A 113,206-nucleotide genomic window follows, 5' to 3' on the forward strand; every position below is an offset into this window, starting at 1 on the left:
CTAAATAGGCCAAGGCCGATCGGGCGCGGCCAAGTCGGTAACCGGTTCGCGATGAGAGGTAAAGCCGTCGTTGCCTGCGACGCGGGAGTGGGGCAAAGCTGACGGCTGCAAAGGAATCTGGCGGGATTTCATCATGTTTCTGGTAACCGGGGGCGCCGGTTTTATCGGATCGAACGTCGTGGCCGCGTTGAACGACGCCGGGCGCAGCGATGTTGTGGTCTGCGATCTGCTTGGGCAGGACGGCAAGTGGCGGAACCTGGCCAAGCGCCAGCTTGCCGATGTCGTTCCGCCGGCCGAGCTTGGCGACTGGCTGAAGGGGCGGCGGCTCACCGCCGTGATCCATCTCGGCGCCATTTCCGAGACCACGGCAACCGACGGCGACCTGGTGATCGAGACCAATTTCCGTCTCTCGATGCGGCTGCTCGACTGGTGCACGGCGAATGCCACGCCGTTCATCTATGCCTCCTCGGCCGCGACCTATGGCGACGGCGAACAGGGGTTTGACGACGACGCGTCGGTCGAGGCGCTGAAGCGGTTGCGGCCGATGAACCTGTACGGCTGGAGCAAGAACCTGTTCGACCTTGCGGTCGCCGAGCGCGCTGCGAAGGGCGAGCCTCTGCCGCCGCAATGGGCCGGGCTGAAATTCTTCAACGTGTTCGGCCCCAATGAATATCACAAGGGCCCGATGATGAGCGTGCTCGCGCGCCGCTTCGACGACATCAAGGCGGGCCGTGTCGTGCAGCTGTTCAAGTCGCATCGCGAGGGCATCGCCGACGGCGATCAGCGCCGCGACTTCATCTATGTCGACGACGTCGTGCGGGTGATGATGTGGCTGATCGCGACGCCGCGGGTCTCCGGGCTGTTCAATGTCGGTACCGGCAAGGCGCGCAGCTTCAAGGACCTGATCGTCTCGGCCTATGGTGCGCTCGGGCTCGAACCGAACATCCAGTATGTCGACATGCCCGAGCAGATTCGCGGCAGTTACCAGTACTTCACCCAGAGCGTCGTCGATCGTCTCGGACGCGCCGGATACAATGGCGGCTTCACTCGCCTGGAAGACGCAGTCGGGGCCTATGTGAAGGGCTTTCTCGATCGCGCGGATCGCTATCGCTAGAGCGGATGACGGTGACTGATGTTCGATTTTGAAGCGATCTCGCGTGCCATGTCCGGCCAGACCGTGCTCTGCGTCGGCGACCTCATGCTCGACGAGTTCGTCTATGGCGAGGTGTCGCGGATCTCGCCGGAGGCGCCGGCCCCGGTGATCGCGGTCAGGCGCAGCGAGACCAATATCGGCGGCGCCGGCAACGTCGCGCGCAACATCGCCGCGCTTGGCGGGCGCTGCATCTTCGTCGGCCTGATCGGCGAGGACGCCGCCGGCGCGGTGCTGGCCGAGGCGCTGGCGAAGGAGGCGGCTATCGAGACCGTACTGGTGCGCGACGTCGCGCGTCCGACCACGCGCAAGGTGCGCTTCGTCTCCGAGCAATTCTCGACCCACATGCTGCGCTCCGACTGGGAGTTCGCCGCGCCGGCCGCGCCGGCCATCGAGCAGCAGCTGATCGATGCAATCCTGCCGCGTCTTGCGCAAGCCGGCATCGTGCTGCTGTCGGACTACGCCAAGGGCGTGCTCACCGCGCGCGTGATCCGCAACGTGATCGACGCGGCGCGACAGGCGCAAAAGCGCGTCATCGTCGACCCCAAGAGCGCCAATCTCGCGATCTATCGCGGCGCGACCGTGCTGACGCCGAACCGCAAGGAATTCGCCGAGGCGACCCGCAGCCGCGCCGACAGCCAGGACAGCATCGCGCAGGCCGCGCCCGATGCGATGTACCTCGCGGATTGCGAGGCGATGCTGGTGACGCAGGGCGAGCGCGGCATGACGCTGGTGACGCGCGGCGGCGAGTCGATCCATGTGCCGGCGCTGCCGGTCAAGGTGCGCGACGTCTCCGGCGCCGGCGATACCGTTGCCGCGGCGTTGGCGCTGGCGCTGGCGGGCGGCGCCGACTGGGAAGGCGCGCTGCGGATCGCGAGCGCGGCGGCGGCGGTTGCGGTCGGCAAGACCGGTACCGCGATCGTCAAGTCCGCCGAATTGCGCCGAAGGATCCTGCCGCACGCTTCGCTGGCGGCCGAGGAGAAGATCGTCCCGGCCGGCGGCGACATCGATGCATGCCTCGAGGAGTGGCGCAGGCAGGATCTGCGCATCGGCTTCACCAATGGCTGCTTCGACATCCTGCATCCCGGCCACGTCAAGGTGCTGACCGCCGCGCGCGGCGCCTGTGACCGCCTGGTCGTCGGGCTGAACAGCGACGCCTCGGTGAAGCGGCTGAAGGGCGAGGGACGTCCGGTGCAGGACGAGCGCGCCCGCGCCGAGGTGCTGGCGGCGCTGGAAGCCGTCGACCTCGTCGCGATCTTCGAGGAGGACACGCCGATCAATCTGATCACGCAGGTGCGGCCGAGCGTGCTGGTCAAGGGCGGCGACTATACCCGCGAGCAGGTGGTCGGCCACGAGATCGTCGAAGCCGCCGGCGGCGAGGTGGTGCTGGTCGAGATCCTGCCCGGCCACAGCACGACGTCGCTGGTTGCGCGGGCCCGTGAGGGCAAGGCGTGAGCGCAAGCATGGCATCCCCGGCAGGCGCCACGGCGTGTCCGGCCTGGCGCGATCCGGCGCGCTGGCAGACCGCGACCGATGTGGTCGCGGTCCTGATTGCGCTGTCGCTGCCGTGGTCGACCTCGCTGGTCGGCATCTTCGGCGTGGTGCTGCTGATCGCGATCGCGCCGACGGTCGATCTGAAGGCGTTCTGGGCGCTGCTGAAGCGGCCGATCTGCCTGGCACCGGTCGCGTTGTTTTGCCTCGCGCTTGTCGGCACGCTCTGGTCGGACGCGGCCTGGGGCTTGCGATTCTACGCGGTCGGGCCGACCGCAAAGCTCCTCGTGCTGCCGGTCCTGCTCTATCATTTTCAGCGCTCGACCCGCGGGACCTGGGTGTTCGTCGCTTTCCTGGTCTCCTGCACGCTGTTGATGCTGATGTCCTGGCTGGTGCTTTCCTATCCGCACCTCGCGCTGCGGGCGCCCGCTCCGGGCGAGCAGGGAGTCTTCGTCAAGAACTACATCGACCAGAGCCAGGAATTCACCTTATGCGCGGTCGCGCTGGCCTATTCTATTGTTATGCTATTGAGGGAAAGGCGTTTCGCACTGGCCACGCTGCTGATTGTAATCGTGCTAAGCTTCTTCGCCAATTTGGCGTTCGTAGTAGTATCGCGGACCGCACTAGCGACTGTTCCGATCATGTTCGCGGTTTTTGCGTTGGTTCATCTACGCGGACGCAGCATAGTTGCAATCCTGTGTGCTATCGCGGTGCTAGCCACAATGGCTTGGTATTCTTCTCCGCAACTACGACGAACAGCTGAAAGGTTCGGCAGCGAATACGAACTGTACAAGCAGCAGAATGCTCCGACCTCGATCGGGCTACGCCTCGAGTTCTGGCGCAAATCGCTCGGCTTCTTCGCCGAAGCTCCGGTGATCGGTCACGGCACCGGAGCAACGCGGGGCCTATTCGAGCGAGTGGCGACCGGCGGCGTGACCCAGGCTTCCGGCGAAGTGATTGGAAACCCCCACAATCAAACGTTGAACGTCGCCGTGCAATGGGGCATTCTGGGCGTGGCGATGCTGTACGCGATGTGGCTGTTGCATCTCTTGCTGTTCCGCGGCGACGACCTTGTCAGCTGGATCGGGCTTCTCGTCGTGGTACAGAATATTTCCAGTTCGTTGTTTAATTCACACATCTTCGACTTTCATGAGGGCTGGATGTATGTGCTCGGCGTCGGAGTTGCGGGCGGCATGGCTTTGAAGGGGCAATTGGGGGCCAATATGGAACCCAAACCTCCTGCTTGTCCGTGATCTCTGGCAAGGGCTCTGCAGATACGCTATCAGCCTGCCAATGTCTCATCGCGAACTTCCAGTTGCCGGCAACCCGTCCCTTAGATGACGCGCCTTTCACAATTCACCCTGCGCAATTTCCTGATTTTGCTGCATGACGCGCTCGCGACGACGTTCGCGTTGCTGGCGAGCTTCTATCTGCGTTTCGAGGGCAGCCTCCTTACCGATCGACTCCCGCATCTGCTGCTCATCCTGCCCTGGTTCGTGCTGTTCAGCATTTTCGTCAGCTATTTCTCCAATCTCACCACGGCGAAATGGCGCTTCACCTCGCTGCCCGATGCGCTGAATATCCTGCGGGTCGCAGCCGTGCTGACACTGGCGCTGGTCGTGCTGGACTACGTCTACTTCTTCACCGGAACGAATTTGCAGAGCCCGGTGTTCCTCGGCAGGGTCACGATCATCCTGTTCTTCTTCCTCGAGGTGTTCGCGCTGAGTGCGTTGCGCCTCGGCTACCGCTATTTCCGCTATTCGCGCACGCGGCTGCATGCTCGATCCGACAATGCCGCGCCGGCGCTGCTGGTTGGGCGTACGGCGGATGCAGAAGTCGTGCTGCGTGGCATCGAGAACGGTGCCATCAAGCGCCTCTGGCCGGTTGGCGTACTCTCGCCGTCGGATGCGGACCGCGGCCAGATGATCCGCAACGTTCCCGTAGTCGGCGGCGTTGACGACATTGAGGCCGTGATTCGGGATTTCGAGAGCCGTCAGCGGCCGATCAAGCGCGTCATCATGACACCCTCGGCCTTCGAGCCAGACGCGCATCCCGAGAGCGTGCTGATGCGGGCCAAGCGGCTCGGCCTAATCGTCAGTCGGCTGCCGTCGCTGGAGGGCGGCGACGCGCCGCGGCTCACCAAGGTCGCGGTCGAGGACCTGCTGCTGCGTCCGAGCCAGAAGATCGACTACGCGCGGCTCGAGACGCTGGTGAGGGGCAAGTCCGTCATCGTGACCGGCGGCGGCGGCTCAATCGGCGCGGAAATCTGCGATCGGATCGCGACCTTCGGCGCGGCACGTCTGCTAGTTGTGGAGAACTCGGAGCCGGCGCTCTATGCTGTCACCGAGGCGCTATCCGCGCGCGACACCGGCCCTGAGATCGAAGGCCGGATCGCCGATATCAGGGATCGCGAGCGCATCATGCGGCTGATGGGCGAGTTCAAGCCCGATATTGTGTTCCATGCCGCGGCGCTCAAGCATGTGCCGATCCTGGAGCGCGACTGGAGCGAAGGGGTCAAGACCAACATCTTCGGGTCGGTGAACGTGGCCGACGCCGCCCATGCCGCGGGCGCAAGCGCGATGGTCATGATCTCGACCGACAAGGCGATCGAGCCAGTGTCGATGCTGGGTCTGACCAAGCGGTTTGCCGAGATGTATTGTCAAGCGCTCGACCACGACCTGATGACCGAGGCAAAGGGCAAGCCGCACATGCGCCTGATCTCGGTGCGGTTCGGTAATGTGCTGGCTTCCAATGGATCGGTGGTGCCGAAATTCAAGGCGCAGATCGAGGCCGGCGGACCGATCACGGTGACCCATCCCGACATGGTTCGTTACTTCATGACGATCCGCGAAGCCTGCGATCTCGTGATCACTGCGGCGACGCACGCCATGACGTCGGCGCGGCCAGACGTCTCAGTTTATGTGCTGAACATGGGGCAACCGGTGAAGATCGTCGATCTCGCCGAGCGGATGGTCCGTCTGTCGGGCCTGCAACCCGGCGTCGATGTCGAGATCGTTTTCAGCGGCATCCGTCCCGGTGAGCGGCTGAACGAGATCCTGTTCGCAAGCCAGGAGCCGACGCTCGACATCGGCGTCGCTGGCGTCATGGCGGCGAAGCCGAACCAGCCTCCAATGCCCAGGCTGCTCAAGTGGCTTGCGGCGCTGGAGGATGCGATCGGGAGTGATGATCGCGTGACCATTCGCGCCGTATTGCAGGACGCTGTGCCCGAGTTCGGGTCGGATGCCGCCTGACCGCCGTTCGCTAAGACAGGACCGTTTCGAAAGCCGTTGATGCGTAGTTCTCGAAAAGTCGTGGTCGTCAGCCAGCACTATCCGCCGGACCACAGCACGACCGCCGCGATCATGTCCGCGATCGCCGAACGGATCGCGCAGGAGTCCGAGGTGATGGTGGTCTCCGGAATGCCGGGCTCGGCGCGGGCGCCGGCCCCCGGGCGGCCCACCGTCGTCGAGATCAGGAACTGGCTGCCTGGAAAGGCGGCGCTGATCAAGCGCGCGCTAGCCGAGGCACTGTTCACTGGCCGGATCTTTTTTGCGCTGTTGTCGCGCCTGAAGCAAGGCGACGTGGCGCTGACGGTGACCGCTCCCTTCGCGCTGCCCTATGCGGTTGCCGCCGCGGCAAAGTTGAAGGGGGCCAAGTCGGCGCTGATCCTGCACGACCTGTTTCCCGATGTGCTCGTGATGGCCGGGCTGCTGCGGCCGTCCTCGCTGGTCACGCGGACGATGCGCGCGATCAACGCGCTGATGTTCCGCGCCTTGAACGTCGTCATCGTGATCGGCCGCGACGCCGAGAGGCTGTTGCTGCGGTATGGCGGAATGACGCAGGACAAGATCAGGTTCATCCCGAACTGGGCCACGCTCGCGCCCGGCAACCGTCCCGTCAGCCCCGACAATCCGTTTCGCAAGGCCATCGCCGCCAGCTTCGTCGTTGGGCTGTCAGGCAATCTCGGCTTCACCCACGATCCGGACATCGTGTTCGAGGCCGCGCGGCTGCTGCGTGACGAAGGCGAGGTCCATTTCCTGCTCTCGGGATGGGGCATCGGCTTCGCGCGGCTCAAGGAGCTGCAGGCCACCGCGCGGCTTGCCAACGTCACGCTGGTCGACCGCGTCGCGGACAGCGAGCTCGATGCGCTGCTCTCCAGTGCAGACGTCTGGCTCATCCCCTATCGCAAGGACGTCGCCGGCGTGTCGGTCCCGAGCCGGTTCTATAATTTGCTTGCTGCCGGCCGGCCCGTTGTCCTTGTTTCCGAACCGGAGGCCGAGGCGGCGCTTACTGTTAGCGAAAACGGGCTGGGCTGGGTCGTCACGCCGGGAAGGCCTGATCAACTCGCCGATGCCATCAGCCTGGCGTCGCGATCGCAGGACGCCGCGATGGCCGAGCGTGCCGTCGCGACCGCCCGGACCTTCAGTCCCGAGCGGGCGCTCGCGAGCTACGCCGCGCTGGTTCGGGAGTTGCTATCCAATCGCGATGTGGAGCGGACAGCATGAACGATGGTCGCCGGGCGGTTTTGGTGACGGGGGCCAGCGGCTTTGTCGGCCGGCATCTGGTGCCTGTACTGGCGCGCAATGGCTGGCTGGTGCGCCGCGCGGTGCGAACGGCGCCGCAAGATGCAAATGACGTGACGATCGACTCGCTCAGTCCAGCCACCGATTGGCGCGCCGCACTCGAGGGTGTGGACGCCGTTGTTCATCTTGCGGCTCGCGTTCACCAGCACTCCGACGAACAGGCGATAGAGCTCTACCGCAGCGTCAATATCGAGGGCACGCTGCACCTGGCGCGTTCGGCGGCTACTGCAGGCGTTCGCGATTTCATTTTTGTCAGCACGATCCTGGTCCATGGGCGCAGCAATTACGGGCGTCCGCCGTTTCGCGAGGACGATGCTCTGACCCCCCGCGGCCTCTACGGAAATTCGAAGGCGGCTGCCGAGGTTGGCCTGAAGGAAATTATGCCGGGCAGCGATATGAAGGTGACGGTCGTCAGGCCACCGCTGATTTACGGCGCGGGTGCGAAAGGAAATTTCGCCTTGCTCAAGCGTGCAGTGATCAACCGCGTGCCGCTTCCGCTTGCCTACGCCGATAATCACCGCGCTTTCCTGTCGGTGGAAAACCTCGCGTCATTCATTTTGCACCGATTGTCGCACCCGGGAGATGATTTCGACGTGTTCCTGGTGGCTGACCGCGAGCAGGTCTCGACACGGGAGTTCGTCGAGCGCCTGGCCCGCGCGGCAGAAACCTCGCCGCGTTTGTTCTGGCTGCCGCTATCGCTCTTGAAGGTGTCGCTCACGATGGGCGGGCGCAAAGAAGCCTATGACAGCCTGTTCGCCCCACTCGAGCTTGATCTTTCCAAGATCGCGGGCACCGGATGGCAGCAGCCGATCAGCCTCGATGAGGGGCTGCGACGCGCGCTGCGCCAGGTGGATACCTGAGGCGATCAGAGCGGTCGCGAGAACCGCCGCAGCTGCCGGGCGACGGCGAGCGCGCCGGTCAGCAGCAGCGCGATGTCTGCGGTAAGCGAATTGAGGGCGACCGAGGCGAATGCGAGCAGCGCCAGCACCGCGTTGAGTGCGAACACCTCGCCGACGACGCGCCACACCGTGAATCCGTTGTCAGTCGCGCGCTGATAGAAGTGCGAGCGATGCGCGGCCCAGAAGGGCTCGCGCCGCGCCATGCGGCGAAACAGCGTGACCGTTGCATCCGTCAAATAATACAGCGGCAGCAGCATCGCGGCGGCGAACCGCCGATGCAGGGCGAGCTCGAGCAGGCACCATCCGAGCAGCAATCCGATCGGCAGGCTGCCGACATCGCCGAGGAATATCCTTGCGACCGGTCGATTGAACGGCGCGAAGCCGAGCAGCGCGCCGCACAGCGCTGCCGCGACCAGCGCGGGAGCTGCGGGGAGATAGCCGAAGCTGCCGAGCAGGGCGATCGCCACGGTGATCGGCACGGCCTCCGCCGCGGTCATCAGGTCGAGCCCGTCCATGAAGTTGACGAGGTTCACGAACCAGAGGCCGGCGATCAGCAGCAGGCCGCGTTCGAGCCAAACCGAGCCGGCCGGAACCAGCCTGAGACCATCAGGCGCGGAAAACACCACGGCCGCGACTGCGGTTGCCTGCAGTAACAGCCGCGGGACGACAGGCAGGGATCGAATGTCGTCGGCAAAGCCTACCACCGCGATGAACAGGCAGGCCGCGAAGACGATGAAGGGAGTTGTCAGGTCCTGAGATCCCGCCAGGACGATGACGATCCCGCTCGCTAGCAGCGTCGCCGCCGTGACCGCGATGCCGGCACCCTGCGGCGTCGGAATACGGTGCGACGAGCGCGCGTTCGGCTTCGCCAGTGCCACACGCAGCAGCAGCGGCCGCGTCGCCTGGATCAGGACAGCCGAGATCGACGCAGCCAGGACCGCCGCGATCAATGACAGGAGGATTTCGAAAGCGCTCATTCTGGTCCGGCTATTGCGATCCCGGGATTCGCGATTGCGATCCCGGGACTTCGATCGGTTCTGTGCCCTTGGCGGCCTTTTCCGGGCTCAGGATCCACACTAGGCCGCCAAACACGCCAACCGCGAACGATACCGCGCCGAACAACAGCGAGATGTTGACCCCCTCATTGGCGATCAATCCGGCGTAGCCGAAGGCCAGCGCCATTGTGGCCTCGCGAACGCCCCAGCCCGCGATCGAGATCGGCATCATCGTGATCAGCATCACCGGCGGCAACAACTGGAAGATCTGGCCGAAGGTGACGGGGGCGGTGATCGACTTCACCACGCACCAGGCGATCACGACGGTCACGACGTGAATGGCGATCGAGAGAATTGCGACCCTCAATCCGCGCTTGCGGCTGAACAACACCCGGTTCGCGATGACCGCGCAGGCGTGGACGTGATGCGTCGCCCACCATTGCTTCAGCCAGACCCAAGGCAACACGCCGATCAGCAGGAAGCCAAATCCGGCCGCGAGCGCGGCGAGGTCGAGAAGCAGCAACGCCATCCAGCCGTGGGAATCAGAAATCAGCCGATAGCTCCAGGGCAGGGTGGCGGCGATGACGACAGCGAGGGCAATCAGTCCGATCGCGCGGTCGACGAAAATCGAATAGGTGGCTGCGCGCCAACCCGCACCGGCGCGCGCGACGAGCCAAAGCCGGACCGCGTCGCCGCCGATCGAGGAGGGCAGTGTCTGGTTGAAGAAGGTGCCGATCACGTTGAAGCGCATGGCCTGACCGGTCTCCAGCGGGGCGCCGCACTCCACGCTGACCTCCCGCCAGCGCAACACCCCGAGGAAGATTTGCAGGAACGTGACCGCGATCGCGAGGCCGAGCCAGCCCAGGCTCTCGACCTGGATACGGGAAGCTAGGTCGTACAGATTGACCTTGCGCAGCGAGAAATAGAGCAGCGCAGCCGAAATAAGGATCTTGACGGTCGAAAGCAGGATTCGGCGCATGGTCCGTTCGCGCTGCCGGGGTTCGGAATGTGTCAAAAACAGCGCAAAACGCTTTCGCGCGCCCAAATTCGCCGTCTTGGTATGGTTTCCGCGTCGATCTGGCAATACCCGTAGTGGTCCCTATTGCGGCAGGCGCAAAGGGGCGGCTAAAGAGGCCGGAACGGGGATGGCCGGTATAATGCCGGTAAAATCCGACCCGGTGCGTGGGGGCACGTGATACCACTTGCTTCGCTGCCTGCCGCGCCGACCTGGCGAATTTATTGTGTTATCTGCGGACACGACAGGACTTGAGGCATTAATGACTCGACGAATTATCCCACTGATCATGTGTGGCGGAGCCGGCACACGGCTATGGCCGGCCTCGCGCGAGGTGCATCCGAAGCAGTTCCTGTCGCTGTTCGGGGCCCGCTCGACGTTCCAGGAGACGCTGCTGCGGGTCTCCGACGCCGGCCTATTCGAGCGGCCGATCGTGATTACCAGCGAGACCTATCGCTTCATGGTGCTGGAGCAGCTAGCCGAGGTCGACCGCGAGGCCGATGTGCTGCTGGAGCCGATGCGCCGCGACTCGGGGCCCGCGATCGCGGCTGGTGCGGCGTTCGCGCAGAGCCGCGATAGCGAAGCGATCGTGCTGGCGCTCGCTGCCGACCATATGGTGCGGGACACGCAGGCTTTCGTCGCCGCATGCCGCGCCGGGTTGGTGGCTGCGGAAGCCGGCCGCATCGTGACGTTCGGTGTCAAGCCGGAGCGGCCGGCCACCGAATACGGCTACATCAATCCGGGTGAGGTGGCCGCTGGCGAGGTGCGCGTAGTGGCGAAATTCGTCGAGAAGCCGGATGCCTCGACGGCGGCAGGCTATATTGATGCGGGCTATCTCTGGAATAGCGGCAACTTCATGTTCCGCGCCGGCGTGTTGCTCGACGAGTACCGCAATGTCGATGCGGAGAGTGTCGCCTCAGTGGAGCAGTCTGTTGCCATGGCGGCGCGCGACCTCGGCTTCGTCAAGCTCGACGCTGCGGCTTTCGAAGCGGCGAAGGCGATCTCGATCGATTACGCTGTCATGGAGAAGACATCTCATGCTGCGGTGGTGCCGGTGGCGTGCGGGTGGTCCGACATCGGGTCGTGGCGTCAAGTCTGGGAGCTCTCCGACAAGGACAGCCTCGGCAACGCGGCCCGCGGCGCGGCGGTGTTTGAGGATTCCCGCAATTGCAACGTCTCGACCGACCGGGCGCTGGTTGCGCTTGAAGGCGTCGATGATCTCGTCGTGGTCGCGACCCAGGACGCCGTGCTGGTGTCACGCCAAAAGGACGCCAACGGGCTGAAGCGGCTGGTCGCAAAACTGAAAGTGGCGGCGCCGGAGGTGACCGAGAGCCACATCAAGGTGCATCGCCCCTGGGGCTCCTATCAGTCGGTCGATAATGGCGACCGCCATCAGGTCAAGCGCATTATCGTCAAGCCTGGCGGACGGCTCTCGTTGCAAAAACACCATCACCGTTCCGAACACTGGATCGTGGTGCGCGGGACCGCGCTGGTCACCGTCAACGAGCTGATCAAGACGGTGCACGAGAACGAATCGATCTACATCCCGATCGGCGCGGTGCACCGGCTGGAGAATCCCGGCAAGATCCAGCTCGAGTTGATTGAGGTGCAGACTGGTAGCTATTTCGGCGAGGATGACATCGTCCGCATCGAGGACGACTATCAGCGCACCTGAGGCATGCTTAATTCCCAACCTCAAACATGCGCGCGGGGGCGATGTAACTCTTTGAATCAAAACGTGTCCGGATTTCGTCATTGGCATTCGCCACATTTGTGACGTCGTGCTATAGCGGCTGTAACGAAGCGGGGTGATTTGCGCCAAAGGCGAAGAGCGGCCTTGGTGCTGATTCCTTGGAGCCGAGTGGCTCCCTCGAGCGGAGCAACCGCCGGAGCGCTACTTGGGGTCTACGATATGAATGCAAAACTGTCCGCAGCTGGCGCGAAGACCGATATCGGCCGCGCATTGCGGGTCGGCGTGATCGGCGCCGGCGTGATGGGCAGCAACCACGCCCGCGTGCTGGCCGGACTGCCTGGCGTCTTGTTGATCGGCATCGTCGATCCGCTCCCGGAACACCGCGCGCGAGCCATCGACCTGGTCGGCTGCCGCGCCTTCGAAAGCCTCGATCAGCTGTTCGCCGAGGGCATTGATGCGGTGACGATCGCAGCTCCCACCCATCTGCATCACGAGATCGCGCTCGCCTGCATCGCGCGCAACATTCACATCCTGGTCGAGAAGCCGGTCGCATCCACGGTCGAAGAGGGCCGCGAGATCGTCGCGGCCGCCGAACGAGCTGGCGTCACGTTGATGGTCGGCCATGTCGAGCGTTTCAATCCGGCGGTCGCTGCAATCAAGCAAGCAATCTCGGCCGAAGACATCCTGTCGATCGGCATCACCCGGGTCGGCCCGTTTCCGCCGCGAATGTCCAATGTTGGCGTCGTGATCGACCTTGCCGTGCACGACATCGACCTGATCCGCTGGTTCACGGAATCCGATATCGTCGAGGTGCAGCCGCAGCTCTCGAGCGCCGTCGCCGAGCGCGAGGACATCGCGCTGCTGCAGTTCCGCACCGCTTCCGGCGTGCTCGCCCACATCAACACCAACTGGCTGACGCCGTTCAAGGCGCGCAACGTGACGGTTGCAACCCGCGGCAAATATGTGATGGGCGATCTGCTTACGCGTCAGGTCACCGAATGCTTTGGCTTCAAACCGGATGGCAGTTATTCGATGCGCCATCTGCCGGTCGGTCACGACGAGCCGCTTCGGGCCGAGCTGATCGCCTTCCTTGATGCCGTGCGGGGCGGCAAGCTGCCGGCAGTGTCTGGCGACGAGGGCGTGGCGAGCCTCGAGATCGCGATCCGCTGCCTGGAATCACGCGCCAGGCCCGCCGCCTCGACGGTCCGCAAAGGGCCGCGCCGCGTTGCCAGCTAATGCAACTTGAAAACACGCGCGAAAGCTTCATGAACCAGCACATGCGTCCAGAGCCTGTTCCCTTCATAGACATTGCCGCGCAGCGCCAGCGGCTCGGCAAATCGGTCGATGATGCAGTCGCCCGCGTGCTCAACCATTGCCAATTCGTCAATGGCCCGGAAGTGACCGCGCTGGAGAAGGCGCTGGCGGACTATAGCGGCGCAAAGCATGTGGTGAGCTGTTCCAGCGGCACTGACGCGCTCTTGATGGTCCTGATGGCGAAGAATGTCGGGCCGGGTGACGCCGTGCTGTGCCCGTCTTTCACGTTCTGCGCGACCGGCGAAGCGGTGGCGCTCACCGGCGCGACACCCCTCTTCGTCGATGTGGACGAGACGACATTCAATATCGATATCAATTCGCTCAAGCGCGGGATCGCCACCGCGATGTCGCGTGGCCTAAAGCCGGTTGGTGTCATTCCAGTGGATTTGTTCGGCCAGAGCGCCGATCATGACGCGGTGGCTGCGGTTGCCGAAGCCGAAGGCCTGTTCGTGCTCGACGACGCCGCCCAGGGCTTTGGCGCGAGTTACAAGGGCCGCAAGCTCGGCACCTTCGGGCTCGCGACCGCGACCAGTTTCTTCCCGGCAAAGCCGCTCGGCTGTTTCGGCGATGGCGGCGCGATCTTTACCAATGACGACGAACTTGCGAACGCGCTACGCAGCATCCGTGTGCACGGGCAAGGCTCGGACAAATATGACAATATCCGCCTCGGCCTCACCGGGCGGCTCGATACCATGCAGGCCGCGATCCTGCTCGAGAAGCTGAAGATTTTTGACGACGAGATCGTGGCACGCAACCAAGTGGCGGAGCGCTACGCGCGCGGACTCGGCAGTATCGTGACCGTGCCTCGCCTTGCGCCAGGTTGCACCTCGGTGTGGGCGCAATACACAATCCGCCTGCCGAAAGGGGCCGACCGCGATGCCTTTGCCTTGACGCTGAAGACCCAAGGCATTCCGACGGCGATCTACTACACGAAGTCGATGCACCAGCAGACCGCTTACCGTGATTTCCCGGTCGCCGACGGCGGCCTAGCGATCAGCGAAAGCCTCTCCGACGACGTCATCAGCCTGCCGATGCACGCCTATCTCGACGAGGCGGCCCAGGACCGCGTCATCGCGGCTGTGCGCAGCGCGCTTTCAGCCTGATAGGAAACTTTTTCAGACCGCAATCATGCGCTAGAAGCAGCGCATGCTTGGACGCATCTTCACCGTCGGCGGCTATACCCTGCTATCGCGGGTCACCGGGTTCGCGCGCGACATCATGCTCGCGGCGATCCTCGGTGCCGGGCCGATTGCCGACGCCTTCTTCGTGGCGCTGCGGCTGCCCAATCATTTCCGCGCGATCTTCGCCGAAGGCGCCTTCAACGCCGCCTTCGTGCCGGCCTATGCCCATGTCCATGGCGAGAAGGGCGAAGCGTCGGCGCGGCTGTTCGCCGACCGCATCTTCACGCTGCTGTTCGCCTCGCAGGTGATCCTGCTGGCGGTGGCGATGGCGTTCATGCCGCAGGCGATGAGCATCCTCGCGCCGGGCTTCACCGAGGACGCGGCGCAGCGCAAGCTCGCGATCGAGCTGACGCGGATCACGTTTCCCTATCTGCTGCTGATCACGCTGGTGACGCTTTATGGCGGCATGCTCAACGTGATGCATCGCTTCGCCAGCGCCGCCGCGGCGCCGATCTTCCTCAACCTCGCCATGATGATGACGCTGGCGCTCGCGGCGTTCTTCCCGAGCGTGGGCCACGCCGCGGCCTGGGGCGTCCTGATCTCGGGCTTCCTGCAATTCTTCCTGCTTGCCGGCGACTTGGCGCGCCATGGCGGCCTGCCACGGTTCGCGCCGTTGAAGCTCGACGAGGACGTTCGCGGCTTCTTCCGCGCGCTGGGACCGGCGACGCTGGGCTCGATGGGCACCCAGGTGGCGCTGTTCGCCGACACCATCATCGCGACCTTCCTGCCCGCCGGCGCGCTGTCGGCGCTGTATTATGCCGACCGCCTCAATCAATTGCCGATCGGCGTGATCGGGATCGCGATCGGCACCGTGCTGCTGCCGGAGATGTCGCGGCGCCTGAGCGCCGACGATCACGCCGGCGCGATGGCCGCGCAGCGCCGCGCCTTCGATTTCACGCTGCTGTTCTCGGTGCCGTTCGTGGCGGCGTTCCTGACGGTCGCCGATCCGATCATGCGCGCGATGTTCGCCCGCGGGGCGTTCTCCAAGGCCGATGCGGCAAGCGCCGGGGCCACGCTCGCGGCCTATGCGGTGGGGCTCATTCCCTTCGTGATGATCCGCAGCGCGGTCGCGACCTTCTACGCTCGCAAGGACACCGCAACCCCGGTGAAAGCGGCGCTGACCGGGGTCGCGGTCAACGTCGCGCTGAAGATCGCGCTGGTCGGCACGCTGGCGCAGGTCGGCCTCGCGCTCGCGACCGCGGTCGGGGCCTGGGTCAATCTGCTGCTGGTGCTGATGTTTGCCGTGCGCCGCGGCTACCTCGCGCTCGATCGCGCGCTGATCCGCTCGTTCGGCACCTTCGCGCTGTGCGGCGTGCTGCTCGCGGTCGCACTGTGGCTGACCTCGCATTTCGCTTATGTGTGGTTCGCGCCGATGCAGATCTTTCGCGACGAACTGATCCTGCTGCTGCTGATTGCGGTCGGCGTCTTCGTCTACGCCCTCCTGATCCTCATGCTGTTCGGCCGCGGCTGGCTGTTCGCGCTCCGCCGCGTATAGTTTTACCTGTCAAATCAAATGCATACGAGGCCGCTGTGTGATAGCGCCGCGCGCGGCGGAAAGCGGTTTGCGCTTCGGCGACAACCACGCCAATATGCGCAAAACACACCAAGGCAATTGGAGAGACGATGGCAGCTCCCATCAAATTCGGCGTCGGACAAAGTGTGCGGCGCAAGGAGGACGACGCTCTGATTCGCGGCAGGGGCCGCTACACCGACGACGTTGCACCGTCTCCCGCATTGCACGCGCTGATGCTGCGCTCGCCGCACGCGCACGCGACCTACACGATCGATGCCGGCAAGGCCCGCGGCATGCCCGGCGTGGCGCTGATCCTGACCGCCGCCGATGTCGCCGAACTCGGCGGCCTGCCGTGCCTGTTCAATCTCGAGACCGATCCGTTCACCGCACCGCCTTATCCGATCCTCGCCAAGGACGAGGTGCGCCATGTCGGCGACGCGGTGGCCTTTGTGGTCGCCGACACCGTCGATCATGCCCGTGACGCGATCGAGGCGATCGACGTCAAATGGACGCCGCTGCCGGCGGCGGTCGGCCTCGTCAATGCGGTGAAGAAGGACGCGCCGCAGGTCTGGCCGGACAAGCCCGGCAATGTGCTGTTCGACGTCTCGATCGGCGACAAGAAGGCCGCCGAGGACGCGTTCGCCAAGGCGCATGCGGTGGCCGAGATCACCATCGTCAATCCGCGCGTCATCACAAATTTTATGGAGACGCGCGCCGCGGTCGCCGAATACGACGCCAAGAAGGATCATCTGACGCTGACGATCGGCAGCCAGGGCAGCCACCGCCTGCGCGAGATCCTCTGCGACATGGTCCTGAAGATGCCGAAGGAGAACATGCGGGTGATCTGCCCGGATGTCGGCGGCGGCTTCGGCACCAAGCTGTTTCCCTATCGCGAATATGCGCTGATCTCGGTCGCCGCGCGCAAGCTAAAGAAAAGCATCAAATGGACGGCCGAGCGCTCCGACCATTTCATGGGCGACGCGCAGGGCCGCGACAATCTCACCACCGCGAAGATGGCGCTCGCCGAGGACGGCAAATTCCTCGGCATGGATGTCGACCTGATGGGCGACATGGGCGCCTATCTCTCGACCTTCGCGCCCTACATCCCGCATGGCGGCGCCGGCATGCTGCCTGGCCTCTACGACATCCAGGCCTTCCACTGCCGGGTCCGCACCGTGTTCACCAACACGGTGCCGGTCGATGCCTATCGTGGCGCCGGCCGCCCGGAGGCCGCCTATGTCATCGAGCGCCTGGTCGACGCCGCCGCGCGCAAGCTCGGCATGACGCCGGACGCCATCCGGCGGAAGAATTTCATTCCGCCGAAGTCGCTGCCCTACACGACCGCGACCGGCAAGGTCTACGACTCCGGCGACTTCGTCGCGCATATGAAGCGCGCGATGGAGATTGCCAACTGGAAGGAGTTTCCGAAGCGTGCCAAGGCCGCCAGGAAAGAGGGCCTGGTGCGGGGCATCGGCATGGCGAGCTATGTCGAGGTCTGCGGCACGATGGGCGAGGAGACCGCCAATGTGGCGCTCGATCCCAATGGCGATATCTCGGTCCTGATCGGCACGCAGTCGAGCGGACAGGGCCACCAAACCGCCTATGCGCAGATCGTCGCCGAGCAGTTCGGCGTGCCGCCCGAGCGCGTCCATGTGCTGCAGGGCGATACCGACAAGATCGCGACCGGCCTCGGCACCGGCGGCTCGGCATCGATTCCGTCCGGCGGCGTCAGCGTGCAGCGGGCGACGCATGATCTCGGCAACAAGCTGAAGGAGCTTGCGGCGCAGGCGCTGGAAGCCGGCGCCGGCGACCTCGAAATCGCCGACGGCCGCATCCGCATCGCCGGCACCGACCGCTCGATCAGCTTTGCCGATCTCGCCAAACGTCCCGGCGGCGATACGTCGAAGATGAATGCCAGCGCGACCTTCGCCAGCGCCGACGGCACCTATCCGAACGGCACCCATCTCGCCGAGGTCGAGATCGATCCCTCAACCGGCATCATCAAGATCGTCAGCTACGTCATCGTCGACGATTTCGGCGTCACGCTCAATCCGCTGATGCTCGCCGGCCAGGTTCACGGCGGCGCGATGCAGGGCATCGGGCAGGCGCTGATGGAGCAGGCGGTGTACAGCCCGACGGACGGTCAGCTCGTCACCGGCACGTTCATGGACTATGCGCTGCCGCGCGCCTCCGACGGGCCGTCCTTCGTGTTCGAGACCCATAACGTGCCCTGCACGACCAACCCAATGGGCGTGAAGGGCGCGGGCGAGGCCGGCGCGATCGGCTCGTGCCCGGCGGTCGTCAACGCGATCGTCGAGGGTCTGCATCGTGAGTACAAGATCGACCACATCGACATGCCCGCCACGCCGGAACGGGTCTGGATCGCGATCCGCGAGGCGCAGCGCCGCCATAATCTCTGATAAATTGTCGCAGGCGGAATGAAGATTCCGCCTGCGGTGTTTTGCAAACCAGGCCGCCCGCAGATCGCGGACCGGGACAAACGGAATTGAGGGTTAGCCGATGAAGCGGATTGTCGTCGTTGTCGCGATGCTGGCGTTCGGTGCCGGTGCAGTCGTCGCACAGCAGGATCAAGTCAAGAAGACCCAGGCCATGATGAAGGACAATGGCAAGAATGCGGGTGCGCTGTCGGCGATCATCAAGGGCGAAAAGCCCTACGACCAGGCGACCGTCAATGCCGCGCTGGCCCAGTTCGAGGATACCGCCAAGCAGCTTCCGACGCTGTTTCCCGAGAGCATGAAAGGCGTCAAGCTGGAAGGCGATTACGCCCCTTCGCCGAAAATCTGGGAAGACAGGGCGGGCTTCGCGCAGCAGTCCGCGAGCTTCGCGAAGGTCGTCACCGATGCCAAGGGCAAGATCAAGGACGTCGATACGCTGAAGGCCGAGCTGGGCGTGATCGGCAAGCAGTGCGGCGGCTGCCACGAGACCTATCGCGTCAAGAAGGGCTGATCGCCATTCCATCAACGAAAAGGGCGGACGCTTTAGGGCGTCCGCCCTTTTTTGTGTCGGCCGTTTCTTGTTGGCGTTGCGTCGCGAACGATTACTTCGTCACTTGTTATTTGGTCACTTGGCCGCGGATCTCACCGCCCGGATTGGCCGCAGTGTGAACGTTGACATAGTACTTGCCGGCGAGCAGATCGGCGGCTTGCGCGTCGGTCAGCGTGGCGCTGCCTTCGACCGGGCTCGACGTCGCGTTCGGGATCGCGACTGCGACACCGGAATTCTTGCCGGCCTCGGCGGGGCCGTGGAAATGCGCGGCGGTGGCCGGACCCGAGAGGCCGGAATAGGTCAGCTTCCAGCTCAGCTTCTTGCTGGCGGCATCGTAGTCGATGTCGGCGGTGCCGGTGGCGGTGCTGGTATTCGGCGGCACTTCGCTCTTGCTGTCCAGCTTCGCCGTGAACTTCTCGGCAAAGGCAGGACCGGCGAAGGCGATGGCGGCGCCGAGCGTCAGCGTGGCAAGCAAGGTCTTGTTCGACATGGTTCTCTCCCCTTTGACGTCACAGGATGGTTGCAATCTTCAAACAGCAGTTTTTCGGATTTATTCCCCAAATGGATCGTGGGTGCGGCAAATTTGATGCGAGCTTGTCCGGCTGGTTGCCATCATACTGGTCCATGAATTGACGCGACCAATGACGGATCGGTGAATGCTGCGACGAATTTTCCTCCTGGCGATTCTGGCCGGCGCAATCGGCTTTGGCGTGTTCTGGTGGCTGACGATCCCCACGACCGTTGCCGCCGACGCGCTGCCTGCCTATCAGCCTGACCTGGCCAACGGCCTCACAACGTTCAATGCCGGGGGATGTTCCTCCTGCCATGCCGTGCCGAAGCAGGACGACCGCACGAAGCTCGGCGGCGGGCTCGCGATCCCCTCGCCATTTGGCACCTTCTACGCGCCGAACATCTCGTCCGACCCGAACGACGGCATCGGCCGCTGGAGCGAGGCCGATTTCGTCACCGCGGTCATGAAGGGCACCTCGCCATCGGGCGCGCACTATTTCCCGGCGTTTCCGTATCCGTCCTATCAGCACGCCAGGGTCAGCGATGTGCGCGACCTGTTCGCCTATCTGAAGACCTTGCCGCCGGTCGCCGGCAAGGTGCGCGACCATGATTTGCCGTTTCCCTTCAACATCAGGCGCAACGTCGGGGTCTGGAAACTCCTGTTCATGAACGGCAAGCCGTTCATCGCGGATGCAAGCCGCTCGGCGCATTGGTACCGCGGCGCCTATCTCGTCAACAGCTTCGGCCATTGCGCCGAGTGCCACAGCCCGCGCAATGTCCTCGGCGGCATCGTCACCGCGCAGCGCTTCGCCGGTGGTCCGAATCCGGAGGGCGAAGGCTGGGTGCCCAACATCACGCCGAGGGGGATCTCGGACTGGAGTGTGAAGGATATCGCCTATTTCCTCGAGAGCGGCCAGACGCCGGACGGCGATAGCGCGGGCGGATCCATGGTGCGCGTGATCCGCAACACCTCGCGACTGTCGTCGTCCGACCGCGACGCGATCGCCGAGTACATCAAGTCGCTGCCGCCGGTCGAGGGACCGCCGAAGCCGGTGAAGAAGGAGAAGGAGAAGGAGTTGTAAAGCGGGATGGGTTTGGTTGAATCGGCTCGCCGCGATTTCGGTTCACCTCTCCCAAGGAAGAGGTGAACTTTCGACCGTTCAAGCTCGACCTCATCTCATCATGCTCTCGCGGGCGCGTCCTACTTCGCGCCGAACGCCTTGAAGGTGATGATCGTGAGGGTGTCCTGGATGCCCGGGATCACCTGAACCTTCTCGTTGATGAAATGGCCGATGTCGGTGTCGTGGTCGACGTAGAACTTGACCAGGAGGTCGTAGTTGCCCGCGGTGGAATAGATCTCGGACGCAATCTCGGCCTCCGCCAGTGCGTTGGCGACGGTGTAGGACTGGCCGAGCTTGCATTTGATCTGGACGAAGAAAGGAACCATCAAAGTCGTCTCCGGGGATTTCCGCGACTATAGGCCCAAAACGGGCGGCCAAGGCAAGGGGCGAGGCAGGGGGGCAAGGTGAGGCCAACTTGCGGTAAAGTCAGGCTAACTTGCTGCCGATCGGCGGCCGGGCTAGGACAGGCCATGGTCTTGTTCGTGATGGTCTCACTCGTATCAACCACTGGCGCTGCAAGATGACGCCGGTCGCGCTCACCATTGCCGGCTCGGACTCCTCGGGCGGGGCGGGCATCCAGGCCGACCTCAAGAGCTTTGCCGCGCTCGGGGTCTATGGCGCCTCCGCGATCACGGCGCTGACCGCGCAGAACACCATGGGGGTCAGCGGCATCCATCCGGTGCCCGCGTCATTCGTCGCCGCCCAGATCGATGCAGTGTTCTCCGACCTCGAGGTCGGCGCGGTCAAGATCGGCATGGTGGCGCAGGCCGACACGATCGCTGCGATCGCCGATGGGCTGAGGCGCTGGGCGCCGCGCCATGTCGTGCTCGATCCGGTGATGGTCGCAACCTCCGGTGATCGGCTGCTTGCCGCCGAGGCGGTCGATGCGCTGAAGGTCCTGCTGTTTCCGCTGGCCTCGCTGATCACGCCGAACCTGCCGGAAGTGGCGGCGCTCTTGAACGAGCCGGTTGCCTCAAGCGAGGCCGACGTCGAGCGACAAGGCAAGCGATTGCTGGCGATGGGATGTCGCGCGGTGCTGGTCAAGGGCGGCCATGGGCACGGCGCCGAGAGCATCGACTATCTGATCGACGCCGAGCACAGCATCGCGCTGGCTGCGCCGCGGATTGCGACCGCCAATACGCATGGCACCGGCTGCTCGCTGTCCTCGGCAATCGCAGCAGGGCTCGCGAAGGGCGAGAGCATGGAGACCTCCGTGCGCAACGCCAAGGCCTGGATCACGCAGGCGATCGCCGAAGCCGATCGCTTCGCCGTCGGCCACGGCCATGGGCCGGTGCATCACTTCCACAAGTATTATTGAAGCGTCGTTCAATCGTAGCTTTGTAGCCCGGATGGAGCGCAGCGTAATCCGGGATCGGTCGATCCGCACAGAGAGTGGTCCCGGATTGCGCTGCGCTTCATCCGGGCTTCTGTAACGGGCCTTGGTTAGTCAATCCCTTTTCGCGTCATCCACTCGCCGGGCACTTGCTTCTGTACGGGATCGGCGCGAAGGCCGTCGCCTGATGGGGTGCATTGAGGAGCCGGCCGGCCAATCTACGGATTGCGTGGTCGTGAGCCACTTCCCGGATGGCGGCCTGACCGGATCCATCGTCCCAGCGGAGGGACTTCGCTCGGGGAGAGCCTGGTGTCGTGGCCCGCCCGGAACCGATTGCTGCTCCTGGCTAGATGGCCTTGGTCATCGGGTTGAACGGTTTGGTGTCGGCGAGCATGCGATGCAGGATCACGGCGAGCTTGCGAGCCAGCGCTACCTTGGCCTTGCGCATGCCTGCGCGCCGGGCGATCCGCATCGCCCAGCTCTTCAATGCCGAGCAATTCTTGACCGGCTTGGTCAGCATGACGTGAGCTGCCTGGTAGAGTGCCTCGCGCACGGAGGCATCCCCGATCTTGCTGATGCGGCCGGTGTAGTCGGTCTCACCGGACTGGTACTTCTTCGGGGTGAGCCCAAAGTGGGCTCCCGTGGCCTTCGAGGAGCGGAAGCGCTTCGGGTCGTCGATCGCCGCGGCATAGGTGAGCGCCACGATCGGACCAACGGACGGCGTTGTCATCAGGAGCTTGGCGGATGGATGCGTCCTGGCGAGCTTCTGGGTGTGCTTGTCCAGGCTCTTGAACTCCCGCAGCAGCACCGCATGGGCTTGGAGCAGCGCCGCCGCGACCAACTCCAGTCCGGGATGGCCGGTCACGAACTCGCGGATGCGTCCGGCGAACGTGCGCTCGGTGGTCGCACCGACCTTCAGGCCAAAACCGCGAAGTATGCCGCGCAGGCTGTTCTCGACATCGCGAAGCTTGGATTGCAGCAGCTTGCGCGCCGTCAGGATGGCGCGGGTCTCCTGCGCCGCGACCGACTTGCAGTGCACCGGCCGGAACCAGCCGAGCCGCATCAACTGCGCGATCCGGCGGGCATCGTTGCGGTCCGTCTTCACCGGCATCGACTTGAAGGCTTCGCGAACGTGCCGCGTTTCCAGCAGCTCGACCGCAAGCCCTGCGTCTCGCAGACCCGCATACAGCCATTGCGACAAGGGGCCTGCCTCCAGCCCGATCCGTTCCAGTACCAGACCCAGCGACCGGAACCAGGCGATCAGCGCCGCCGGCTCGCTCGCAACCTTCGTCTCGCGCAAAATCTTGCCTGTCCCATCGACAAGGCAAACGCTCGAGCATTCCAAAGACACGTCAATTCCTGCATAGTGGTACATGGTCGTCCCTTAATGATGCTTGGAGCGGGCTTGCCCGACTCCGTTGAACACCATCAGTTTGAGGGACGACCGCCTTCCAACCAACAGGCCGCTCGCGAGCGCGCTTCCAAATTGCGCCGTAGCGAGCGGGCGGCCGGCCCGTTACCCCATCTACGCACCGCGCGTTGTTCCATCGCGCTGTGCAGGCAACACAACGCCTCTTCCCCACAGCCGCGACCGCCGATGTCGCCAGATTGTCGCACGCTGCTGTTATCCGCAGAGAAGCGGCGTACTGCTGATTCTCGTTAACTGTTTGTGGGGCCTTGGGTCGCGGGGATCGTCATCGCCTTGTCACAGGAATCTGTTAGGTGCACAGGCATGGGAAGTGACTCCTTGAGTGAAGAAAGTCCCGAGCGGCACTTTCGCACTTTGTTTATCTCCGATGTCCATCTCGGAGCCCGCGGTTCGCAAGCCGACCGCCTGCTCGACTTCCTCCGTTCTCACGATGCCGACACGATCTACCTCGTTGGTGATATCGTCGACGGCTGGGCGCTGAAGTCGAACTGGTACTGGCCGCAGACCCACAACGATTTCGTGCAGAAGATGCTGCGCAAGGCGCGCAAGGGCGCCAAGGTGATCTACGTCCCGGGCAACCACGACGAGTTCCTGCGCAAATATTACGGCACGCATTTCGGCGGCATCGACGTGGTGGAGAACACCGTTCACACCGGCGCTGACGGCAAGCGCTACCTCGTGATCCACGGCGACATTTTCGATCTCGTGGTGCAGAACGCGCGCTGGCTCGCCCATCTCGGCGACAAGGCCTACGATTTCGCGATCCAGATGAATCGCTTCGTCAACTTCTTCCGCAAGATGTTCGGCGTGCCGTACTGGTCGCTGTCGCAATGGGCCAAGCTGAAGGTCAAGAAGGCGGTGAACTATATCGGCGCGTTCGAGGCGACGCTCGCCGGCGAGGCGCGGCGCCACGGCTGCGACGGCGTGATCTGCGGCCACATCCACTACGCGACGATTCATGACGAGCACGGCATCCGCTACATGAATTGCGGCGACTGGGTGGAGAGCTGCACCGCGCTCGCCGAGCATGAGGACGGCCATTTCGAGATCATCACCTGGACCGACCCGGTGCGCCGGATCGCGCCGGTTCCGCGAGTGACGGCACGCGCTGCATGACGCATATCCTGGTCGCGACCGATGCGTGGCATCCCCAGGTCAACGGGGTTGTCCGCACGCTGACCATGATGGCACAGGCGGCGAAATCGCTCGGCGTCGAGGTGAGCTTCCTGACGCCGGACGAGTTCCGCACCATCGCGATGCCGAGCTATCGCGATCTCCGGCTGGCGCTGCCCTACCGGGCCAAGGTCGCAAGTCTGATCGAGGCGGCGAGGCCCGACAGCATCCATATCGCGACCGAGGGCCCGATCGGGCTTGCGGTGCGCCGCTATTGCCGCAAGCGCGGCCTGCCGTTCACGACGAGCTTCCATACCCGCTTCCCCGAATACGTCTCGGCGCGGACGCCTGTCCCGGAAGCCTGGGTGTGGCGCGCATTGCGCTGGTTCCACCGGCCGAGCCGGGCGGTGATGGCGGCGACCCCGGCGCTGGCGGCCGAGTTGCGTCAGCGCGGCTTCCGCAACGTGGTGCTGTGGTCGCGCGGCGTCGATACCTCACTGTTCCATCCGCGCGACGTCGATCTCTGCCTGCCGCAGCCGGTCCATCTCAGCGTCGGCCGGGTGGCGGTGGAGAAGAATCTCGCGGCCTTCCTCGATCTCGATCTGCCGGGAACCAAGGTCGTGGTCGGCGACGGCCCGGCGCGGGCGGCGCTGGAGCGGAAATATCCGGACGCCGTGTTCCTCGGTGCTCGTCATGGGGAAGAATTGGCTGAGATCTACGCCGCGGCCGATGTGTTCGTTTTCCCGAGCCGTACCGATACGTTCGGTCTAGTCTTGCTCGAGGCATTGGCGAGCGGTCTGCCGGTTGCCGCTTTTCCGGTCACCGGTCCCCGCGACGTGATCGGCGCGGCGCCGGTCGGCGTGCTCGACGAAGATCTGCGCCATGCCTGCCTGCAGGCGCTCAGCATCCCGCGGCAGGCCTGCGTCGACTTTGCCGCGCTCCACACCTGGCAGGCGTCGGCCCGGGTGTTCATCGATCGCTGCATGAACGTCCGCCCCGCGCCGCCGGACGGCGAGGGGGAGGCGTTCGAATTTGGTGCCGAAGAGCACCATTTCGCCGTCCTGCCGACACCTCAGCCAAACTCGCACTAGTTGGGTCACGCTAAAGCGTCTTGCCCGCCAGCCCGGCGCCGCGATACAAATCGCGAATGACGGACACCGTTCTCAATCCACCCGTCGCTGCCGCGGACATCGATGCCGCCGCGAGGGTGGTCGCGCCGTTCGCGGTGCGCACGCCGCTCCTGACCTTCCCCGTTCTCAACGAACGCGTCGGCAGCCAGGTCTTCCTCAAGCCCGAAATGCTGCAGCGGACCGGATCGTTCAAGTTTCGCGGCGCCTTCAACAAGCTCGCCTCGATCCCGCAGGACAAGCGGAGCGGCGGCGTCGTCGCGTTCTCCTCGGGCAACCACGCCCAGGGCGTCGCTGCGGCCGCCAAGATCCTCAACATGCAGGCGACCATCGTGATGCCTGCGGACTCGCCGATCACCAAGCGCGAGCGCACCAAATCCTATGGCGCCGAAGTCGTGCTCTACGACCGCGATCGCGACGACCGCGAGGCGATCGCCAACGGCATTGCCGGCAAGCGCGGCGCGACCTTGGTGCGCCCCTACGACGATCCCTTCGTGATCGCGGGCCAGGGCACCGCCGGCCGCGAGATCGCCGAGGACATGGCTGCGCTCGGACTTACGCCCGACATCGTGGTCGCGCCGGCTTCGGGTGGCGGATTGATCGCGGGTGTTGCGACCGCGGTGAAGGCGAAATATCCGCAGGCCCAGGTGATCGTCGCCGAGCCCGCGGGCTATGACGATCACGCCCTTTCGCTCAAGGTCGGCCATCGCGAGGCGCATGCGGTTGCGCCGCGCACCATCTGCGATGCGCTGATGGCGATGATGCCGGGCGAGCTGACCTTCGCCATCAACAGCAAGCTGCTCGCGAATGGCGTCAGCGCCTCCGACGACGAGGTCGGCGCCGCCGTCGCCTTTGCCTACCGCGAGCTCAAGCTCGTGGTCGAGCCCGGCGGCGCGGTCGGACTCGCGGCGCTGCTCGCCGGGCGGATCGATGCCAAGGGCAAGAACGTCGTCATCGTGCTGTCGGGCGGCAATGTCGACGCCGACCTGTTCGCGAAACTGGTTGCCTGACACCGGGTTAGGCACAGATGCTGCCGCGGTACATGAGCTGGCTCACGTTGCGCGTGCGGTCCATGGGACATGAATGCTTCGCGCCAGTCGTCGTGCGCGGGTCAAGCCCGGCAATGACAGGATATGAACAGTCGAGGCTACGAGAAGAACGCGATCTTCTCGGCCTGGCTCATGCGACGGATTGGCGCGAGCGGGTCGTTGGCCGCAACAGTCGGCCTTTTCAGCAGGCCGCTGGCGATGATGGTCGAGCCAAGTGAGATCTCCGCTGCGGGAGCAGGGGCAGGCTCAACGGCGGGCCGGAGAGGCGGCGGCATCACCAGAGTTTCGGCAATCGGCGCCACAGCCACCGGCGGCGGCTCGGTCTTGACTTCGGCCCTGACCTCGACCTTCGGCGCGGGCGCCGGTGCAGGCTCGGGCTGAATGGCCGGCGCAACCATTTCGGGCTCGGCGGCCATCGCCTCAGCGACGCGCATCTCCTCGGCGGCGCGCATTTCCTCCGCGATCGCCTCTTCGTCGATCGGATCGGGCGCGCCCATCTCCATCGCGATCAGGTCGAGCACCGCGTCGTCATGGGCGTCGGCCGCCGTTTCGTCGGTGACGCGGGCGAGTTCCGCGGCTTCGGCTTCGGCCAGCGCGGCTTCAGCCTTGAGCCAGGCTTCGCTCGGCTGTGGCGTGACGGCCGTAGCGGCCTCAGTGCCGGGCGCAGCGGCGGGAATCGCGGCTTCGACGATCCGCGCCGCAGCGGCCTCCTGAGGCGGCGCTGGCGGCGTAGCGGCCATATCGAGGGCTGCACCGTCGGCCACCGGTGGCGGCGCGGAGGCCGCCGCCGGCGGCTCCGCAACCGGCGCCTCGGCCACAGCAGGCTCGGCCGCAGGCGTCGCCGCCTTGTCCGGATCGAACTCGCTGAGGCGGCGGGCCAGCGCAGCGAAGCCGGCATCCAGCACAGCCTTGGCATCGTCGATCGAGACCTCGGCAGCACCGGCCTCGATCGCGCTGACCTGCGAATCGATGATGTCGCAGATCCGGCCGTCATTGCCGATCTCGCGCAGCCGCCAGGAGATCTCCCTGATCACCCGCACGCCCTTGCGCACCGGCGCGAGGCTCTGCTCGAAGCTGATGCCCTCGAGCGCGGCGATGGCTGAGGCCTGGGTAGCTTCGATTGCACCGCGCAGGGCGGCCAGCGCCTGCGCCAGTTGCTCGTCCCTGATCGCCGCGGCGGCGGCTTGCCGCTGCGCGCTGAGGCTTTCCTCGATCCGCGCCACGGCATCGAGCACCATGCGGGTATCGGCATTGCGGTTGCGCTTGGCGTATTCGCCGAGGAACCAGCGGCCCCGCGAGGTCTCCATGAAGGCCGCGCTGATCGCGGCATAGTCCTCCTCGCTCGGCAGGGCCGCGCGGGCGGATATCGGCGACAGGGCGAATGCTTCTTCGGCCATCACAATCTCTCCGCGCAAATCACTGCGCGTTACGCTAACGATCACCACGATATCGCGCGAATCGCAATTGAATTGATGTCTTCCGAATCACAAATCCCCATTGCAGCAAAGGTTGCATCGCGGCGATTCGCGCGCAGCCTTGCGGCATTCTATGCCACGCTGTTCGGCATGACCGGAGTTCACCTGCCGTTTTTCACGGTGTGGCTGAAGGCGGTCGGCATCGACGCCACCTGGATCGGCATCATCACCGCGGTGCCGCCGGTGACGCGCTTCACCGTGCTGCCGCTGGTCACTGCGGCGGCGGAGCGGCGCCAGATGCTGCGCGGGGCGATCATCGCCACCGGATTCGCCACGGCGTTCGGTTTTTCCGTGATCGGCACCCAGCACCAGCCGTTCGTGCTGCTGGCGATCTATGCGCTGACCTGCTGCGTCTGGACGCCAATGGTGCCGCTCACAGACGCCTATGCGCTGCGCGGCGTCAGGCAATTCGGCCTCAGCTACGGACCGCTGCGGCTCTGGGGCTCGGCCGCCTTCGCGGTCAGCGCGCTGCTGAGCGGCTTCCTGCTCCGCTATGTCGCGGAGGTCGACCTGATCTGGATCATCACGGCCGTGACGGTGCTCGGCGCGCTGGTCGGGTTGACGCTGCGGCCGCTGGGCCGCCCGGTGGCAGCCGCCACACCTGCGGCCGGCGCGCCAAAACTGCTGCGCAATCCCACCTTCCTCGCCATCATCGTCTCCTCGGCGCTGATCCAGGGCAGCCACGGCGCCTATTATATCTTCGCATCGATTGCCTGGCAGCAGGCCGGCTTCAGCGGCCTGACGATCGCTTGTCTCTGGGTGCTCGGCGTGATCGCCGAGATCGTGCTGTTTGCGGCCTCGCCGCGCTTCATGCTGCCGTCGGCTGTGCTGGTGATGATCGCGGCCGCCAGTGCCGCGGCGCGCTGGGCGATCACCGCGCAGGACCCGCCGCTTGCGGTGCTTGCAATTGTGCAGCTCGGACATGGACTGAGCTTCGGCCTGACCCAGGTCGGCATCATGGGCCTGATGGTGCATCACGTGCCGGTTCACGTGATGGCGCGCGCGCAGGGCTATCTCACCGCCTGCGGCGGCATTGTCGCGAGCACCACGGCGATCGTCAGCGGCATGGTCTATGCGCGCTTCGGGCTCGGCGTCTACGACATGATGGCCGCAATGGCGGCCACGGGCGGGCTCGTGATGTGGCTGGCGCGTAAGCGTCTCACCGATTAGCCCCAGAGCGCGGCGTCGGGCGGATAGACCAGGCTGCCCTCGTAGCGCAGGCCGTGGTCGCGGTCCTTCGCCAGCAGCAGCGGACCGTCGAGATCGACGAAGCGCGCGGCTTGCGCGATCAGCATCGCCGGCGCCATCGCGAGCGAGGTCGCGACCATGCAGCCGACCATGATCTCGAAGCCGAGCGCACGGGCGGCGTCCGCCATCGCCAGCGCTTCGGTCAATCCGCCGGTCTTGTCGAGCTTGATGTTGACGGCGTCATAGCGGCCGCGCAGGCCGGCAAGCGAGCCGCGGTCGTGTACGCTCTCGTCGGCGCAGACCGCAACCGGCCGCCTGATCCGCGCCAGCGCCTCGTCCTTGCCCGCCGGCAGCGGCTGCTCGATCAGGGTGACGCCGGCATCGGCGCAGGCCGCGAGATTGGCGGCGAGGTTGTCCTCGGTCCAGGCTTCGTTGGCGTCGACGATCAGCTCGGATCCAGGCGCGGCCTTGCGCACGGCGGCGATCCGCGCGCCGTCGCCTTCGCCGCCAAGCTTGATCTTGAGCAACCGACGATGCGCGGCCTTCGCGGTGGCCTCCGCCATCGCCTCTGGCGTCCCGAGCGAGATCGTATAGGCGGTGGTGCGCGGCTCCGGCGCGGGCCGGCCGAGCAGGTTCCAGATCCGCCTGCCGGCACGTTTGGCCTCAAGGTCCGCCAGCGCGCAATCCAGCGCATTGCGGGCGGCGCCGGCAGCCATCCTGGCCTGCAAGGCGATCCGGTCCATGCCATTGGCGAGCGGCGCCTGCAGGGCCTGGATCGCCTGCAGCGTCGCCTCGGGCGTTTCGCCATAGCGTGGATAGGGTACGCATTCGCCGCGGCCGGTGAGGCCGCCCTGGCTTACCTCGGCGACCACGACGACGGCCTCGGTCTTGGCGCCGCGGCTGATCGTGAAGGTCCCCGCGATCGGCCAACGCTCGATCCGACCGGTCAGGGAAATCGCTCCGGGAGGGGTGGAAGTCATTTTAAAGTCTACTATTTCCTGAACCGTAGCTTGCGACGCGCAACCAACTATGGCTGTTTAGCGACAGATTCGACAAGCCGATCCGGCAGCGCCGGAGATCAGCGTTAGCGGCAGCCAGCCGGCTTGAGGGGTAGGCAAAAGGTGAGCGGCGACCCGACACTGGAGCGGATAGCCCAAGGCGAAGGACTGGCGTTGTGCGCGGCGGGCGACTGGACGGCCCGCTTTGCACCTGCGCTCGAGCGGATCGTCTCCGACGCGGAGAAGCTGCGCGGCAGCCGGCCGCACATCTTCATCGACGTGTCGCAGGTCGCGAACCTCGACACCTTCGGCGCCTGGCTGATCGAGCGGCTGCGCCGCAGCCTCAGCGACGCCACCGCCGAAGCCGAGATCGCGGGCCTCTCCGCCAATTACTCCAGCCTGGTCGACGAGGTCCGCCGCGTCGGCCCCGCGCCCAGGGTCGTCAGCGACCCGTTGTCGATATCGGGCATGCTCGAGCAGATCGGGCGCACCGTGGCCGGGATCGGCGGCACCATCATCGGTCTCGTCGACATGCTCGGCGCGGTGCTGGCGGCCGCCGGGAAGGTGCTGATCCATCCGCGCAGCTTCCGCCTGACCTCGACGGTGCATCACCTCGAGCAGGTGTGCTGGCGCGCGGTGCCGATCGTGGTGCTGATCACCTTCCTGATCGGCTGCATCATCTCGCAGCAGGGCATCTTCCATTTCCGCAGGTTCGGCGCCGACATCTTCGTCGTCGACATGCTGGGTGTCTTGGTGCTGCGCGAGATCGGCGTGCTGCTGGTCGCGATCATGGTCGCGGGCCGCTCCGGCTCGGCCTATACCGCCGAGCTCGGCTCGATGAAGATGCGCGAGGAGATCGACGCGCTGCGCACCATGGGCTTCGATCCGATCGAGGTCTTGATCCTGCCGCGCATGCTGGCGCTGGTGCTGGCGCTGCCGATCCTGGCCTTCCTCGGCGCGATGGCCGCGCTCTATGGCGGCGGCCTGGTGGCCTGGCTCTATGGCGGCGTCGATCCGGAGGCCTTCCTGCTCCGCCTTCGTGATGCCATATCGATCGACCATTTCATCGTCGGCATGGTCAAGGCGCCGGTCATGGCGGCGGTGATCGGTATCGTCGCCTGCGTCGAAGGCCTGGCGGTACAGGGTTCGGCGGAGTCGCTCGGACAGCACACCACCGCATCGGTGGTGAAAGGAATCTTCTTCGTGATCGTGATGGACGGCGTGTTCGCGATCTTCTTCGCCTCGATCGGGATGTGATCATGGCGGAAGAGGACAACGACGCCATCATCCGGGTCCGCGACATCACGGTTCAATTCGGCAACACGCGGGTGCTCGACGGCCTCAACCTCGACGTCAGGCGCGGCGAGATCCTCGGCTTCGTCGGGCCCTCGGGCGCCGGCAAGTCGGTGCTGACGCGCACCATCATCGGGCTCGTGCCGAAGGTCGCCGGCCGGATCGAAGTGTTCGGTGTCGATCTCGACGCCGCGAGCACCTCGCAGCGCCGTGCCGTCGAGCGGCGCTGGGGTATCCTGTTCCAGCAGGGCGCGCTGTTCTCCTCGCTCACGGTGCGCCAGAACATCCAGTTTCCGGCGCGCGAGTACCTGCGCGTCTCGCAGCGGCTGCTCGACGAGATCATGGTGGCGAAACTCGTGATGGTCGGGCTGAAGCCGGAAGTCGCCGATCGTTATCCGTCGGAATTGTCGGGCGGCATGATCAAGCGCGTCGCGCTGGCGCGCGCACTCGCGCTCGATCCCGAGCTCGTGTTTCTCGACGAGCCGACCTCGGGTCTCGATCCGATCGGCGCCGGCGAGTTTGACGAGCTGGTGCGCACCCTGCAACGCACTTTGGGGCTGACCGTTTTCATGGTAACCCACGATCTCGACAGTCTTTACACCGCGTGCGACCGTATCGCCGTTTTAGGGAACGGTAAGATCATTGCTGCAGGATCGATCGCCGACATGAAGGCGTCGCAGCATCCATGGCTGCAGCAATATTTCAACGGCAAGCGCGCCCGTGCCGTTGTGGCCTAGCCCATGATCCCGAAACCTGGAGCCGATTTTCGGACGAGATCATGCGCCAACAGGGAATTCGATGGGCTCGAGCACAGCTGGCTGCGCGAGGGCCCGAGAGTGATTAACGCGAGCAATTGATGGAAACGCGGGCGAACTACGTCTTGATCGGGGCTTTCACGCTGGCGGTGATCGCCGCCGCGTTCGGTTTCGTGCTGTGGTTCCAGAGCCTGCACACGACCAAGCAGCGCAGCCCCTTGCGGGTGATCTTCGAAGGTCCGGCGTCAGGCCTGCGCAACGGCGGCAATGTCAATTTTAACGGTATTCGGATAGGGGAAGTGGTCTCGGTGAAGCTCGACAACCCGCGACGCGTGGTTGCGCTGGCGATGATCGAGAACAACGCACCGCTCCGCAAGGACACCCTGGTCGGTCTCGAGTTCCAGGGCCTCACCGGCGTCGCCGCGATTTCGCTCAAGGGCGGCGAGGAGGCCGCCCCGCCGGTGCCGCTGGACGAGGATGGCATCCCGGTTCTGACCGCCGACCCGAATGCGCTGCAGGACGTCACCGAGGCGATCCGCGCCACCCTGCAAAACGTCAACCGCATCGTCGCCGACAATCAGCAGTCGGTGAAGAATTCACTGAAGAATCTCGAGGTCTTCACCCAGGCCTTAGCGCGCAATTCCGAGAAGATCGACAACGTCATGCTCAAGGTCGACGGCGTGATGGGCAAGGCCGACAGCCTGATGCTTGGCCTCAATGCGATCGCGGGCGGCAACAATGGCAGCGAGCTGAACCTGATGGTGAAGTCGATCCGCGAACTCGCCGAGGATCTCGACAAGCGATCCAATCTCCTGATCAACGACGGCCGCAGGACGCTGTCCGACATCAGCCGCGCCGTGAACAATTTCGACCGCAACCCGAGCCGGGTGATCTTCGGCGGCAGCAACAACGCCGCACCCGAGCCCGCGCCGGCTCCGGCGACCGCGCCCGGGCCGCGGCGGCGGCAATAAAGGGCGAATGGCGAACAGGTTCGCTGCCCTCTGGTCGCACAGTCATTCCGGGGCGGTCCGTAGGACCGAACCCGGAATCTCGAGATTCCGGGCTCGATGCTTCGCATCGCCCCGGAATGACCCTGTCGAGTCTTCGTCGACGCGAATTTTCCAATCCCACCCAAAACAAAACGGAGGCCGTGAGGCCTCCGTTTCCATTCGCTACACGCTTACTTTGCCGGCTTACCCCAGCCGTCCCGCGGCGTGCGCGAGCAGGGTGTAGACCAGCCCGGTCTCCGAGGTCAGGTGGCTGCTCAGCTCCTGCTGGCCGCGGCCGTCGCGGGCGACTTCGTCGAGCAGGCGCTCGAACTCCGCGATGTAGCGGTCGACCGTCTGCTTGAAGCCGCGGTCGGCGCGATACTTGCGGGCCACCTCATCGAAGGCCTTCTGGCCGGCCGGCGTGTAGAGGCGCTTGGAGAACGCCTTGTTCTCGCCGCGCTGGTAGCGATCCCACATCTCGGCCGCAAGCGTGCGGTCCATCAGCCGGCCGATGTCGAGCGACAGCGACTCCAGCGGATTGACCGGCTGCTGCTGCGGACGCGGGCGCTGCTGGGCGTCGCGGCTCTGCGGGGCAGGCGGCGGTGCGTCGCTGCGGTTGAGCAGGTCGGACAGCCAGCCGTCGCCGTTGTTGTCGGAGCCTGCCGGGCTGACCGACGGGGCCTCGGTGCGGCGCGAGCTCGCCATGCCGAGATCCGGCGGCGGCAGCGTCGAGGCGCTGTTGCCGTTGTCCCGCATGCGCACATCGCCGCGGCCGCCGGCGGCAGCCACCACCGGCTCCTCGTGGCGAACGCTGGCGCGGTTGGTCGAGACCACGTCGAGTCCGCGGCCGTGATGAGCGACGATGCGGTTCAGCTCGGCCAGCGCCTCGATCTGGTCGACGATCACCTTGCGCATCTGCGCGGTGTTCTCGGCGGCCTCCTGCGGCATCTCGAGCACGCCGCGGCGAAGCTCGTTGCGGGTGGCCTCGAGCTCGTTGTGCATCTCGCTCGCCATCTGCTTCATCGCCGTGACCATCGCGGAGAACTTCTCCGTCGATTCCTTGAACATCGCATCGGTCTCGGCGTTGCTCTGCTGGTAGAGGTCGTTCATGGCGTCGACGGTCTGCTGACGCTCGTTCTCGGCCGCCAGGCGCACCGCCTCGAACTGCCTGCTGATCGCAGCCGAACCGGCGCCTGCGGTCTCCGCCACCACGCGGGCGATGTCGCGGGCGCGTTCCTCGGCCGCTCCGAGCGATTCATCGAGCAGCCCGGTGAAGCGCGACAGCCGCTGGTCGAGATCGGTGGTGCGAAGGTCGATGGTCGTGACCAGCGCTTCCAGCGCCGACTTGCGCTCGCTGACGGAGGCCGTCGTCGAGCGGTTGGCCTGCTCGACCACGGCAGCCGCATCGATCAGCGCCTTGCCATGGGTCTCGAACTGGCTCGACAGCGCGCCGAGATCTTCCAGCGCCTTGCCGGTCTTGCTGTTGAACACCGTCAGTTGGTCTTCCAGCGTCTGGGTTGCCACGCCGTTGCGCGAGGTGACGTCGTTCATGGCGGACACGAAGTCGGCCACGCGGGTCACCAGCGCGCGCTCCAGCGAGTTGAGGTTGTCGTGGGCGCCGGTCAACACTTCCTGCAAGAGGATGTTGCCTTCGCGCAGCCGCTCGAACAGCGCGACCGTATCGGTGCGCAGGATCTTGCTGGTCTCCTGCATCTCCGTGACGGCCGAGATCGAGACCTGGCGCGACTGGTCGATCGCCGCGCGCGAAGCCTGCTCGAGCTCCTTGAGCGACTTCGCCACCGCGCCGGTCGCCTGATCGCCGGCCGAGGTGATGTTGCGCGCGACATCGCTGCCGTGGGCCGACATCGACTGCGAGAAGGCGAGGCCGCGGGTTTCGATCGCCTTCAGCGCATCCGCGGTGGCGCGATCCATGTCGCTCGACAGCTGCGTGGTCTTGGCGGTCAGCGCCTCGACCAGCGAGCCGCGGCGGCCGTCGACCATCTGCGACAGACGCTCGGTCTGCTGCTGCACATAGGTGACGATCTCGTCGGTCTTGCCGGTCATCGCCGAGCCGAAGGCGCTGGAGGCCGACAGCACCGAACGTTCGATGTCGGCGGAGGTCGTCTTGACCTTGGTCGAGACCTCGTTGGACATGGTGATCAGCGCGGCCTGCGCGTTCTGCGCCGAGGTCTGGATGTTGTCGGTTGTCTTGGCCGTGACCGCACCCAGCGCGCGCTCGATATCGGTCGAGAGCGTGCGGATCTGGGCGGCGGCATCGGCGGAGGTCGCCGCAAACGAGCTCTGGGCCTCGCGGGCGCTGCCCAGGATGGTCTGCGCAGTCTCCGCGCTGGCCGTGGTCAGTGACCGCTCGATCTCGGCGGAGATCTCGCGGATCTGGCTTGCGGCCTCGCTGGAGGTCGCCACGAACGAGCTCTGGGCCTCGCGGGCGCTGCCGAGGATCGCCTGCGCGGTGTTGGTGCCGACCGAGGTCAGGGTGCGCTCGACATCGACGGCCAGCGACTTGACATGGTTGGCTGCTTCCGTCGACGCGGTGACGAGGGTGTTCTGCGCCTCGCGGGCGCCGGCCGTCAGCATCTCGACGGTGCCGGAGCCGGCTATCGACAGCGCACGCTGGATGTCGGCGGCAAGCGCCGACACCTTGGTCGCGGCCTCGGTCGACGCGTTGACCAGGGTGCTCTGGGCCTCACGCGCGCCTGACGTGATCGATTCCGCGGTGGCGGAGCCGGCCATCGACAGCGAACGCTCCATATCGGCCGCCAGCGAGCGGACCAGATCGGCGGCCTCGGTGGATGCGCCTGCCAGCGTGCTCTGGGCCTCGCGAGCGGAGGCGACGACGGCTTCCGCGGTGGCGGAGCCCGCCATCGACAGCGAGCGCTCGATGTCGGCCGACAGCGTGCGGGCCAGGTTGGTGGCTTCGGTCGACGCGCCTGCCAGCGTGCTCTGGGCCTCGCGGGCGGAGGCGACGACGGCTTCCGCGGTTGCGGTGCCGGCCATCGAGAGCGAGCGCTCGACGTCGCTGGCGAGCGACTTGACCTGGCCGGTGACGTCGGTCGACGTCGAGATCAGCGTGGTCTGGGCCTCGCGGGCGCCGGTCATGATTGCCTCGGCGGCGGCAGAGCCGGCGGTCGAGAGCGAGTGCTGCACGTCGGCCGCGAGCGTGCGGACCAGGTTGGCGGCTTCGGTGGATGCACCGGCAAGCGTGCTCTGGGCTTCGCGAGCGGAGGCGACGACGGCTTCCGCGGTGGCGGAGCCGGCCATCGACAGCGAACGCTCGACGTCGCTGGCGAGCGACTTGACCTGGCCGGTGACGTCGGTCGACGTCGAGATCAGCGTGGTCTGGGCCTCGCGGGCACCGGTCATGATCGCCTCGGCGGCGGCAGAGCCGGCCATCGACAGCGACTGCTCGACATCGCTGGCCAGCGACTTGACCTGGCTTGCGGCCTCGACAGAGGCGCTGACCAGCGTGGTCTGCGCGTCACGGGCGCCCGACAGCACGGAGGCTGCGGTGGCGCTGCCGGCCGCCTGCAGCGTGCGTTCGACATCCTCGGACAGTGCCTTGATCTGCGAGGCAACGTCGCCGGAGGCCGAGACCAGCGACACCTGGGCGTCGCGGGCACTGGTGAGGATCGAGTTGGCGGCGCTGGTGCCGACGGCGGTCAGCACGCTCTCAACCTCGGCCGAGCTCAGCTTGAGCTGGTTGCCGACGTCCGCGGACACGGTGAGCAGCGCCTGCTGCGCCGTGCGCGCGCCGGTCTGGATGGTTTCGCTGGTGTTGACCACGAGGTTGGTCAGCGAACGCTCGGCGTCCTCGACATGGGACTTGATGCTCGACGACAACAGCTCGGCGCGGGACATCAGGTCCTCGCTCGCCTGGCGGCCGCTGCTCTCGATGCGGCCGGCGACGGCCTCGACGCGCGAGCCCAGCAGGTCCTCGAATTGCGCGACGCGGGTGTCGATGTCGCTGGCGATGACGCCGACGCGGTTCTCGATGCCCTGCTGGATGTCGGCGAAGCGCGCCGAAATGGTGTCGGTCAGGTTCGCGCTGTGACCATTGATGGTGTCGGCGAGGCGGGTGCTGTGGCCGTTGAGGGTGTCGACCAGGCGGACGCTGTGGCCGTCGATGGTCTCGGTGACGCCGTTGATGCGATGGTCGACCGCGGCGATCGCCTGCACGGTGCCTTCGGTCAGGGTGGTGGTGAGCAGGCCAAGCCGCGAGTCGATCGACTGGATCGCCTGGGAGGCGCCGTCGGTCAGCTGGGTCGCGAGCGTGCCGAGATGGCCGTCGATGGTCTCGGTGACCGACTTGGCGCGGCTCTCGAAGGTGACCTCGAGGGACTTCATGCGGCCGTCGATCGCGTCATCGAGCGATTGCAGACGGCCGTCGAACGAGCCGATCTTGCTGGCGAGCGAACTGTCGAACGACGACAGCTTGTCGGTCAGCGAGGCGTCGAGATTGGTGACGCGGCTGCCGAGCGTGGTCTCGAACTGCAGCAGGCGCTGGTCGAGCGAGGCGGTGATCTCGCCGCTGTTGCTGGTGACACGGTGGTCGAAGGTGTCGACATAGGTCTTCAGGCTGTCGGCGATGTCCTGGGTCCGCTGGCCCATGCGCTCGACGATGTCGCCGCCGAAGGTCTTCACCGTGCGGTCGAATTCCGAGATGTGGCGGGTGATCAGCGCGCCGAGCGTGCCGGAGTCGCGGGCGAATTTCTCGGCGAGCTCGCTGCCGTGGTTCTTCACCAGGTCGTCGAACGCGCTCATCTGCAGCGACAGCGAGTCGTGCGCGGTCTCGGTCTGGCCCACCACCTTGGCGACCAGCGAATTGACGGTGACGTCGAGCGCCTCGCTTGCCTTGTCGCCGGACGTCAGGATCTGGCCGGCGAGGCGGTTGCCGGCATCGTCGATCTTGCTGACGAGGTCGTTGCTGCGCAGCTCGAGCTCGAGCAGCAGCGAGTCGGCGGAGTTCTTCAGGGAGTCGTGGACCTCTTCGGTGCGGTCGGAGATGCCGTCGACGATGACGGACGAGCGCTGCTCGAACTCGCCGGTGATGCGGTCGATGCGCTCGTTCAGCAACTCGTGAACTCGATCGGCCAGATCGACGAACTCGTCATGGACATGGCCGGTCTTGAAGTTGAGGCTGGTGGTCAGCCGTTCTGAGGCGTCCATCACCGCGCGCGTGGTCTCGGCGCTGGCCTCCTCGAGACGGTCGAGCAGGTCGCCGCCGCGCTCGCCGAGCGCGAGGATCATGTTGTCGCCGGCATGGCTCAGCGCGGTGGTGATGTGCTGGCCGCGCTCTTCCAGCGCGCCGGTGATGCTCTTGGCGACCTCGTCGACGCGCGAGGCGATCGCGTCCGAGATCAGCGCGATGTCGTGGCGCAGGTCGATCTGCACGCCGGAGATCGCGCTGCGCACCTGCTCGGCCTGGCCGACCAGGTTGTCGCGCTGGTGGGCGATGTCCTGCAGCAGCGCGCGGATGCGCACCTCGTTGTCGGAATAAGCGCGTTCCAGCGCCGCGACCTCGTTGGCAACGAGGGTCTCGAGTTCGCCGGCGCGCGCGATCGCGCGCTCGACGCCGTCGCCCATCGCCGCGACCTCGCGGCGGATCGCCTGGCCGACCGTCACCATGGAATCGGCGGCGGCGTTTTCCGGCTCGGAGAATCGCATCGCGACCTGCGCCATCGATTGCGCGATCATCTGCATGCGCTGACCGTGCGCGGCGAGGCTGGCGAGATAGTAGAACAGGAGGATCGGCACGGCGAACAGCGCGGCCAGGCCGGCGAGCACCAGGACGCCGGTGCCCTGAGCCATCGAGGCCTGCAGGGCCGGCCAGAACGCGATGGTGAGGATGACGCCGCCCAGCAGCCAGGCGCCAGAGCAGACAAAGAACAGCGTGAAGGCGTTGCGCGCGCGTCCTCCCTGCAGCGTCTGCAGCATCTGGCCGATGGTTTCGCGATCATCATTGGCGGCGCGGCGCGGCGCGCGCGGTTCTTCGATCGGCTCGAACGCGGAACGATCGGTATTACTCGGACGGGACTCGAACGATGCGGCTGAAAAATCGGCAGCGGGCGGCAGGTTCGGCGGCGCGGCGCCTTCGTTGAGGGGGCTGCGATTCTCCGCGCCCTGTTCGCTGATGTTGAGGGCTTCCTGGATGGCAGAAAGCGCGACTTCGGTGGGATCTTTGACCTTCTTGGGAGTGTTCGCCATATTCAGTCTGAGCCCTCTCACTATATTACGCGTCGGCGAGCCTGCGATCGTCCCCACGCAAGCTCGAAGCCGGTGCCCACAAGCGGAGCGCAAGCCGGCCCCCTGGGCGGCTTGTCCGCTACATCCGCAAACATCCTATTGGGAGAGCGATGCGAATGAAATGCTTGCGATTAATACTTTCTTAATCATCGTTAACAGCTTTGCGCCATAAGGCCTTATGGGCACTCGAAATTCCGGCTGTAGAGCGCCGATTGTGTCCGGAAATTGTCCAGAATCGGGCGGTTTTGCCGATCATCCCAACAACAATCCGTTAACCAGTTTCGTGATTGGCTGGGGCAACGATCCGCCGGCGAGGGCCGGCGGAGACGACAGGGACAGGCCATGCCGCTTCACCTCGAACGGGTCGAATGGACGCAATCGCCGCCGCTGGCGCCCGGCGCCGGGCCGATCGACGTCGATCATCTTCAGCGCATGACGCTGGGTGATCCGGGCCTCGAGCGGGAAGTGCTGGCCATGTTCTCGACCCAGTCGGCCCGGATCCTCGGTGAACTGGCCGCCTTGCCGCCCGAGGCGGCGACCCATGCCCACACCCTGAAAGGATCGGCGCGGGCGATCGGCGCCTTCGGCGTCGCCGAGGCTGCTGCCCAGCTGGAGACCGCGCTGAGCGGCGGTTCCGATGCGGCCCAGCCGCTTGCCGCGCTCGGCGCCGCGATTGCCGAGGCGCGCACGGCGATCGAGCTGATCCTGGGCCGCTCCTAGGCGTCCGGCGTCTCGGCGGTCCGCCGCGACAGCTTGGGCGGCATCCCAACAGGCGGGCAGGTTTTCGGTCTCCGCGCTAGCGCTGTGCGGACCGACCCGTTATACGACTGCCCGGGACCTTTCCATCCATCGTCCGGCGCATTCCGGCAGCACGAGCAATCATGGCCAAAATCCACTTTATCGACCATTCCGGCGAGAAACGCACAGTTGACATCGAGAACGGCGCGACGGTGATGGAAGGCGCGATCCGCAACGCCATTCCCGGCATTGAAGCCGAATGCGGCGGCGCCTGCGCCTGTGCGACCTGCCATGTCTATGTCGATGAAGCCTGGCGCGAGAAGGTCGGCGCGCCGTCACCGATGGAAGAGGACATGCTGGATTTCGGCTTCGACGTGCGTCCGAATTCGCGGCTGTCCTGCCAGATCAAGGTGACCGACGATCTCGACGGATTGGTCGTGTCGACGCCGGAGCGACAGGCCTAAGATCTCTTATTCGCCGTCCGGATTCACTCCGCGACGGACCCAGCGGCGGAAGTTCTGCTTGACCTCCGCCGGCAGCGGCGTCGGCCTGCGCGTGGCCTCATCGATCATCACCGTGACCGCCTTCGCCGACGCCACGCATCTGCCTTCCGAAAACACCACCTGGTCGAAGGTGGTCGATGTGCGTCCAAACTTGACGAGCCCAAGCCCGAGCTCGATCTGACCTGGCCAGTGCAGCTCGGCGCGGAAATGGATGTCGAGGCGCACCATGATCCAGCCGAGCCCCGCCGGCATCAGCCCCATGCTGCGGTCCTTCACCAGCGTGACGCGGCCGGTTTCAAAATAGCTCGCATAGACGGCGTTGTTGACGTGCCCGTTGGGGTCGAGATCGGCAAAGCGCACATTGTCGGACAGGCGGTAGGGAAAGTCTTCCAGGCGCGGCGCATCGTCAGCACGAACAGGGGCATTCACGAGGGGGATCTCCGTCGGTTTCCCGCCCATACAGCCGACTTGCGCAGGCTCGGCAAGGGGTTGCCGCGCCAGCCGCTGTCCCTATTATGCATGTCGCGATCCGGCCCACTTGGCTGGACAGGCGAAAAAGCCGTCCAGTCGATTTCAACTGAAAAGAAGCGGACATGAGCGAAGCGATCAAGACCGATGTGCTGATTATTGGCGCGGGCCCCTGCGGACTGTTCGCCGTGTTCGAACTGGGCCTGCTCGACATGAAGGTGCATCTGGTCGACATCCTCGACAAGATCGGCGGGCAGTGTGCCGAGCTCTATCCCGAGAAGCCGATCTACGACATTCCCGGAATTCCCTTCGTCACCGGTCAGGGCCTCACCGAACAGCTGCTGGAGCAGATCAAGCCGTTCGGCCCGACCTTCCATCTCAACGAGATGGTGGAGAGCATCGAGAAGATCGGCGATCCCTTGTTCCGCGTGAAGACCGATGCCGGCAAGGAGTTCGAGTGCAAGGTCGTCGTGATCTCGGCCGGCGGCGGCTCGTTCCAGCCGAAGCGCCCGCCGGTGCCGGGCATCGAGGCCTATGAAGGCACGTCGGTGTTTTATGCCGTGCGCAAGATGGAGCAATTCCGAGACAAGAACATCCTGATCGTCGGCGGCGGCGACTCCGCGCTCGACTGGACGCTCAATCTGCATCCGATCGCCAAGCGCATCACGCTGCTGCACCGGCGCGACGATTTTCGCGCGGCGCCGCACAGCGTCGAGCAGATGCGTGCGCTCGTTGCCGACGGCAGGATGGATCTGAAGATCGGCCAGGTCACGGGGCTCGAAGGCGCCAACGGCCAGCTCTCGGGCGCGGCGCTCAAGGGCAACGACAATGCGGTCTCGACGATCGCCTGCGATACGATGCTGCCGTTCTTCGGACTCACCATGAAGCTCGGCCCGGTCGCGAACTGGGGCGTGGCGCTGGAGAACAATCTGGTGCCGGTCGACACCGCGGCGTTCGAGACCAACGTGTCAGGCATCTTCGCGATCGGCGACATCAACACCTATCCGGGCAAGCTCAAGCTCATTCTCTCCGGCTTCCACGAGGGTGCGCTGATGGCGCAGAAGGCGCACCGCTACGTGTATCCGGACAAGCGGCTGGTGTTCCAATACACAACATCGTCATCGAGTCTGCAGAAGAAGCTCGGGGTGAACTGATTTCACTCGGGCAGAGACCAATGCCAGGGGCATGGGCCACTTCCTGCGCGGCTCCTGCGCGGCGCGGGCACTGGAACGCTCCGTGAAATGGCCGTAGTCTGCTTGTAGTCGAGTTGGTCGATTGATCAGGTGATGATGATGCGGAACACGCTATCCAGACTTCGGCTGATCCTCGCGATCGCCACGGCCTTTGCGCTAGCTGCTCCGCTTGCGGCCTCGGCGGCCGACCCGTCGGCTGCCGGCCTGTGGCAAAAGATCGAAGACGGCAAGCCCGAGGGCTGGTTCCTGGTGATCGAGCGCAATGGCCTGTTCGAAGGCATGATCGCAAAGATGTTCTCATCGCCCGGCGACCCGCCCAATCCGGTTTGCTCGAAATGCACCGACGATCGCAAGGACATGCCGTGGCTCGGCATTCCCCTCATCCGCGACATGAAGCGCAACGGGCTCGCCTATGAAGGTGGCAACGTGCTCGATCCGCGCAACGGCAAGGTCTACAAGGCCAAGATGACGTTGAGCGCCGATGGTCAGACGCTGACGATGCGCGGCTTTCTCGGCATTTCGCTGTTCGGCAAGGATGAGGTCTGGACCCGGCTGCCTGACACCGCGGTGGCCCAACTCGATCCCGCGATCGTCGCCAAATATCTGCCGGCGCAAGCCGCGGTGGCGAAGCCGGCGGCGCCGGTGCCCGCGACGAAGCGGCACTAGCAGGCTGTTGAAAAAAGGCGGTCGCCGCCGACCGAGGATCATGATTCATTGGCTCCGACGAGATTCGGAGATGGTGCGTGCGCGGCGGCGACAATCGAACGGGCGAGCTGTTCAGCTACGTCGACCTGGAAGCAAGGGTGCGGCGTGATCATCCGCTGCGAGGGATCCGGACGATCGTGAACGAGGCGCTGGCGGCGCTGGAGCACGAGTTCGCCGCCCTTTATTCGCCGATTGGACGGCCGTCGATCCCGCCGGAGAAGCTGCTGCGGGCGATGCTGTTGCAGGCGTTTTATTCGATCCGCTCGGAGCGACTTCTGATGGAGCGGTTGGAATATGATTTGCTGTTCCGCTGGTTCGTCGGAATCGGCGTCGACGATGCAGCCTGGGACCATTCGGTATTCTCGAAGAACCGCGACCGGCTTCTGGAAGGCGACATCGCGGCGAAGTTCCTTGCGGCGGTGCTGGCGCAGCCCAGGGTGAAGAAGCTTCTGTCGAGCGATCACTTCTCGGTCGACGGCACGCTGATCGAGGCCTGGGCCTCGATGAAGAGCGTCAAACCGAAGGATAGCTCCGGCGAGCCGCCGGCCCAAGGCGGCGGGCGCAATGCTGAAGCGAACTTCCATGGCCAGAAGCGCTCCAACGACACGCATGCTTCGACCACCGATCCGGAGGCCAGGCTCTACCGCAAGGGGAAAGGCAAGGAGACGAAGCTGTGCTTCATCGGGCACGGGCTGATGGAGAACCGCCACGGCTTGCTGGTCGACGCCTGCCTGACGCAGGCCGGTGGGCATGCCGAACGGGTGGCCGCGCTGCACATGATCGAGCCTCGTGCCGATCGACCGACAGCGATCACGCTTGGTGCCGACAAAGCCTACGATGCAGAAGACTTCGTCAACGAGCTGCGCTCGATGAACGTGACGCCGCATGTTGCGCAGAATACCGGCGGCCGTAGCTCTGCGATCGACGGGCGTACGACCCGGCACGGCGGTTATGCTGTCAGCCAGCGCATCCGCAAGCGGATTGAGGAGGCATTCGGCTGGATCAAGACGGTCGCCGGGCAAGAGAAGACCAGATTCCGTGGCCGTGATCGGGTCGGATGGGCCTTTACCTTCGCTGCGGCCGCCTACAATCTGGTGCGGCTGCCCAAGTTGATCGCGGAGACCGGTTGATGGCCAAGGTGCCCGGCTTTGCCAAGGCCTTTGCCGGCCGCTGGCGCATCGTCGAAATGGACAACTGGGACAGCGACTTCCTCGATCTTGTCGGAGAGGCGCATCTCACCTTCCGTGGCAAGTCCGATGGCGAAATAGCGTTTGGGGCTCTCAAGGGCTTCCTGGATGCTCGCTACGGCACCCGCGACGGATCGGCCTGCGCCGAGTTCTCATGGGAGGGGCACGACGAGAATGATCCGTCCTGTGGTCGCGGATGGGCCATGATCGGCACTGCGGGCAGGCTCGTTGGCCACTTCTACATCCACAATAGCGACGATTCAGCCTTCGTTTGCGAACGCGGCTGAGTTCTTCAACGGCCTGCTAGGCGCGATGAGATTAGGTTGAATCGTCATCGCGCTTTAGTTCTTTGTTTGAGCATGATCTTTTCGGAAAACCGCTTCGCACTTTTCCGGATCATGCTTTAGCACTTCTCTCTAACGCTCCGATCTGCGCACGCTCATGCTCCGCTCTTGCGTGGCAGCGTGAGCGTTCAGCGCTGTCCCGTCGGTGCAATCGGCATCGGCAGTGGCGCGACCGGCTCGGTAATCACCTCGGGCACAGCGGTGTTCAACTGCAGCACGGTGGCGGCCGCGGGGACCGCGGCATCGGCCATCGCCGCATGGCCTTCGGCGCTCGGATGCACCGCGCCGCCATACACCGCCGACAGGATGCCCCATGTCGCGTCGTGGATGTCGCTTGGCTGCATCGAGGACGGCAGGCCCTGCGGGTAGGTCATCGCCGTGAAGTAGCTGTCATTGGCGTCGCGGATCCAGCGCGCGCGCGGCAGGTAGGCGCGGTATTCGCCGGCGCTGCGGCCGCATTTGAGCGGCTGGTTGGCGGCGGCGACGATGTCCGACACGAAGCTGTCGCCATTGGCGGCAAAGCAGTCGCGGTCGAATTCCGGATCGGTCGAGGCGCGTGCGCAGAAGCCATGGCTCGCAAACGCGTCCTGATGCGCATCGACGAAGGTCATGCGGTCGGCCTGCGGATTGCGGCAGATGATGCCGGACTGGCACTGCGCGATCGCCTTGAGCTGCGGCAGGAACTCGTTCTGCACGAAGCTCGAGACCGACGCGAGGCGGTTGGGATCCGCGTTGAACGAGGGATGGATCTCGAAGCCGGCGCGGCCGCCGGGGCAGGGCGCGCCGCCATTGGCCAGCGCCGGATTGGCATAGGCCGTGTAGATCACGTGCGAGAGATCGCCGCCGACCAGCGGCTTCAGCGCGTCGCGCAGCTTGGCAAAATCGGCCGGCAGGTCGCGCGCCAGCGCCGAACGGGCATCGTCGACGCTGGCCATCGAGCCGCCGCGGCTGAACAGCGTGCGCTCGGTCGGCGTGTCGACGATCACGTTGGCGACGAGGCCGGAGAAGTAGATGTCGTTGGCGCCGATCGACAGCAGCACGAGGTCGAGGGTGCGGTCGGGCTGACGGCGCTTGGCGGCGGCGAGTGCCGTGCGCAGCTCCGCGATCTGGCCGTTGACGGTGCCCGAGCAGGTGTTGGCTGTCTTCGTCGGCAGGCATTCCCGCGCCTGCTGCGAGCCGAGCAGGCCGTCGGCGATGCTGGCGCCGGTGCAGGCCAGCGGCAGATAGGTCACCGCGATGTGCGGATATTGCACGGCGAGCGCGAGCGCGGTGCGGGTCTGGTAGCTGTACAGCGACCGGTGACAGGCCGAGTTGAGCCACAGCGCGCTCTGGCGTTGCCAGTTGGTCAGGGTGTCCGGTGCTTCGCAGGCGCGGCCGCCTTTGTAGCCGGCGCGGCTCGGCCGGTAATATTGCGCCCCGCCGAGATAGGAGCGGAAGCAGAAGCCCTCGTCGGAGAGCGCAATCGCGCGGTCGGGATTGCCCTCACCGGATGCGATGCTGTCGCCGAGGCCCGCGATCAGCAGGTCGCGCACCTCGATCTGCGTCGCCACACGCTGGTTGGCGTCCGAGCCGCTTGCGACGTCGACGGTCGCGACCGTGGTGCGGCCGTAGCGGACGCGCAGGTTGATCGGCTCGGCGCAATCGAATGTCGAGGATTGCGGCCCGTCGCCGTCGTCGAACGACCAGGCACAGGTCGCGCCGACCGGAACCGGGCCGGTGAGCCGCACGACGATCGGATGATCGATCGGCGTCAGATAGCTTTCCTTGACGTTGTCGCGCGTGCAGGGCTCGCTGACGCGGCCCTGCAGGTCGATGCAGAGCCGGTTCACGGTGTTGCGCGCCCAGCCGCGGCCGTCGCTTTGCAGTTCCAGCGTCTGTTCCGAGGCCAGCACGGTGCGGCCAAGCCCGCTTTCGACATGCAGGCGGAAGTCGCGTTCCTCGCGGAACAGGCGGAAGCGGTTGCGGACCTCCCAGGAGATCTGCAGCTGGTTGTCCTGCGCGTCCGCGGCCGATGCGAAGACCGCGGCCAGCGCGCTGCCGAGCAGCACGCTGCAGACCGTCACCCGAAACGAAAATCGAACCAAAAAGCCAATCATGGCGCGGTTTGACGCGAGCGGTACGGCGAAAATAAGAGAAGCGGCCGCGAGGATCGAAAATCCGGGATCGAGGGGCCCGCACAAGGGCGGATCACGTGGTCCGTTACCGTTTCAGCTGCCTGACCCGCTGCTGCCGGCTTTCGATCGGTTGCCGCACGGTCGCCGAAGCCGTGCAGGCTTGGCTTAGTCGTTTCCGCTCTTGCCAGGGCTGCACCACGTTGAGCCAGAGCTCGCGCATGCCCATGATCGAGATCGAAATCCCGAACGGGATCAGGAAGTAGAGGATGCGGAACACGACCAGCGTCGCCAGCAATTGTTCCTTGCTGAACTCCGGCAGCGCCACCAGCATCGCGGCATCGAACACGCCGATCGAGCCGGGGGCGTGGCTGGCGAAGCCGAGCAGCGTCGCCAGGATGAACACGACCGCCAGCGAGACGAAGTCGATATGCGGCTCGGTCGGCATCAGCAGGTACATTGCGAGCGCGCAGAAACCGAGATCGACCACGCCGATCAGGATCTGCAGCAGCGTCAGCTTGGCCGAGGGCAGCACCACCTTCCAGCCGTTCTGGCCGAGCTCGCGGCGCTTCTCGCCGGTCAGGAGCCAGACGAAATAGGCGCCGATGCCGGCAAGGCAGCCGAGCGCGATCAGCCGGTTCATCGCCGGCGGCAGCAGGTCCATCGCCGACGCCGCCGCCGGGTGCCAGGCCATGCCGAAGCCGAGCACGAACAAATTGCCGAGCCAGAAGGTCAGGCCCGACAGAAAGCAGATCTTGGCGACGTCGATCGCGGAGAGGCCATAATCGGAATAGATCCGGAAGCGGATCGCGCCGCCGGTAAACACCGTGGCGCCGATATTGTGGCCGATCGTGTAGCTCGTGAAGCTCGACAGCGCTGCGATGCGGTAGGGGACATGGATCTTGCCGATCGTGCGCAGCGCGAAGAAGTCGTAGAAGGTCAGCGTGCAGAACGCGCCGACCACGCAGAGCGCCGCCAGCGCGATCCGGTGCGGCGCGATGTTGGTGAGCGCGGTGAGAATGATGCCGGTATCGACGCCCTTCAGGGTGTGAACAAGCGACGTGATCGCGAACGCGATGATCAACACACTCGCGGCGATCCCGAGCCGTTTCCAGCCGATCTTTTCCTTGAAACCACGCCCGAGCGTGGTCAGCAGCCGAAGCATTCATCCTCCCGGCGGGGCGGCAAATTTCAGTGGGACCCGATCACGGACGGCGACGGGTGACGGGCAAACGCACCGTACGCGATGACCCATAAGGCAAAACCGATGCGTTGTGCAGCCCTTGACAAGCCAACCTTCGGCCCTCGTCCAGCGTCATTGTCATATTGGCTACATATGTTCTCGCTCTGCGGAATGTGAGTCGCAGGACCGCGATGGGGCCACTGCATGTTCCGCCGTTTCAGGCGGTTTCGCCGGCTTTTTTGCCGATTTTGCGGCCGTCCCGGCGTCGATGCGGGTTCATTGGCGCGAGGCGAATGGACGATATGCGTCAGCATGGGGACGGCTGAGCCGGCTGTGACGTTTACCAAAGTGTGAAGTCGGCGCGCGCATGCGCATGATGCGCCCTGCGCTCGGGCCGGTGAGCCGCGCGAGGGCGGTCCGTAGGTCTATTGAGGCAAAACGCCGCGCAAGCGGGCCGCCGTCGGACAGATCGGCCAGGCACGCGATTTCACACTTCGATCCGTGGCGAAGTGTTGCGGCGAAACGAAGGCCTATGTCTCGCATTGGTTGCCGAGAGCAAGGACAAGACCATGCAACAGACATCCCTGAACGTCCGGCACATGCCGGACCGCCGCGCAACGTCGCATCAGCAAACGAGCGGGCTCGCGGCGACGTTGACGCTCGCCGCGATGAGTCTCGGCTATGGCGTCGTGCAGCTCGACGTCACCATCGTCAACACGGCGCTCAACGCGATCGGCGCCTCGCTCGGCGGCGGCGTTGCCGAACTGCAATGGGTGGTCAGCGCCTACACGATTGCCTTTGCGGCCTTCATCCTGACCGCGGGCGCGCTCGGCGACCGGATCGGCGCCAAGCGCATCTTCATGGCCGGGTTTGCGATCTTCACCGCGGCATCGGTTGCCTGCGCGGTCGCGCCTGATGCGGCGACGCTGATCGCCGCCCGCTGCGTTCAGGGGCTGGCCGCGGCCATCCTGGTGCCGAACTCGCTGGCGCTGCTCCGCCATGCCTATGAAGACGAGAAGGCGCGGGGACGCGCGGTCGGTGTCTGGGCCGCGGGCGCGAGCCTCGCGCTGACCGCCGGCCCGTTCGTCGGCGGCGGACTGATCGCGCTGGTCGGCTGGCGCGCGATCTTTCTGGTCAACCTGCCGATCGGCCTCGCCGGCTTGTGGCTCGCCTGGCGCTTTGCCAGCGAAACCACGCGTCATCAGCAACACCGGCTCGATCTGCCGGGTCAGGTCGCGGCGATCGCCGCGCTCGGCACGCTGGCCGGCGCGCTGATCGAAGGCGGCGCACTCGGCTGGGGCAGCCCGTTCGTGGTCGCGGGCTTCGCTCTCGCCGCCGTCTTCGCCGTGCTGTTCGTCTGGCGTGAGGCGCGCGCGCCGCAGCCGATGCTGCCGCTCTCGCTGTTCCGCCACCGGATGTTTGCCCTGACCTCGCTGGTCGGCCTCCTGGTCAATGTCGCGTTCTACGGCCTGATCTTCGTGCTCAGCCTCTACTTCCAGCAGGTCAACGGGCTGTCGGCGTTCGCCACTGGCCTCGCGTTCGTGCCGATGCTCGGCGCCGTGCTGCCCGCCAACCTGATCGCACCGCATGTCGCGGAGCGGATCGGCGCGCCGGCGACAATCGCGCTCGGCGCCGCTCTCTCCGCCACCGGATGTCTTGCGATGCTGTTCATCGGCCCCGGCACCAGCTTCCTCGCGATCTGCCTGCAATTGCTGGCCATGAGCGGCGGCCTCGGCCTGCTGGTGCCGCCCCTGACATCGGCGCTGCTCGGCAGTGCCGAGCCGCAGCATGCCGGCATCGCGGCCGGGGTGTTGAACGCGACCCGGCAGACCGGCAGCGTGCTCGGTGTCGCGCTGTTCGGCTCGATGGTCAGCCGGTCCGCGGCCTTCATCACCGGCCTGCATGCGGCCCTCGTCATCTCCGCCGGCGTGTTGCTGGCGGCGGCTGCGCTGATCTGGATCGGCGCATCGTCACAGACTCGGCGCTGAGACGAACCGCAGCGAGGCATCTCCGCGTTGCCCTGACCCGATCGCCTGCATTCAAGGCTTCTTCACCATGCGTGGAACCTTGCTGCGGTGCGGTTACCGTTCCTACACGAATGCGTCTGTTCTTATAGGTCCATAAAGGGGGCTATATGTATCGCGTTCTGACCTGTCTCACTTTGGAACATGACTGGCGGTTGGTCGTCCTCGGCGGGGTGATCTGCCTACTCGCCAGCGCCGTCGCGATCAGCCTGTTTCACCGTGCCCGCGCTGCGCAGGGGCGGGCCCGCGAGATCTGGATCGGCCTCGATGCGGCGGTCGGCGGTTGCGGTATCTGGGCCACCCATTTCGTTGCCATGCTGGCGTACGATCCCGGCATCGAGGCCGGGTACAACATTCCCATCACGCTGCTGTCGCTGGTGCTCGCGGTTGCGATCCTGGCGGTCGGATTGGCCGTCGCCACGCTCGATGGACGCTGGCAGACGGTTGCGGCCGGTGGCGCGATCGTCGGCGCCGGTGTCGCGGCGATGCATTACACCGGCATGCTCGGGCTGGAGCTGCCCGCGCGCATCGTCTGGTCGCCGGGCATCGTCGCCTCGTCGATGACGTTCGGAAGCCTGTTCGGCGCGCTCGCGCTCGTCGTTGCCACCCGTGGCGAACGTTTCGGCACCACCGCCGCCGCGACCGGTCTTCTGACCGTCGCGATCGTCTCGCATCATTTCACCGCGATGGGCGCGGTGACGCTCGTCCCGGATCCGACCATCGTTTCCGGCGGACTTACGGTCTCGCCGCGCGTGCTCTCGTTCATGACCGCCGTTGCGGCCTTCGCGATCCTCGGCCTCTCGCTGATCGCCTCGATCCTCGACCGTCGCGCCAAGACCGAACTTCACAAGCAGAAGGTGGTGCTCGATACCGCGCTCGAGAACATGTCGCAGGGGCTGTGCATGTTCGATGCCGACGGCCGCATCATGCTGTTCAACGAGCGCTACAGCGAGATGATGGGGCGCAGTCGCATACCGCTGCAGGGACGCCTGCTGATCGATGTCCTGCAGGACCTCCATTCCATCGGCGAGTGGGACGGCGATCCCGAGGAGTTCTGCAATGCTCTCGTCGCCGAGGCAAAGGCCGGCCACAGCGCGACGCGGATCGTCAGCCGCAACGAGCGCGCGATCCGTGTCGTCGACCAGCCGATGAAGGGCGGCGGCTGGGTTGCGACCTTCGAGGACATCACCGAATGGCAGCAGGCCCAGGAACAGATTTCGCACATGGCGCGGCATGACGCGCTGACCAATTTGCCGAACCGGACGCTGTTCCGCGAGCAGCTCGAGAAGGCCTCGAGACTGGCCAAGCGTTCCGACCAGCTGGCCGTGCTCTGTCTCGATCTCGATCATTTCAAGGAAATCAACGACACGCTCGGACATCCGATCGGCGACGCGCTGCTGCGCGAAGTCGCGCGCCGGCTGGGCGAATGCGTCACCGAGCACGACACCGTGGCGCGGCTTGGCGGCGACGAATTCGCCATCGTGCAGTTCTGCAGCAATTGCGAGCCGTCCGTCGTGTCGTCGCTGGCAAGTCTCGTGGTCGAGCGGATCGCTGCGCCCTACGAGATCGGCGGCCATCAGCTCGTGATCGGCGTCAGCATCGGCATCTCGCTCGCGCCCGAAGACGGCAAGGATCCCGACGAATTGCTGCAAAAGGCCGATCTCGCGCTGTACCGCGCCAAGGCCGACGGCCGCGGCACCTATCGCTTCTTCGAGACCGGGATGGATGCGCGTGCGCAGGCGCGCCGCCTGCTGGAGCGCGACCTGCGGCTTGCGCTCGAGCATGACGAGTTCGAGGTCTACTACCAGCCGATCCGCGATGTCGCGGGCGATCGGATCGTCGCCTTCGAGGCGCTGGCGCGCTGGAACCATTCGCTGCGTGGCCTGATCGCGCCGAACAATTTCATTCCTGTCGCCGAGGAAACCGGGCTGATCGTTCCGCTTGGCGAGATCGTGTTGCGCAAGGCCTGCGCGGATGCCGCGGGCTGGCCCGAGGCCGTCGCGGTTGCCGTCAATCTCTCGCCGGTGCAGTTCAAGAACCCGAACCTGGTGTCGTCGGTGAAGGCGGCGCTGGAAGCATCGGGCCTGTCGGCGGACCGGCTTGAGCTCGAGATCACCGAATCGGTGCTGCTGCAGAACAGCGAGGCGACGCTCGCGGTGCTGCATGAGCTGCGCGGCTTCGGCGTCCGCATCTCGCTGGACGATTTCGGCACCGGCTATTCCTCGCTGAGCTATCTGCGCAGCTTCCCGTTCGACAAGATCAAGATCGACCGGTCCTTCGTCACCGACCTTGCGACACGCGAGGACTCGATGGCGATCGTGCGCGCGGTCACCGGCCTCGGCAAGAGCCTCGGCATCGTTACGACAGCCGAAGGGGTCGAGACCGATACCCAGTTCGACCTGCTGCGTCGGGAGGGCTGCACGCAGGCGCAGGGCTATCTGTTCAGCCCGCCGCGGCCGGCAGCCGACGTCGCCAAGATGTTGCGCAGGACGCCGGAACGGTCGGTCGCCTGAGTTGGAGGGCTAGCTCAGCTCTTGCGCAGAACAAAATAGGCGCCACAGAACGCCATCACTGCGCCGAGGCACAGGGCGGCAAGGCCGGCGAGCACGGCGGATATGGTCGAGACCGTGCTCGGCGCCGACGCGGCCTGGCCGGCACCGGCCAGCATCAGCACGCCGACGACGATCAGGAAGTTACGCATCCGCTGCGGGATCTGGCCGGCCACCGCGCTGTGCATCAGATTGGCGGTGAAGTAGCCGCCCGAAAATCCGACGGTCGCGATCAGCCACCACGCAATCGCGGCGCCCGCCGGCATGAACTCGTGGCTGTCGGAGCGCCACAGGCCGCCGAGATCGAGCCCATAACGCGCGCCGAGCATGTGCACGGCAAGCGCCAGCAGCACGCCGGATATCATCGCGCCGCCGAGGATGAGGTAGCGCGGAAAATAGGTCGTCTCAGGCATGGCTCGCTTGTAGGATAGCCGTGACGTCCCGCGCAAGCGCGTGGATGGATTTGGACGGGTGGAACGGCGGCTTGCCAACAACGTTGCAGGATCGATCGGAGGCAGGCGAGGGCTCGCCGCTGCGCTATGCCTACAAGGCCTCATTGATCGGCTCGGCGCACCAGTTCGAGCTGACCGAGGACGGGCTGGCGTGGCGGATCGCCGGCCGGTCGGGCGTGTGGGACTATGCCGACATCTCCGCGGTGAAACTGTCCTATCGCCCGGTCTCGATGCAGCAGCAGCGGTTTCGCGCCGACATCGACAACGCCAAGGGCGGGCGGATCGCGATCCTCTCGACCACCTGGCAGACCGCGACGCTGGTGGCGCCGCAGGGCCATCTCTACCGCGACTTCATCGTCGAGCTGCATCGCCGGATGCAGGCGGCGGGCAGCAACGCCAGGCTGGTCGGAGGCCTCGGACCGAAGACGTATACCGCCGCGCTGGCGCTGCTGGCCTGCCTTGCGGTGGCAATGATCGGATTGCTGCTGACGGCGCTGCTGACCTCGAACTGGATGGGGGCGCTGTTCCTGGTCGGCTTTGCGGCGCTGTTCACCTGGCAGGTCGGCGGTTTCGTCACGCGCAATCGGCCGCGGCGCTACAGCTTCGATCAATTGCCCGATGCGCTGCTGCCGAAGGCGGTTCGCAATCGGTGAAGCGGTTCGCGCGGCCGGACTGTAAGCGGGTTGTAAGCAACGCGCTGTAAACTCGGCGACGGATTTGCTTTTGGCTGGAGCGTCAGATGACAATCCGGACTCCATTTTTGGCTCTGTGCCTTGTGCTCCTGAGCATCCCGCCGGCTCTTTCCAAGGGCAGCGTGGGCAACAAACATGATCCGCTTGATCCCAATCACGTCGACAATCTGCCGCCCGACGTGCGGCGATACGTTGCCGGAATCTGCAGGGGAACGCCGGTCGCGCAGCACGACTTTGCAACCTACTCGCCGCAAGAAAAGCGCTGGCGGATAAACCTCGAATATCTGCAGTGCAGCGTGATCGGGGAGTATCGCAAAGGTAACCAGTGCATGGATGTGGACTTCGTAGCCGAGGGCGCGCATTTTCGTCTCGTGAGAAAGACGTATGCGGCCTGTGGCTTTTGATGCTCCGGCGCTCGGATCACTGGAAATAGGCCGCCGCGAGTGCCGCGATCGCGAGTGCCGCTCGCATCCAATTCTGGACTGCCGCGCCGCTTCGGAGTGAACGTGCGATGTCACTCCGTCGAGTCAAAATCCTCTTCGGTCGCGCTCAGCATTCCCGCCAGTGTCCGCAGGCCGAGGTCGAGTTGCTCCATCGGCGGTGCGGCGAGCGCGAGCCGCACCGCATTGGGCGCGTGCCCCGGCGTGGCGGCAAAGGTCGTCGACGGCGTCAGCGCGATGTCGCGGCGCGCCGCGGCCGCGACCAGGGTCTGCGAGCGCCAATGCGGCGGCAAGGTCAGCCAGAGATGATAGGACTTCGGATTGGTCTGGATTTCGAAATCGGCCAGATGCTTGGCCGCCAGAAGCTGGCGGCGGCCGGCATCGATCCGCTTCAGCCGTGACAATTCGGCGGCGGTGCCGTCGGCCATCAGCCGCTGCCCCGCGGCGAAAGCGTAGCCCGACGCGGTCCAGCCACCCGAGCGCACCGCGGCCATGATGCTCTCGCGCAGCCGCGGCGGCGACACGATGAAGCCGAGCGCGAGGCCCGGCGCGACCTTCTTCGACAGGCTGTCGAGCACGATGCAGCTGTCGGGCGCGAGCGCGGCGAGCGGCGCCTCATCATCGAGGAATCCGTAGACGCCGTCCTCGATGACGACGAGGCCGAGCTTCTCCACCACGCGCAACAGCTCGGCGCGGCGCTCGGGCGGCATGGTGATGCTGAGCGGGTTCTGGATCGTGGGCTGGACGTAGATCGCGGACAGGTGCGCCTCGCGATGCGCCTTCTGCACCGCATCCGGTCGCACGCCATGTTCGTCCATCGCGAGCGGCACCAGCGAGATGCCGAGCCGCGCCGCGATGCCCTTGACGAACGGGTAGGTCAGCGCCTCGACGCCGCAGCGTCCGCCGGGCGGCACCACGGCGGCGAGCGCGGCGGCGATGCATTGCCGGCCATTGGCGGTGAACACGATCTGGTCGGGATTTGGCGTCCAGGTCTTGCGCGCCAGAAATTCCGACGAGATGGTGCGTGCCGCCCGCGTGCCAAAGCTGGTCGCCGGCCGCAGCGCGCCCTCGAGCACCTCGGGCCGCTCCAGTCCTTCGAGGCTCTTGGCGATCATCGTCGCCTGGTGCGGCAGCAGCGGATAGTTGAACTCAAGGTCGATGCGGGCGCCGCGCGGCTCGGTCGGGGCCGTGATGCCGCGGCGTGCCTCGCCGGACACGAAAGTGCCGCGGCCGACTTCACCGACCACCAACCCGCGCCGCAACAGTTCGGTGTAGACCCGGCTCGCCGTCGAGACGGCGATGTTGCGGTCATAGGCGAAATGACGCTGCGGCGGCAGCCGGTCGCCCGCCTTCAGCGCGCCGCTGGCGATCTCGGCGGCCACCGCATCCGCCAGCTTCAGATATTCGAACCTCGACATTATTGCACCGAGAGCAATGTTTTACTTGCTCCGAGCAATGTACCGGATCATTTAAGAGGGAACAAGCCCATGATTGCACCGAGGAGTGCGCAAGCAATCCGAGGTCCCGGCGGCGCAGGCGCTGAAACAGCATTTGCGTCAACGGCGTAGCTTTGTCTATGGGCAGCGAAGGAGATGACAATGTCAGCGATATCCTCAGCCGCCGCAGCGCCCGCGCGGCCTAGTACATTGGGCGGATTGCTCCGATTGCTCCGAGTGCGGGGCGATGCGCTCGCGACCTATTGGGTGCGCCGCGAGGCGATCAAGACGCTGCGCCAGCTCGATGACCGGGCGTTGCGCGATATCGGACTCTCGCGCTGCCAGATCGAGACCGCCGTCACCGGCGACTTCGACCTGGAGCTGGTGCGGATCCGTTAAGATGCCGGTGCTGCGCTAATGCATGATCCGGAAAAGTGCGAAGCGGTTTTCCGAAAAGATCATGCTCAAACAAAGAGCTAAAGCGCGATGACGATTCAACCCAAATCACGTCGCGCTTTAGGGCCGGGCGCCGACTGCCGGTTGCAGAATTCACCGAAACTACACCAAAGAAGCGGAAGAGCCCCATCTCGTCACCGCCGTCGCTCCAAGGTTGTGACGCTCTATGCTAGCCTGTTAGCTGCGTACGCTAGCGTTGAGTTGGGGACCGATGGCCGCTCGCAAATTGTCGCAAGGGCAGGCCCCGACCCGGGAAGCGCGTCGCCGCTGGCATGAGGAGCGATCGCTGCGCTGTGCGATCCGGTTGGCCCGCATGGGCTACTGGGAGTCGCAGAGTGCCGCCGCGACCGATCTCTGGATATCGCCCGAGCTCGCCGCCTTCTACGAATTCGACACCGCCGACGGCTACATCCCCATCGCCACGGTGCGCGAGCGCTATTTGCCCGAAAGCCGGAAGCTCCTGGAGGCGCATTACGCGGCTTGCTGGGCGGAGGGGCGGCCCTATGCGGTGCGCGCGAGACTCCGCAGTTTCGATGGCAGCCTGCTCGACTGCGTGGTGCATGGCGAGCCGGAATTCGACGCGGACGGCCAGGTTCGACGCGTGTCCGGCATCGTCCGCGACATCACGGAGGAGACCTCCGCGCTGCGGCGCCTGGCGGAGAGCGAGCAACGGCTGGCCGATTTTGTCTCGACCGCCTCGGACTGGTGCTGGGAGAGCGACGCCGAGCATCGGCTGCTGCCCTATCCCAAATCGCTTGCCGGCAATGCGGCGTTCCAGATGGTGGCCGCTGGCAGGAAGGCGCGCTGGGAGCTGACTTATGCGCCCGAGGACGGCGAGGCGATGGCGCGGCACCGGGCCGATATGGAGGCCCATCGCCCTTTTCGCGACTTCACCTATACGCTGATCGGCAAGGACGGCTCGCGCGTCAGTATCTGCACCAGCGGCAAGCCGATCTTCGCCGATGACGGCAGCTTTCTCGGCTATCGCGGCACCTCCAGCGACATCACCCAGCTCAGGGCGGCCAAGGCGCTGCTCGACCAGCGCACGCGGGCGCTGGAGGAGGCCCACCGCCTCGGCAAGATCGGCACCTGGAGCTTTCGGCTGGACAGCGGCCGCACGATCTGGGCGCCCGAGCTCTACCAGCTTCTCGGCCTGCCCGACACGTTCGAGCCGACCGACGAGAACATGGGACCTTATTTCCTGGACGGCGACGCCGACCGCTTCCTGGACGTGCAGAAACGGGTGCTGCGCACCCGCCGGACCGAGGCCACCGACCTGCGCATCCTGCACGCGGACGGCATGCCCCGCGATCTGGCTGTGATCTGCAAGGCGGAGGTTGCCCACGACAAGGTCATCGGCATCATCGGTACCGTGCAGGACGTCACCGAGCGCAAGGAAGCCGAGCGCCAGCTCGAGCAGCTCGCCTACAGCGATCCGTTGACCGGCCTTGCCAATCGCGCGCTGTTCACGCGCCAGCTCGCCGCCCTGACCGAAGGTTGCGCCCGGGGAGGCCGGACCGGTGCGCTGCTGCTCATAGACCTCGATCGCTTCAAGGAGGTCAATGATTCCCTCGGCCATGCCGCCGGTGACGAATTGCTGATCAAGGTGGCGGCTGCGTTGCGGGAGGACTTGGGGCCGCGCGCCTTCATCGCCCGGCTCGGCGGCGACGAATTCGCCGTGCTGGCGGAAGGATGCGACACGTCCGACGCCGCGCTGACCGGGCTTGCCGACCGGCTCGTCGGCAAACTGTCCGGCCCTGTCGATCTCGCCGAGGGCGAGGCCTCGGTCGGCGCCACCATCGGCATCGCCCGCCTGCCGGAGCACGGCGCGACCGCGGAGACCGCCGTGCGCAACGCGGACCTCGCGCTCTACATGGCCAAGGAGGCCGGGCGCGGCCGGGCGCAACTGTTCGAGCCGGTCTACGCGCAGGCGGTCGATGAAAGGCTCGATCTCGGCCGCCATCTGCGTCACGCCGTGGAGGCCGGCGCCCTCGAGGCCCATTACCAGCCGCAGGTCGATCTGAAGACCGGCCGCGTCACCGGTTTCGAGGCGCTGCTGCGCTGGACCCATCCCGAGCGCGGGCCGATCTCGCCGGCGGAGTTCATTCCGATCGCCGAAAGCTCCGGCCTCATCGTCGACCTCGGCCTGTGGGTGCTGCGCGAGGCCTGCCGGCAGGGCCGCGCCTGGCTGGATGCCGCGCTGCCGCCGCGCTCCATCTCGGTCAATGTCTCGCCGGCGCAGATCTGGAGCGTGGATTTCGAGACCGCGGTCTCGGCCATCCTGGCGGAGACTGGCTTTCCGGCGGAGCTGCTCTGCCTGGAGCTGACCGAAAGCCTGTTCGTGGATCATACCGAGCAACGGATCAGTCGCACGCTCACGGCGCTGTCCGGCTTGGGCGCCCGGCTGGCGCTGGACGATTTTGGCTCGGGCTATTCCTCGCTCGGCTATCTGACGCGCCTGCCGTTCGACTGCCTGAAAGTGGACCGGGCCTTCGTGGATGGCATTTCCAGCGCGCCGGAGAAGCGCAAGCTGCTCGGCGGCATCATCGCCCTGTCGCACGGGCTCGGCATGACGGTCGTGGCGGAGGGCGCCGAATTGTCCGCCGAATTGGACGTGCTCGGCGGGCTCGATTGCGATTTGGTGCAGGGCTTCGTGTTTTCCCCGCCCATCGCCGCCGACAAGGCGCCGCTGGTCGCCGCCAGTATCGAGCGCGAGGTGCGTCGGATGCAGCCGCAACGGAATCGCCTCTAGCCGAACATCGCTTTGGCCGCATTCTTTTGCCCGCGGCTTTGCCTCGATGGTGGCACCTGACCAATCAGGTGGACCGTGTACTCACAAATCGGAGCTGGATGAGGGACGCTTGATGTCCGTTCTCACCCCGACAGCCGCGAGAAGGCGGACCTCGCCGGAGGTTCGAGGAGGGGGGCCACAAGCCGACATGGACCGCGACCCAACAAACCTCCTGACTTTCGCTTCGATCTCATCGATCCCTATTCGATGGCTGACCGAGCAGCCAACTCCGCTTTGCGGATCGTTTTGATGTCGTTTTCGGTGTGGTTCACCGGGGCGAGGTGAATCTCCACTTTTCGGAGTTTGCCGGTATAGGGATTTGGCGACGCGTAATCATCGCTGACCGCCGATCCCGTATCCAACCCGATGTCGAAAGTTTCATCGGCCGAGAACCGGCCCAAGACACTCTTTTCGACCCGACCTTCTCCGACCTTCTTGTCGTTGACAAAAAGCGTGACCGCGCCACCCTTTCCAACCCCACCGCCGTCGTACTTGAAATCCACGCGAATGGTTGCGGGGCCGGGTGCGAGCTTCTCCGAACTCGTGATTTTGTAGCGCTGCAGGGAAAACCAGTTGTATTCGTACGTTGGCTTACCGTCCTTGACGTAGAGAGCGTAGCCGGCAACGAGGCCGCCGGCCGCGACCAACACGCCATCACCGCCTGCTTGCGGGACATCGACATACGCCGTGATGCTGTGCGAGCGATTTTTTACGTTGGGCGATGAGCTTTCGGGAATCCGCGTGGCGCCGGGGTAATAGGTGAAATCGGTGCGGCCCGCGATCAGGCTCGGACGCAAGCTCGGGTCGGCGCGCTCGATGAACCGGTCGTCCAGCGGGAGCACCTCGTACTTTGCTGCCTCGACCCAGAACAGGTCCTGCATGTCGCGCAGACGCTTGGGCTCCTGAGCCGCCAAGTCGTTGGCCTCGCTGAAGTCGCTCTCAATTCGGTAAAGCTCCCACTTGTCGTTGGCGAAATCATACGAGCCGATGTTTTGCCAAGGCAGCCGTCCATGGCGGACGCACGCAACCCATCCGTCGCTGTAGATCGCACGGTTGCCGAACATCTCGAAATATTGAACGCGACGCTGCTCTTCGGCCTTCGGGTTGTCGAAGGTGTAAACCATGCTGACGCCTTCGATCGGCTTTTGGGCAACGCCGTTGACCGACGACGGCTGCTCGATCTGAGCAGCCTCCAGGATCGTTGGAACGATGTCGATCGCGTGATGGAATTGAGTGCGAATGCCGCCTTTGTCCTTGATTCTGTTGGGCCATGAGATGACGAGCGGATTGCGCGTACCGCCGAAATGCGAGGCGACCTGCTTGCCCCATTGGAACGGTGTGTCCATCGCCCACGCCCATCCCACGGGAAAATGATTGTAGGACTTGGGACCGCCGATCTCGTCGAGATGCGCCAGGATATAGCTCGGGTCCTCCTGCTGACCGTTAACGCCGACCATCTCGTTAAAGGTGCCATTGAGGGTACCTTCCATCGAGGAGCCGTTGTCGCCAATCTCCCAAAAGATCAGCGTGTTGTCCGTTTGGCCGACTGCTTCCAGAGCATCGAGGACGCGCCCAACATGAAAGTCGGTTTGGGCCGTGTAGGCGGCGAAGGTCTCCATCAGCCGCGAGGCGATGCGCTTCTGATCAGCGGAAAGGGAATCCCAGGCAGGAATCTCCGCCGGCCGCGGGGTCAGCTTGGTGTCGGCAGGGATGACGTCGAGGCCCAATTGCCGCTGGAATGTTTCTTCCCTATATCTGTCCCACCCCTGATCGAACTGTCCCTTGAACTTGTCGATCCATTCCTTCGGCACGTGATGAGGCGCGTGCGTGGCACCGGGCGCGTAATAGATGAAGAATGGCCGGTCCGGTGTCACCGACTTTTGCTTGTTGATGTGACTGATCACCTCGTCGGCGAGGGCTTCATTCAGGGTGTAATCGGCTTTCCGGCCGCTCGGGACCTCCATCTCGATGGGCGTATTGTCGCGATAGAGCGCCGGCGTCCACTGGTTCGCTTCGCCCCCCAAGAAACCGTAGAAGTGATCAAATCCCTGCCGGGTTGGCCAGCGGTCATAGGGGCCCGACACACTGGTCTCCCAATCCGGAACGTTGTGGTTCTTGCCGAACCAGGCTGTGCTGTAGCCATGCTGGCGCAACGGCTCGGCCACCATGGCGGCGCTGTTTGGAATTTGTCCGCTGTAGCCGGGGTAGCCGTCGCCCAATTCGGTGATGTTGCCTGTTGCGGCGGAATGATGATTACGGCCCGTGAGCAGCGCGGCCCGCGTTGGAGAACATAGCGCCGTGGTATGGAAGCGCGTGTAGCGCAATCCGGCCTTTGCGAGCCGGTCCAGGTTCGGGGTGGGGATTTGGCCGCCGAAAGTCCCCCATTGTCCGAAGCCGCAATCGTCGATCAGAACGAGCAGGACGTTCGGCGCGCCGCTTGGTGCACTAATGATCGGTATCTTGTCTGGAAACGAGTCCTTATAGGTGGTGCCGATTTTTCCCTTGAATGGCGGCTGCGGAAGCGGCAGCACTTCCTGAGCCTGCGCCGACTCGCGAAGCCAGGACCAACCGAGTGCCGACGCAAGCGCGCCCTTTGCGGTGGAAAGAAAAAGCTGACGACGATTCATCGATGCCTCTCCTTCTGTTACGCGCTTGGGCTTTCGGACGCCTCCGCTAACGTGTGGTACGGAGAGGTGTCACCCCGCTCACCCGACGCTGTACAACCATTGCGGGATCGAAATGGAAGCGCCGCTTTGTTCCCTTGATCTAGATCAACGGAGGGCCCCTTGGTACTTCGGGCCAAAACCGGGTCTCGCGACCGCTTTGGTCAGAAGCCGAAGAACTCGATGTGAACACAATGCATCCGCTTTCGGGGGCATAGCGACCAATCGCCGTCGGTCAGCGCCTGATTGAGCCGGACTGCCGAGCCGATGCTGCCCAACAAGCCGCGCGGCGTGCGACGAGCGAATGACCGCCGCGTCCTCAACGGCATCTTCGTGCGCAATTTCGGAATATTAGAAGAATGTCCCTGAGTTGCCCCACGTGTCAAGTTGCCTGGTCGAACGCCGGCCGAAAGGCCGGAGGAGACGGTGTTGGGCGGCATGGACGCCGCCCAACACGATCATGAATCTCATTTTGCCATTGCCGTCCTGGCGGCCTCGATTTTCGCCTTCACCGAATCGAGGTTGAAGCTCGCGCCCTTCTGCATCGGCGGAAACTCGATTGCGGTCATGGCCAGCTTCTCGACCTCCTGTTGAACGAACACGAAGCGCCAGAATTCATATTTGAACCAGTCGAAATATTGTTGGGCGCCGTATTTGGTCCCGCTATCGGGCCAGCCCGTTCGCTCGAACGGATCCAGGCGGAGGTTGATCAGGTAGGGCACGTCAACCTTGGCTTTTTCGCCCAGCCAACCCCCGGGCTGGTCGATGAAGCGATACTTGTAGTCGTCGATGCGCACGGCCCCCAGTTCGCTCTCGCCGAAGTACCAGATTTCGTGTCGATTCGACGGCCCCTTGCCGGTGATCATGTCCATCTGATTATAGCCATCCAGATGGCACTTGTAGGTGCGATCCCCGATTTGCTTGCCCTTCTTCAGTTCCTCGGCAATGTTCGGATTGCCGGCAGCCGCCAGCAAGGTCGGGAACCAGTCCAGACCGGAGATGATTCCGTTCTCGACCTTGCCCGCCGGCACCTTGCCCGGCCAGCGGATCATCGCCGGCGCGCGGAAGCCGCCTTCCATGACCGTACCTTTGCTCTGCGCGAAGGGTGTCTGTCCGCCATCCGGCCAAGTGAAGACCTCGGTGCCGTTATCCGTGGTGAAGATAACAATGGTGTTGTCATCCACGCCCATGTCCTTGAGTTTTTTCATGACGAGGCCGACATCGTCGTCGAGCTGCGCCATGCCGGCTTCATGAATCGACCAGCCGTTCTTGGAGTTGCGCATCGCCTCGTACTTCGGCGACAAATGCGTGACGATGTGCATGCGGGTCGGATTGAGCCACAAGAAGAACGGCTTGTTATCGGCCTTGGCCTTTTCAATGAAACTCAACGCAAAGTCTCGAATTTCATCGTCCACCGTTTCCATCCGCTTGGGATAGAGCGTTCCGGCGTCTTCAATCCTCTGCTTGCCGACCTTGCCCCAGCGGGGATCCACGGTGGCGTCGTCCACATTGGTCGCCCATGAATGGATCATGTTGCGCGGGCCGACCTTGTTCAACAGCTCCTGCGGATAGGCAGGGTGAGCCGGATCTTCCATCGCGTCGAGGTGATACAAATAGCCGAAGAACTCGTCGAAGCCGTGCACGGTCGGCAGAAATTCGTTCTTGTCGCCAAGGTGGTTCTTGCCGAATTGGCCGGTGGCATAGCCCATGCCCTTGAGCGCGGTGGCAATGGTCACAGCCTCCGCCGGCAAGCCTGTGGGGGCGCCGGCCTGGCCGACCGTTGTCATGCCGGTGCGGATCGGCAGCTCGCCGGTAATGAAGTTGGCGCGGCCTGCGGTGCAGCTCGCTTCGGCGTAATAATCGGTAAACAGCATGCCTTCTGCGGCGATCTTGTCGAGGTTCGGCGTCCGGCCGGCCATCATGCCACGATGGTAAGCACCGATATTCCAGATGCCGATATCGTCCCCCATGATGACGACGATATTGGGCCGCTGGCCGCTCGGTGCCTGCTGCGCTTGGGCCAGCGCCTTTTCGACCGATGCGGCGGCGCCTAATGCGGATGCCGCCGCCAGGCTTGTCGTCGCGAGCAAAACATTTCGACGGCTCATATCGCGTGAGGCGTTATCCTTGTCGTCGTTCATCACTTGCTCCTTATGATGCATCGAAAGCCAACATGGCTCGTGGACGTATCCACCGCTTCCGCATGGCGCGCAGCCGGGCGATAGCGACGGCAGTAGTTCGGCGCGCAGAGATGCGAGCCGCCTTTGAGAACCTTGCGGGGAATCTTGATCCTGGGCAGAGACGGATCGTGGCTGTCTTGCTCTCGCCCGCCGCGTGGATCCTTAGGAACGCAGCACGCCTTGGCCGCGTCGGGCGCATGCCTGGTGGACCACCAATCGGTGGTCCACTCCCAGACGTTGCCGATCATGTCATGAAGGCCGTAGCCATTCGGTGGGAACGCCATCACCGGCGAGGTGCGTGCGTGACCATCGTCGCCAAGATTCTGGTATGGAAAAACACCTTGCCAGGTATTCGCCATTGGCCTGCCGCCGGGCATCAGCTCGTCGCCCCAGGCGAACTCGGCGCCGTCGAGGCCGCCGCGCGCGGCAAACTCCCATTCGGCTTCGGTCGGCAAGTCCTTGCCAGCCCATGTCGCGTAGGCCTCGGCATCGCGATAGGCAATGTGGACCACGGGATGATCGTCGAGGCCGCTGATCGAACTGCGGGGGCCATATGGCCGGCGCCAGTTGGCGCCAAATTTGAAATTCCACCATTGCGACCAGTCGCGCAAATCGACCGGACGCTTCGGTGGCGTGAAAACCAGCGAGCCTGCCTTGAGCATGTGCGGCAGTGCGCCTGGATAGTCCCTGGCGTCAGGCCGCGTCTCCGCTGACGTCACGTAGCCGGTTGCGTTGACGAACTTGCGAAATTCGCGATTGGTGACCGGCGTCCGGTCCATCCAGAAGCCGCTCACCGAGACGCGATGGACCGGCGCCTCTTCGGCATAGTGGCTGTCGGAGCCCATGCGGAACGTGCCGCCCGGAATCCAGATCATACCCCCCTCACTGGGCCCATCCGACAAAGGTACGCCTGCCGCAACGCCAACGTCGTGCATGGGCTACTCGCAGTGAACGAGTTTCAAAATTACGAGCGTCGCCCCCCGGAATCTCTCGGCAGCTTCCTAGCGTCGATTCTGCCGGGGAGGAGCGCGGCTTAACACCTTAGTTAGTCAACATGACAATCGAACATCTGAGGCGGTGGCACGTTCGCAGCGGCACAACCTTCTCCCATTGATCTAGATCAATTGAGCCAGGCCGCCCGTTCCTTGTGGAGAGTCCTGATGACTATGCAAAAAGTGCCAAGGTTGTGGCGTCATAGACACAACCTTCCAATAAACCTCCGGCTGAACTCAAGTGTGCCGAATTCGCGTGGACGAACGGCGGCGTCAGCTTATTCTTTCCGAGTTTCTACCCCGCCGGAGCAATGGTGGGATCGCGAGAGTCGGGGAATCGGCGATGCGGCGCTTTAAACCGAATTTGGGACGCAGATTTTTTTCGCAGTGGCATTTGAGTGTTGGGGCGCTTGCCGCTTTGCTGGCGCTTTCCACCCAAGCGGCTCGGGCCGATGAAAATGGCATCAGCTTTTGGATACCCGGATTTTTTGGCAGCCTCGCGGCTGTTCCCCAGCAGGCGCCGGGCTGGTCGGTGAGCACGGTTTATTATCACACCTCTGTTTCCGCCGGCGGCGACGTGGCGCGGTCGCGCGAAATCACGCTTGGTCGCTTTCCCGCGAATCTGACGGCCAACGTCAACGCGAACGTCAATGCGAATGTGAACCTTGGCCTTGTGGCCGGGACCTACACCTTTGCAACACCCGTGCTGGGCGGTCAGGCTTCTGCCAGCCTGTTGGCGACCTACGGCTCCAACTCCACGTCGCTGGCGGGATCGCTCGTTGGGACATTGACGGCACCGGGCGGCGGCACGTTCCCCTTCTCCCGGTTTGACAGCATCGACAGCTCGCTCATTGCATTCGGCGACCTGATCCCGCAGTTCGCGCTGCGCTGGAATGCCGGTGTCAACAATTACATGACGTACGTCACCGCCGACCTTCCGGTCGGCGCCTATCAGTCGGGCCGCCTGGCGAATTTGGGGATTGGGCACTGGGCGGTCGACGCGGGCGGCGGCTACACCTATTTCGATCCAAAGACCGGGCATGAATTTTCGACGGTGCTGGGATTCACCTACAACTTCGTCAACCCCTCCACCCAATATCAAAGCGGCGTCGACATGCACCTCGACTGGGGCGCATCGCAGTTCCTGACCAAGCAGTGGCAGGTCGGCCTCGTCGGTTACTTCTATCAGCAGCTCGGCTGCGACAGCGGCTCCGGCGATCGCGTCGGCTGCTTCCGGTCGCGCGTGGCCGGTGTCGGCCCGCAGGTCGGCTACATTTTCCCGGTCGGAGACATGCAGGGATACCTGAACCTGAAGGGCTATGGCGAATTCGCCAATGAAAATCGGCCAGCAGGCTGGAACGTCTGGCTGACGTTCAATCTTCAGCCCGCGGCGCCAACGCCGCCGACATCCACAAGGCCCAGATTCACGAAATAGCAATAGCGGTGACGCTGCCACCGGTGCCGTGCTGAAGACATGCCGATTAGCGGCGGACCGGGCCAGCAAGCAATGCCTAGCGCGATAAGGGCAATACCGGTCAGTCGCCCGATCGGAATGGCAATACCAGAAAGGTCTTCACCGAACAGCAAATGTCCGACGAGTGACGGAACGATTACCAGGGCAAGGCCGGTTACTGTTTTCGGTTATGGCGGCGAAAATCAACGCTTTGTTCAGCGCAGGATCAAGACTGCTGCTGGACTTGACCCAACGCATTTATGCACACCGGCAATAGAACTGCAGAAAGCGCGACACCTCGGTTTCCGTGCCGTAGAGGCGGATGAGGCCGTGTCGGTAGGCGTCGCTTACCGACAAGCGATGGTTGGCTATCTCCCGAACCACGTCCTCGCCACTGATGAGGACGAGTTCGCCGACAGGCGGTGCAGAGACATGAACTTCCGCATGCAGGTCGCCGCCCTCTGGCGTGAAGCGAGTCCATAACATCGGCTCTATCAACAGCAGCGCAAAAGCCATCGGCGCGTTCTCACCCGCCGGTATCCGCAGCTGCTCTCCCAACTGTTCGAGCGATCGCACGGTGCGGTGATAGGCCCAAAGATCGGGCGTACGCGCCGGGGGCGGAAGCCGCCGCTCGCTCACCGCCTGTGCCATTGCGCCCAGGACATGCAGCGCGTCGGGGTAGGTCCAATTCAGCATGCCGCGCGCGAGCGTGACGTCATCGTGGTAACCGCAAGCCGGGGCTTGGGACGGCGCCCAGGCAGCGCACCAGCCGAGCACGAAAACTGCGGCAATCCGGTGCTTTCGCATGAAGCCCTCCGTTTCAGCCCCGGCACTACTTCGCCGGCGTGTACCAGATGGGTGACGTAAAGGCTCGCTCGGTGACCTTCATGGCGGTGCCGGGCAACGGCGTGACGCCGTAGCGTTTCGCGTCGTAGGCGGTCCAGCGCGGCGTCGGAATCTCGATCACCCGGCCGTAGTAGAAGGCCGGCCGACTTGGGTCGAATTCGGGATCTTTCCACACCGTGATGAGCTCGGGCGCGCCGATCGTGTTGGTCCACGTGGCATTCGCTACGTCTACCGTATCGCCAACTGATGGCAGCTTGCCATCGTTGCCGGGCTTGCGATCTCCCGACCAGACGACATCAAAAACCTTTTCGCTCACGCTGCCGTCCTTTTCGAGCCAGCCCTTGATGATCTGGTAACGATCAAGGTTGGCGCCGATCGGGTCCTTCAGCGCGGCGACCAGAAACGTCGGTACCTTTCCCTGCGGCGCTGCGCGCAGGTCGCCGCCCATGGGCACGCCCTTGCTGTAGCCGACCTGGGCCGGCAGGCGATTGTCCGCGTCCTGGGGCACGAAATCCCAGCCCCCGAAGAAGCGCACGATCACGCGGGTGCCGGTGGTGGAGTAGGTCTCCTTACGTTGCATGGCATCCCAAATGGACGTGCGGGTGTTCTCATTAGCCCACACGGCGGCATAGCCGGAGGAGCCGACCTCCCAATCCATGACCTTCACGCCGGTCGTCTTGTTATCGATGAAGGTAGCGCCCATCCGGTGCGGGCTCGGCTCTTGCGGAACGGTCTTGCCGAAGAAGTTGTTCTCCTCCATCGCGGAGAGGGCGGTGTGCGCATCGCTGCCGCTGACGAGGCCGAACTTGTAGGGGTTGATGCCGAGGCGCTGCTCGAGCTTGAGGCCGTTCTTGTAGGCTGAACGTACATACTCGAACTCAAGCATTTCCTTCTTCTTGGCAACACTGCCGTCGAGGTTGCCCTTGTCCCAGATTTCGAACGCAGCGAACTCGTCGTTCGGCGACAAATACGGATGAGACTCGCCGGTGCCCTTGGTCTGTGTGGCCTCGTAGAGCCGCTCCCACTTGGCGCGTTGCTCCGCATAGTCGCGGTCGAGGGCCTTGCCGAAAGCCTCGACCACGGGAAACATCGTTCCGTTGCTCAAATTGCCGTTGTGGGCAATCGCCAGTACGCTGCCGCCGGTCTTGGCTTCGTAGCCTTGCATCCATTTCCACAGGTCGGCCGGATTGTCGCTGCCGTAGGGCGGATACACGGTGAACGGCTCGACCTGGCTCGCCTTGTCACCGTTGTCGCGGTAGATCACGTTGCGATGGAGGTTGTTGCCGCCGGTATTCGAGGTCCATTCGTAGGCGATGAAGCTGGTAAAGCGGCCGGGATCGTTGAACTGTTCAGCAGCCTCGATGGTCTTCTGCCACGCGCCCCGATAGGCACGCGTTCCCGGGAAGTACATCAGGTCCTTCGGAAACGTACCGTGCGAAAACTGAACGATGATATCGATCGCGGCCTCGGCGCCCTGGCCAGACTTGATCATGTCGTACCATTTGCGACCGGTCGGGTCGGCGAGAAGATCAGGCTTACCCGCGAACAGGTCCGGGAAGAAGCCCATGTTGTCGGAATGATCTGTCACCGCAAGCCAATCAAGCGGCCGGGAAAGCTTCACCGGCTGGCCCGTGTTCGAAGTGACTTGTTCGCCGCGGGCAAAGCGATAGGCGTCCTTCGGGTCGAGCCGGGCGCCGAATGCGCCGGCATCCATCGAAAACGAAGTATGCAGGTGCGTGTCGCCAAAGAACGGTCGCGTGGGAAACTCGCGATTCACGTAAGGCGAATAGGCGGGCTTCTGCAGGGATTGTTCGAGCTGATCCTTTTCCGGCGCGCCAACGTCCTGGGCGAATGTTGGCGAGATGAAACAGGCGGCACTCAACCCGGTAACGATCTGCAACACCGTTCGTTTCATGTGTTTCCTCCCCAAAATCGATGAGCCACGTCAAATGCAGCGATACGCTCGATTACCCAAAACATGGCAAGACTCCCGATGGCATAAGACGTCGCGACGCTTGCCCAGCGGATTCTCGATCTGTGAAAACGCAGAAACCAAAAGGAGAGGCACACCGTCGCTGCGATGAACAGCAGCTGGCCGATCTCCACCCCGATGTTGAAGAACAGGAGCGCCAGCGGCACGTGTCCTTCCGGCAGCCCTACCTCGCGCAGCGCGCCGGCAAAGCCGAATCCGTGCAACAGGCCAAAAGTGAACGCGACCAACCACGGCGCTCTTGCCGCCAGGCCTTCACGCCCCTGCTGCAAATGCACGATCTCACCGGCCACAAACACGATGCTCAAGGCAATCACCGCCTCGACCGGAGCAGCCGGCACATGCACATAGCCGAGCGTCGCCAGTGCCAGCGTGATGCTGTGCGCGACCGTGAATGCGGTTACCGTCTTCACCAGCAGCCAGGTCCCGCGGGTGAGGATCAGCAGCGCCAGCACGAACAACAGGTGGTCGATACCGAACAGGATGTGCTCAACACCCAGCCTGAGATAGACGCCGGCGACCGACCAACCGGTCTGCTGCAGGGGTATCATTGCTGCCGGCTCTTGCGGAGTGAGCCGCCGCACCCAGTTGGTTCCGTCAAGGAAGACCATGCGCACCAGGGCGTCTGTCATGGTGTTTTGCAGTCCATCGATGCGCACCGTCTGTCCACGCAACGGAACGAGCGCGCGAAAGCGCCACGTTTGCACGGCGGCATCGACGGCAGCACGCCTCGTCATGGGCGTGAGGTCTTCTGCGCTGCCGGAGAAAGTCGCCGTGAGCGCCAAGCGAAGCTGCCCGCGCATCGGCGTCTTGAACAGGACGTCGAATTCACCGGGCCGCTCTTCGCGCACTTCAAGATAGGAGGGACGAACCTCATGGGCCGAACAGGGCGTCAGCCACGCAAGGCCCCAAGCCGCAAAAATCGCGATCATGGCGAGCTTGACGGAGTGGTGCGCCCAGGAGCGAAGCTTGCGTGAGCGGCGCGCTGTCACGGCTGCCTCGAGGAGGCGGCCGCGATCGGCACCATCAGCGGCTTTAAGGCGTCATCGACGACAAGACGGTATTTCTTGCGCAGTCCCGCGAGATACAGTTCCTTCGCCGTTCTCTCCTCCTCGCTTCTCCACGCCTCGACGACCTGCTCGCGCAGATCGGCAAATGGACGTAATTGGCCTTCTTGCCGGGTCGAAACGCGCACCAGGTGCTGGCCGTACCCTGATTCGATCGGGCCGCTCCAGACACCGGGCTCAAGCGAGAACACCGCCCGTGCAAAGGCGCCGCCGAAAGCCGCGGACACAGACTGCTCGGTCTCGTCGCGGAAATCAGCTTCGAGCAACAAGCGGTCGCCCAAGGCTGCCGTCGAGAGCGCGCCGTCGTCGCGTAGCCGCTGCAATGTTGAGGTGGCGTCCGACTGCGCGTTGGCGCGTTGCTGCGGGCTGAAATAGACCTGCGTGAACGAGATGCGTGCATCGCTGCGGAAGAGCTGGGCATGCCCGGCGTAGAACTGCTGCAATTCGGTATCCGATGGTTCGGCCCGGCGTGCGGTATCCTCAACAAGAAAGGTCAGTTTCTGCGCCAGGCGTCGCCGGACGATCACGTCGTTATCTTCGAGTCCCAGGGAGCGCGCCTCGCGTGCGAGCAGCAGTTCATCGGTGTAGTCCGTGACCAGCCCGCGCAGCTCTTCCGGTGTTGGCTGACGCCGCCACTGAGTGGTCCAGTTTTGTGCCAGCCACTCGATATCGCCAGCGCCGACCTGGAGGGACGGGGTTTGGCCCGCGTTCGGATCTTCCGGCGCGCGATTCATCCAGGCATAAGCGCCGAACAAGGCAGCGCCTGCGATCAAGAAATGAAGCAAAGGCTCTTTCAACAGCTTCATGGTAGACTCTGTAGCGACCAGCGTATCGCGTCAGGTAAAGGTCGCCTTCACGCCCACATCTTGATCCAGATCAATCGCCCGGCGTCGCGCCGGCGTGTCGCGGAACACAGGCGAAAGCGGGCAATGTCCGCATTGGGCTATTCTCGACGGATTCATCAGCGATTGTCGGTAGGTTGATGTCCGCCTCTGCCCGTAAGCGCCGAACGGGGGCTGAGCCAGGAGCGTTGCGTTTGGCCGGACTCCCGTGATTCAAACTCTCAAACTGTTCGCTCGAATCATGCGCTACGAACTCGCCGACTATGAATGGACTGCCATAAGGCCGATGCTACCGAACAAGCCGCGTGGCGTTCCTCGAGTGAACGATCGACGTGTCCTCAATGGCATCTTCTGGGTGCTCCGATCAGGGAGCACCCTGACGTGATCTGCCGGAGGCGTTTGACCCATACACCACTTGCTACAACCGGTTCGTCCGCTGGCGGCGGGCTGGTGTCTGGGGCCGCATCATAGAAGCGATTGCCGCCGCCCATGATGCCGCTGTCCAGATGATCGACACCTCCATTGTCCGCGTGCATCAAGAATCAAACAATGTCGTAGCGTGGCGACGCGGTACGACAGGCTTGCCGCTAACTATCTTGCCTTCGTTCAACTCGCGTCAATCAGGCTATGGCTGCGCCTTAATGAGTCCGCGCCCACTACTTTGGCAGATTGTTGATTTTGCCGCGTTTTATAGGATTCCCGAATCAATTTTTCAATGATTCATGGGTGGTCGGCTCTGGGAGGGCTGACCATGCCCGGGCGCAATTTCGGAATATTAGAAGAATGTTCCTGAGTTGCCCGACGTGTCAAGTCGCCCTGGCCGAGCGCCGGCCGCCGCCGGCTACTTTGCATGGGGTTGTTTTCGATATTTTGGCAGCGCCGCCTGCGACGGCCCCATAACTCATTCTGCTCTAGTGCCGCACCACCAGCACCGAGCATTTGGCGTAGCGCACCACGTGCCCGGCATTCGAGCCGAGGAAGTAGGTGCGCATCGCCGGCCGGTGCGAGGTCATCACGATCAGGTCGGCCTTCATGGTCGCGGCCTCTTCGAGGATCTCGTGATAGATGCCGCCCTGGCGGACCACGCCCGAGATGCGGGAGGGCGCGATGCCGGATTCGCGCGCGACGATCGCAAGCGCCTCTTCCGACGTTTCGCGTTGCTGGCTGTCGAAATCCGCCGGCACATATTCGGCGAGCATCACCGGCGTCATCGGCAGCACGTTGAGCAGACGCACCGCCCCGTTCCATGTCTGTGACAGCGTCGCGGCGGTTGCGATCGCCGGCTTCGCCAGGTCGGTATCGGCGAGGTCGATCGGAACGAGAATGGACTTGTACATCTGCGCCTCCTGTCCGCGATTGGTCTGGAGCCGTTTGGTCCCTGTGCCGGGACGCGCGCCTTCTTTTTCTTGAAGTCGGTCTGGTATCGACGCGAACCGGTCCCCCTGTCGCGCAGAGGTCAATATAGCATGGCGGCGCGGCGCTGTCCGCTTGCGTCAGCTGCGCGAGGCCTGCTTCAACAGTTTAGGGCTGACGAATAGGACGAGCTTGCCGCGCCGGAACGAGACGTCGTTCCAGTCGTCGGTCGCGAAGTCGAAGACGGCGAGCCCCGAGGTCGGCAGATTGTCGCCGAGCGCGCGCTTTGCGGCCTCGTCGCCGCTGCCGGTCAAGGTCAGCGCGAGCTCGTGCATGCCGGGGTTATGGCCGATCAGCATCAGCCGCTTCGGATCGGTGACCGAAGCCATCCGGATCGCGGTCAGCAATTGCGCCGGATCGGCGCCGTAGAGGTCCGGCACGAATTCGACTTTCGCCGCAGACCCGGCGCCCTTCAGCACCTCGCGCACGATCTCCCAGGTCTGCCTGGTGCGGACAGCCGGCGAGACCAGCGCCAGATTGGGCAGGGGTGGATGACGGGCGATCCAGCTGCCGATCTCCGCTGCGTCGCGGTGGCCGCGCTCGTCGAGACGGCGGTCTTGGTCGTGCCCCGAAGGCGCGTCGTGTTCGGTTTTGGCGTGACGCAGCAGCAGCAAACGGCGCATGGACTTCCATTCTCGATTCGGTCAGGTCGAATTAATTCTACAGGCTCATGCCCTGGACAAGGTGACAAGCGCCGCAGCGGTCCGTAAGAAACGCCATGAGCGAGAGTTCCACAAGTGCGGCGGACGGCCCCGATCAGGCGGCCTCGCCGTTCCGCGACCGTCTGGCGTTCGACCTCGACGTCGACATTTGCGTGGTCGGGGCCGGGCTGGCCGGCCTGACCGTGGCGCGTGAGGCGGCGCGGCTCGGTGCGAGCGTTGCGGTGCTCGAGGGCCGCCAGATCGGCTGGAACGCCTCCGGTCATCATCTCGGTACCGTGATGCCGGGATTCGGCCTGCCGATATCAGATGTGATCGAGCGCGTCGGCCTCGACGATGCCCGCGAACTGTGGGCGCTGTCGAAGGAGGGCGCCGACTATGTCCGCGCCACCGCTACCGAAGATTTGATCCCGGGCATCAAGCCGAGCGACGGCGCGCTGGAAGTCTCCAATGTCGATGTCGGCGAGGCGCTGATCGGCCGTCTGCAGACGCTCGGCGAGGATTTCGCGACCGAGGTCGAGGGCTGGCAGGTCGATCGCGTGCGCAGCGTGCTCAGGACCGGCCGCTATTTCCACGGCATCTATTATCCGAAGGCGTTCCAGATCGATGGCCGCAAATATGTGCACGGCCTCGCCGCGCTGGCGATGCGGGCAGGCGTGCGGATCTTCGAGGAGACGCCGGTCGTCAGCATCGATTTTTCGGGCATCCGCAAGCGCATCGTGACGCCGACGGCGCGGTTGCGGGCCAACCATATTGTCCTCGCCGGCAATATCCATCTCGGTGCGCCGTTGAAGCGGCTGTCCGATACGCTGCTGCCGGTGTGGCGCTACGCGGCGTTGACCGAGCCGCTCGGGGAGCGGCTGGCGGAGTCCATCGCCTTTCCCGGCTCGGTCGTCGACAGCGACGGCATCGACCATTTCCGTGTCGTCGATGGCGATCGGCTGTTGTGGGCCAGCCCCGAAACCACCTGGAACGCACGGCCGGAGCGCCTCGGCGCCGCAGTGCAGCGTCGCGTCGCCACGGTGTTTCCGCAACTCGGCAAGGTTCCGGTCGCGGAGATGTTCGGCGGCGCGGTCGGCGTCACCGTGCACGGCATGCCGCAGATCGGCCAGTTGCGCCGGGGCCTGTGGGTGGCGAGCGGCTTCGGCCGGCAGGGACTCAACACCTCGGCGCTCGCCGGGCAGCTGATCGCGCGCAGCATCCTGTGGGGCGACGACCGCTGGCGGCTGTTTTCGCCGTTCGAGCTGGTCTGGGCCGGCGGTACCACCGGCCGCGTCGCCGGTCATTTCGTCAGCCTGTGGGCGAGGGGGGCCTCGTCCGTGGCAGGTGTTCTGGCGCGCTACCGCGAGGGTGCACGTGCGAAGGAACGCCTGCGCGAGGCGCGGCTCGCCGAGGCCAATCTCAGGGCGGGAACCCGGGGACCCGCACTCCGCCGTCCACCCCCGTCGGCTGTGCGGCCGGCGCATCCGCCCGCGCCCAGGCAGATCGAGGACGGCGAGGCGGCGTATCCGGATGCCTCGCAAGAAAGTGAGCGGATCTCCGACGGGCGGATGTAACGTCCGCCGGCGGGATTCGTATCTGTTGACGAACCTCGGGGCACGCCCCCTGAGCCGTCCGCACCGGAGATGATTGATGATCGATCGCCGCATCCTGCTTGCTTCCGTCGCCGGCCTGTTCGGCTTCGCCGCCTTCCGCTGGCTGCGCGCCTCGCCGGCGCAGGCCGCCGAGAAATTCGAGATCGAGAAGACCGACGCCGAATGGCGCGCCCAGCTGACGCCGCAGCAATACGAGATCCTGCGCAACCAGGGCACCGAGCGGCCGGGATCGAGCCCGCTGCTCAAGGAGCACCGCAAGGGCACCTTCGCCTGCGCCGGCTGCGACCTGCCGCTGTTCTCGTCCGAGACCAAGTATGAGAGCGGCACCGGCTGGCCGAGCTTCTGGAAGCCGCTGGACAATGCGGTCGGCACGACGTCGGACCGCACCTTCGGCATGGTGCGCACCGAGGTGCATTGCCGCCGCTGCGGCGGCCATCTCGGCCACGTCTTCGACGACGGCCCGAAACCGACCGGGCTGCGCTACTGCATGGACGGTTTCGCGCTGGTGTTTCACCCGGCGGCGCCATCGGCGACCTGACATTCCTTCCCGGCAATTGTTGCCGCTCCCGGCAAATGTGCCCCGGTCGAACGACCGGGGCATTTTTTTCAAGCGGATGATTTTGTTACGTTTTGTTTCGTGGCACGACCTTTGCGACATGCTCCGCCGATGCGGCCATTCCTGTGATTGCCAGCCGCCGGGAATCGAATTGGAGAACATGTCATGGGTATCTTCGGCGCTCTCACGACGGCTGTCGGTGGCTTGCGCGCAGGGTCGTACGCGCTCGAAAACATCTCCGGCAACATCGCCAACTCGCAGACCACCGCCTTCAAGCGCATCGATACCTCGTTCCTCGACCTCGTCCCGCAGACCGCGCTGACCGCGCAACTTGCCGGCGGCGTCACCGCGCAGTCCCGTTCGACCAACTCGGTGCAGGGCGACGTCCAGTCGGCATCGGTCGCGACCTTCATGGCGATCAACGGCAACGGTTTCTTCGCGGTGCAGAAGCCCGGCAGCTTCACCGACGGTGCCCCGGTGTTCGATGGTGTCGACCGCTACACCCGCCGCGGCGATTTCCAGCTCAACAAGGACGGCTATCTCGTCAACGGCGCCGGCTACTATCTCGAGGGCGTGCCGATCGACCCGACCACCGGCAACCCGGCGGGCTCATCGCCGCAGGTGCTGCAATTCAAGAACGACTTCCTGCCGGCGCAGCAGACCACCAAGATCGACTATCGCGCCAACCTCGCGTCCTATCCCTTGACCACCGCGCACGACACTTCGGTTCCCGGTTCCGAGCTGATCCGGCCGGGCGCGTTCAGCAGTGGAAACAATCCGTTGGTGCTGGGCACGCCGGCTGCGCCGTATACCGATTCCGCGATCACCGGCACCGCGCAAAACAACAAGGCGACGCCGTCGGTGGCCATTACCGCCGCGACCCTGCTTTCGGGCGCAGCCGGCACCGATTCGATCAATACCAACTTCAGCGCCGGCTCTGCGGGCCCGCCCGTCGTGCCCGCCGACACGATCACGGTCAACGGCACCGTCATCACCTTTGTGGCGTCGGGGGCGACCGGCAACCAGCTCAACGTCACCGATAGCATCGGAACGCTGCTCGCGAAGATCGACGCGATTACCGGTACCACGACGCCATCGACGATCAGCGGCGGCAAGATCACCCTGCACTCCGGCAAATTGGCCGATCTCAACGTGACGAGCTCGAACGCGACCGCCTTTGCGGCGCTCGGCTTCACCGGGTCGGCGGTTGCGGTTCGCGGCGGCGGCGGCACGGTCGGCACCGGCCAGGTTGTCGGCAACGACAACTCGACCTTCCTGAACGAATCCGTCTCGGGCGGCGCCGTCACGGCCTACGACGTGTCGGGCGCGCCGGTGAACCTGCAATTCCGCTGGGCCAAGACCGACAGCTCCTCGCTGGGCAGCGGACATACCGACACCTGGAACCTGTTCTATCAGGTCAATCCCAATGCGACCGGCACGCAGGTCTCCTGGCAGAACGTCAACGTCAACTTCACCTTCGCCTCGAACGGCCAGATGTCGCCGGCGATCTCCTCGGTGGCGCTCACCAATGCCGTCGTCAACGGCGTGTCGCTCGGCAGCCCCGTGATCAATTTCGGCTCCGGTGGCGTGACCCAGTTCGCCGACGCTAACGGCAACGTTCAGGTGAACCAGATCCAGCAGGACGGTTTCCCCGCCGGCCAGCTGCAGTCGGTCAGCGTCTCGACCAACGGCCGCATCGTCGGCAACTACACCAACGGCCGCAACATCGACCTCGCCGAAATCTCGGTGGCGACCTTCAACGGCACCAACTTCCTCAAGCGCATCGACGGCGGTGCGTTCGAGGCAACCGACGAGTCCGGCGCGGCGCTGTTCGGCAAGGCCGGCACCATCGTCGGCTCCTCGCTCGAGAGCTCGAACACCGATATCGCCGACGAATTCACCAAGCTGATCGTGACCCAGCAGGCCTATTCGGCGAACACCAAGGTGATCACCACAACCAATTCGATGGTGCAGGATCTCCTGAACGTGGTGCGCTGATCGCATCGTTGCTGCACGTGTGAAGAAGTAAAGGCGAGTACACATCATGGGTTTGAGCCAAGCCCTTTCCACCGCGATGTCGGGCCTGCGCGCCACGCAGGCCTCGCTCTCGCTCGTGTCGTCGAACGTCGCCAACGCGGAGACGCCCGGCTACGTCAGGAAGACGCTCAACCAGGTCACCGGCACCACCGGCCAGTACGGATCGAGCGTCCTCATCACCGGCGTCAACCGCCAGCTCGACGAATTCCTGCAGACCCAGCTTCGCACCGAGACGTCGGGCGCGGCCTATGCCGACGTCCGCTCGGATTTTCTGGCCAATTTGCAGGGCGTGTACGGCAATCCCGACTCCACCGGCACGATCGAGGACGCCTACAACAAGTTCCTGACCGCGCTGCAGGGGCTGTCGACCAGCCCGGAATCGCAGTCGGCCCGCATCGGCGTGATCAATGCCGCGCAATCGATGGCGCAGCAGCTCAACGCGACCTCGCAGGGAATCCAGACGCTGCGCGCCAACGCCGAGGCCGGCATCAGCGACTCCATCAACAGCGCCAACAATGCGTTGCAGCAGATTGCCCGCCTCAATGTCCAGCTGGCGGCCAATGGCGGCACGACCGATGCCTCGACCGCGGCATTGCTCGATCAGCGCGACCGCTACGTCACGCAGCTCTCGCAGCTGATGGACATCCGCACCGTCACCAACAGCCAGAACCAGGTGAGCGTGTTCACCAATTCCGGCGTGCAGCTGGTCGGCACCGAGGCCGCGACGCTCAGCTTCAACGCCCAGGGCACGATGACGCCCAACACGTTGTACAATACCGACCCGACCAAGAGCACGGTCGGCACCATCACCATCACGTTCCCGCATGGCGGCACCTATGACATGGTGTCGACCAACTCGATTCGCTCCGGCAAGATCGCCGCCTATCTCGAGTTGCGCGACAACACGCTGGCGCAGGCCCAGACACAGATCGATCAGTTCGCGGCCGCGATGTCGAGCGCGTTGTCGGACAAGACGACCGCGGGCACCGCGGCGACGGCGGGGGCGCAGTCCGGCTTCGACCTCGACCTCTCGGGGCTGCAGAACGGCAACACCATCCACGTCTCCTACAAGGACAACACCACTGGCCTCACGCATAATCTGTCGATCATTCGCGTCGACGATCCGAACGTGCTGCCGCTGAGCAATACCGCGACCGTCGATCCGAACGACGAGGTGCTGGGCATCGATTTCTCGGGCGGCATGAGCTCGGTGCTGTCGCAGCTCAACGGCGCACTCGGCGGAACCGGCCTGCAATTCTCCAATCCGTCCGGGTCGACGCTGCGCGTGCTCGACGACGGCGCCGTCAACAAGGCCGATGTGACCGCGGCGTCGGTCACGTCGACGGTTTCGTCGCTGACCTCGGGCGATCCGCACCTTCCACTGTTCACCGACAATGGCGGACTCTATACCGGCGCGATCACCGCGAACGGCTCGCAGACCACCGGCCTTGCCGCGCGCATCAGCGTCAACACCGGCCTGATCGGCGATCCCTCGCGCATGGTGGTGTACTCGACCAATCCGCAGACGCCGGCCGGCGACACCACGCGCGCCAACCTCGTTCTGAACCAGCTGTCGAACGCCTCGTACAGCTATTCGCCGCAGACCGGCCTTGGCACGTCAGGCGCGCCGTTCACCGGCACGCTGCTCAATTTTGCCAAGCAGTTCATCAGCCAGCAGGGCGAGTCGGCGACCGCCGCCAAGCAACTGGCTGACGGCCAGGACGTCGTGCTGAACACGCTGCAGACCAAGATGGACTCGACCTCCGGCGTCAACATGGACGAGGAGATGGCGCATCTGCTTTCGCTGCAGAACGCCTATTCCGCCAATGCGCGCGTGATGTCGTCGATCAAGCAGATGTACGACGCGCTGCTGCAGCTCACGTGAGGGTAACATGTCGATCGACGGCGTAAGCGGCAGAACTTCCTATATCGGCACCACGATCCTCAACCTGCGGAATCAGCTCAATGACCTGACCACGCAGCTTGCGACCGGCAAGGTATCGACGACCTATGCGGGGCAGGGGCTCGATCGCGGTTTCGCGCTCAGCCTGCGCACGCAGATCAGCGGCATCAACGCATTCTCCGATACCGCCACCAACCTCAACACGCGCCTGAGTGTCGCGAACCTCACCCTGCAGGGCCTGTCCGACGTCGGGACCCAGGTGAAGAACGCCGCGACGACGGCGACGCTGACGCTCAACGACAGCGGCCAGACCTCGGGCCAGATCACGGCGCAGGCGGCCTTCGCCAACGCGGTCGCGATGCTGAACAGCCAGTCGGGCGACCGCTATCTATTCTCCGGTCGCGCGATGGATACGCCGGCCACGGTGTCCGCCGATACCATGCTCAAGGGCACGGCAACCCAGGCCGGCCTGACGCAGCTCATCAATGAGCGCAAGCAGGCCGATCAGGGCGCCGGCATGATGGGACGCCTGAGCGTCTCGTCGCCGCCGGCGACCACGACGGTCACGAGTATCGCCGAGGACGGCTCGCCGTTCGGCCTGAAGCTCTTGTCGGTGCAGTCGTCGTTGACGGGGGGCGCGACGGTGACGCAGCCGACCGGCACGCCGAAGACCGCGTCGGTCGATCTCGGCGCCGTCAATCCGAAGGACGGCGACAAGATCAAGTTCAACTTCACGCTGCCCGACGGCACCACCGAAGCGATCGAACTCACGGCGACCACGACGAACCCGCCGCCCGCCGGTTCGTTCCTGATCGGCACCGACACCGCGGCGACGACGGCCAACCTGCAATCGACGCTGACCTCGTCGATCAAGACGTTGAGCGACACGTCGCTGGTCGCGGCGTCCGCGGTCGCAGCGTCGAACAATTTCTTCAATCCGGTCGCGACCGTCTCGGGCGCCGCGGTCAACAACCAGAACACGCCGCCGGCGCCGATCAGCGGCGCCACGGCGCTTTCGGGGGCGACGGGCACCGACTCGCTGTCGACGAGCTTTGCCGCCGGCGATACCATCACGGTGAACGGCACGCCGATCACCTTCGTGGCCTCGGGCGCCACTGGCAACCAGGTCAACGTCACCGACAGCGTGCAGACGCTGATGGCCAAGATCGACCAGATCAGCGGCACCAAGAACCCGTCGACCATCAACAACGGCGCGATCACCCTGCACGGCGCCGACGGCGAGAGCCTGTCGATCTCGAGCTCCAATACCGCCGCACTCGGCGCACTCGGCATCGCCAGCAACACCACCGCAGCGCCGGCGCCGCTCAGGGTAGGGGGACCGCCGTTCGACACCGCCACCAACCTGGTCGCGGGCACGCCCGGCAACACCGTCTACTGGTACACCGGCGAGAACGGCCCGGGGTCGGCGCGCGGCACCGCGGTCGCGCAGGTCGATCAGTCGATCACCGTGCAGTATGGCGCGCGCGCCAACGAGCAGGCCTTCCGCTATTTGCTGCAGAACGTCGCGGTGTATGCAGCCGTCACCACCAATGCCAGCAACCCGAATGCGAGCGCGCAGGTGACGGCGCTCGCGCAGCGCGTCAGCGGCAACCTCGCCCCGCAAAACGGTCAGCAGCAGATCCAGGACGTGCAGGCCGAATTCGCCGGTGCCCAGACCGCGACCAAGGCGGCCACCGATCGGCAGACCCAGCTGAAGGGGATGGCGGAAACGATGCTCGACTCGGTCGAGGGCGTCAATCAGGACGAGGTCGCGACCAAGATCCTGGCGCTGCAAACCAGCTTGCAGGCGTCGTACCAGACCACGTCGATGCTGTATCAGACGACGCTGCTGAAATATCTGCCGATCAGCTGATCACGCGCCCCTGAACTCCAGCCAGCAAAAAGGCCTCCGCGCGGAGGCCTTTTTCGTGTGTGCCGAGCATGACCGGCAGCTTGGAGGTGGAAGTCCTCTATCCAGCCTGATGACGGTGAAGGATTAGCGAAGCGCAAGGGCGTCATCGCGAGGTGGGGTCTGAAGGAAGCGTGGAGCAAAGCCGCGGCCCGATGGACAAAAACCGGATAACGAGGCCTACCCGGCCGGACGAGCGAGCACGTGATCGCGAAGTCCACGGTCATCAAGGGCCGGGGTGGTAAATCCGGCGGGCGTGCGGCGAAGGCGGTCGATCTTACCTCGGGAGATCTGCGCTGCGTCTCGGCAACGAGACTGAGGTCGTCGTAAGGCGATCTGACCGCAGTGCAGAAGTCAGCAGAGGGCATAGTAGGCGGAACGAGTTTCGCCGAAGGCCTGAACGCTGGAAGTGACGAGTAGATGCAGCGATATCGCATCGGCCATGCGACTGAATTCCGGGCAACTGGCCTCGGAACGGCGGGAAGGGGTGAAACCCTGACTGACGCTGATCAGAGGAGTCGAAGCTGGCGCGACGATTGCTGACACCCAAACTACGGCGGCAACAGAACAACTCTTGCCGCTTAATCCAGCGAACCGCCGTATACGGACCCGTATGTACGGTGGTGTGGGAGTTGCGCCTTGCAAGCGCGTTGAAGTCTGCCGTCTGAGATGACGGCCGCGGCAAAGCCTAGCGAGCAGCCGCGAACCGAGTCTTGCGTGGCGTCCGGTAACGGCCGTTGCGAAGCGTAGACAGGGAGGTTGTAGGCCGGAATGAAGTGAACGGGAAAATAGCCCCGAAATCGAACGTGATCGGAGTAGCCGACCCTGTCTCTCAAAGGGGAAGGCGGAACCGCAGGCCGCGACAACGCGAGCGGTCAGAGGTGCTCCCGGGGTTCGTACCGCCAGCATGCAATCAAAGGAAGCAGCGTGAACAAGGGAGATCCATCCGGTTCAAGCGCAAGCTTGTAAGACCTGCCAAGCCGCTGAGGTGAGAAGGGTCTGACGACCGGGTGGAAGTCAGACTGACCGATAGTACTCCGAGGACGGGAGAGCCGGCCACATGGGGAAGCGGTCAGCGGTAGTTGAATTGTTCTTGGGCGACATGGGCTCCATTCAACGGGAGTTACGGCCTTCTATGCAAAGAGAAGATCAGCTGACCATGGAAACGAAACTTGAACAAATAGCAGTGAAAGCTCGGCGCGAGACAAATCTTCGCTTCACCTCGTTGGCCCATCACATCACGCGCGACCGAGTGCAAAAGAATCTATTACAGATTCCGAAGCGCTCCGCCGCCGGGGTGGACGGACAGACGGTGGAGGCGGCGAAGGAGAGCTTCGAGGACTGGATAGGGCCAATGCTCCAATCCATCCATCGCCAGGGATATCGGGCGCCGAACATTCGGCGGGTCTATATCCCCAAGCCCGGTAAGACGGAGAAGCGCCCCCTCGGGGTTCCAACTGTCGCCGACCGGGCGCTCCAGCGCAGCACGGCTGAGGTGCTGGCCGCTATTTACGAGCAGGACTTCTTACCCTGCTCGTTCGGCGGCAGGCCGAAGCTCAGCGCCCATCATGCCTTGGCGACCCTCAATGAGGTGATCGCCGGCGGCATGATCAGCTGGGTGTTGGAGGCGGATTTGAAGAACTTCTTCGGGAGTCTCGATCATGATCGGGTCCTCCGGTTTGTCGAACATCGAGTCGGTGATCCGCGCCTGATCAGCTTGATCCGGCGCTGGTTGAAAGCGGGCATCCTGGAAGACGGAGCGGTGCACCCGAGCGAACAAGGAACGCCACAAGGCGGATCGATCAGTGTGCTTTTGAGCAACCTCTACCTTCATTACGTTCTCGACCTCTGGTTCGAACGCGTGGTGAAGGGTCGGTTGCGGGGCGAAGCCCGACTGGTGCGCTATATCGACGACTTTGTGATCTGCTTCCAATATCGATCGGACGCCACCCGCGTACAGGAGGCCTTGCGTCTTCGGTTGGGGAAGTTCGGCCTCACTCTAGAGCCGACCAAGACCAAGTTGGTCGAGTTTGGTCGGTTCGCGCAAAGACATGCGGGCAAACGCGGCAGAAACCGCCCGGAAACAATCTACTTTCTGGGGCTGACGCTCTATTGCACGCGAAACCAAAAAGGCAACTTCAAGGTTGGGATGCGCACCGAGAAATCTCGGCTAAAGCGCAGCCTTATGTCTCTGCAGGAGCTGATGCGGCAAATACGGCATTACAAGATCAGTGACCAGGCCGATGAAATCAACCTCGTCCTGCGCGGCCACTATGGCTATTACGGCGTCGCCGGAAATCTCCGGAGCCTCGTAAAAGTCTATCGGGCCGTGGAGCGTTACTGGCGCGGAATGCTGCGCAGCCGCAGCTGGGCAGGCCGACGCCTCACTTGGGACGCCTTCAACCAAATCAAAGAACGGACACCGTTGCTGAAGCCTAAGCTGCGCCTCCCTTATCGGGAGCTGCAAGCGCTTGCAGTGCTGTGAACCAACTGTCGAAGAGCGTCGGTGCGGGAAATCCGCACGCCACGTTCTGTGGGAACCGGGGGCGGGCGACCGCCTCCGGTGACCCGGTGGGAGGGGCTGCGAGGCTCCCCCCTATCCCGATTCAGGCGAGTGGGGCTAGAGCGTTTTCAAGCGACGTGGACGCCGGTTCGCGCGAAGAAACGCGTCAAAACAAGAAGCTCTACGCGCTCTTGCGTGTGTCGTCCCGTTCGGCGTTCTGCTGGTCGCGCGCGGTTTCCAGCAGCTTCTCTTCGTGTGCGATCAGCTTCTTGGATTCCTTCAGCGCGTGATAGAGGTCGCCGTTGAGGATGAAGTTGTTGACGCTTTCGATGAAGGGCCACGCGCTCGGCATCGCGGTGATGATGTCGCGCACCAGACTGAAATAGGTCGGGTGGTGCGCCATCGGGTCCGGCGACAGATACATCAGCTGCACGGCGAGATAGATCAGCTTCGCGGGCGTATCCGCGGTCTCGGGCGTCAGGATATCCTTCTCGCGCAGGATCGGGATGCGGTCGCCGTCGATCAGCAGGCGGGCGCGCTGGTCGGTGTTGGTGATCACGCAATTGCCGACGATGATGCGTTCGTTCGGTTTGAGTTCGACCTTCAGGGCCATGACCGTTCTCCTTTGCCTGCAGTCGCGCGATGTCTTCGCTGGCGGAGCGAAGTGGTTCGGCACTGCTTAGCAGCCGCCGTTGCGGGCAGGGGCCGATGCGACAGCGATCCTTTCCCATGATGGTTAATGCTTGGTGAACGAGGGGCGGGCGCTAGCGTCGTTATCTAGCCGGAATTGTCAGTCGTCTCAGTAGTTTTCGGGGCGAACCTCGCCCAATGGCGATAATTTTATTCTTCGGCCTTTGTCTCAAATACCGTGCCGGAGATTTCTTTTTCCTTCGCGGCCAGACCGCAGGATCGGCCATCCGCCCGATCAGAAAGGATTGGAGCGGCTTTTTCCTCAGTTTCACACCAGAAAGGTATGAAAATGTCCGATATCATTCTCTCCTCCTCCGTTCGCCAGAACCTCCTCTCCCTCCAGTCCACCGCCGATCTGCTCTCCACGACGCAGAACCGCCTTGCCACCGGCAAGAAGGTCAACACGGCGCTCGACAACCCGACCAACTTCTTCACCGCGCAATCGCTCGACAACCGCGCCAGCGACATCAACAACCTGCTCGATGGCATCGGCAACGGCGTGCAGGTGCTGCAGGCCGCCAACACCGGCATCACCTCGCTGCAGAAGCTGGTCGATACCGCGAAGTCGATCGCCAACCAGGTGCTGCAGAGCCCGACCGGCTACACCACCAGGTCGCAGGTCACCTCGACCGCGGCGCTCGGCGGCACGTCTGCCAACCTCGTCGACGGCACCACGATCAAGAGCGGTGACGTGCTGACGATCGCGGCTTCGGCCGGCCAACCCGCCTTCAGCTTCACCTTCGGGGCCAGCACGTCGCTGGCGCAGCTGAACACGTCGCTGGCGGCCAGCAACCTGACGGCGAGCCTCGACAGCTCCAACAAGCTTGTCATCACCACGACCAATGACGCGGCGTCCTCGACGATCGGTGCGGTGACCTTCACCAACACCGGCGGCGGCACCGCGACGTTCAGCGCGGCCGGCACGGCCCCGGTCGCCGACCAGGCCTCGCAGTCGGCGCGTGCCGCTCTGGTGACGCAGTACAACAACACCATCGCGCAGATCACGACCACGGCGCAGGACGCCTCGTTCAACGGCATCAACCTGTTGAACGGCGACAGCCTGAAGCTGACCTTCAACGAGACCGGCAAGTCGACGCTCAGCATCACCGGCGTCACCTTCAATGCCAGCGGCCTCGGACTGAAGGCGCTGACCGCCGGCACCGACTTCCTCGACAACAACTCGGCGAACAGCGTCATCTCGTCGCTGAGCTCGGCGAGCTCCGCGTTGCGCAGCGAAGCCTCGACGCTGGGTTCGAACCTGTCGATCGTGCAGATCCGTCAGGACTTCTCGAAGAACCTGATCAACGTGCTGCAGACCGGTTCGTCCAACCTGACGCTGGCCGACACCAACGAGGAAGCGGCCAACAGCCAGGCGCTGTCGACCCGCCAGTCGATCGCGGTCTCCGCGCTGGCGCTCGCCAACCAGAGCCAGCAGAGCGTGCTGCAGCTGCTCCGCTAAACGCGCCGGCAAGTGCTTCGAGAACGGCGGGGGAAACCCCGCCGTTTTCTTTTGTCTCCGGGATATTACGGTGTCTGTCCATGCCGTCAGAACGACGCATTTCGTAACGCCTGCTAACCATATTTAAAGGCGCCGGATGCATAAATATCGGGCGCTAGAATTGCGTCTTCGCGGCTCGAGAAATCCGCATCCCATCGAGGTCATTGAATGTCGAATGCAGCCCAGGCCTACGCTCGTACCTCCACGACGACGGCGTCCCCACGTGAAATCGAAGCGCAGGCGCTGTTGAAGGCCGCGCGGCAGCTGCAGGAAGTCCAGACGAACTGGAATGGTCCCGACAAGGCGCTCGATCACGCGTTGCTGTTCAACCGCCGGCTGTGGTCGATCTTTCTCAGCGCCGCACAGGGCGACGACAATCCGCAGCCGCTCGAGATTCGCCAGAACATCGCCAATATCGGCGTGTTCGTGATGAAGCAGACCGTCGACATCCAGATGAATCCGGATCCGGCGAAACTGAAGTCGCTGATCGATATCAACTGCAATATCGCCGCCGGCCTCTCGGGTCGCGGCTGATCGATCGATTCCTGACGGAGCCCTCGGCATGGCCGACGTGTTGAGCATCCTGTCGGCCAACTACAAGGCCGCCGGCCTGACGGTCCCGTCGAAGACGCCCTATGTGGCCGTCGATCCGAACCTCTATGAGGGCAGCTGGAGCGGCAAGTACGCCAACAACAAGTCGTTCAACATCTCGGTGTCGAACGTCGACGGCTTTCGCGCCAAGGTCCACTACCAGAGCGACGGCACCAGCAAGTATCAGGACGTGCTGATCAAGGATGGCGGGTTCCGGATCGGCGATACCAAGTTCGCGCTGGTGCAGCAGGGGACGGCGTTGATCGCCAATGTCGTCACCGATCCGGCTACTGGAGCGACCTATCTCGACAAGGCCTACGCCACGCAGAAGACCTGAGCGGTCCTTGCTCCGCGCCTAGGCGCGACGATCGGTGGCGCGCACCCGCGTCGGCGCGTCCTTGCTGAGATCGAGCGCGTGGAAATAGGCGCGGCGGCGCAATACGGCTTCTTCCGGAAACTGCCTCACCACCAAATTCGTGCGATTGTCGACCACCTGATAGACCACGGCGCGCGCGTCGCGGTCGATGATGACCTGGTCGCTGACCGACGGAGCCTGATTTGAAATCGATGCGTTGACGGCGTCGGGATCGATGGTGACGCGCACGCTCGGCTCCGGAGCGGTGACGCTCTGGCTCGCCGGCAGTTCAGTCTTGACCGCCTTCTGCGCCGTATCGCTCGTGGGAGAGACCATCGGCGCCGCGACCGGTGCCCCCACCGGCTTGATGTTGAAATCTGTACTCATGGCAGCCTCGTAGTGCACAGGCACTAGTTTGCTTGAGTCAAATCCCAACCCCTCACGGTCCGCAACTCTACGGGGAACCTCTCAACAGGCTGTTAGAAAACACGCTGAATGCCGCGCTGCCGGGGCGGCGTCGAATTGAGCTAAATTGTAGGCGTAGGCGTCAGAGTGTGCGGCTGATCGCGATCGGCGTCATGTTGCGGGGGCCCGGCGTGGCGCGCTGTCCGCTTGCGGTATAGGTGTTCGGAATGTTGCGGCGCTGCACCTCGGCATTGACGCCGCGCACGATGCCTTCGGAGACGGCGTGCGCCGTTGCAAGCACGGTCAAATTGACCTGCAGCATGGCGCGGAACGTCTCGTGATGACGGCGCAGTGTCGCGAGCAACTCGGGATCGGTCTGCGACAGCATCTTCTGCATCGATTTCAGATGCTCCACCGCGAGCATGTAGCGCCGCGACAGCTCGGACTTCTGCGGCTCGAGCCGCATGCTCTCGCGGATCTTGCCGGCGCGGACGAACTCGGTCTCCTGCTCGATCACGGCAAGCAGGCCGCTCATCACCTCGGTCAGCTCGTTGGCGAGACGCGCGACGTCCGGCGGCGTCGACGTCGCGGACCGCGCGGCGGAGGCGGATGCTACTGGCCGCGGCTGCTGTGGACGCTGGTTCATCGCGCTGCTCCTTGAAACCCTAGCTCTTGTTCGCCTGCTGCAGGATCAGCGAGCGGAACACTTCGTTGGAAATGCCGACGCCGCCGGCCTTGGCGAAATTCTTCGAGTATTCGTCGGTCAGCATCGACCGCCACGCGCCGGTGCCGACGGTGTCGCCGTACGGGCCATCGCCCTTCAGGCCGGTCGTCATCTGCGAGAACATCGAATTCAGGAACATCGATTCGAAATCGGTCGCGGTCGCCTTCGCCTTGGCGGCCTGCTGCGGCGTCACCTTCTTCAGCGCGTCCTGCAGCACGGGATCGGGGCGGCCGTTGAACATCGGCATCAACGCCTTGTTCGGCATGCTGCCGGTGGTGCTGTTGATCAGGCTCGCCATCACATCACCTCGATGTCGGCTTCGATCGCGCCGGCGGCCTTGATCGCCTGCAGGATGCTGATGAGGTCGCGCGGTCCGATGCCGAGGCCATTGAGGCCGTCGACCAGCTGCTGCAGCGAGACGCCGTCCTTGACCACTGCGAACTTCTTGCCGTCCTCGCTGACGCCGACGCTGGTGCGCGGCGTCACGACTGTCCGGCCGCGCGACAGCGGATTGGGCTGGCTGACCTGCGGACTCTCGGAGATCGAGACGGTGAGATTGCCCTGCGCGACCGCGACGGTGGCGACGCGAACGTCGCGGCCCATCACGATGATGCCGGAGCGCTCGTCGATCACGATCTTGGCCACCAGATCGGGATCGACCTGCAGCTGCTCGATCTCGGTCAGGAAGGCGACGACGTTGCCCTTGAACTCCGTCGGGATCGCAAGCTGCACCGTGGAGGGATCGATCGGCTCGGCGGTCTTGACGCCGAGATAGTCATTGACCGCAGCGGCGATCCGCTTGGCGGTGGTGAAGTCGGCGTTGCGCAGCGCGAGGCGCACATTGGGCAGGCGGTTGAGCGCGAATTCGATTTCGCGCTCGATGATGGCGCCGTTGGCGATCCGGCCGACGGTCGGCACGCCGCGCACGACGCTGGCGGCGGCACCTTCGGCCGCGAAGCCGGCGACCGCCACCGATCCCTGCGCCACCGCATAGACATTGCCGTCGGCGCCGAGCAGGGGGGTGACGAGCAGGGTGCCGCCCTGCAGGTTCTTGGCATCGCCGAGCGCCGAGACGGTGACGTCCATGCGCGTGCCCTGGGTGCCGAACGCCGGCAGATTGCCGGTCACCATCACGGCGGCGACGTTGCCGGTGCGGATGGTGGCGCCGCGGATGTTGACGCCCATGCGCTCGAGCATCGCCTGCAGCGATTGCTTGGTGAAGGGGATGTTGTTGAGCGTATCGCCGGTGCCGTTGAGGCCGACCACGAGGCCGTAGCCGATCAGCTGGTTCTGGCGCACGCCCTCGATATTGGCGAGATCCTTGATCCGCGACGTCGCGGCCGCCGGCATGACGGAAGCCGCCAGCGCCAGCAGCGCGGCGCAGGCCACTCCGAACAGATTTGCGATGCGGATGCCGGGCATCCCGATGCTCCCCTCGAACTGAACTCGCGGATCGCGCGACACTCCCATGACGGCGATCCGCCATTAACCATGCGAGCTGCGTGCCACTCTGCTTCGCTTGGGCAATGTGTTGATATATTTATCGAAATTGTCGGGTCGTCATTTTGCTCCGGTTCGCCAGGGAGCGCGAAACTGCCGCGCGGCGGCAGAAATTGCCGGGTCGTTTACGCGCCGTTAACCATAAAACAGCGATGCTCGGCCCATTCAGGCCTGCGGGATCATCACGACGATGCGCATCTACGGACCGAACGGCACCACGCTTGGCACGTCCACCAGCGCCACGCGGCGCACCTCGTCGAGCGGCTTCTCGCTGCCGGATGCGACGACCGCGCAGGAGGAGGTCCGCTCCACCGCGGCGCCGAAGGCCGCCGCCAGCCTCGATGCGCTGCTCGCGCTGCAGGGCGTCGAGGACCCGACCGAACGCCGCAAGCGCTCGGTGGCCCGCGGCAAGGGCGCGCTCGACGTGCTCGATGCGCTCAAGCTCGGCCTGCTGTCCGGCAATTTCGATTCCTCCACGGTGAACCGGCTGCGCGACGCCGCGGCGAGCCTGAAGGAATCCTCCGGCGACCCCGGCCTCGATGCCGTGCTCGGCGAGATCGAACTGCGCGTCGAGGTCGAGCTCGCCAAGGCCGGGCAATACTAGGCTCCTCCCGATCAACTCACCTGTCCGACGCCGCTGGTGCCTGCAGGTGCCTCAGGCCGCCAGCGCCTTGCGCTGCGCGTCGTAGCGGCGCTGCGCGGCCAGCACGTCCTTCAGATTCCGTTCGGCCCAGTCGCGCAGCGGATCGACGGCTTCGGCGAGCGTCGATCCGAGCGGCGTGATTGAATACTCCACCGTCACCGGCACCGTTGCGATCGCCCGGCGGCGCAGCAGCCCGTCGCGCTCCAGGCTTTTCAGCACCTGCGACAGCATCTTCTGCGAGATGCCTTCGATCGCGCGTCGGAGCTGGTTGAAGCGCATCGGCTCGCTGCGCAGCAGCAGCAGGATCAGCACCGCCCATTTGTCGCCGACCCGGTCGAGGATCTGGCGCGTCGGGCAATTGGCGGCATAGGCGTCCGGCTTGAGGCTCGTGGCTTTCATCGCGGTTACTCCGGCGTGATCAGGTGAGGCGAGAGTGCCTTCTTCACACCTACATCCTTTTCGCTATCTAGTCACCATTGGAAACCATCAATCGGAGACTTGAGATGAAGATCGCCATCGCCGGCGCGTCCGGCCAGGCCGGCTCGCGCATCACCGCGGAACTCGCCCGCCGCGGCCACGCCGTCACCGCCATCGCCCGCAACCCGGAGAAGATCGCCAGCCTGCCCAATGTCACCGCCCGCAAGGGTGACGCGAACGACCAGGCCGCCTTGGCCGCGCTGTGGGCCGGCCACGATGCCGCGGTCAGTTCGATCCATTTCCTGGCCAGCGACCCCGCCAAGCTGATCGGGGCGGCCAAGGCATCCGGGGTCGGCCGCTATCTCGTGGTCGGCGGCGCCGGCAGCCTTGAGGTGGCGCCGGGCGTCCGCCTGGTGACCACCCCCAACTTTCCGCCCCAATACAAGGCCGAGGCCTCCAAGGGGGCTGAATTCCTCGACCTGCTGCGCCAGGAGAAGGACCTGAACTGGACCTTCTTGTCGCCCTCGGCGCTGTTCGTGGCCGGCGAGCGGACCGGCAAGTTCCGCCTCGGAACCGACCAGCTCCTGACCGCCGCCGACGGCAAAAGCTCGATCTCCTTCGAGGATTTCGCAGTTGCACTCGCCGACGAAATCGAGCGCCCGGCCCATATCCGCCGCCGTTTCACGGTCGGCTATTGAGAGGGCAGGGCCGTCCCCGGGCAGGGCGGATAAGTTTGCCTGTGCAAGGCCTTGGGGGCGGCCCGCCTTTCGCGGTGGCAGATATTGTCTGTCACATGACGTGGCTATATAAGGCGCCGCGCGGAGGAGTTGTGTTCCCTCCGCCTGACAGGGACATGGCTGCCTTTGGAAAAGCTGAAGAACTACCGGCCGACTGAAAAAGAGCCTTTCATGAATGAGCGGCAGCGCGATTATTTCCGCGCCAAGCTGCTGGCCTGGAAGGATGAAATCCTCCGCGAATCGAAGGTCACGTTGCAGACGTTGCAGGAAGAGAACGTCAATCATCCCGACCTCGCGGACCGAGCGTCCTCGGAAACCGACCGCGCGATCGAACTTCGTGCCCGCGACCGTCAGCGCAAGCTGATCTCCAAGATCGACGCGGCGCTCCAGCGCATCGAAGACAACACCTACGGCTATTGCGAAGAGACCGGTGAACCGATCTCGCTGAAGCGGCTCGAAGCCCGCCCGATCGCAACGCTGTCGGTGGAGGCGCAGGAACGCCACGAGAAGCGCGAGAAGGTCTATCGCGACGAATAGTGGCGACGGATCGCCACGGATTGCTGCCGGCGCGTACCGGTTGTACGTTCGCGCCGCCATGATGACACGCACTCTCAGCATCGCTTCGGTGTTTTTGCTGGGCTGATCCCGCTTCCTCCTGGAAGCGCTGAGCGGCCCCACGAGCTTTCGCTCCTGGGATTCCAGTGAAACCGAATGAGCCGGTCAGGTTCCGCGCATCGCGGAGCATCGATGGCTGGCGACAGTTTGAGAGACAATCATGACCCATCGAAACGACGCGCGTGCGCTTGACGGCGCGCAGATCGAGCAATTCATCCAGCAGGGCTTTGTCCGGATCGACAGCGCCTTTCCCCGGGAACTCGCCGACCGGGGACGCGCCATCATGTGGCGCGACCTGCCATGCAGCGAGCACGACCCTTTGACTTGGACCCAACCGGTGATCCGGTTGCCGGGGTACGGCGGTACGCCGTTTCGCGAAGCGATCAACACGCCGCTACTGCACCGGGCGTTCGATCAGATCGCCGGTCCCGGCCGCTGGCGTCCGCGCGACGACATCGGAACCTTTCCGGTGCGCTTCCCGCATCCGGACGATCCCGGCGATGCTGGCTGGCACATCGACGTCAGCTTCCCCGGCGAGGATTGCGACCCGAACGAGCGCAGCGACTTCTCCGCCTGGCGGGCCAATGTCGTCTCGCGCGGCCGGGCGCTGCTGATGCTGTTCCTGTTCTCCGACGTCGGCGAGGACGACGCGCCGACCCGGATCAGGGTCGGCTCGCATTGGCCGATGGCGCGCCACCTCGCGCCGGCGGGCGAGGCCGGGCGCGCACGCATGGTGCTCGACGATGTCGGCGCCGACTGCGAGGTCGCGCTCGCGACCGGGGAGGCCGGCACGGTCTATCTGTGCCATCCGTTGCTGGTGCATGCCGCGCAGAAGCATCGGGGCACGACACCGCGCTTCATGGCCCAGCCGTCGCTCGCTGCCGGCGAACCGTACCGGCTGGAACGTGCGGACGGCGCGTATTCGCCGGTCGAGATCGCGATCCGAAAGGCGCTTGGCATGGAGTGATCGGACGCCGATCTGAAGGCGAGGCGATATTCAGGCCAACCCGGCTCCGAGTATCGCCTCGCTTGCCTCCGCCTGACGGCGCGGGCCGAACGTCTTCGACCATGCCAGCAATTCGCGGAAAGCCGGCGTCAGGCTCCAGGCCGAATCCGTCAGCTCGTATTCGACCTGCAGCGGCTTCTCGGCGAGCACCCTGCGCGCCACCAGGCCGTCGCGCTCGAGCTCGCGCAGCTGCGCAGTCAGCATGTGCTGGGTGATCGGCGCGAGCGCGCGGCGCAGCGCGCCGAACCGCACACCGCCATTCATCAGCGTGAACAGGATCTCGAGCTTCCATTTCCCCCCGAGCGCATGGATCGCGTGCTTGAATTCGATCAGCACATTGGGGTCGGTGGGGCAGCTCTCGCATTCACCGCCGTCACACATATCGCTGGTATTGTTTTCCATACCGGTCTCGAATTTCATCCTATTGTCCAAGATCAGATAGTGACCAGATGCGGCCTGTGCAGGGCGGGCAGTGCAATGTTGGGCCCATCCGCCGAACCATGAAGAGGGCAGGGACATGAGCACGGTTTTGGTCACAGGCGGATCGGGATTCATCGGCGTGCATACGATTCTGCAGCTGCTCGCCGACGGGCACGCGGTGCGAACGACGGTGCGCAATCCGGGTCGCAGCAACGACGTGATCGCGATGCTGCGCGAGGGTGGCGCGCTGGCGCCCGACCAGGTCGGCTTCGTCACCGCCGACCTGCTGCGCGACGATGGCTGGCGCGAGGCGGCCACCGGGTGCGACTACGTGCTGCATGTCGCATCACCGCTCGGCGCCTATGTGCCCGAGGACGAGAATGAGCTGATCGTCCCGGCGCGGGAAGGCACGCTGCGGGTGTTGCGCGCCGCGCGCGACGCCGGCGTCAAGCGCGTGGTCGTGACGTCGTCGTTCGCGGCAATCGGTTACGGCCATCCGCCGCAGGCGGCGCCGTTCAACGAGACCGTATGGTCCAATCTCGATGGCGAGGGCGTGCAGGCCTATCCGAAATCCAAGACGCTGGCCGAGCGCGCCGCCTGGGATTTCGTGGCGCGCCAAGGCAATGGCCTCGAGCTTGCCGTGGTCAACCCCACCGCGGTGTTCGGCCCGGCGCTCGGTGCCGATTTCTCCGAGTCGATCGGCATCATCAAGGCGCTGCTCGACGGCGCGATGCCGGCGGTGCCGCGGATCCATTTCGGCCTCGTCGACGTCCGCGATGTCGCCGACCTGCATCTGCGCGCCATGATGTCGCCCGAGGCCAGCGGTGAGCGCTTCCTGGCGGTCGCCGGCGAGACCATGTCGATCCTCGGGGTCGCCCGAGTGCTGCGCGCAAAACTCGGCAGCAAGGCGCGGCGCGTGCCGCGGTTCCAGGCGCCGGACTGGATGATGCGGCTCGCCGCACGGCGCAACCCGATGGCCCGTGCCGCGCTGCCGCTGCTCGGCAAGGTGCGCCGCGCGACCAGCGCCAAGGCGCAGCACCTGCTCGGCTGGCGCCCGCGCGGCAATGAGGAGATGATCGTCGCGACCGCCGAGAGCCTGATCCGGCTCGGCCTCGTCAAGGCCTGACGGCAGCTCCCGTGCAGCGTGCTTGCCAGACGCGTCGGCGAGTGCTGAATTGCAGCGAGCAGACGGAGGCGCCACCGCGCCGCCGAGAACACCAGGGAGGCTGCGCAGATGGATCGGGTCCTCGCGGCCGCAAAGGCGATCGCCAGCGCGCGCCGCAGCCGGGCGCCGCTCAAGGCGCTTCCGAAGGACGTGGTGCCGCGCGACGAGGCCGAAGGCTATCAGGTGCAGTACGCGTTGCACGCTCTGATGCAGCCACACGTCGGCAGCCTCGTCGGCTACAAGATCGGCTGCACCAGCGCGGTGATGCAGGAATATATCAACATCCCGCACCCCTGCGTCGGTGGCGTGTTCGAGAAGGTCGTGCATGACAGCGGCGTGCGGCTGCCGGCGGCCGAGTTCGTCCATGTCGGCGTCGAGTGCGAGATCGCGGTGCGGCTCGCCCGCAATCTCGCTCCCAGCGAGGCGCCGTTCACCGCCGAATGGGTCGCGGAAGCGATCGATGCCTACTATCCCGCGATCGAGATCGTCGACGACCGCTACGTCAAATGGGAGACATTGGGCGCGCCGACGCTGATTGCCGACGACTTCTTCGCCGCCGGTTGCGTGCTCGGGGAGGAGGTGCCGCGCATCACCGTGCCCGATTTGCGCGCGGTCGCGGGACGCGCGATCGTCAACGGCAAGGAAGAAGGCCGCGGCACCGGCGCCGACGTGCTCGGGCATCCCCACAACGCGCTCGCCTGGCTCGCCAATCATCTCGCCACTGAAGGCCGTGGCTTGCATGCCGGCCAGATCGTACTGACCGGCAGCCTGGTCAAGACGGTGTGGCTGAACGCGGGCAACACGGTCGTGATGGAGCTCGACGGCCTCGGCAAGGTGGAAGCGGCCTTTACGTGAGGTGACGTTGTGCGAGCCTGCCTCCACATAAGGACGTCGTCCCTGCGAAAGCACTAGCGTATATACATATCCTCCGCAGTCTTTCCGGAGTCTTCTCAAAGAGTTGGCCGAAAACCGCAGAGAGCTTACTCATCTGCACTAGGGTTGCGCCCGCCGATTTCGGCTCTCGCCTAGTAGCTAACCCCTTGATGATGAGTCGGTTTTCTAGCCTCGAAGAGATGTGTAAATGCCCTAGTGCGAAAGCAGGGACGACACCGAGTGTGTTGCGCGACCTTGACCTGACTTTACTGAATTCACCTGACTTTCAAGTCGCCGGGCGCTTGGCGTCCGTGACCAGTTCGACCTTGCCGTCGGTCAGCCGGTAGACCGCGCCGACCACCCTGAGCTTGCCCTGACCGACCGCGGCGCTGAGGATCGGCGTTGCCGATTTCAGCTTCGCGACGTTGTCGATGACGTTCTGCCTGATGGCGTTGGCGAGCCGGTCGCCTCCCTTGCCTTCGGTCGCCTTCACCGCCGGTGCGATCGCATTGACCAGCGAGGGCAGATGACCGGGCAGGGTGGTGTTGTCCTTCAGCGACTTGATGGCGGCGTCGACCGCCCCGCAGCTGTCGTGGCCGAGCACCATGAACAGCGGCACGTCGAGCACGGCCGATGCATATTCCAGGCTCGCGATGGTCTCGTCGCTGGCAAAATTGCCCGCGATGCGGCAGACGAACAGATCGCCGCGGCCGGTGTCGAAGGCGTATTCCGGTGCGATGCGGGAGTCCGCGCAACTCAGGATGCCGGCGAACGGATTCTGTCCGCCGGCCAGCGCCTCGCGCTCGTGCTTGAAATCATGCCGCCGCGAGACGCCTTCGACATAGCGCAGATTGCCCTTCACCAGCCGCTCCAGCGCCGCGTCCGGCGCCAGCACATTCTGCGGCTTCGGCGGCGATTTGGTTTCCCTGGCGGAAACCGGCGGGGCAAGGGCGAGGCTGGCGGCGGTGCAGGCCGCGGCAGCGAGGAAGCGGCGCCGGGAGGTCTGGGTGGGAGCTGCGATTTCGCAAAGCTGGCACATCAAAAATCTCCGTAAAATTATCCGGGAATAGCAATCGCGTCCGTGCAAAGGTTGTAGATCATGCGCAGTGCCACCGCAACGACACGGTTTCATGCTCGGTCCCTGCTCCCATGTGCAATTGCGCACTAGGCAGGGATGACGGTGAGGACGAGTCGCAATTCAAGATGTCAAACAGCGCGGTGTGATGACCCGCTAAAGCGAAAGCGGGTGATCCAGTATTGCAGAGACGGCTGTGCTTGATCCGAGAGGCCGCGGCGTACTGGATCGCCCGGTCCCGTCTTCGCCAAGGCTTCGACGAGGCCACGCATCCTTGGCGCGCCGAAGCTTCAGCGGAGGCGGCGAGCCGGGTGATAACAGAGCGGATTCCACGCACACGATCGTCGTCCTGGCGAATGCCAGGACCCACCACCGCACCTGATGATGAACGAGATCGTGGCCCCAGCATCGCGCAACAACGCTCATTTGGGGTAATGGGTCTTGGCTTTCGCCAGGACGACATTGAATGTGTTGCGCGCGTTGTGAGTCAAACTTCCGCGTTCTCGCGACATGATTTGCCCGAGCTTTGCTCTTCGTTCCGCCCGGATTTGCCCGACGGGCCGATCGCCGCCACCGGATAACCTGCGGGTTATGAAAGGCGCGGGCGGTCTTGTTGTGCCATCGAGCCGGAAAGCCTCAGGTGGCGCGGCCGCTGTCGAGCCGCCGAAGTTTGCGGTTGACTTATCCATAGCTGGATAGTTATATGTTAATCCATAACCAATGGGTTATTGATCGCAAATGCCAGACGCTCACGACATCCTGTTTCGAACCCTCGCAGACCCGACCCGCCGGGCCATCTTCGAGCGCCTGTGCCGCGAGGGCGAGCAGACCGTCGGCGCGCTGACGGCCCGCGCCAGGATCTCGCAGCCGGCGGTGTCGAAGCATCTCGGCGTGCTGAAGCAGGCCGGGCTGGTGCGCGACCGCCATGAAGGCAGGCAGACCCATTACAGCGCGCAACTCGGCGCGCTGGCGCCGCTGATCGACTGGACCAGCCAGATGGCGGGCTTCTGGCAGAACCGGTTCGACCACCTCGAAGATCTCCTCAAAAGGATGGACCAATGAACAAGACCACCGCTGAAACGCGTTCCGCGATCGTCGAGCGTGAATTTCCTCATCCGCCGGAAAAGCTCTGGCGCGCGCTGACCCAACCGCATCTGATGGAGGAGTGGCTGATGAAGAACGACTTCAAGCCCGAGGTCGGGCACAGCTTCAACCTGCGCGGCGAGTGGGGCGGCGTGCTGGACTGCAAGGTGCTCGCTGTGGAGCCGCACAGGACGCTGTCCTACACCTGGAATTTCGTGCATGCGGATGCCGCCTACAATCTCGAGAGCGTTGTGGTCTTCACGCTGACGCCGACGGCGACCGGCACCCATCTGCGCGTCGAGCAGTCCGGCTTCCAGCCGCATCAGAAGCAGGCCTATGGCGGCGCTCATGCCGGATGGAAGCAGTTCCTCGAGAATCTCGATCAGCTGATGGCGCGGCAAGGTTGACGGCCTCTCTCTCTCGTCATTGCGAGCCAACGGGTCGGCGCATAGCGCCGCCCGATGACAGGCTCGGCGAAGCAATCCATCGTGCCGCATACACGGATAGATGGATTGCTTCGTCGCTTCAGCGCAAAATTGCTCTGCAATTTTGTCGGAAGCTCCTCGCAATGACGCTGGATCATTCACTCACCAACAGGAGGTCACATTGAACTGGAACAACTGGATCCGGCAATCGCACCGCTGGCTCTCGATCGCCTTCACGGTCGCCGTCATCATCAACATCGTCGCCATGGTCCTGCAGCAGCAGGCGGTCTGGATCGGCTTGCTAGCGCTGTTCCCGCTGATCTTCATGCTGCTCAGCGGCCTTTATCTGTTCGCGTTGCCATATCTGTCGCCGCGGCGTCAGCATGGGGGATCGACGTCCGCGTCCCAAGTGTGATTGCATGACGTGACGACTTGGGGCGGATGAGGCGCGAGAGACAGCAATGACGGCATCGGAACGTATCGACCGGATGATCGAGGACCTCACCGACTGGCGCGGCAAGACGCTCGCCAGCCTGCGCAAGAGCATCCTCGCCGCCGATCCTGAGATCATCGAGGAGTGGAAGTGGATGGGCAGCCCGGTGTGGTCGCGCGACGGCATCATTGCGGTCGGCAACGCCCACAAGGGCAAGGTCAAGCTGACCTTCATGTATGGCGCGCAGCTGCCCGACCCCGACAAGCTGTTCAACACCGGCTTCGAGGGCAATGCGCGGCGCGCGATCGATCTGTTCGAGGGCGACAAGATCAACGCCCCTGCGCTGAAGACGCTCATTCGTGCTGCGATCGAACTCAACCAGGCCAAATCCAGGAAATCTGCGAAGAAGCCGGCAAAGAAGGCCGCGGGTACCCGCGCGACCGCAAAGAAGAAGGCGTGAGCTGCGCCGCCATGGTGCTCGCGATCCATCCGCGATGATCAAGACCAGGCTCGCCACATTGTCCGATGCGGACGCCATCTCCGCGCTGTTGACGGCCAACAACGGGGAGCACGGTGGCATGCTGCTCGGGCAATGGCCGCGCGACGTGATCGAGACGCGCATTGCAAGCGGGCAATCGATCGTCGTCGCGACCGACGATGAGGGCAGACTGCTCGGCGCGCTCCTGACATCGGAGAAGGGATATGGCGAGGCGCCGCCGGTGCAGGCCATGCTGAAGGCCTGGCCGGGGCGGGCAGATGCGTATGTTTATGGTCCGGTGTGCGTCTCGCGGGACGCGCGCGGCCTTGGCGTGCTGGATGCGTTGTACGCGAAGCTTCAGGCGACGTTCCCCGGCCGCGAGGCAATCCTGTTCATCAGGGAAGACAACCCGCGTTCGCTCAAGGCGCATCTGCGGCTCGGCATGCGCGAGGTCGCGCGATACGACTTCGGCGGCAAGGTCTTCATTGTCCTGAGCGACAGGCCCGACGCGTGAATGCGTCGCGCTCCCGCGCAGGCAAGCTAGGCCGAGATGTCGACCGCCTGGCCGGCCTTGCCGGCGTTCTTCTGGAACGCCTGCTCGATCAGCTCCTTGATCTTCTGCTCGACCGTGGCGCGCTGATCCGGCGTCATGTTCTTGAGATCTTCTTCCGACATGCCCATGCTTTTGAGGATGTTCGCGCGCATCCGGTCCATCGGGCTCATCTGCGCATATTTGAGAAATTTCTGCTCGACGGTGTCGCCGAGCGAGCTGCCGCCGGTGGCGTCGGCGGTCAGCGGTTTCTTCAATGTGCCAGTCGTCATGCTGGCGGTGACCGATCCAAGGGCCGAGATCGACGTCATCTGCGCGCGCAGTCCCCATTGCAATGCTGCAATCGTGGAGCAAATGGCGTGCCATCCGTTGCAGCCGTGATTTCAACGGGATCGCGACGCCGCCACGCGCGCACGACGCGCCGCCGGCAGCTTCTGCCGGGCGAAGTTTGCCGGGCGCTGCCGTCAGGCTATGGTGTGCACGATCACTGGACCCGCAACCCGGTTGCGGCCGTTATGCCTTGGTATGCACGATCACCGGACCCGCAACCCGGTTGCGGCCGTTATGCCTTGGTATGCACGATCACTGGACCCGCAACCGCGGTGGCCTGGCCGACCAGCAATGGGCCGAGATTGTCATCGATCCAGGCCAGCGCGCGGCGGTTGGCCTCTTCGGCGCCGGCATGGTTGTTGAAGACGCTGATCGCGGTGACGGTATCGTCGCCGGCATAGACCACGTAATAGGCCATGAAGCCTTCAACGTCGCTGATGATCGGGATTGCGCCTTCCTTGATCCGGCGCGCGAGTTCCTCGGCGCTACCGGTCTTCGCCTTGGCGTGACGGATGGCGGCATACATGCGTTCCTCCTTCCGGCTGCATCGATCGGGCTGCGCTTCGCGCATGCGCGATCGTACGCCGGACCGGGTGGCGACGCCATCGGGATTGCGGACGGATTAGCTGAAACGCCTGCTCACGACCGTCGTGCGCCGGCCGGGGAGCTTCGGCAGCCTCGCCACATCCGCGCGCGTAGTCGTGGTCCTTGGGCCGGGGGCGGGCTCCGGCTCCTGTTGCTGCAGAAACAGCGTGGCTTCGAACAGCACGCCGGGGGCCTGCTTGGCCGTGCCCGAGCACACCGCCCGGTTGCCGTTGAACGAGCCGGTCAGCTGCGCCTCGACCTCGTCGCATCCGAACACGGTGGTGAACGGGCCGTCGGCATAGCGATGCGTCGTCAGCGTCGCCGTGAAGCGGTCCTGATCGAGTTGATAGGTGCCGCCATAAATGAACATGGCGTCGCCGCCCGAGATCCTGCCATTTGCAAGCTGGACTATTCCGGTGCCTTCGCCCCGCGGCGTCCGGAACCACGCCGCATATCGTCCGTCTCTTTGCATGACCGTCATACAAACAGAAAACCCTGCGTTGTCGTCTCCCTACGTTGCAAGCGCCGGGACTTCTACTGCGCGCTGCTGCGAGGGTTAACGAACCGACAAGGCGATGGCGCGACTTTCGTGAAGCGGTATCGGACTGGTGCGCGGCGATCGTGCCGGCGCACGCCACCGGTCACAAAAAGCCACGACCCTCGCCAGGGGAGCTAGCGAGGGCCGTGTTGGTACACCGCGCCGCGCCTAGGTTCGCGACGAGATGTGGGAGCTCGTAAAGGTCCTACTCAGGCATGATCCGTTTCCGAAAACCGGTTTCCACTCTTGGATCATGCCGTTAGAAGGGCAGCAGCACGTCGAGAACCTGCTGTCCGTAGCGCGGCTGTTGCACGTCGGTGATCTGGCCGCGGCCGCCATAGGCGATGCGGGCCTGGGCGATCTTCGAGGAATCGATGGTGTTGTCGCTCTGGATGTCCTCCGGGCGCACGATGCCGGCCACGATCAACTCGCGGATTTCGAAGTTGACGCGGATCTCCTGCTTGCCTTCGACCACGAGATTGCCGTTCGGCAGCACCTGGGTGACGACCGCGGCGACGTTGGTCTGCAACGCTTCCTGGCGGTTCACCGAGCCCTTGCCGTCGCTGGAGGCGGTGGAGTCGGCGGTCAGGATGCGGCCGGGCAGGATCTTGTTCGGCTGCGTGATGGTCTGCGAGCCCAGGAAGTTGGTGACGCCCGAATCCTCGGAGTTGGTGCGGCTGCGCTGGGTCTCGTTGGCGATCGCGGCCTTGTCGGTGAAGTTCACCGTGATGGTCAGGATGTCGCCGACGCGCGCGGCGCGCTGATCCTTGAAGAAGGCGCGGGAGCCGCTGCGCCACAGCGAGTTCGGGCTGTAGGAGGCGACCTCGGGCTTCGGCATCGGCATCTGCACCGGCTTGTAGCCGGGCTGGGTGGTCGGATTGTCGATCGACGACAGCTTCGGCTGCTCGCCGATCTGGGAGAGACGGTCGATCGACGAGCAACCGCTGGCGATCGTTCCGAGCGCGAGCAGCGCACCGGTCAGGACGAGGCGGTTGATGCGGTACTGGGACATGAACTTTACTCGGCGTTTGGTGCGACTGAACTCAGCTTGACGGAAGCGGAATTGGATTCGGTGGCGTCGGCGGTCGGCGCCGCGCGCGGGGTCGCGACCGAGATCGAGACCTCGCCGCGGCCGGTGACGACGCCGGAGACGGCACGCTTGGACTGCAGATTCATCACGCTGACGGTGTCGCCCTCGGCGCCGCCATCCATCGCCTTGCCGCGGATCGTCAGGTAGAGGCCAGCGGTGCGGTAGATCAGCGTGACGTTCTGGTCGCGGGTGACGAGATCGGGCTTCGCGAGGTCGGCGACGCGCAGCGCCTGGCCGGGGCGGAGCTGGCGGCGGACCTGCATGCCGACGGCGCTGTCGCGCACCGCCGCGTCGTTGCCGATTTCGGCCTTCGGACGGCGCTCGACGATCACGTCGGAGGCCTTCAACACGTCGCCGCGCTCGACATTGCGCGTCAGCACGGCGGCCTCGATGGTTTCGATCGCGGTTCCGGTGAAGCGCAGCTTCGACGGCGCGGCGCCGGCGTCGTTGCCGATCTCGAAGGTCAGGTCGAAACGCGTCGAGCGCGGGTCGTAGCGCACGGCGATCGGCTGCATCGCGCCGGTATTGGTGGCCTCGAGGCGGATGTCGCCGGGATCGCGGTCGAAGGTCAGCGCGATGTTGCCGGCCCTGCCGAGCCCGTGGCGGCCCTCCAGCGCGCGCGACACCTGCTGCTCGATCTCCTTGCTGTCGATGGTGCGCGCCAGCCGGGTGACGGTGATCTCCTTCAGCTCGCGGGTATCGACGCCGATCACCTGGTGCGAGCGCAACACGTTGAGCACTTGCGCGACCGGCAGCGTGCCTGTCGTGCCGAGGTCCGGCGCGCGGTAGACCGCGACGCTGCCGGCGCTGCCGGCGTTGTCGATGAGGTCGCCGACCCGCACGATGTCGTCGGCGACCGTGATGCTGGCGCGCAGCGTCGGCACCGCGATCGTCTCGCGACGGCTTTGCGCGGCGGACGGCGCCACGGTGACGGCGAGGAGCGTGGCTGCGATCAGGAGTGAGCGGGCGATCATCGACATCATCCTCAGCGGAACAGGTTGGAGGTCGACTGCATCATCTGGTCGGCGGCGGAGACCACCTTCGAGTTCATCTCATAGGCGCGCTGCGCGGCGATCAGGTCCGAGATTTCCGAGACCACCTCGACATTGGCCTGTTCGAGGTTGCTCTGCTGCATGTCGCCATAGCCGTCGGTGTTGGCGGTGCCGTCCTGCGGCTGGCCGGAGGCCGGCGTTTCCTGGAACAGATTGTCGCCGATCGGCATCAGGCCGGCCTTGTTGATGAATCGGGTCAGGCCGATCTGGCCGATGTTGGTCGATGCGGTCTGGCCCGGCAGCGTCACCGAGACCTGGCCTTGCGCATTGATGGTGAGGCCGGATGCGTTCTGCGGGATCGTGATCGTCGGCTGCAGCAAATTGCCCTGCGCGTTGACGATGCGGCCCTGATTGTCCATCTGGAACGAGCCGTCGCGGGTGTAGGTGAAGGTGCCGTCCGGCATCAGGATCTTGAAGAAGCCTTCACCGCGGATCGCGATGTCGAGATCGTTGCCGGTCGGCGACAGCGTGCCCTGGGTCATCATGCGCGGCGTGCCGACGGTCTTGACGCCGCCGCCGAGGTCGATGCCCATCGGTATGATGGTGTTCTGATCGGAGGCCTGCGCGCCGACCCGGCGCACATGATCGTAGATCAGGTCCTGGAACGCGGCGCGCTGCTTCTTGTAGCCGGTGGTGCGCAGGTTCGCGATGTTGTTGGAGATCACCTGAACGCTGAGTTCCTGTGCCGCCATTCCGGTCGCAGCTGTATAAAGTGCGCGCATCGGTCAATCCCCCCGATCAGTTCGGCACGTCGGCGAGTTTCTCGATCGCCGATTTGTGCAGGTCGCTCTGCTGCTGCAGCAGCGAGGCGATTTGGGTGTAGGTCCGCGTGATCTCGATCATGCGGCTCATCTCGACGACGGAATTGACGTTCGACTTCTCGATGAAGCCCTGGCGGATCTGGGCCTTGGTGTCCGGCAGAGCCTGCGTGCCTTCGCCCGGCGCGTAGAGGTTGGAGCCTTCCTTCAGCAGGCGCTGGGCCTGCGCGAACGAGACGAGGCGCAGCTTGCCGCGGATCGAGTCGAGACGGGAGGTGCCCTCGAGCACGGTGATGTTGCCGTCGGCGGCGATCGAGACGTCGTGGTCGGTCTGCTGGAAGGTGATCGGGCCGGCGGTGCCGAGCACCTGGTAGCCCGAAGCGGTGACCAACTGGCCGCGATTGTTGATCTGCAGGCTGCCTTCGCGGGTGTAGCGCTCGCCGCCCGGCGTCTGCACCACCAGAAAGGCATTGCCGTCAATCGCGACGTCGAGCGGGTTCTTGGTCTCTTCGGTCGGGCCCTGCGCGAAATCGTGGAAGGTCGCGCGGTCCTGCACGAAGGAGACGCGGCGGTCGGAGGAGGCGAAATTGTCCTCATGCGCGTTCGAGGACAGATATTCCTGGAACAGCGACCGGTCGGCCTTGTAGCCGTTGGTGTTCATGTTCGCGATGTTGTTGGAGACGACATCCATCTGCCGTTCCAGCACCATCTGCTTCGATAGGCCGACCAGAAGCGTATTCTGCATCGGTGGTTCTCCCCTGTGAGGCGATCCGAATGCAGGTTCTCCCAAACCTTCACGCCGGACCCGTCGGTAACCATTGGGTTCTCCCAAACCCTCAGGTTACGCCGTCCTCTCAGCGAAAGCCGTGCCAACTTGGAATGGCGTGTTATTTGAACGGCTTAGGTGTTTGGCCGTGGCGCGCAAGGGGCGGCAGAAAGGTCTTGTTGACCATGTTTGCCCGGCAGTTTTTTCCTAGTGGATGGTAAATCCTAAGCTTCCGTTAACCATTATGACCCCAGTGTTGCCGGCATTGGGGCGCGTGTGCGCCGGCGGCATTTGTATCGCGTCTTCAGGCCAAGGCTGGTGCAAATCGCGTTCGCATCCTTCAGAGTGAAGCGAGCGGACGATGGCGGACGAGGAAAAGACGGACAGCGGCGAGGGCGCGGCCGCACCGAAGAAGGGCAAGCTCAAGCTGATCATTGCCGTCGTCGGCTTCCTCGTCGTGCTCGGCGCGGGCGCCGGCGGCTGGTTCTTCTTCATGCGCGGCCACGGCGAGGAGCAGCACGCCGAAGCGCCGCCGCCGAAGCCGCCGAGCTTCGTCGACGTGCCGGACATGCTGGTCAACCTGGTCGGTGCGCCCGGCGAGCGCGTGCAATATCTCAAGCTGAAGCTCGTGCTCGAGGTCAAGGAAGAGAAGCAGGTCGAGGCGATCAAGCCGGCGCTGCCGCGCGTTACCGACCTGTTCCAGACCTACATGCGCGAGCTGCGCCCGAGCGACCTCAACGGCTCGGCCGGCCTGTTCCGCCTCAAGGAAGAACTGACCAAACGCGTCAACCTCGCGCTGGCACCCAACCAGGTCAACGCGGTGCTGTTCAAGGAAGTCGTGATCCAGTGACGGGGTGGATGTAAGCCATGGCCGGCAACGACCAGATGGACCAGGACGCCATTGCGGCGCAGTGGGAAGCCTCGCTCGATTCCGAGGATCCCGCGGCGGCCGCGGCGGAAGCCGCCAAGAACGAGCTCACCGAGAACATGGCGCTGCAATGGGCCGCCATGGTCGAGGACGGCAGCCGCGACTTCGGCAGCAAGAGCACCAATGGCGAGCGCGTGCTGTCGCAGGAGGAGATCGACAATCTCCTCGGCTTCACGGTCGGCGACGTTAGCCTCGACGACCATTCCGGCATCCGCGCCATCATCGATTCCGCGATGGTGTCCTACGAGCGTCTGCCGATGCTCGAAATCGTGTTCGACCGCCTGGTGCGGTTGATGACGACCAGCTTGCGCAATTTCACCTCCGACAACGTCGAGGTCTCGCTCGACCGCATCACCTCGGTGCGCTTCGGCGACTACATGAACTCGATCCCGCTGCCGGCGGTGCTCTCGGTGTTCAAGGCGGAGGAGTGGGAGAACTTCGGGCTCGCTACCGTCGATTCCAGCCTGATCTATTCGATGATCGACGTGCTGCTCGGCGGCCGCCGCGGCCAGACCCAGCTGCGCATCGAGGGCCGGCCCTACACCACGATCGAGACCAACCTCGTCAAGCGCCTGGTCGAGGTGGTGCTGTCGGATGCCGAGCAGGCGTTCCGGCCGCTGTCGCCGGTGACCTTCACGATCGACCGGCTCGAGACCAACCCGCGCTTTGCCGCGATCAGCCGCCCGGCCAATGCCGCGATCCTGGTGCGTCTGCGCATCGACATGGAAGACCGCGGCGGCAATGTCGAATTGCTGCTGCCCTACGCCACCATCGAACCGATCCGCAACGTGCTGTTGCAGATGTTCATGGGCGAAAAATTCGGTCGCGACCCGATCTGGGAAGGCCATTTCGCCACCGAAGTGGCGCAGGCCGAGATCTCGGTCGACGCGGTGCTCTATGAAGCGGACATTCCGCTGAAGGAGCTGATGAAGCTCAAGGTCGGAGACACCCTTCCGCTGGATATCCGCTCCGACACGCTGGTCTCGGTGCGCTGCGGCAACGTCACCCTGACGGAAGGGCGCATGGGCCGGGTCGGCGACCGTGTCGCGATCCGCGTCACCAAGAATTTGCGTAAACCCCAAACCACCTTCGCGATGTTCGAGAAGGCGGACGAGCGGACCAAGATGATGGAGGCACCATGAGTCATGTGCTTGGACTAGCAATCGAGAGTCTGGTAGCCGTGCTGCTGATGCTGACGATCGGCTATTGCTGGCTGCTCAACAAGCGGCTGCAGCGGCTGAAGGCCGACGAACATTCGCTGAAGGCGACGATCGCCGAACTGATCACCGCGACCGAGATCGCCGAGCGGGCGATCGGCGGGTTGAAGCACGCGGTGCGCGACGTCAACGAGAACCTCGGCAATCAGCTCGATGCGGCGACGCAGATGTCGGCGCTGCTGAAGAACCAGCTGGCGGAGGGTGACCACGTGGTGCGCCGCCTGTCCAAGATCGCGATGGCCGCGCGGCCGTCCGAGCCCGCGCAGGCACCGGCGCAAGCAGCCGCGCCAGTGGCGCCGGCGCCCAGGGTCTCGGCCGCGCACGCGGTTGCCGCGGCGGCTGAAGCCTTCACCGAGCGCAGGAGGGCCGGCGGTCTCGCTGCATGAAGTTGCTTCGTGACATCAGAGTGATGCCCGTGGTGCTGGTCGCGATCTTCGGCCTGATGATGCTGAAGGTCGCCGGCCTCGTGCTCGATGGCGGTTACGTGTTCGCCGACGATACGCCGCCGGCCGGCCCGGCTGGCCCATCTTGGGCGCAACAGAATTTCAACTTCCCCGGCGCCGGCAAGGCGGTGGTTGACAGCAAGATCAAGGCCGATCCCGGCGACATCACGGGATCGGTCGAGCACAAGGACGCCAAGAAGGACGAGGCGCCGAAGCCGGCCGCACCGGCCGCGGAGCCGTCCAAGCCCGATGGCGTCGTCGTCAACCTGGATGCGCCGCCGCAAGTGTCGGCATCCGAGCGCGCGATCCTGGAGCGGCTGCAGGCGCGCCGCCAGGAGCTCGAGACGCGTGCGCGCGAGGTCGAGATCCGCGAAAGCCTGCTGAAGGCCGCCGAGAAGCGCATCGAGGCCAAGGTCGAGGAGGCCAAGGCCAATGATGCCAAGACGAATGCCGATGCCGCGGCAAAGGCGGAAGCCGATGCCGCGCGCTTCAAGGGCATCGTCACCATGTACGAGAACATGAAGCCGAAGGACGCCGCGAAGGTGTTCGATCGCCTGGAAATGAATGTGCTCTACCAGATCGCCTCGCAGATCCAGCCGCGCAAGATGTCCGACATCCTCGGCCTGATGCAGCCGGAAGCCGCCGAACGGCTCACGGTCGAACTCGCCCGCCGTGCCGGCGGCGACAAGTCGGCCTCGACCGACGATCTTCCCAAGATCGAAGGCAAGATGCTCACGCCGAAGACGAATTGATGGGAGCTATCGGAAAGTCCGCCAATTGGCGGTGGCCTGGTCAGCCGTAAGCCAGATCCGACTTAACACCGGGTTGCCTGCATCGCATCCATATCATCGCGACGAGGGTCGCGCACATGAACGGACCGACGGGCACGAGCGCGACCGGGTAGGTAAACCCCGCCAGGACAAGCACGCCGAACCCGATCCGTAGTTCGGAGCGATTCGAGAGAAGCGCGCCATGTTCGGCCATGGGCGCGTTCATGAGAAAGATGATCGCGAGAGCCAGTAGCGCCGTATCGTAGATCGCGAAGTAGGGAGAGACGAGCAGGGTCGCGACGAGCAGGCACGCGGCCTTGACGGCGAAGCTGACATTGCGGCGCCATATGATCAGCGTCCACGTCGCGGCTGCCGCAGCGACCGCGACGTGCAGTGCCATAGCCGATCCATAGCCAAAACCGGCAAACCGAAGCACGCCGTAGACGCTCTGCAGTTTGTACCAAGCCAGCGTGCCGGTGAGATGGAACTGCGTCGTTGCGAAGACGGCGGCCTCACGGAACCCCTCAAAAGTGTCCCAGCCGAAGGTAAGCCCGGTAAGCAGCAAGAGCACCGGTGTCACCAAACTGGCTGTGATGAAGACGGTCCAGCGTCCAGTAGCTATCAAAACGAGGGGAAGCAGGACGCCATATTGCGGCTTGAAGATCAGCAGCGCGATCAGGAAGCCGCTGACGATCGGACGCCGGTCCAGCGTCAGCAGAATCGCGCCGAGCAGCGATGCCGCCAGCAAGGAGCTTTGGCCGACGATGAAATCGTACAGGACGGCCGGCACGCCGAATGCCAGCAGCAGTACGGCGAAGCGCGGCCGGATGGCGGAAACAACGAGCGCCCAGCACAGCAGCTTTGCGGTGCTCCAGATCCAGAACGCGGTCGGAAACGGCAATAGTGCCAGCAGTGCCGCCGCAAAGAGAAAAAACGGCGGGTAGAAAAACGGTATCGGTACTTCGTAAACGGGGAACGGAGCGTCGTTCAAGCTGGGATGTATTTGAATGATCGCTTGCCGCAACCGCGGCCAATCGTAGGCGGTGGCGGCATGGCCATCGAGGGCCATTTTCCCCGCGCTCCAAAAGCACGAAAAGTCGAGCCCGGTCGCGCCGGTACCGTCAACGACTTTCGGTAACACGCAGTACAGCGTAAAGCACCAACACAATGAGGCAGGCAATGGCCAATGCACGGTCGTATCCGCTGCGCTCCGCACGGGCGCGCACCATTCCAAATCCGTTCATGAAACTGCCAGAAACTAAGAATTGCTTGAAATGCAAGCGGTTGTATACCGCAACTGGCGGTGGCGCAAGCGAGTGGCCGATCTCCCTGCGGCGTTGGGTTAATCGCTGGAAGTTCCGCGGATGCCCGGTGGATCGAGGTTAATCCTCTCGTGCAAAGGCCGAAGCCGGCGCCGTCCGGTAGGCGCTGCAGCGCCATGTGCCGGCTGGCAGACGCGGATGTTCGCCGCCTCCGATGGTGTGGGCTCGACGAGGTCTCCGCGAAGCCAAACGCCTATCGACGCCGAGAAGTGTACGCCGGTTATGGTAGCCTTAAACGGTAGCGTTAAGTTGCAACCGATTTGTCATTCTGGAATTGAAGTCGCTATGTCTCAAGGTGGTGTTTTGGGAATTGCCAATGCTGAAAGACATGCCATGGCTCACCGCGCCGCGCGCCCGATTATACGTGAGTGGCATCGCAATTGTGCTGGTGCTGACCCTTGCGAGGTCGCTTTTGCTGTTTTACCGCGATGGCGGCTATGGCGCGAATAACTTTCTGCTCGGCTCGGACTTTTTGACCTTCTGGGCCGCGTCGCTCCAGGTGTTGGCCGGGCATCCCGCCGAGGTTTATGTGCCCGAATTGCATCTGCTCGCGGAAGCTCCATACCTGCGAGAGGGCTACGAGGCGTTCTTCTATCCGCCGACGATGCTGCTTTTGTGCGTGCCGCTCGCGCTCGCGCCGTATTTCGCCTCGCTGTTCGTGTTCATTGGTATGACGGCGGCGTCGTTCGCCGCGGTGATCTGGCGTATCTTGCGAACGCCTTGGTGCCTGGTCGCGATCCTTGCCTATGCGCCGGTCTATCTTAATGCCGTGGCGGGGCAGAACGCCTTTCTGACGGCATCGATCCTTGGGTGCGGTCTCAACATCATGGACCGGAGGCCGAAGCTCGCGGGCGCGATCCTCGGGCTGATGGTGATCAAGCCGCATTTGGCGCTGGCCGTGCCGATCGCCCTGATCGTCACAGGTCGCTGGCGCACGCTGATCTGGGCAGGCCTGTCGTCGATTTCGCTCGTCGTGCTGTCCGCGCTGCTGTTCGGCCTCGATACATGGCTCAACTTCCTCGACGTCTCTCACTCGGCCCGTCAGGCTCTGGAGAACGGCGACGTCGAGTTTTCATTGCTGCAGAGCGCGTACGCGACAGCGCGCCTGCTCGGCGCCGGCGTCAACACGGCCTTTATCATTCACGGCCTCGTGGCGCTGGGCATGACGTGTGTGCTGGTCTGGATATTGCGTCAAAAGATCAGTGCTGCGACTGAACGCTCGATCATCGTGCTCACCTGCCTTCTGATTACGCCGTTCTGCCTGTTCTACGACATGCTCATCATGGCGCTGCCGCTGGCCTGGATGCTCCGCGAGTGGTTGAAGGTCGGCTTTCCGGCCTGGTCGAAAATGGTGCTTGGCGTGACGTTTCTCGCGCCGATGGTCTTCTACCTACCTGTCCTCTATCAGCTGTCGGTCGTGAAGCCGCTGCCTTTTGGTTCTCCGGTGATCATCCTGTTCTGCTGGTTGCTGGTCCGGGAGAGCATGCAGACGCGGCAAGCGGCGCATGGCGAACGAGAGGTCGCGACGGTCTGAGTTCGGAGCACCTCACGCGGACCTCCGTAACATCGCGGGGAGTGTCCAGCGCTGGGCTGCTGGGCTTTGATCCGGCGGAGCATCCACCGCCGCGATAAATCAGTCGCGTTGCCATTGGCGCGGGAGTAAGGGCGAAGAACAACGCTGGCGGCGCCAAGGCCATTGCAACCGAGCCATCGCGGACATTGCCAAAGTGCTTGATGCGGGTCTAGCATTGGCGTGAGGAAGGCCAGCGTGACTTCGCTGTTTTGGAGCCTTCCGCGATTGCGATCGCATGGACCGCCGCTTGAGTTGATTGATTGAATGCTCTTGTGCCGGGCGCGAAGCTGCGCCCGATCAGAAATTGAATTTTTCATCACCAAGAAATTTCGAGGAAACCGATATGCGTAGCCTGTTCATGATGCTTGTCGTCATCGCCACCACCAATCTGGCATGGGCCCAATCCGAACTCGTCAAGCGGGGCGATTACCTTGTCAACGGCATTCTGGCTTGCGGCAATTGCCACACGCCCAAGGGACCGAACGGCGATGTTTTGGAGAAGGCGTTCTCGGGCGGGGGATACTGGGACGAGCCGCCGTTCACAGTGCATGCCGCCAACATCACGCAAGACAAGGAAACAGGCATCGGAAGCTGGAGCGACGCCGATATCAAGAAACTGCTGCGGACCGGGCAAACCCCAAAGGGCGTGCATACCGCGATGATCATGCCGACCAGCTTCTATCACATCCTGACGGAAAATGATCTCGACGCGGTCGTCGCATATTTGCGTACGATCACGCCGGTCCACAACAAGGTGCCCGATCCGATCTACAAGGTGCCTCAAGTCGAGAACGTTCCGCCGGGCGGCGAGAACCCATTCGCCGAACCGATGATGAGCGACAAGGTGCAGAAGGGATTCTATCTCGTCACGATCGCGCATTGCATGGCGTGCCATACGCCGATTGGACCGAGGGGACGAGAATACAAGAGCAGTCTTGGCGCGGGTGGCGTCAAATTCTCCGGGCCGTGGGGTATCTCGGTTTCACGCAACATCACGCAGAACAAGACCAATGGGATCGGCGCATGGAGTGACGACGAGATCAAGCGTGCGATCACCGACGGTGTCAGCCGCGACGGCAGCCGTCTCGGTCGACCGATGGGATACCACTACTACGCCCGGATCAGTTCAGATGACCTCGATGCCATCGTGGCGTATTTGCGCACGGTACCCGGCAGCGCGGAGTAAGGCTCGTTGCAAGGCCAATTCCTGTCCGGTCACAGCCGCGCAGCGGGCCCCTGGCTGACTCCAATTCTGCGAGGATAGCGCGCGCCGCTATCTGCGCAGCTAGGCGGCGCTCGGAACAAGCTTCAGCTTCAAACCGAGCGCTTTTGTCGCCTTGTTCAGGGTTTCAATAGTCGGATTGCCGCCGGGCCGGAATGACTTGTAGATTACTTCGCGGCTCAAGCCAGTTTCGCGCGAAAACTGCGATACGCCGCGAGCTCTGGCGATGTCGCCGATAGCTGTCGCGATGAACGAGGGATCGTCCTCTTCCAGCGCCGCTTCGAGATAGGCGATCTGCTGCTCTAGCGTCTTCAGATGATCCTTGATGTCGAACTTGGTGGTCTTGAGCGGCATCTCAAATCTCCTTCACCATCTTCTGGGCCGCCTTGACGTCCTTGCTTTGGGTTCGCTTGTCGCCACCGCAGAGCAGGAGCACGATGGTTTTGCCTCGACGCGTGAAATATACCCGGTAGCCGGGGCCGTAATCGATCCGCATCTCGCTCACGCCTTCGCCCACCGATTTCACATCGCCTGGATTTCCGAGTTCGAGACGCCGGATGCGTGCGCCGATCCGGGCGACCGCTTTTATGTCGGCTAGCGAGTTGAGCCAGTGCGCAAAAGCGTCGGTCTGAACGACCTGGATCATGTGTATTATCATACACAACGCGGTCGAGTTGTCAACTATAGTACACAGTCATTCCGTGGCAGGGGCCGGTCCGAAACAATCCGTTGACGTTAACAGCTCCTTAACGCCGCCCGATCCAAGATCGGGAAGCGTGGGCGAGGGCGCTTCGCGCTTGGTATGGCTGGGGTCCCGAGAAAACGTTTCGAGATGGCGCGAACGGCTGCCGCTGGAACATGGTCGCTAGGCCGCGCCTGGGCGCGGACCGCGCGCCTATGCCTGCTTGCCACCGCCCTTGCGCTTACAACCCTTACCTATCCGACTGCGGCGCGGGCCGAAGACGCGGTGCCAGGTGAGGCGACATTCTCTGCCGCGAACGGCTATGCCCGGCTGGTGCTGAAGCTGAAGGAGGATGTCGAATCGGAGGTCACGACCGCCGGCTCGATCATCGTGATCCGCTTCAAACGTCCGGTCGATATCCCCGTCGAGAAACTGCAGGATGCGGTGCCCGATTATGTCGGCGCCGCGCGCCGCGATCCCGACGGCTCGGCGATCCGTCTGTCGCTGGCGCGCCGCGTCTCCATCAACACCATGACCGCCGGCGAGCGCATCTTCATCGACTTCCTGCCCGACAGCTGGACCGGCCCGCCGCCGTCGCTGCCGCAGGAGGTGATCCGCGAGCTTGCCGAGCGCGCCCGCGCCGCCGAGCGCCTGCTGCGCATGCAGCGTGCCGCCGACGCCGCCAAGAAGAAGCCGCCGGTGCGGGTTCGCGCGCTGGTGCAACCCACCTTCGTCCGTTTCGTGTTCGAGGTGCCCGACGGGGTCAGTGTCTCCTCGGTGCTGAACGAGCAGAAGTTGACACTGTCCTTCAACTCGGTCCTGACCTTCGACCTTGCCGATGCCAAGGTCGCCGCCCCACCGAATGTCGCGTCGATCAGCGCGCGCG

At 64.4% G+C, this 113,206-nt stretch carries 102 protein-coding genes and 1 pseudogene (1 of these 103 only partly in view); 62 read left to right on the forward strand and 41 right to left on the reverse strand.

Features of this window, described 5'->3' with window-relative positions; translation table 11 throughout:
* Window positions 1–133 precede the first annotated feature (133 nt).
* The 6 genes from rfaD (at window position 134) to J2R76_RS01030 (ending at window position 8,084) form a co-directional block, all read left to right on the forward strand.
* On the forward strand, window positions 134–1,114 hold the full coding sequence (gene rfaD, locus J2R76_RS01005) for an ADP-glyceromanno-heptose 6-epimerase (protein ID WP_253623646.1): 981 nt from the start codon (window positions 134–136) through the stop codon (window positions 1,112–1,114).
* Between the two features lie 18 nt (window positions 1,115–1,132).
* Window positions 1,133–2,605, forward strand: coding sequence for a D-glycero-beta-D-manno-heptose-7-phosphate kinase (gene rfaE1 / locus J2R76_RS01010; RefSeq protein ID WP_253623647.1), 1,473 nt, complete (start codon window positions 1,133–1,135; stop codon window positions 2,603–2,605).
* A gap of 8 nt (window positions 2,606–2,613) precedes the next feature.
* On the forward strand, window positions 2,614–3,894 hold the full coding sequence (locus tag J2R76_RS01015; protein ID WP_253623648.1) for an O-antigen ligase: 1,281 nt from the start codon (window positions 2,614–2,616) through the stop codon (window positions 3,892–3,894).
* Between the two features lie 84 nt (window positions 3,895–3,978).
* A complete protein-coding gene (locus tag J2R76_RS01020) occupies window positions 3,979–5,892 on the forward strand; it encodes a nucleoside-diphosphate sugar epimerase/dehydratase (RefSeq protein ID WP_253623649.1) in 1,914 nt (637 codons plus the stop codon).
* A gap of 39 nt (window positions 5,893–5,931) precedes the next feature.
* A complete protein-coding gene (locus J2R76_RS01025; protein WP_253623650.1) occupies window positions 5,932–7,146 on the forward strand; it encodes a glycosyltransferase family 4 protein in 1,215 nt (404 codons plus the stop codon).
* The gene (locus tag J2R76_RS01030) at window positions 7,143–8,084 is read left to right on the forward strand and encodes an NAD-dependent epimerase/dehydratase family protein (RefSeq protein WP_253623651.1); all 942 of its coding nucleotides are present in this window, start codon (window positions 7,143–7,145) and stop codon (window positions 8,082–8,084) included. The genes J2R76_RS01025 and J2R76_RS01030 overlap by 4 nt, the downstream gene beginning before the upstream one ends.
* A 5-nt stretch (window positions 8,085–8,089) precedes the next feature.
* On the opposite strand, the gene J2R76_RS01035 is transcribed toward J2R76_RS01030, so the two are convergent.
* Together J2R76_RS01035 and J2R76_RS01040 are read right to left on the reverse strand one after the other, a co-directional pair.
* A complete protein-coding gene (locus J2R76_RS01035; RefSeq protein ID WP_253623652.1) occupies window positions 8,090–9,100 on the reverse strand; it encodes a glycosyltransferase family 4 protein in 1,011 nt (336 codons plus the stop codon).
* Between the two features lie 10 nt (window positions 9,101–9,110).
* Entirely contained in the window at window positions 9,111–10,097 is a 987-nt protein-coding gene (locus tag J2R76_RS01040; protein ID WP_253623653.1) for a lysylphosphatidylglycerol synthase transmembrane domain-containing protein, read from the reverse strand.
* Window positions 10,098–10,395: 298 nt separating this feature from the next.
* On the opposite strand from J2R76_RS01040, the gene J2R76_RS01045 reads away from it, so the two are divergent.
* The 6 genes from J2R76_RS01045 to J2R76_RS01070 all read left to right on the forward strand — a co-directional run bounded on the left by J2R76_RS01045 (window position 10,396) and on the right by J2R76_RS01070 (window position 18,801).
* Window positions 10,396–11,808 (forward strand): mannose-1-phosphate guanylyltransferase/mannose-6-phosphate isomerase, encoded by a 1,413-nt coding sequence (locus J2R76_RS01045; protein WP_253623654.1) that lies wholly within the window; start codon window positions 10,396–10,398, stop codon window positions 11,806–11,808.
* A gap of 237 nt (window positions 11,809–12,045) precedes the next feature.
* A complete protein-coding gene (locus tag J2R76_RS01050; protein WP_253623655.1) occupies window positions 12,046–13,062 on the forward strand; it encodes a Gfo/Idh/MocA family protein in 1,017 nt (338 codons plus the stop codon).
* 29 nt (window positions 13,063–13,091) lie between these two features.
* Window positions 13,092–14,243, forward strand: a complete 1,152-nt coding sequence (locus J2R76_RS01055; RefSeq protein WP_253623656.1) for a DegT/DnrJ/EryC1/StrS aminotransferase family protein — start codon at window positions 13,092–13,094, stop codon at window positions 14,241–14,243.
* 43 nt (window positions 14,244–14,286) lie between these two features.
* Entirely contained in the window at window positions 14,287–15,816 is a 1,530-nt protein-coding gene (murJ, locus tag J2R76_RS01060; protein WP_253623657.1) for a murein biosynthesis integral membrane protein MurJ, read from the forward strand.
* A gap of 128 nt (window positions 15,817–15,944) precedes the next feature.
* Window positions 15,945–18,254, forward strand: coding sequence for a xanthine dehydrogenase family protein molybdopterin-binding subunit (locus tag J2R76_RS01065; RefSeq protein ID WP_253623658.1), 2,310 nt, complete (start codon window positions 15,945–15,947; stop codon window positions 18,252–18,254).
* A 100-nt stretch (window positions 18,255–18,354) separates the two neighbouring features.
* The gene (locus J2R76_RS01070) at window positions 18,355–18,801 is read left to right on the forward strand and encodes a cytochrome c (protein ID WP_253623659.1); all 447 of its coding nucleotides are present in this window, start codon (window positions 18,355–18,357) and stop codon (window positions 18,799–18,801) included.
* 106 nt (window positions 18,802–18,907) lie between these two features.
* Here J2R76_RS01070 and J2R76_RS01075 read toward each other — a convergent pair whose 3' ends face one another.
* Window positions 18,908–19,330 carry a CHRD domain-containing protein gene (locus J2R76_RS01075; protein WP_057016700.1) on the reverse strand — a complete coding sequence of 141 codons (423 nt, stop codon included), beginning with the start codon at window positions 19,328–19,330 and terminating at the stop codon, window positions 18,908–18,910.
* Window positions 19,331–19,496: 166 nt separating this feature from the next.
* On the opposite strand from J2R76_RS01075, the gene J2R76_RS01080 reads away from it, so the two are divergent.
* Window positions 19,497–20,432 (forward strand): cytochrome c, encoded by a 936-nt coding sequence (locus J2R76_RS01080; RefSeq protein WP_253623660.1) that lies wholly within the window; start codon window positions 19,497–19,499, stop codon window positions 20,430–20,432.
* A gap of 119 nt (window positions 20,433–20,551) precedes the next feature.
* Here the strand turns inward: J2R76_RS01080 and J2R76_RS01085 are convergent, their stop codons facing one another.
* On the reverse strand, window positions 20,552–20,797 hold the full coding sequence (locus J2R76_RS01085) for an Lrp/AsnC ligand binding domain-containing protein (protein WP_016845986.1): 246 nt from the start codon (window positions 20,795–20,797) through the stop codon (window positions 20,552–20,554).
* A gap of 194 nt (window positions 20,798–20,991) precedes the next feature.
* On the opposite strand from J2R76_RS01085, the gene thiD reads away from it, so the two are divergent.
* Window positions 20,992–21,789, forward strand: a complete 798-nt coding sequence (gene thiD, locus J2R76_RS01090) for a bifunctional hydroxymethylpyrimidine kinase/phosphomethylpyrimidine kinase (protein ID WP_092084855.1) — start codon at window positions 20,992–20,994, stop codon at window positions 21,787–21,789.
* Window positions 21,790–22,150: 361 nt separating this feature from the next.
* On the opposite strand, the gene J2R76_RS01095 is transcribed toward thiD, so the two are convergent.
* Window positions 22,151–23,179: an IS110 family transposase gene (locus J2R76_RS01095; protein ID WP_253623661.1), complete on the reverse strand. Its 1,029-nt coding sequence runs from the start codon at window positions 23,177–23,179 to the stop codon at window positions 22,151–22,153.
* A gap of 357 nt (window positions 23,180–23,536) precedes the next feature.
* On the opposite strand from J2R76_RS01095, the gene J2R76_RS01100 reads away from it, so the two are divergent.
* Genes J2R76_RS01100 through J2R76_RS01110 form a run of 3 tightly spaced genes read left to right on the forward strand, consistent with a single transcriptional unit; the run spans window position 23,537 to window position 26,483 of the window.
* Window positions 23,537–24,349, forward strand: coding sequence for a UDP-2,3-diacylglucosamine diphosphatase (locus J2R76_RS01100; RefSeq protein ID WP_026193024.1), 813 nt, complete (start codon window positions 23,537–23,539; stop codon window positions 24,347–24,349).
* Window positions 24,346–25,437, forward strand: a complete 1,092-nt coding sequence (locus tag J2R76_RS01105; protein WP_253623662.1) for a glycosyltransferase family 1 protein — start codon at window positions 24,346–24,348, stop codon at window positions 25,435–25,437. The genes J2R76_RS01100 and J2R76_RS01105 overlap by 4 nt, the downstream gene beginning before the upstream one ends.
* A gap of 56 nt (window positions 25,438–25,493) precedes the next feature.
* Entirely contained in the window at window positions 25,494–26,483 is a 990-nt protein-coding gene (locus tag J2R76_RS01110) for a threonine/serine dehydratase (RefSeq protein ID WP_076825738.1), read from the forward strand.
* Between the two features lie 137 nt (window positions 26,484–26,620).
* Here the strand turns inward: J2R76_RS01110 and J2R76_RS01115 are convergent, their stop codons facing one another.
* Window positions 26,621–27,919: a hypothetical protein gene (locus tag J2R76_RS01115; RefSeq protein WP_253623663.1), complete on the reverse strand. Its 1,299-nt coding sequence runs from the start codon at window positions 27,917–27,919 to the stop codon at window positions 26,621–26,623.
* Between the two features lie 75 nt (window positions 27,920–27,994).
* On the opposite strand from J2R76_RS01115, the gene J2R76_RS01120 reads away from it, so the two are divergent.
* On the forward strand, window positions 27,995–29,167 hold the full coding sequence (locus tag J2R76_RS01120) for an MFS transporter (protein ID WP_253623664.1): 1,173 nt from the start codon (window positions 27,995–27,997) through the stop codon (window positions 29,165–29,167).
* Here J2R76_RS01120 and dgcA read toward each other — a convergent pair.
* Entirely contained in the window at window positions 29,164–30,165 is a 1,002-nt protein-coding gene (gene dgcA, locus J2R76_RS01125) for an N-acetyl-D-Glu racemase DgcA (protein ID WP_253623665.1), read from the reverse strand. The two genes, J2R76_RS01120 and dgcA, sit on opposite strands and share 4 nt — an antisense overlap.
* A 141-nt stretch (window positions 30,166–30,306) precedes the next feature.
* On the opposite strand from dgcA, the gene J2R76_RS01130 reads away from it, so the two are divergent.
* The 3 genes from J2R76_RS01130 (at window position 30,307) to J2R76_RS01140 (ending at window position 33,202) form a co-directional block, all read left to right on the forward strand.
* On the forward strand, window positions 30,307–31,440 hold the full coding sequence (locus J2R76_RS01130) for an ABC transporter permease (protein WP_253623666.1): 1,134 nt from the start codon (window positions 30,307–30,309) through the stop codon (window positions 31,438–31,440).
* Window positions 31,441–31,442: 2 nt separating this feature from the next.
* Window positions 31,443–32,213 carry an ABC transporter ATP-binding protein gene (locus tag J2R76_RS01135; RefSeq protein WP_028338275.1) on the forward strand — a complete coding sequence of 257 codons (771 nt, stop codon included), beginning with the start codon at window positions 31,443–31,445 and terminating at the stop codon, window positions 32,211–32,213.
* Between the two features lie 119 nt (window positions 32,214–32,332).
* On the forward strand, window positions 32,333–33,202 hold the full coding sequence (locus J2R76_RS01140; RefSeq protein ID WP_028341638.1) for an MlaD family protein: 870 nt from the start codon (window positions 32,333–32,335) through the stop codon (window positions 33,200–33,202).
* Between the two features lie 222 nt (window positions 33,203–33,424).
* On the opposite strand, the gene J2R76_RS01145 is transcribed toward J2R76_RS01140, so the two are convergent.
* Entirely contained in the window at window positions 33,425–39,442 is a 6,018-nt protein-coding gene (locus J2R76_RS01145) for a negative regulator of septation ring formation (RefSeq protein ID WP_253623667.1), read from the reverse strand.
* Between the two features lie 381 nt (window positions 39,443–39,823).
* Here J2R76_RS01145 and J2R76_RS01150 point away from each other — a divergent pair, with 381 nt between their 5' ends.
* Both J2R76_RS01150 and J2R76_RS01155 read left to right on the forward strand, forming a co-directional pair.
* A complete protein-coding gene (locus J2R76_RS01150; RefSeq protein WP_076825720.1) occupies window positions 39,824–40,201 on the forward strand; it encodes an Hpt domain-containing protein in 378 nt (125 codons plus the stop codon).
* A gap of 161 nt (window positions 40,202–40,362) precedes the next feature.
* Window positions 40,363–40,683 (forward strand): 2Fe-2S iron-sulfur cluster-binding protein, encoded by a 321-nt coding sequence (locus J2R76_RS01155; RefSeq protein ID WP_016841525.1) that lies wholly within the window; start codon window positions 40,363–40,365, stop codon window positions 40,681–40,683.
* A 6-nt stretch (window positions 40,684–40,689) separates the two neighbouring features.
* Here J2R76_RS01155 and J2R76_RS01160 read toward each other — a convergent pair whose 3' ends face one another.
* Window positions 40,690–41,151, reverse strand: coding sequence for a thioesterase family protein (locus J2R76_RS01160; RefSeq protein ID WP_076825837.1), 462 nt, complete (start codon window positions 41,149–41,151; stop codon window positions 40,690–40,692).
* 164 nt (window positions 41,152–41,315) lie between these two features.
* Between J2R76_RS01160 and J2R76_RS01165 the strand changes: the two genes are divergently transcribed.
* The 4 genes from J2R76_RS01165 (at window position 41,316) to J2R76_RS01180 (ending at window position 44,562) form a co-directional block, all read left to right on the forward strand.
* Entirely contained in the window at window positions 41,316–42,344 is a 1,029-nt protein-coding gene (locus J2R76_RS01165; protein WP_168855018.1) for an NAD(P)/FAD-dependent oxidoreductase, read from the forward strand.
* Between the two features lie 138 nt (window positions 42,345–42,482).
* Window positions 42,483–43,049: a DUF2147 domain-containing protein gene (locus J2R76_RS01170; RefSeq protein WP_057016746.1), complete on the forward strand. Its 567-nt coding sequence runs from the start codon at window positions 42,483–42,485 to the stop codon at window positions 43,047–43,049.
* A 77-nt stretch (window positions 43,050–43,126) separates the two neighbouring features.
* Window positions 43,127–44,218: an IS5 family transposase gene (locus J2R76_RS01175; protein WP_069276043.1), complete on the forward strand. Its 1,092-nt coding sequence runs from the start codon at window positions 43,127–43,129 to the stop codon at window positions 44,216–44,218.
* Window positions 44,218–44,562, forward strand: coding sequence for a hypothetical protein (locus J2R76_RS01180; protein WP_253623668.1), 345 nt, complete (start codon window positions 44,218–44,220; stop codon window positions 44,560–44,562). Before J2R76_RS01175 ends, J2R76_RS01180 begins: the two co-directional genes overlap by 1 nt.
* 185 nt (window positions 44,563–44,747) lie before the next feature.
* Here the strand turns inward: J2R76_RS01180 and J2R76_RS01185 are convergent, their stop codons facing one another.
* Both J2R76_RS01185 and J2R76_RS01190 read right to left on the reverse strand, forming a co-directional pair.
* Window positions 44,748–46,715 (reverse strand): hypothetical protein, encoded by a 1,968-nt coding sequence (locus J2R76_RS01185; RefSeq protein ID WP_375166471.1) that lies wholly within the window; start codon window positions 46,713–46,715, stop codon window positions 44,748–44,750.
* Window positions 46,716–46,818: 103 nt separating this feature from the next.
* Window positions 46,819–47,895, reverse strand: coding sequence for a YbhN family protein (locus J2R76_RS01190; protein WP_028337716.1), 1,077 nt, complete (start codon window positions 47,893–47,895; stop codon window positions 46,819–46,821).
* Between the two features lie 587 nt (window positions 47,896–48,482).
* Here J2R76_RS01190 and J2R76_RS01195 point away from each other — a divergent pair.
* Together J2R76_RS01195 and J2R76_RS01200 are read left to right on the forward strand one after the other, a co-directional pair.
* A complete protein-coding gene (locus J2R76_RS01195; protein ID WP_375166472.1) occupies window positions 48,483–49,901 on the forward strand; it encodes an MFS transporter in 1,419 nt (472 codons plus the stop codon).
* A gap of 146 nt (window positions 49,902–50,047) precedes the next feature.
* Window positions 50,048–52,450, forward strand: coding sequence for an EAL domain-containing protein (locus tag J2R76_RS01200; RefSeq protein WP_253623669.1), 2,403 nt, complete (start codon window positions 50,048–50,050; stop codon window positions 52,448–52,450).
* 14 nt (window positions 52,451–52,464) lie between these two features.
* Here the strand turns inward: J2R76_RS01200 and J2R76_RS01205 are convergent, their stop codons facing one another.
* Entirely contained in the window at window positions 52,465–52,899 is a 435-nt protein-coding gene (locus tag J2R76_RS01205) for a hypothetical protein (protein ID WP_253623670.1), read from the reverse strand.
* Between the two features lie 44 nt (window positions 52,900–52,943).
* Between J2R76_RS01205 and J2R76_RS01210 the strand changes: the two genes are divergently transcribed.
* Complete coding sequence (locus J2R76_RS01210; RefSeq protein WP_375166473.1) at window positions 52,944–53,591, forward strand: hypothetical protein; 648 nt, start codon at window positions 52,944–52,946, stop codon at window positions 53,589–53,591.
* Window positions 53,592–53,677: 86 nt separating this feature from the next.
* Entirely contained in the window at window positions 53,678–54,034 is a 357-nt protein-coding gene (locus J2R76_RS01215) for a hypothetical protein (RefSeq protein WP_253623672.1), read from the forward strand.
* 110 nt (window positions 54,035–54,144) lie between these two features.
* On the opposite strand, the gene J2R76_RS01220 is transcribed toward J2R76_RS01215, so the two are convergent.
* Window positions 54,145–55,488 carry a PLP-dependent aminotransferase family protein gene (locus J2R76_RS01220; protein ID WP_253623673.1) on the reverse strand — a complete coding sequence of 448 codons (1,344 nt, stop codon included), beginning with the start codon at window positions 55,486–55,488 and terminating at the stop codon, window positions 54,145–54,147.
* Between the two features lie 255 nt (window positions 55,489–55,743).
* Between J2R76_RS01220 and J2R76_RS01225 the strand changes: the two genes are divergently transcribed.
* Complete coding sequence (locus J2R76_RS01225; RefSeq protein WP_253625981.1) at window positions 55,744–55,905, forward strand: DUF1127 domain-containing protein; 162 nt, start codon at window positions 55,744–55,746, stop codon at window positions 55,903–55,905.
* Window positions 55,906–56,173: 268 nt separating this feature from the next.
* The gene (locus J2R76_RS01230) at window positions 56,174–58,714 is read left to right on the forward strand and encodes a bifunctional diguanylate cyclase/phosphodiesterase (RefSeq protein WP_253623674.1); all 2,541 of its coding nucleotides are present in this window, start codon (window positions 56,174–56,176) and stop codon (window positions 58,712–58,714) included.
* A 239-nt stretch (window positions 58,715–58,953) separates the two neighbouring features.
* Here the strand turns inward: J2R76_RS01230 and J2R76_RS01235 are convergent, their stop codons facing one another.
* From J2R76_RS01235 to J2R76_RS01245, 3 genes are all read right to left on the reverse strand, one after another.
* Window positions 58,954–61,380 (reverse strand): arylsulfatase, encoded by a 2,427-nt coding sequence (locus J2R76_RS01235; RefSeq protein WP_253623675.1) that lies wholly within the window; start codon window positions 61,378–61,380, stop codon window positions 58,954–58,956.
* 503 nt (window positions 61,381–61,883) lie between these two features.
* On the reverse strand, window positions 61,884–63,524 hold the full coding sequence (locus J2R76_RS01240) for an arylsulfatase (RefSeq protein ID WP_371852107.1): 1,641 nt from the start codon (window positions 63,522–63,524) through the stop codon (window positions 61,884–61,886).
* A gap of 32 nt (window positions 63,525–63,556) precedes the next feature.
* Window positions 63,557–64,471, reverse strand: coding sequence for a formylglycine-generating enzyme family protein (locus tag J2R76_RS01245; protein WP_375166474.1), 915 nt, complete (start codon window positions 64,469–64,471; stop codon window positions 63,557–63,559).
* Window positions 64,472–64,931: 460 nt separating this feature from the next.
* Here J2R76_RS01245 and J2R76_RS01250 point away from each other — a divergent pair, with 460 nt between their 5' ends.
* Window positions 64,932–66,023, forward strand: coding sequence for a transporter (locus J2R76_RS01250; RefSeq protein ID WP_253623677.1), 1,092 nt, complete (start codon window positions 64,932–64,934; stop codon window positions 66,021–66,023).
* Between the two features lie 276 nt (window positions 66,024–66,299).
* Here the strand turns inward: J2R76_RS01250 and J2R76_RS01255 are convergent, their stop codons facing one another.
* The 4 genes from J2R76_RS01255 to J2R76_RS01270 are packed head-to-tail and all read right to left on the reverse strand — an operon-like array spanning window position 66,300 to window position 70,750.
* The gene (locus tag J2R76_RS01255; protein WP_253623678.1) at window positions 66,300–66,848 is read right to left on the reverse strand and encodes a hypothetical protein; all 549 of its coding nucleotides are present in this window, start codon (window positions 66,846–66,848) and stop codon (window positions 66,300–66,302) included.
* Between the two features lie 25 nt (window positions 66,849–66,873).
* A complete protein-coding gene (locus tag J2R76_RS01260) occupies window positions 66,874–68,802 on the reverse strand; it encodes a DUF3604 domain-containing protein (protein WP_076825695.1) in 1,929 nt (642 codons plus the stop codon).
* On the reverse strand, window positions 68,799–69,869 hold the full coding sequence (locus tag J2R76_RS01265) for a HupE/UreJ family protein (protein WP_307720380.1): 1,071 nt from the start codon (window positions 69,867–69,869) through the stop codon (window positions 68,799–68,801). Before J2R76_RS01265 ends, J2R76_RS01260 begins: the two co-directional genes overlap by 4 nt.
* Window positions 69,866–70,750 carry a peptidyl-prolyl cis-trans isomerase gene (locus tag J2R76_RS01270; RefSeq protein WP_076825693.1) on the reverse strand — a complete coding sequence of 295 codons (885 nt, stop codon included), beginning with the start codon at window positions 70,748–70,750 and terminating at the stop codon, window positions 69,866–69,868. Before J2R76_RS01270 ends, J2R76_RS01265 begins: the two co-directional genes overlap by 4 nt.
* Before the next feature lie 277 nt (window positions 70,751–71,027).
* Here J2R76_RS01270 and J2R76_RS01275 point away from each other — a divergent pair.
* A pseudogene (locus J2R76_RS01275) lies at window positions 71,028–71,331 on the forward strand (transposase); the annotation flags it as partial.
* A 366-nt stretch (window positions 71,332–71,697) separates the two neighbouring features.
* Here J2R76_RS01275 and J2R76_RS01280 read toward each other — a convergent pair.
* Window positions 71,698–72,123: a universal stress protein gene (locus J2R76_RS01280; protein WP_076825691.1), complete on the reverse strand. Its 426-nt coding sequence runs from the start codon at window positions 72,121–72,123 to the stop codon at window positions 71,698–71,700.
* A gap of 156 nt (window positions 72,124–72,279) precedes the next feature.
* Window positions 72,280–72,822 carry a histidine phosphatase family protein gene (locus J2R76_RS01285; RefSeq protein WP_253623679.1) on the reverse strand — a complete coding sequence of 181 codons (543 nt, stop codon included), beginning with the start codon at window positions 72,820–72,822 and terminating at the stop codon, window positions 72,280–72,282.
* Window positions 72,823–72,917: 95 nt separating this feature from the next.
* Between J2R76_RS01285 and J2R76_RS01290 the strand changes: the two genes are divergently transcribed.
* The 6 genes from J2R76_RS01290 (at window position 72,918) to ltrA (ending at window position 83,343) form a co-directional block, all read left to right on the forward strand.
* Complete coding sequence (locus J2R76_RS01290; protein WP_253623680.1) at window positions 72,918–74,414, forward strand: FAD-binding oxidoreductase; 1,497 nt, start codon at window positions 72,918–72,920, stop codon at window positions 74,412–74,414.
* 76 nt (window positions 74,415–74,490) lie between these two features.
* Window positions 74,491–74,991: a peptide-methionine (R)-S-oxide reductase MsrB gene (gene msrB, locus J2R76_RS01295; protein WP_141340720.1), complete on the forward strand. Its 501-nt coding sequence runs from the start codon at window positions 74,491–74,493 to the stop codon at window positions 74,989–74,991.
* A 183-nt stretch (window positions 74,992–75,174) separates the two neighbouring features.
* Window positions 75,175–77,007, forward strand: a complete 1,833-nt coding sequence (locus J2R76_RS01300; protein ID WP_141340721.1) for a flagellar hook-basal body complex protein — start codon at window positions 75,175–75,177, stop codon at window positions 77,005–77,007.
* A 46-nt stretch (window positions 77,008–77,053) separates the two neighbouring features.
* Entirely contained in the window at window positions 77,054–78,931 is a 1,878-nt protein-coding gene (gene flgK / locus J2R76_RS01305) for a flagellar hook-associated protein FlgK (protein WP_168855002.1), read from the forward strand.
* Window positions 78,932–78,938: 7 nt separating this feature from the next.
* A complete protein-coding gene (locus J2R76_RS01310; RefSeq protein ID WP_076825681.1) occupies window positions 78,939–80,822 on the forward strand; it encodes a flagellar protein in 1,884 nt (627 codons plus the stop codon).
* 1,171 nt (window positions 80,823–81,993) lie between these two features.
* Window positions 81,994–83,343, forward strand: a complete 1,350-nt coding sequence (gene ltrA, locus J2R76_RS01315; RefSeq protein WP_069280038.1) for a group II intron reverse transcriptase/maturase — start codon at window positions 81,994–81,996, stop codon at window positions 83,341–83,343.
* A gap of 199 nt (window positions 83,344–83,542) precedes the next feature.
* Here ltrA and flbT read toward each other — a convergent pair whose 3' ends face one another.
* Window positions 83,543–83,974 (reverse strand): flagellar biosynthesis repressor FlbT, encoded by a 432-nt coding sequence (gene flbT / locus J2R76_RS01320; RefSeq protein WP_028337700.1) that lies wholly within the window; start codon window positions 83,972–83,974, stop codon window positions 83,543–83,545.
* 227 nt (window positions 83,975–84,201) lie between these two features.
* Window positions 84,202–84,354: a hypothetical protein gene (locus J2R76_RS01325; protein ID WP_159109478.1), complete on the reverse strand. Its 153-nt coding sequence runs from the start codon at window positions 84,352–84,354 to the stop codon at window positions 84,202–84,204.
* On the opposite strand from J2R76_RS01325, the gene J2R76_RS01330 reads away from it, so the two are divergent.
* The 3 genes from J2R76_RS01330 (at window position 84,341) to J2R76_RS01340 (ending at window position 86,477) form a co-directional block, all read left to right on the forward strand.
* Complete coding sequence (locus J2R76_RS01330; protein WP_253623681.1) at window positions 84,341–85,510, forward strand: flagellin; 1,170 nt, start codon at window positions 84,341–84,343, stop codon at window positions 85,508–85,510. The two genes, J2R76_RS01325 and J2R76_RS01330, sit on opposite strands and share 14 nt — an antisense overlap.
* Window positions 85,511–85,717: 207 nt before the next feature.
* Window positions 85,718–86,083: a flagellar biosynthesis regulator FlaF gene (gene flaF, locus J2R76_RS01335; RefSeq protein ID WP_016846762.1), complete on the forward strand. Its 366-nt coding sequence runs from the start codon at window positions 85,718–85,720 to the stop codon at window positions 86,081–86,083.
* 28 nt (window positions 86,084–86,111) lie between these two features.
* On the forward strand, window positions 86,112–86,477 hold the full coding sequence (locus J2R76_RS01340; protein WP_016846761.1) for a hypothetical protein: 366 nt from the start codon (window positions 86,112–86,114) through the stop codon (window positions 86,475–86,477).
* An 18-nt stretch (window positions 86,478–86,495) separates the two neighbouring features.
* Here the strand turns inward: J2R76_RS01340 and J2R76_RS01345 are convergent, their stop codons facing one another.
* The 4 genes from J2R76_RS01345 to J2R76_RS01360 form a co-directional block, all read right to left on the reverse strand.
* Window positions 86,496–86,882, reverse strand: a complete 387-nt coding sequence (locus J2R76_RS01345; RefSeq protein ID WP_076825676.1) for a hypothetical protein — start codon at window positions 86,880–86,882, stop codon at window positions 86,496–86,498.
* A 160-nt stretch (window positions 86,883–87,042) separates the two neighbouring features.
* A complete protein-coding gene (locus tag J2R76_RS01350; RefSeq protein WP_253623682.1) occupies window positions 87,043–87,546 on the reverse strand; it encodes a hypothetical protein in 504 nt (167 codons plus the stop codon).
* A gap of 19 nt (window positions 87,547–87,565) precedes the next feature.
* Window positions 87,566–87,922 carry a flagellar assembly peptidoglycan hydrolase FlgJ gene (flgJ, locus tag J2R76_RS01355; RefSeq protein WP_028337696.1) on the reverse strand — a complete coding sequence of 119 codons (357 nt, stop codon included), beginning with the start codon at window positions 87,920–87,922 and terminating at the stop codon, window positions 87,566–87,568.
* A complete protein-coding gene (locus tag J2R76_RS01360; RefSeq protein WP_038385504.1) occupies window positions 87,922–89,046 on the reverse strand; it encodes a flagellar basal body P-ring protein FlgI in 1,125 nt (374 codons plus the stop codon). Before J2R76_RS01360 ends, flgJ begins: the two co-directional genes overlap by 1 nt.
* A gap of 268 nt (window positions 89,047–89,314) precedes the next feature.
* Between J2R76_RS01360 and J2R76_RS01365 the strand changes: the two genes are divergently transcribed.
* The gene (locus J2R76_RS01365) at window positions 89,315–89,728 is read left to right on the forward strand and encodes a flagellar assembly protein FliX (RefSeq protein ID WP_057016669.1); all 414 of its coding nucleotides are present in this window, start codon (window positions 89,315–89,317) and stop codon (window positions 89,726–89,728) included.
* Between the two features lie 51 nt (window positions 89,729–89,779).
* Here the strand turns inward: J2R76_RS01365 and J2R76_RS01370 are convergent, their stop codons facing one another.
* Complete coding sequence (locus J2R76_RS01370; protein WP_028337693.1) at window positions 89,780–90,166, reverse strand: helix-turn-helix domain-containing protein; 387 nt, start codon at window positions 90,164–90,166, stop codon at window positions 89,780–89,782.
* 104 nt (window positions 90,167–90,270) lie between these two features.
* On the opposite strand from J2R76_RS01370, the gene J2R76_RS01375 reads away from it, so the two are divergent.
* From J2R76_RS01375 to J2R76_RS01385, 3 genes are all read left to right on the forward strand, one after another.
* Window positions 90,271–90,882, forward strand: a complete 612-nt coding sequence (locus tag J2R76_RS01375; RefSeq protein WP_076825672.1) for an NAD(P)-dependent oxidoreductase — start codon at window positions 90,271–90,273, stop codon at window positions 90,880–90,882.
* 210 nt (window positions 90,883–91,092) lie between these two features.
* The gene (gene dksA / locus J2R76_RS01380; protein WP_170991616.1) at window positions 91,093–91,458 is read left to right on the forward strand and encodes an RNA polymerase-binding protein DksA; all 366 of its coding nucleotides are present in this window, start codon (window positions 91,093–91,095) and stop codon (window positions 91,456–91,458) included.
* Between the two features lie 238 nt (window positions 91,459–91,696).
* The gene (locus tag J2R76_RS01385) at window positions 91,697–92,503 is read left to right on the forward strand and encodes a phytanoyl-CoA dioxygenase (protein ID WP_253623683.1); all 807 of its coding nucleotides are present in this window, start codon (window positions 91,697–91,699) and stop codon (window positions 92,501–92,503) included.
* Between the two features lie 30 nt (window positions 92,504–92,533).
* On the opposite strand, the gene J2R76_RS01390 is transcribed toward J2R76_RS01385, so the two are convergent.
* Window positions 92,534–92,944 (reverse strand): helix-turn-helix domain-containing protein, encoded by a 411-nt coding sequence (locus J2R76_RS01390; RefSeq protein WP_057016739.1) that lies wholly within the window; start codon window positions 92,942–92,944, stop codon window positions 92,534–92,536.
* A 115-nt stretch (window positions 92,945–93,059) separates the two neighbouring features.
* Here J2R76_RS01390 and J2R76_RS01395 point away from each other — a divergent pair, with 115 nt between their 5' ends.
* Together J2R76_RS01395 and J2R76_RS01400 are read left to right on the forward strand one after the other, a co-directional pair.
* Complete coding sequence (locus J2R76_RS01395; protein WP_057016666.1) at window positions 93,060–94,088, forward strand: aldehyde reductase; 1,029 nt, start codon at window positions 93,060–93,062, stop codon at window positions 94,086–94,088.
* 108 nt (window positions 94,089–94,196) lie between these two features.
* Window positions 94,197–94,982, forward strand: a complete 786-nt coding sequence (locus tag J2R76_RS01400) for a 2-keto-4-pentenoate hydratase (protein ID WP_168854992.1) — start codon at window positions 94,197–94,199, stop codon at window positions 94,980–94,982.
* A 304-nt stretch (window positions 94,983–95,286) separates the two neighbouring features.
* Here the strand turns inward: J2R76_RS01400 and J2R76_RS01405 are convergent, their stop codons facing one another.
* Complete coding sequence (locus tag J2R76_RS01405) at window positions 95,287–96,039, reverse strand: carbonic anhydrase (RefSeq protein WP_253623684.1); 753 nt, start codon at window positions 96,037–96,039, stop codon at window positions 95,287–95,289.
* A gap of 774 nt (window positions 96,040–96,813) precedes the next feature.
* On the opposite strand from J2R76_RS01405, the gene J2R76_RS01410 reads away from it, so the two are divergent.
* The 5 genes from J2R76_RS01410 (at window position 96,814) to J2R76_RS01430 (ending at window position 99,008) form a co-directional block, all read left to right on the forward strand.
* A complete protein-coding gene (locus tag J2R76_RS01410) occupies window positions 96,814–97,137 on the forward strand; it encodes a helix-turn-helix transcriptional regulator (RefSeq protein ID WP_016846748.1) in 324 nt (107 codons plus the stop codon).
* Window positions 97,134–97,565 (forward strand): SRPBCC domain-containing protein, encoded by a 432-nt coding sequence (locus tag J2R76_RS01415; protein ID WP_057018633.1) that lies wholly within the window; start codon window positions 97,134–97,136, stop codon window positions 97,563–97,565. Before J2R76_RS01410 ends, J2R76_RS01415 begins: the two co-directional genes overlap by 4 nt.
* A gap of 199 nt (window positions 97,566–97,764) precedes the next feature.
* Complete coding sequence (locus J2R76_RS01420) at window positions 97,765–97,998, forward strand: hypothetical protein (protein WP_076825666.1); 234 nt, start codon at window positions 97,765–97,767, stop codon at window positions 97,996–97,998.
* Window positions 97,999–98,044: 46 nt separating this feature from the next.
* Window positions 98,045–98,476: a DUF1801 domain-containing protein gene (locus J2R76_RS01425; RefSeq protein WP_076825664.1), complete on the forward strand. Its 432-nt coding sequence runs from the start codon at window positions 98,045–98,047 to the stop codon at window positions 98,474–98,476.
* A 34-nt stretch (window positions 98,477–98,510) separates the two neighbouring features.
* The gene (locus tag J2R76_RS01430) at window positions 98,511–99,008 is read left to right on the forward strand and encodes a GNAT family N-acetyltransferase (RefSeq protein WP_076825662.1); all 498 of its coding nucleotides are present in this window, start codon (window positions 98,511–98,513) and stop codon (window positions 99,006–99,008) included.
* Between the two features lie 26 nt (window positions 99,009–99,034).
* On the opposite strand, the gene J2R76_RS01435 is transcribed toward J2R76_RS01430, so the two are convergent.
* The 7 genes from J2R76_RS01435 to flgF all read right to left on the reverse strand — a co-directional run bounded on the left by J2R76_RS01435 (window position 99,035) and on the right by flgF (window position 104,142).
* Complete coding sequence (locus J2R76_RS01435) at window positions 99,035–99,379, reverse strand: hypothetical protein (RefSeq protein WP_253623685.1); 345 nt, start codon at window positions 99,377–99,379, stop codon at window positions 99,035–99,037.
* A 227-nt stretch (window positions 99,380–99,606) separates the two neighbouring features.
* Window positions 99,607–99,900, reverse strand: coding sequence for a hypothetical protein (locus J2R76_RS01440; protein WP_028337177.1), 294 nt, complete (start codon window positions 99,898–99,900; stop codon window positions 99,607–99,609).
* Window positions 99,901–99,996: 96 nt separating this feature from the next.
* Complete coding sequence (locus tag J2R76_RS01445; protein ID WP_371852101.1) at window positions 99,997–100,329, reverse strand: hypothetical protein; 333 nt, start codon at window positions 100,327–100,329, stop codon at window positions 99,997–99,999.
* A gap of 427 nt (window positions 100,330–100,756) precedes the next feature.
* Entirely contained in the window at window positions 100,757–101,509 is a 753-nt protein-coding gene (flgH, locus tag J2R76_RS01450) for a flagellar basal body L-ring protein FlgH (RefSeq protein WP_028337175.1), read from the reverse strand.
* Between the two features lie 5 nt (window positions 101,510–101,514).
* Window positions 101,515–102,570 carry a flagellar basal body P-ring formation chaperone FlgA gene (flgA, locus tag J2R76_RS01455; RefSeq protein ID WP_253623686.1) on the reverse strand — a complete coding sequence of 352 codons (1,056 nt, stop codon included), beginning with the start codon at window positions 102,568–102,570 and terminating at the stop codon, window positions 101,515–101,517.
* Window positions 102,571–102,572: 2 nt separating this feature from the next.
* Window positions 102,573–103,361, reverse strand: a complete 789-nt coding sequence (gene flgG / locus J2R76_RS01460; protein WP_076825657.1) for a flagellar basal-body rod protein FlgG — start codon at window positions 103,359–103,361, stop codon at window positions 102,573–102,575.
* Between the two features lie 16 nt (window positions 103,362–103,377).
* Window positions 103,378–104,142 (reverse strand): flagellar basal-body rod protein FlgF, encoded by a 765-nt coding sequence (gene flgF / locus J2R76_RS01465; RefSeq protein ID WP_057018627.1) that lies wholly within the window; start codon window positions 104,140–104,142, stop codon window positions 103,378–103,380.
* A gap of 382 nt (window positions 104,143–104,524) precedes the next feature.
* Here flgF and fliL point away from each other — a divergent pair, with 382 nt between their 5' ends.
* Genes fliL through J2R76_RS01485 form a run of 4 tightly spaced genes read left to right on the forward strand, consistent with a single transcriptional unit; the run spans window position 104,525 to window position 107,503 of the window.
* A complete protein-coding gene (gene fliL, locus J2R76_RS01470) occupies window positions 104,525–105,013 on the forward strand; it encodes a flagellar basal body-associated protein FliL (RefSeq protein ID WP_057018626.1) in 489 nt (162 codons plus the stop codon).
* Between the two features lie 17 nt (window positions 105,014–105,030).
* Window positions 105,031–106,233, forward strand: a complete 1,203-nt coding sequence (gene fliM / locus J2R76_RS01475; RefSeq protein ID WP_253623687.1) for a flagellar motor switch protein FliM — start codon at window positions 105,031–105,033, stop codon at window positions 106,231–106,233.
* The gene (locus tag J2R76_RS01480; protein WP_253623688.1) at window positions 106,230–106,694 is read left to right on the forward strand and encodes a DUF6468 domain-containing protein; all 465 of its coding nucleotides are present in this window, start codon (window positions 106,230–106,232) and stop codon (window positions 106,692–106,694) included. Before fliM ends, J2R76_RS01480 begins: the two co-directional genes overlap by 4 nt.
* A complete protein-coding gene (locus tag J2R76_RS01485; RefSeq protein ID WP_253623689.1) occupies window positions 106,691–107,503 on the forward strand; it encodes a MotE family protein in 813 nt (270 codons plus the stop codon). Before J2R76_RS01480 ends, J2R76_RS01485 begins: the two co-directional genes overlap by 4 nt.
* Window positions 107,504–107,543: 40 nt before the next feature.
* Here J2R76_RS01485 and J2R76_RS01490 read toward each other — a convergent pair whose 3' ends face one another.
* A complete protein-coding gene (locus J2R76_RS01490; protein ID WP_253623690.1) occupies window positions 107,544–108,590 on the reverse strand; it encodes a glycosyltransferase family 87 protein in 1,047 nt (348 codons plus the stop codon).
* Between the two features lie 569 nt (window positions 108,591–109,159).
* Between J2R76_RS01490 and J2R76_RS01495 the strand changes: the two genes are divergently transcribed.
* Both J2R76_RS01495 and J2R76_RS01500 read left to right on the forward strand, forming a co-directional pair.
* Window positions 109,160–110,377, forward strand: a complete 1,218-nt coding sequence (locus J2R76_RS01495) for a glycosyltransferase family 87 protein (RefSeq protein WP_253623691.1) — start codon at window positions 109,160–109,162, stop codon at window positions 110,375–110,377.
* A gap of 382 nt (window positions 110,378–110,759) precedes the next feature.
* A complete protein-coding gene (locus J2R76_RS01500) occupies window positions 110,760–111,602 on the forward strand; it encodes a cytochrome c (RefSeq protein ID WP_253589864.1) in 843 nt (280 codons plus the stop codon).
* Between the two features lie 99 nt (window positions 111,603–111,701).
* Here the strand turns inward: J2R76_RS01500 and J2R76_RS01505 are convergent, their stop codons facing one another.
* Complete coding sequence (locus J2R76_RS01505) at window positions 111,702–111,992, reverse strand: addiction module antidote protein (protein WP_028339801.1); 291 nt, start codon at window positions 111,990–111,992, stop codon at window positions 111,702–111,704.
* A gap of 1 nt (window position 111,993) precedes the next feature.
* Complete coding sequence (locus tag J2R76_RS01510) at window positions 111,994–112,284, reverse strand: type II toxin-antitoxin system RelE/ParE family toxin (protein WP_253589865.1); 291 nt, start codon at window positions 112,282–112,284, stop codon at window positions 111,994–111,996.
* Window positions 112,285–112,470: 186 nt separating this feature from the next.
* On the opposite strand from J2R76_RS01510, the gene J2R76_RS01515 reads away from it, so the two are divergent.
* Window positions 112,471–113,206, forward strand: partial view of a tetratricopeptide repeat protein gene (locus J2R76_RS01515; protein ID WP_253623692.1) — the beginning only. It continues 3,092 nt past the right edge of the window; 736 of the gene's 3,828 nt are visible here — the first part of the coding sequence; it begins with the start codon at window positions 112,471–112,473; its stop codon lies beyond the right edge, outside the window.

This window comes from Bradyrhizobium sp. USDA 4532 (assembly GCF_024171315.1).
Classification (GTDB): Bacteria; Pseudomonadota; Alphaproteobacteria; order Rhizobiales; family Xanthobacteraceae; genus Bradyrhizobium; species Bradyrhizobium australafricanum.

Bases quoted from the DNA above. Each gene is read 5' to 3' on its own strand.
- rfaD (WP_253623646.1), top strand. From the start codon at position 134: ATGTTTCTGGTAACCGGGGGCGCCGGTTTTATCGGATCGAACGTCGTG.
- rfaE1 (WP_253623647.1), top strand. From the start codon at position 1,133: ATGTTCGATTTTGAAGCGATCTCGCGTGCCATGTCCGGCCAGACCGTG.
- J2R76_RS01015 (WP_253623648.1), top strand. From the start codon at position 2,614: ATGGCATCCCCGGCAGGCGCCACGGCGTGTCCGGCCTGGCGCGATCCG.
- J2R76_RS01020 (WP_253623649.1), top strand. From the start codon at position 3,979: ATGACGCGCCTTTCACAATTCACCCTGCGCAATTTCCTGATTTTGCTG.
- J2R76_RS01025 (WP_253623650.1), top strand. From the start codon at position 5,932: ATGCGTAGTTCTCGAAAAGTCGTGGTCGTCAGCCAGCACTATCCGCCG.
- J2R76_RS01030 (WP_253623651.1), top strand. From the start codon at position 7,143: ATGAACGATGGTCGCCGGGCGGTTTTGGTGACGGGGGCCAGCGGCTTT.
- J2R76_RS01035 (WP_253623652.1), bottom strand. From the start codon at position 9,100: ATGAGCGCTTTCGAAATCCTCCTGTCATTGATCGCGGCGGTCCTGGCT.
- J2R76_RS01040 (WP_253623653.1), bottom strand. From the start codon at position 10,097: ATGCGCCGAATCCTGCTTTCGACCGTCAAGATCCTTATTTCGGCTGCG.
- J2R76_RS01045 (WP_253623654.1), top strand. From the start codon at position 10,396: ATGACTCGACGAATTATCCCACTGATCATGTGTGGCGGAGCCGGCACA.
- J2R76_RS01050 (WP_253623655.1), top strand. From the start codon at position 12,046: ATGAATGCAAAACTGTCCGCAGCTGGCGCGAAGACCGATATCGGCCGC.
- J2R76_RS01055 (WP_253623656.1), top strand. From the start codon at position 13,092: ATGAACCAGCACATGCGTCCAGAGCCTGTTCCCTTCATAGACATTGCC.
- murJ (WP_253623657.1), top strand. From the start codon at position 14,287: ATGCTTGGACGCATCTTCACCGTCGGCGGCTATACCCTGCTATCGCGG.
- J2R76_RS01065 (WP_253623658.1), top strand. From the start codon at position 15,945: ATGGCAGCTCCCATCAAATTCGGCGTCGGACAAAGTGTGCGGCGCAAG.
- J2R76_RS01070 (WP_253623659.1), top strand. From the start codon at position 18,355: ATGAAGCGGATTGTCGTCGTTGTCGCGATGCTGGCGTTCGGTGCCGGT.
- J2R76_RS01075 (WP_057016700.1), bottom strand. From the start codon at position 19,330: ATGTCGAACAAGACCTTGCTTGCCACGCTGACGCTCGGCGCCGCCATC.
- J2R76_RS01080 (WP_253623660.1), top strand. From the start codon at position 19,497: ATGCTGCGACGAATTTTCCTCCTGGCGATTCTGGCCGGCGCAATCGGC.
- J2R76_RS01085 (WP_016845986.1), bottom strand. From the start codon at position 20,797: ATGGTTCCTTTCTTCGTCCAGATCAAATGCAAGCTCGGCCAGTCCTAC.
- thiD (WP_092084855.1), top strand. From the start codon at position 20,992: ATGACGCCGGTCGCGCTCACCATTGCCGGCTCGGACTCCTCGGGCGGG.
- J2R76_RS01095 (WP_253623661.1), bottom strand. From the start codon at position 23,179: ATGTACCACTATGCAGGAATTGACGTGTCTTTGGAATGCTCGAGCGTT.
- J2R76_RS01100 (WP_026193024.1), top strand. From the start codon at position 23,537: ATGGGAAGTGACTCCTTGAGTGAAGAAAGTCCCGAGCGGCACTTTCGC.
- J2R76_RS01105 (WP_253623662.1), top strand. From the start codon at position 24,346: ATGACGCATATCCTGGTCGCGACCGATGCGTGGCATCCCCAGGTCAAC.
- J2R76_RS01110 (WP_076825738.1), top strand. From the start codon at position 25,494: ATGACGGACACCGTTCTCAATCCACCCGTCGCTGCCGCGGACATCGAT.
- J2R76_RS01115 (WP_253623663.1), bottom strand. From the start codon at position 27,919: ATGGCCGAAGAAGCATTCGCCCTGTCGCCGATATCCGCCCGCGCGGCC.
- J2R76_RS01120 (WP_253623664.1), top strand. From the start codon at position 27,995: ATGTCTTCCGAATCACAAATCCCCATTGCAGCAAAGGTTGCATCGCGG.
- dgcA (WP_253623665.1), bottom strand. From the start codon at position 30,165: ATGACTTCCACCCCTCCCGGAGCGATTTCCCTGACCGGTCGGATCGAG.
- J2R76_RS01135 (WP_028338275.1), top strand. From the start codon at position 31,443: ATGGCGGAAGAGGACAACGACGCCATCATCCGGGTCCGCGACATCACG.
- J2R76_RS01140 (WP_028341638.1), top strand. From the start codon at position 32,333: ATGGAAACGCGGGCGAACTACGTCTTGATCGGGGCTTTCACGCTGGCG.
- J2R76_RS01145 (WP_253623667.1), bottom strand. From the start codon at position 39,442: ATGGCGAACACTCCCAAGAAGGTCAAAGATCCCACCGAAGTCGCGCTT.
- J2R76_RS01150 (WP_076825720.1), top strand. From the start codon at position 39,824: ATGCCGCTTCACCTCGAACGGGTCGAATGGACGCAATCGCCGCCGCTG.
- J2R76_RS01155 (WP_016841525.1), top strand. From the start codon at position 40,363: ATGGCCAAAATCCACTTTATCGACCATTCCGGCGAGAAACGCACAGTT.
- J2R76_RS01165 (WP_168855018.1), top strand. From the start codon at position 41,316: ATGAGCGAAGCGATCAAGACCGATGTGCTGATTATTGGCGCGGGCCCC.
- J2R76_RS01170 (WP_057016746.1), top strand. From the start codon at position 42,483: ATGCGGAACACGCTATCCAGACTTCGGCTGATCCTCGCGATCGCCACG.
- J2R76_RS01180 (WP_253623668.1), top strand. From the start codon at position 44,218: ATGGCCAAGGTGCCCGGCTTTGCCAAGGCCTTTGCCGGCCGCTGGCGC.
- J2R76_RS01185 (WP_375166471.1), bottom strand. From the start codon at position 46,715: ATGATTGGCTTTTTGGTTCGATTTTCGTTTCGGGTGACGGTCTGCAGC.
- J2R76_RS01190 (WP_028337716.1), bottom strand. From the start codon at position 47,895: ATGCTTCGGCTGCTGACCACGCTCGGGCGTGGTTTCAAGGAAAAGATC.
- J2R76_RS01195 (WP_375166472.1), top strand. From the start codon at position 48,483: ATGCAACAGACATCCCTGAACGTCCGGCACATGCCGGACCGCCGCGCA.
- J2R76_RS01200 (WP_253623669.1), top strand. From the start codon at position 50,048: ATGTATCGCGTTCTGACCTGTCTCACTTTGGAACATGACTGGCGGTTG.
- J2R76_RS01205 (WP_253623670.1), bottom strand. From the start codon at position 52,899: ATGCCTGAGACGACCTATTTTCCGCGCTACCTCATCCTCGGCGGCGCG.
- J2R76_RS01210 (WP_375166473.1), top strand. From the start codon at position 52,944: ATGGATTTGGACGGGTGGAACGGCGGCTTGCCAACAACGTTGCAGGAT.
- J2R76_RS01215 (WP_253623672.1), top strand. From the start codon at position 53,678: ATGACAATCCGGACTCCATTTTTGGCTCTGTGCCTTGTGCTCCTGAGC.
- J2R76_RS01220 (WP_253623673.1), bottom strand. From the start codon at position 55,488: ATGTCGAGGTTCGAATATCTGAAGCTGGCGGATGCGGTGGCCGCCGAG.
- J2R76_RS01230 (WP_253623674.1), top strand. From the start codon at position 56,174: ATGGCCGCTCGCAAATTGTCGCAAGGGCAGGCCCCGACCCGGGAAGCG.
- J2R76_RS01235 (WP_253623675.1), bottom strand. From the start codon at position 61,380: ATGAATCGTCGTCAGCTTTTTCTTTCCACCGCAAAGGGCGCGCTTGCG.
- J2R76_RS01240 (WP_371852107.1), bottom strand. From the start codon at position 63,524: ATGAGCCGTCGAAATGTTTTGCTCGCGACGACAAGCCTGGCGGCGGCA.
- J2R76_RS01245 (WP_375166474.1), bottom strand. From the start codon at position 64,471: ATGATCTGGATTCCGGGCGGCACGTTCCGCATGGGCTCCGACAGCCAC.
- J2R76_RS01250 (WP_253623677.1), top strand. From the start codon at position 64,932: ATGCGGCGCTTTAAACCGAATTTGGGACGCAGATTTTTTTCGCAGTGG.
- J2R76_RS01255 (WP_253623678.1), bottom strand. From the start codon at position 66,848: ATGCGAAAGCACCGGATTGCCGCAGTTTTCGTGCTCGGCTGGTGCGCT.
- J2R76_RS01260 (WP_076825695.1), bottom strand. From the start codon at position 68,802: ATGAAACGAACGGTGTTGCAGATCGTTACCGGGTTGAGTGCCGCCTGT.
- J2R76_RS01270 (WP_076825693.1), bottom strand. From the start codon at position 70,750: ATGAAGCTGTTGAAAGAGCCTTTGCTTCATTTCTTGATCGCAGGCGCT.
- J2R76_RS01280 (WP_076825691.1), bottom strand. From the start codon at position 72,123: ATGTACAAGTCCATTCTCGTTCCGATCGACCTCGCCGATACCGACCTG.
- J2R76_RS01285 (WP_253623679.1), bottom strand. From the start codon at position 72,822: ATGCGCCGTTTGCTGCTGCTGCGTCACGCCAAAACCGAACACGACGCG.
- J2R76_RS01290 (WP_253623680.1), top strand. From the start codon at position 72,918: ATGAGCGAGAGTTCCACAAGTGCGGCGGACGGCCCCGATCAGGCGGCC.
- msrB (WP_141340720.1), top strand. From the start codon at position 74,491: ATGATCGATCGCCGCATCCTGCTTGCTTCCGTCGCCGGCCTGTTCGGC.
- J2R76_RS01300 (WP_141340721.1), top strand. From the start codon at position 75,175: ATGGGTATCTTCGGCGCTCTCACGACGGCTGTCGGTGGCTTGCGCGCA.
- flgK (WP_168855002.1), top strand. From the start codon at position 77,054: ATGGGTTTGAGCCAAGCCCTTTCCACCGCGATGTCGGGCCTGCGCGCC.
- J2R76_RS01310 (WP_076825681.1), top strand. From the start codon at position 78,939: ATGTCGATCGACGGCGTAAGCGGCAGAACTTCCTATATCGGCACCACG.
- ltrA (WP_069280038.1), top strand. From the start codon at position 81,994: ATGCAAAGAGAAGATCAGCTGACCATGGAAACGAAACTTGAACAAATA.
- flbT (WP_028337700.1), bottom strand. From the start codon at position 83,974: ATGGCCCTGAAGGTCGAACTCAAACCGAACGAACGCATCATCGTCGGC.
- J2R76_RS01330 (WP_253623681.1), top strand. From the start codon at position 84,341: ATGTCCGATATCATTCTCTCCTCCTCCGTTCGCCAGAACCTCCTCTCC.
- J2R76_RS01325 (WP_159109478.1), bottom strand. From the start codon at position 84,354: ATGATATCGGACATTTTCATACCTTTCTGGTGTGAAACTGAGGAAAAA.
- flaF (WP_016846762.1), top strand. From the start codon at position 85,718: ATGTCGAATGCAGCCCAGGCCTACGCTCGTACCTCCACGACGACGGCG.
- J2R76_RS01340 (WP_016846761.1), top strand. From the start codon at position 86,112: ATGGCCGACGTGTTGAGCATCCTGTCGGCCAACTACAAGGCCGCCGGC.
- J2R76_RS01345 (WP_076825676.1), bottom strand. From the start codon at position 86,882: ATGAGTACAGATTTCAACATCAAGCCGGTGGGGGCACCGGTCGCGGCG.
- J2R76_RS01350 (WP_253623682.1), bottom strand. From the start codon at position 87,546: ATGAACCAGCGTCCACAGCAGCCGCGGCCAGTAGCATCCGCCTCCGCC.
- flgJ (WP_028337696.1), bottom strand. From the start codon at position 87,922: ATGGCGAGCCTGATCAACAGCACCACCGGCAGCATGCCGAACAAGGCG.
- J2R76_RS01360 (WP_038385504.1), bottom strand. From the start codon at position 89,046: ATGCCCGGCATCCGCATCGCAAATCTGTTCGGAGTGGCCTGCGCCGCG.
- J2R76_RS01365 (WP_057016669.1), top strand. From the start codon at position 89,315: ATGCGCATCTACGGACCGAACGGCACCACGCTTGGCACGTCCACCAGC.
- J2R76_RS01370 (WP_028337693.1), bottom strand. From the start codon at position 90,166: ATGAAAGCCACGAGCCTCAAGCCGGACGCCTATGCCGCCAATTGCCCG.
- J2R76_RS01375 (WP_076825672.1), top strand. From the start codon at position 90,271: ATGAAGATCGCCATCGCCGGCGCGTCCGGCCAGGCCGGCTCGCGCATC.
- dksA (WP_170991616.1), top strand. From the start codon at position 91,093: ATGAATGAGCGGCAGCGCGATTATTTCCGCGCCAAGCTGCTGGCCTGG.
- J2R76_RS01385 (WP_253623683.1), top strand. From the start codon at position 91,697: ATGACCCATCGAAACGACGCGCGTGCGCTTGACGGCGCGCAGATCGAG.
- J2R76_RS01390 (WP_057016739.1), bottom strand. From the start codon at position 92,944: ATGGAAAACAATACCAGCGATATGTGTGACGGCGGTGAATGCGAGAGC.
- J2R76_RS01395 (WP_057016666.1), top strand. From the start codon at position 93,060: ATGAGCACGGTTTTGGTCACAGGCGGATCGGGATTCATCGGCGTGCAT.
- J2R76_RS01400 (WP_168854992.1), top strand. From the start codon at position 94,197: ATGGATCGGGTCCTCGCGGCCGCAAAGGCGATCGCCAGCGCGCGCCGC.
- J2R76_RS01405 (WP_253623684.1), bottom strand. From the start codon at position 96,039: ATGTGCCAGCTTTGCGAAATCGCAGCTCCCACCCAGACCTCCCGGCGC.
- J2R76_RS01410 (WP_016846748.1), top strand. From the start codon at position 96,814: ATGCCAGACGCTCACGACATCCTGTTTCGAACCCTCGCAGACCCGACC.
- J2R76_RS01415 (WP_057018633.1), top strand. From the start codon at position 97,134: ATGAACAAGACCACCGCTGAAACGCGTTCCGCGATCGTCGAGCGTGAA.
- J2R76_RS01425 (WP_076825664.1), top strand. From the start codon at position 98,045: ATGACGGCATCGGAACGTATCGACCGGATGATCGAGGACCTCACCGAC.
- J2R76_RS01430 (WP_076825662.1), top strand. From the start codon at position 98,511: ATGATCAAGACCAGGCTCGCCACATTGTCCGATGCGGACGCCATCTCC.
- J2R76_RS01440 (WP_028337177.1), bottom strand. From the start codon at position 99,900: ATGTATGCCGCCATCCGTCACGCCAAGGCGAAGACCGGTAGCGCCGAG.
- J2R76_RS01445 (WP_371852101.1), bottom strand. From the start codon at position 100,329: ATGTTCATTTATGGCGGCACCTATCAACTCGATCAGGACCGCTTCACG.
- flgH (WP_028337175.1), bottom strand. From the start codon at position 101,509: ATGTCCCAGTACCGCATCAACCGCCTCGTCCTGACCGGTGCGCTGCTC.
- flgA (WP_253623686.1), bottom strand. From the start codon at position 102,570: ATGATGTCGATGATCGCCCGCTCACTCCTGATCGCAGCCACGCTCCTC.
- flgG (WP_076825657.1), bottom strand. From the start codon at position 103,361: ATGCGCGCACTTTATACAGCTGCGACCGGAATGGCGGCACAGGAACTC.
- flgF (WP_057018627.1), bottom strand. From the start codon at position 104,142: ATGCAGAATACGCTTCTGGTCGGCCTATCGAAGCAGATGGTGCTGGAA.
- fliL (WP_057018626.1), top strand. From the start codon at position 104,525: ATGGCGGACGAGGAAAAGACGGACAGCGGCGAGGGCGCGGCCGCACCG.
- fliM (WP_253623687.1), top strand. From the start codon at position 105,031: ATGGCCGGCAACGACCAGATGGACCAGGACGCCATTGCGGCGCAGTGG.
- J2R76_RS01480 (WP_253623688.1), top strand. From the start codon at position 106,230: ATGAGTCATGTGCTTGGACTAGCAATCGAGAGTCTGGTAGCCGTGCTG.
- J2R76_RS01485 (WP_253623689.1), top strand. From the start codon at position 106,691: ATGAAGTTGCTTCGTGACATCAGAGTGATGCCCGTGGTGCTGGTCGCG.
- J2R76_RS01490 (WP_253623690.1), bottom strand. From the start codon at position 108,590: ATGGCCCTCGATGGCCATGCCGCCACCGCCTACGATTGGCCGCGGTTG.
- J2R76_RS01495 (WP_253623691.1), top strand. From the start codon at position 109,160: ATGCTGAAAGACATGCCATGGCTCACCGCGCCGCGCGCCCGATTATAC.
- J2R76_RS01500 (WP_253589864.1), top strand. From the start codon at position 110,760: ATGCGTAGCCTGTTCATGATGCTTGTCGTCATCGCCACCACCAATCTG.
- J2R76_RS01505 (WP_028339801.1), bottom strand. From the start codon at position 111,992: ATGCCGCTCAAGACCACCAAGTTCGACATCAAGGATCATCTGAAGACG.
- J2R76_RS01510 (WP_253589865.1), bottom strand. From the start codon at position 112,284: ATGATCCAGGTCGTTCAGACCGACGCTTTTGCGCACTGGCTCAACTCG.